The 108,548-nt window shown below is 73.1% G+C and carries 126 protein-coding genes and 3 pseudogenes (2 of these 129 only partly in view); 75 read left to right on the top strand and 54 right to left on the bottom strand.

Features of this window, described 5'->3' with window-relative positions; translation table 11 throughout:
• From ACZ7JZ_RS17575 to ACZ7JZ_RS17560, 4 genes are all read left to right on the top strand, one after another.
• A protein-coding gene (locus tag ACZ7JZ_RS17575; protein WP_470939666.1) for a hypothetical protein crosses the window boundary here: on the top strand, nt 1–481 show its 3' portion. The gene continues 53 nt to the left of window position 1, outside the view; the window shows 481 of its 534 coding nt (coding positions 54–534); its start codon lies off the left edge, out of view; the stop codon is at nt 479–481.
• Entirely contained in the window at nt 478–936 is a 459-nt protein-coding gene (locus ACZ7JZ_RS17570; RefSeq protein WP_470939663.1) for a ferritin-like domain-containing protein, read from the top strand. Before ACZ7JZ_RS17575 ends, ACZ7JZ_RS17570 begins: the two co-directional genes overlap by 4 nt.
• A 37-nt stretch (nt 937–973) precedes the next feature.
• Complete coding sequence (locus ACZ7JZ_RS17565; protein ID WP_470939660.1) at nt 974–1,903, top strand: aminoglycoside phosphotransferase family protein; 930 nt, start codon at nt 974–976, stop codon at nt 1,901–1,903.
• Nucleotides 1,904–1,998: 95 nt separating this feature from the next.
• Nucleotides 1,999–2,868 (top strand): slipin family protein, encoded by an 870-nt coding sequence (locus tag ACZ7JZ_RS17560; RefSeq protein ID WP_470939657.1) that lies wholly within the window; start codon nt 1,999–2,001, stop codon nt 2,866–2,868.
• Here the strand turns inward: ACZ7JZ_RS17560 and ACZ7JZ_RS17555 are convergent.
• The 10 genes from ACZ7JZ_RS17555 to ACZ7JZ_RS17510 form a co-directional block, all read right to left on the bottom strand.
• On the bottom strand, nt 2,852–3,424 hold the full coding sequence (locus tag ACZ7JZ_RS17555) for a GNAT family N-acetyltransferase (protein ID WP_470939654.1): 573 nt from the start codon (nt 3,422–3,424) through the stop codon (nt 2,852–2,854). The two genes, ACZ7JZ_RS17560 and ACZ7JZ_RS17555, sit on opposite strands and share 17 nt — an antisense overlap.
• 70 nt (nt 3,425–3,494) lie before the next feature.
• Nucleotides 3,495–4,337, bottom strand: a complete 843-nt coding sequence (locus tag ACZ7JZ_RS17550; RefSeq protein ID WP_470939777.1) for a GNAT family N-acetyltransferase — start codon at nt 4,335–4,337, stop codon at nt 3,495–3,497.
• 146 nt (nt 4,338–4,483) lie between these two features.
• Nucleotides 4,484–5,641: a flavodoxin-dependent (E)-4-hydroxy-3-methylbut-2-enyl-diphosphate synthase gene (gene ispG / locus ACZ7JZ_RS17545; protein ID WP_470939651.1), complete on the bottom strand. Its 1,158-nt coding sequence runs from the start codon at nt 5,639–5,641 to the stop codon at nt 4,484–4,486.
• 178 nt (nt 5,642–5,819) lie between these two features.
• Nucleotides 5,820–7,121 carry a M50 family metallopeptidase gene (locus ACZ7JZ_RS17540; protein WP_470939648.1) on the bottom strand — a complete coding sequence of 434 codons (1,302 nt, stop codon included), beginning with the start codon at nt 7,119–7,121 and terminating at the stop codon, nt 5,820–5,822.
• A complete protein-coding gene (gene dxr / locus ACZ7JZ_RS17535; RefSeq protein WP_470939645.1) occupies nt 7,118–8,368 on the bottom strand; it encodes a 1-deoxy-D-xylulose-5-phosphate reductoisomerase in 1,251 nt (416 codons plus the stop codon). The genes ACZ7JZ_RS17540 and dxr overlap by 4 nt, the downstream gene beginning before the upstream one ends.
• 20 nt (nt 8,369–8,388) lie before the next feature.
• The gene (locus tag ACZ7JZ_RS17530) at nt 8,389–10,116 is read right to left on the bottom strand and encodes a hypothetical protein (RefSeq protein ID WP_470939643.1); all 1,728 of its coding nucleotides are present in this window, start codon (nt 10,114–10,116) and stop codon (nt 8,389–8,391) included.
• Between the two features lie 73 nt (nt 10,117–10,189).
• The gene (locus ACZ7JZ_RS17525; RefSeq protein WP_470939640.1) at nt 10,190–12,148 is read right to left on the bottom strand and encodes an acyl-CoA dehydrogenase family protein; all 1,959 of its coding nucleotides are present in this window, start codon (nt 12,146–12,148) and stop codon (nt 10,190–10,192) included.
• Between the two features lie 162 nt (nt 12,149–12,310).
• Nucleotides 12,311–13,756: an aldehyde dehydrogenase family protein gene (locus ACZ7JZ_RS17520; RefSeq protein ID WP_470939638.1), complete on the bottom strand. Its 1,446-nt coding sequence runs from the start codon at nt 13,754–13,756 to the stop codon at nt 12,311–12,313.
• A 222-nt stretch (nt 13,757–13,978) separates the two neighbouring features.
• The gene (locus ACZ7JZ_RS17515; protein WP_470939636.1) at nt 13,979–15,604 is read right to left on the bottom strand and encodes a PucR family transcriptional regulator; all 1,626 of its coding nucleotides are present in this window, start codon (nt 15,602–15,604) and stop codon (nt 13,979–13,981) included.
• 86 nt (nt 15,605–15,690) lie between these two features.
• Complete coding sequence (locus tag ACZ7JZ_RS17510) at nt 15,691–18,105, bottom strand: ATP/GTP-binding protein (protein WP_470939634.1); 2,415 nt, start codon at nt 18,103–18,105, stop codon at nt 15,691–15,693.
• 225 nt (nt 18,106–18,330) lie between these two features.
• On the opposite strand from ACZ7JZ_RS17510, the gene gabT reads away from it, so the two are divergent.
• Complete coding sequence (gene gabT / locus ACZ7JZ_RS17505) at nt 18,331–19,665, top strand: 4-aminobutyrate--2-oxoglutarate transaminase (RefSeq protein ID WP_470939632.1); 1,335 nt, start codon at nt 18,331–18,333, stop codon at nt 19,663–19,665.
• A gap of 378 nt (nt 19,666–20,043) precedes the next feature.
• Nucleotides 20,044–20,649: a phosphatase PAP2 family protein gene (locus ACZ7JZ_RS17500; protein WP_470939629.1), complete on the top strand. Its 606-nt coding sequence runs from the start codon at nt 20,044–20,046 to the stop codon at nt 20,647–20,649.
• Here ACZ7JZ_RS17500 and ACZ7JZ_RS17495 read toward each other — a convergent pair.
• The 8 genes from ACZ7JZ_RS17495 to ACZ7JZ_RS17460 all read right to left on the bottom strand — a co-directional run bounded on the left by ACZ7JZ_RS17495 (nt 20,634) and on the right by ACZ7JZ_RS17460 (nt 30,472).
• On the bottom strand, nt 20,634–22,460 hold the full coding sequence (locus ACZ7JZ_RS17495) for a chitinase (protein WP_470939626.1): 1,827 nt from the start codon (nt 22,458–22,460) through the stop codon (nt 20,634–20,636). The two genes, ACZ7JZ_RS17500 and ACZ7JZ_RS17495, sit on opposite strands and share 16 nt — an antisense overlap.
• Before the next feature lie 111 nt (nt 22,461–22,571).
• The gene (locus ACZ7JZ_RS17490; RefSeq protein WP_470939623.1) at nt 22,572–23,084 is read right to left on the bottom strand and encodes a hypothetical protein; all 513 of its coding nucleotides are present in this window, start codon (nt 23,082–23,084) and stop codon (nt 22,572–22,574) included.
• A gap of 197 nt (nt 23,085–23,281) precedes the next feature.
• On the bottom strand, nt 23,282–24,697 hold the full coding sequence (locus ACZ7JZ_RS17485) for an NAD(P)/FAD-dependent oxidoreductase (protein ID WP_470939620.1): 1,416 nt from the start codon (nt 24,695–24,697) through the stop codon (nt 23,282–23,284).
• Nucleotides 24,698–24,728: 31 nt separating this feature from the next.
• Nucleotides 24,729–25,523, bottom strand: coding sequence for an ABC transporter permease (locus ACZ7JZ_RS17480; protein WP_470939617.1), 795 nt, complete (start codon nt 25,521–25,523; stop codon nt 24,729–24,731).
• Nucleotides 25,523–26,452, bottom strand: coding sequence for an ABC transporter permease (locus tag ACZ7JZ_RS17475; protein WP_470939614.1), 930 nt, complete (start codon nt 26,450–26,452; stop codon nt 25,523–25,525). Before ACZ7JZ_RS17475 ends, ACZ7JZ_RS17480 begins: the two co-directional genes overlap by 1 nt.
• Nucleotides 26,449–27,597, bottom strand: a complete 1,149-nt coding sequence (locus ACZ7JZ_RS17470) for an ABC transporter ATP-binding protein (RefSeq protein ID WP_470939611.1) — start codon at nt 27,595–27,597, stop codon at nt 26,449–26,451. The genes ACZ7JZ_RS17475 and ACZ7JZ_RS17470 overlap by 4 nt, the downstream gene beginning before the upstream one ends.
• A gap of 62 nt (nt 27,598–27,659) precedes the next feature.
• Nucleotides 27,660–28,910, bottom strand: coding sequence for a polyamine ABC transporter substrate-binding protein (locus tag ACZ7JZ_RS17465; RefSeq protein ID WP_470939608.1), 1,251 nt, complete (start codon nt 28,908–28,910; stop codon nt 27,660–27,662).
• A 47-nt stretch (nt 28,911–28,957) separates the two neighbouring features.
• Entirely contained in the window at nt 28,958–30,472 is a 1,515-nt protein-coding gene (locus ACZ7JZ_RS17460) for a gamma-aminobutyraldehyde dehydrogenase (protein ID WP_470939605.1), read from the bottom strand.
• Nucleotides 30,473–30,646: 174 nt separating this feature from the next.
• On the opposite strand from ACZ7JZ_RS17460, the gene ACZ7JZ_RS17455 reads away from it, so the two are divergent.
• Nucleotides 30,647–31,198 carry an NADAR family protein gene (locus tag ACZ7JZ_RS17455; protein ID WP_470939602.1) on the top strand — a complete coding sequence of 184 codons (552 nt, stop codon included), beginning with the start codon at nt 30,647–30,649 and terminating at the stop codon, nt 31,196–31,198.
• A 42-nt stretch (nt 31,199–31,240) separates the two neighbouring features.
• Here the strand turns inward: ACZ7JZ_RS17455 and ACZ7JZ_RS17450 are convergent, their stop codons facing one another.
• Nucleotides 31,241–32,020 carry a DUF4190 domain-containing protein gene (locus tag ACZ7JZ_RS17450; protein WP_470939599.1) on the bottom strand — a complete coding sequence of 260 codons (780 nt, stop codon included), beginning with the start codon at nt 32,018–32,020 and terminating at the stop codon, nt 31,241–31,243.
• 108 nt (nt 32,021–32,128) lie between these two features.
• Between ACZ7JZ_RS17450 and ACZ7JZ_RS17445 the strand changes: the two genes are divergently transcribed.
• A complete protein-coding gene (locus ACZ7JZ_RS17445; protein ID WP_470939596.1) occupies nt 32,129–33,154 on the top strand; it encodes an adenosine deaminase in 1,026 nt (341 codons plus the stop codon).
• Nucleotides 33,155–33,174: 20 nt separating this feature from the next.
• Entirely contained in the window at nt 33,175–33,864 is a 690-nt protein-coding gene (locus ACZ7JZ_RS17440; RefSeq protein WP_470939594.1) for a glycerophosphodiester phosphodiesterase, read from the top strand.
• Between the two features lie 13 nt (nt 33,865–33,877).
• On the opposite strand, the gene ACZ7JZ_RS17435 is transcribed toward ACZ7JZ_RS17440, so the two are convergent.
• Nucleotides 33,878–35,083 (bottom strand): ABC transporter substrate-binding protein, encoded by a 1,206-nt coding sequence (locus ACZ7JZ_RS17435; RefSeq protein WP_470939591.1) that lies wholly within the window; start codon nt 35,081–35,083, stop codon nt 33,878–33,880.
• A gap of 116 nt (nt 35,084–35,199) precedes the next feature.
• Nucleotides 35,200–36,639, bottom strand: coding sequence for a gamma-aminobutyraldehyde dehydrogenase (locus tag ACZ7JZ_RS17430; protein WP_470939588.1), 1,440 nt, complete (start codon nt 36,637–36,639; stop codon nt 35,200–35,202).
• A 184-nt stretch (nt 36,640–36,823) separates the two neighbouring features.
• On the opposite strand from ACZ7JZ_RS17430, the gene ACZ7JZ_RS17425 reads away from it, so the two are divergent.
• The 6 genes from ACZ7JZ_RS17425 to ACZ7JZ_RS17400 all read left to right on the top strand — a co-directional run bounded on the left by ACZ7JZ_RS17425 (nt 36,824) and on the right by ACZ7JZ_RS17400 (nt 43,039).
• Nucleotides 36,824–37,312 (top strand): Lrp/AsnC family transcriptional regulator, encoded by a 489-nt coding sequence (locus ACZ7JZ_RS17425; RefSeq protein ID WP_470939585.1) that lies wholly within the window; start codon nt 36,824–36,826, stop codon nt 37,310–37,312.
• The gene (locus ACZ7JZ_RS17420; RefSeq protein WP_470939582.1) at nt 37,297–38,676 is read left to right on the top strand and encodes an aspartate aminotransferase family protein; all 1,380 of its coding nucleotides are present in this window, start codon (nt 37,297–37,299) and stop codon (nt 38,674–38,676) included. The genes ACZ7JZ_RS17425 and ACZ7JZ_RS17420 overlap by 16 nt, the downstream gene beginning before the upstream one ends.
• 313 nt (nt 38,677–38,989) lie before the next feature.
• Nucleotides 38,990–39,733 carry an ABC transporter ATP-binding protein gene (locus tag ACZ7JZ_RS17415; RefSeq protein ID WP_470939579.1) on the top strand — a complete coding sequence of 248 codons (744 nt, stop codon included), beginning with the start codon at nt 38,990–38,992 and terminating at the stop codon, nt 39,731–39,733.
• Entirely contained in the window at nt 39,715–40,803 is a 1,089-nt protein-coding gene (locus ACZ7JZ_RS17410; protein WP_470939576.1) for a hypothetical protein, read from the top strand. Before ACZ7JZ_RS17415 ends, ACZ7JZ_RS17410 begins: the two co-directional genes overlap by 19 nt.
• Before the next feature lie 58 nt (nt 40,804–40,861).
• Nucleotides 40,862–41,962, top strand: a complete 1,101-nt coding sequence (locus ACZ7JZ_RS17405; RefSeq protein ID WP_470939573.1) for an LOG family protein — start codon at nt 40,862–40,864, stop codon at nt 41,960–41,962.
• A gap of 129 nt (nt 41,963–42,091) precedes the next feature.
• The gene (locus ACZ7JZ_RS17400; protein WP_470939570.1) at nt 42,092–43,039 is read left to right on the top strand and encodes a DMT family protein; all 948 of its coding nucleotides are present in this window, start codon (nt 42,092–42,094) and stop codon (nt 43,037–43,039) included.
• 5 nt (nt 43,040–43,044) lie between these two features.
• Here ACZ7JZ_RS17400 and ACZ7JZ_RS17395 read toward each other — a convergent pair whose 3' ends face one another.
• From ACZ7JZ_RS17395 to rpsB, 9 genes are all read right to left on the bottom strand, one after another.
• The gene (locus ACZ7JZ_RS17395; protein WP_470939567.1) at nt 43,045–44,085 is read right to left on the bottom strand and encodes an ABC transporter ATP-binding protein; all 1,041 of its coding nucleotides are present in this window, start codon (nt 44,083–44,085) and stop codon (nt 43,045–43,047) included.
• Entirely contained in the window at nt 44,085–45,698 is a 1,614-nt protein-coding gene (locus ACZ7JZ_RS17390) for an ABC transporter permease (protein WP_470939774.1), read from the bottom strand. The genes ACZ7JZ_RS17395 and ACZ7JZ_RS17390 overlap by 1 nt, the downstream gene beginning before the upstream one ends.
• 68 nt (nt 45,699–45,766) lie before the next feature.
• On the bottom strand, nt 45,767–46,882 hold the full coding sequence (locus ACZ7JZ_RS17385) for a thiamine ABC transporter substrate-binding protein (RefSeq protein WP_470939564.1): 1,116 nt from the start codon (nt 46,880–46,882) through the stop codon (nt 45,767–45,769).
• A gap of 297 nt (nt 46,883–47,179) precedes the next feature.
• Complete coding sequence (gene rlmN, locus ACZ7JZ_RS17380; protein WP_470939561.1) at nt 47,180–48,295, bottom strand: dual-specificity RNA methyltransferase RlmN; 1,116 nt, start codon at nt 48,293–48,295, stop codon at nt 47,180–47,182.
• A 253-nt stretch (nt 48,296–48,548) separates the two neighbouring features.
• Complete coding sequence (locus ACZ7JZ_RS17375; protein ID WP_470939559.1) at nt 48,549–49,661, bottom strand: phosphatidate cytidylyltransferase; 1,113 nt, start codon at nt 49,659–49,661, stop codon at nt 48,549–48,551.
• Nucleotides 49,661–50,218 carry a ribosome recycling factor gene (gene frr, locus ACZ7JZ_RS17370; RefSeq protein WP_030758692.1) on the bottom strand — a complete coding sequence of 186 codons (558 nt, stop codon included), beginning with the start codon at nt 50,216–50,218 and terminating at the stop codon, nt 49,661–49,663. Before frr ends, ACZ7JZ_RS17375 begins: the two co-directional genes overlap by 1 nt.
• 59 nt (nt 50,219–50,277) lie before the next feature.
• Complete coding sequence (gene pyrH / locus ACZ7JZ_RS17365; protein ID WP_470939556.1) at nt 50,278–51,060, bottom strand: UMP kinase; 783 nt, start codon at nt 51,058–51,060, stop codon at nt 50,278–50,280.
• 162 nt (nt 51,061–51,222) lie between these two features.
• Nucleotides 51,223–52,053, bottom strand: a complete 831-nt coding sequence (tsf, locus tag ACZ7JZ_RS17360) for a translation elongation factor Ts (protein ID WP_470939553.1) — start codon at nt 52,051–52,053, stop codon at nt 51,223–51,225.
• A gap of 135 nt (nt 52,054–52,188) precedes the next feature.
• A complete protein-coding gene (rpsB, locus tag ACZ7JZ_RS17355; protein WP_470939550.1) occupies nt 52,189–53,085 on the bottom strand; it encodes a 30S ribosomal protein S2 in 897 nt (298 codons plus the stop codon).
• Nucleotides 53,086–53,565: 480 nt separating this feature from the next.
• Between rpsB and ACZ7JZ_RS17350 the strand changes: the two genes are divergently transcribed.
• Nucleotides 53,566–54,189, top strand: coding sequence for a M23 family metallopeptidase (locus tag ACZ7JZ_RS17350; RefSeq protein ID WP_470939547.1), 624 nt, complete (start codon nt 53,566–53,568; stop codon nt 54,187–54,189).
• On the opposite strand, the gene ACZ7JZ_RS17345 is transcribed toward ACZ7JZ_RS17350, so the two are convergent.
• From ACZ7JZ_RS17345 to ACZ7JZ_RS17320, 6 genes and pseudogenes are all read right to left on the bottom strand, one after another.
• A complete protein-coding gene (locus ACZ7JZ_RS17345) occupies nt 54,179–54,718 on the bottom strand; it encodes a TetR/AcrR family transcriptional regulator (protein ID WP_470939771.1) in 540 nt (179 codons plus the stop codon). The genes ACZ7JZ_RS17350 and ACZ7JZ_RS17345 overlap by 11 nt on opposite strands.
• 68 nt (nt 54,719–54,786) lie before the next feature.
• Entirely contained in the window at nt 54,787–55,623 is an 837-nt protein-coding gene (gene whiG, locus ACZ7JZ_RS17340) for an RNA polymerase sigma factor WhiG (protein ID WP_470939544.1), read from the bottom strand.
• Nucleotides 55,624–55,874: 251 nt separating this feature from the next.
• Complete coding sequence (gene dprA / locus ACZ7JZ_RS17335; RefSeq protein WP_470939541.1) at nt 55,875–57,179, bottom strand: DNA-processing protein DprA; 1,305 nt, start codon at nt 57,177–57,179, stop codon at nt 55,875–55,877.
• Between the two features lie 8 nt (nt 57,180–57,187).
• Nucleotides 57,188–58,573, bottom strand: a pseudogene (locus ACZ7JZ_RS17330) (YifB family Mg chelatase-like AAA ATPase); the annotation flags it as partial.
• A gap of 3 nt (nt 58,574–58,576) precedes the next feature.
• Nucleotides 58,577–58,837: a hypothetical protein gene (locus tag ACZ7JZ_RS17325; protein ID WP_470939538.1), complete on the bottom strand. Its 261-nt coding sequence runs from the start codon at nt 58,835–58,837 to the stop codon at nt 58,577–58,579.
• 191 nt (nt 58,838–59,028) lie between these two features.
• Complete coding sequence (locus tag ACZ7JZ_RS17320) at nt 59,029–59,439, bottom strand: hypothetical protein (RefSeq protein ID WP_470939536.1); 411 nt, start codon at nt 59,437–59,439, stop codon at nt 59,029–59,031.
• A 264-nt stretch (nt 59,440–59,703) separates the two neighbouring features.
• Between ACZ7JZ_RS17320 and ACZ7JZ_RS17315 the strand changes: the two genes are divergently transcribed.
• The 26 genes from ACZ7JZ_RS17315 (at nt 59,704) to ACZ7JZ_RS17190 (ending at nt 72,789) form a co-directional block, all read left to right on the top strand.
• Complete coding sequence (locus tag ACZ7JZ_RS17315) at nt 59,704–59,997, top strand: helix-turn-helix domain-containing protein (protein ID WP_470939533.1); 294 nt, start codon at nt 59,704–59,706, stop codon at nt 59,995–59,997.
• Nucleotides 59,994–60,176 carry a hypothetical protein gene (locus tag ACZ7JZ_RS17310; RefSeq protein WP_470939530.1) on the top strand — a complete coding sequence of 61 codons (183 nt, stop codon included), beginning with the start codon at nt 59,994–59,996 and terminating at the stop codon, nt 60,174–60,176. The genes ACZ7JZ_RS17315 and ACZ7JZ_RS17310 overlap by 4 nt, the downstream gene beginning before the upstream one ends.
• A gap of 77 nt (nt 60,177–60,253) precedes the next feature.
• A complete protein-coding gene (locus ACZ7JZ_RS17305) occupies nt 60,254–60,589 on the top strand; it encodes a hypothetical protein (protein ID WP_470939527.1) in 336 nt (111 codons plus the stop codon).
• A complete protein-coding gene (locus tag ACZ7JZ_RS17300; RefSeq protein WP_470939525.1) occupies nt 60,586–61,092 on the top strand; it encodes a hypothetical protein in 507 nt (168 codons plus the stop codon). The genes ACZ7JZ_RS17305 and ACZ7JZ_RS17300 overlap by 4 nt, the downstream gene beginning before the upstream one ends.
• The gene (locus ACZ7JZ_RS17295) at nt 61,085–61,441 is read left to right on the top strand and encodes a hypothetical protein (protein ID WP_470939522.1); all 357 of its coding nucleotides are present in this window, start codon (nt 61,085–61,087) and stop codon (nt 61,439–61,441) included. The genes ACZ7JZ_RS17300 and ACZ7JZ_RS17295 overlap by 8 nt, the downstream gene beginning before the upstream one ends.
• Complete coding sequence (locus tag ACZ7JZ_RS17290) at nt 61,438–62,484, top strand: YqaJ viral recombinase family nuclease (RefSeq protein ID WP_470939519.1); 1,047 nt, start codon at nt 61,438–61,440, stop codon at nt 62,482–62,484. The genes ACZ7JZ_RS17295 and ACZ7JZ_RS17290 overlap by 4 nt, the downstream gene beginning before the upstream one ends.
• Nucleotides 62,481–63,266, top strand: coding sequence for an ERF family protein (locus tag ACZ7JZ_RS17285; protein WP_470939515.1), 786 nt, complete (start codon nt 62,481–62,483; stop codon nt 63,264–63,266). The genes ACZ7JZ_RS17290 and ACZ7JZ_RS17285 overlap by 4 nt, the downstream gene beginning before the upstream one ends.
• Entirely contained in the window at nt 63,266–63,604 is a 339-nt protein-coding gene (locus tag ACZ7JZ_RS17280) for a hypothetical protein (protein ID WP_470939512.1), read from the top strand. The genes ACZ7JZ_RS17285 and ACZ7JZ_RS17280 overlap by 1 nt, the downstream gene beginning before the upstream one ends.
• Nucleotides 63,604–63,867 carry a hypothetical protein gene (locus ACZ7JZ_RS17275; RefSeq protein ID WP_470939509.1) on the top strand — a complete coding sequence of 88 codons (264 nt, stop codon included), beginning with the start codon at nt 63,604–63,606 and terminating at the stop codon, nt 63,865–63,867. Before ACZ7JZ_RS17280 ends, ACZ7JZ_RS17275 begins: the two co-directional genes overlap by 1 nt.
• A gap of 5 nt (nt 63,868–63,872) precedes the next feature.
• Nucleotides 63,873–64,295, top strand: a complete 423-nt coding sequence (locus ACZ7JZ_RS17270; protein WP_470939768.1) for a WhiB family transcriptional regulator — start codon at nt 63,873–63,875, stop codon at nt 64,293–64,295.
• On the top strand, nt 64,292–64,612 hold the full coding sequence (locus ACZ7JZ_RS17265; protein WP_470939506.1) for a WhiB family transcriptional regulator: 321 nt from the start codon (nt 64,292–64,294) through the stop codon (nt 64,610–64,612). Before ACZ7JZ_RS17270 ends, ACZ7JZ_RS17265 begins: the two co-directional genes overlap by 4 nt.
• A gap of 207 nt (nt 64,613–64,819) precedes the next feature.
• Nucleotides 64,820–65,629 carry a hypothetical protein gene (locus tag ACZ7JZ_RS17260; RefSeq protein ID WP_470939503.1) on the top strand — a complete coding sequence of 270 codons (810 nt, stop codon included), beginning with the start codon at nt 64,820–64,822 and terminating at the stop codon, nt 65,627–65,629.
• A gap of 745 nt (nt 65,630–66,374) precedes the next feature.
• Nucleotides 66,375–66,680, top strand: coding sequence for a hypothetical protein (locus tag ACZ7JZ_RS17255; RefSeq protein ID WP_470939500.1), 306 nt, complete (start codon nt 66,375–66,377; stop codon nt 66,678–66,680).
• Nucleotides 66,677–67,339 (top strand): zinc finger domain-containing protein, encoded by a 663-nt coding sequence (locus tag ACZ7JZ_RS17250; RefSeq protein ID WP_470939497.1) that lies wholly within the window; start codon nt 66,677–66,679, stop codon nt 67,337–67,339. The genes ACZ7JZ_RS17255 and ACZ7JZ_RS17250 overlap by 4 nt, the downstream gene beginning before the upstream one ends.
• Before the next feature lie 51 nt (nt 67,340–67,390).
• Nucleotides 67,391–68,371 (top strand): DNA-methyltransferase, encoded by a 981-nt coding sequence (locus ACZ7JZ_RS17245; protein ID WP_470939494.1) that lies wholly within the window; start codon nt 67,391–67,393, stop codon nt 68,369–68,371.
• A 14-nt stretch (nt 68,372–68,385) separates the two neighbouring features.
• Nucleotides 68,386–68,640: a hypothetical protein gene (locus ACZ7JZ_RS17240; RefSeq protein ID WP_470939491.1), complete on the top strand. Its 255-nt coding sequence runs from the start codon at nt 68,386–68,388 to the stop codon at nt 68,638–68,640.
• Nucleotides 68,641–68,651: 11 nt separating this feature from the next.
• Entirely contained in the window at nt 68,652–68,930 is a 279-nt protein-coding gene (locus tag ACZ7JZ_RS17235; RefSeq protein WP_470939488.1) for a hypothetical protein, read from the top strand.
• 69 nt (nt 68,931–68,999) lie between these two features.
• Complete coding sequence (locus ACZ7JZ_RS17230; RefSeq protein WP_470939485.1) at nt 69,000–69,194, top strand: hypothetical protein; 195 nt, start codon at nt 69,000–69,002, stop codon at nt 69,192–69,194.
• 53 nt (nt 69,195–69,247) lie between these two features.
• Nucleotides 69,248–69,784 carry a hypothetical protein gene (locus ACZ7JZ_RS17225; protein ID WP_470939482.1) on the top strand — a complete coding sequence of 179 codons (537 nt, stop codon included), beginning with the start codon at nt 69,248–69,250 and terminating at the stop codon, nt 69,782–69,784.
• On the top strand, nt 69,781–70,083 hold the full coding sequence (locus ACZ7JZ_RS17220) for a hypothetical protein (RefSeq protein ID WP_470939479.1): 303 nt from the start codon (nt 69,781–69,783) through the stop codon (nt 70,081–70,083). Before ACZ7JZ_RS17225 ends, ACZ7JZ_RS17220 begins: the two co-directional genes overlap by 4 nt.
• Nucleotides 70,080–70,484: a hypothetical protein gene (locus tag ACZ7JZ_RS17215; protein WP_470939476.1), complete on the top strand. Its 405-nt coding sequence runs from the start codon at nt 70,080–70,082 to the stop codon at nt 70,482–70,484. The genes ACZ7JZ_RS17220 and ACZ7JZ_RS17215 overlap by 4 nt, the downstream gene beginning before the upstream one ends.
• 181 nt (nt 70,485–70,665) lie before the next feature.
• The gene (locus ACZ7JZ_RS17210) at nt 70,666–70,863 is read left to right on the top strand and encodes a hypothetical protein (RefSeq protein ID WP_470939473.1); all 198 of its coding nucleotides are present in this window, start codon (nt 70,666–70,668) and stop codon (nt 70,861–70,863) included.
• A gap of 151 nt (nt 70,864–71,014) precedes the next feature.
• Nucleotides 71,015–71,227, top strand: a complete 213-nt coding sequence (locus tag ACZ7JZ_RS17205; RefSeq protein WP_470939470.1) for a hypothetical protein — start codon at nt 71,015–71,017, stop codon at nt 71,225–71,227.
• Nucleotides 71,224–71,757 (top strand): hypothetical protein, encoded by a 534-nt coding sequence (locus tag ACZ7JZ_RS17200; protein ID WP_470939467.1) that lies wholly within the window; start codon nt 71,224–71,226, stop codon nt 71,755–71,757. Before ACZ7JZ_RS17205 ends, ACZ7JZ_RS17200 begins: the two co-directional genes overlap by 4 nt.
• 2 nt (nt 71,758–71,759) lie before the next feature.
• The gene (locus tag ACZ7JZ_RS17195; RefSeq protein WP_470939464.1) at nt 71,760–71,993 is read left to right on the top strand and encodes a hypothetical protein; all 234 of its coding nucleotides are present in this window, start codon (nt 71,760–71,762) and stop codon (nt 71,991–71,993) included.
• A gap of 91 nt (nt 71,994–72,084) precedes the next feature.
• Nucleotides 72,085–72,789 carry a hypothetical protein gene (locus ACZ7JZ_RS17190; RefSeq protein ID WP_470939461.1) on the top strand — a complete coding sequence of 235 codons (705 nt, stop codon included), beginning with the start codon at nt 72,085–72,087 and terminating at the stop codon, nt 72,787–72,789.
• Between the two features lie 98 nt (nt 72,790–72,887).
• On the opposite strand, the gene ACZ7JZ_RS17185 is transcribed toward ACZ7JZ_RS17190, so the two are convergent.
• A complete protein-coding gene (locus ACZ7JZ_RS17185; protein ID WP_470939458.1) occupies nt 72,888–73,133 on the bottom strand; it encodes a hypothetical protein in 246 nt (81 codons plus the stop codon).
• Between the two features lie 125 nt (nt 73,134–73,258).
• Here ACZ7JZ_RS17185 and ACZ7JZ_RS17180 point away from each other — a divergent pair, with 125 nt between their 5' ends.
• Nucleotides 73,259–73,720, top strand: coding sequence for a hypothetical protein (locus ACZ7JZ_RS17180; protein WP_470939455.1), 462 nt, complete (start codon nt 73,259–73,261; stop codon nt 73,718–73,720).
• Between the two features lie 49 nt (nt 73,721–73,769).
• Here the strand turns inward: ACZ7JZ_RS17180 and ACZ7JZ_RS17175 are convergent, their stop codons facing one another.
• Nucleotides 73,770–73,952, bottom strand: a complete 183-nt coding sequence (locus ACZ7JZ_RS17175) for a hypothetical protein (RefSeq protein ID WP_470939452.1) — start codon at nt 73,950–73,952, stop codon at nt 73,770–73,772.
• Nucleotides 73,953–74,093: 141 nt separating this feature from the next.
• Between ACZ7JZ_RS17175 and ACZ7JZ_RS17170 the strand changes: the two genes are divergently transcribed.
• The 32 genes from ACZ7JZ_RS17170 (at nt 74,094) to ACZ7JZ_RS17015 (ending at nt 98,523) form a co-directional block, all read left to right on the top strand.
• Complete coding sequence (locus ACZ7JZ_RS17170; RefSeq protein ID WP_470939449.1) at nt 74,094–74,402, top strand: hypothetical protein; 309 nt, start codon at nt 74,094–74,096, stop codon at nt 74,400–74,402.
• Complete coding sequence (locus tag ACZ7JZ_RS17165) at nt 74,399–74,779, top strand: hypothetical protein (protein ID WP_470939446.1); 381 nt, start codon at nt 74,399–74,401, stop codon at nt 74,777–74,779. Before ACZ7JZ_RS17170 ends, ACZ7JZ_RS17165 begins: the two co-directional genes overlap by 4 nt.
• A 193-nt stretch (nt 74,780–74,972) precedes the next feature.
• A complete protein-coding gene (locus ACZ7JZ_RS17160; protein ID WP_470939443.1) occupies nt 74,973–75,428 on the top strand; it encodes a hypothetical protein in 456 nt (151 codons plus the stop codon).
• A gap of 89 nt (nt 75,429–75,517) precedes the next feature.
• Entirely contained in the window at nt 75,518–76,036 is a 519-nt protein-coding gene (locus tag ACZ7JZ_RS17155; protein WP_470939440.1) for a helix-turn-helix domain-containing protein, read from the top strand.
• Entirely contained in the window at nt 76,033–77,280 is a 1,248-nt protein-coding gene (locus ACZ7JZ_RS17150) for a PBSX family phage terminase large subunit (protein WP_470939765.1), read from the top strand. The genes ACZ7JZ_RS17155 and ACZ7JZ_RS17150 overlap by 4 nt, the downstream gene beginning before the upstream one ends.
• On the top strand, nt 77,280–78,875 hold the full coding sequence (locus ACZ7JZ_RS17145; RefSeq protein ID WP_470939437.1) for a phage portal protein: 1,596 nt from the start codon (nt 77,280–77,282) through the stop codon (nt 78,873–78,875). The genes ACZ7JZ_RS17150 and ACZ7JZ_RS17145 overlap by 1 nt, the downstream gene beginning before the upstream one ends.
• Entirely contained in the window at nt 78,826–79,947 is a 1,122-nt protein-coding gene (locus tag ACZ7JZ_RS17140) for a phage minor capsid protein (protein WP_470939434.1), read from the top strand. Before ACZ7JZ_RS17145 ends, ACZ7JZ_RS17140 begins: the two co-directional genes overlap by 50 nt.
• Before the next feature lie 47 nt (nt 79,948–79,994).
• Entirely contained in the window at nt 79,995–80,672 is a 678-nt protein-coding gene (locus ACZ7JZ_RS17135; protein WP_470939431.1) for a hypothetical protein, read from the top strand.
• 18 nt (nt 80,673–80,690) lie between these two features.
• Nucleotides 80,691–81,890, top strand: coding sequence for an SU10 major capsid protein (locus ACZ7JZ_RS17130; protein ID WP_470939428.1), 1,200 nt, complete (start codon nt 80,691–80,693; stop codon nt 81,888–81,890).
• A 2-nt stretch (nt 81,891–81,892) separates the two neighbouring features.
• A complete protein-coding gene (locus ACZ7JZ_RS17125; RefSeq protein ID WP_470939425.1) occupies nt 81,893–82,075 on the top strand; it encodes a hypothetical protein in 183 nt (60 codons plus the stop codon).
• Nucleotides 82,072–82,353, top strand: coding sequence for a hypothetical protein (locus tag ACZ7JZ_RS17120; protein ID WP_470939422.1), 282 nt, complete (start codon nt 82,072–82,074; stop codon nt 82,351–82,353). Before ACZ7JZ_RS17125 ends, ACZ7JZ_RS17120 begins: the two co-directional genes overlap by 4 nt.
• Nucleotides 82,344–82,853 carry a hypothetical protein gene (locus ACZ7JZ_RS17115; RefSeq protein WP_470939419.1) on the top strand — a complete coding sequence of 170 codons (510 nt, stop codon included), beginning with the start codon at nt 82,344–82,346 and terminating at the stop codon, nt 82,851–82,853. The genes ACZ7JZ_RS17120 and ACZ7JZ_RS17115 overlap by 10 nt, the downstream gene beginning before the upstream one ends.
• A gap of 13 nt (nt 82,854–82,866) precedes the next feature.
• A complete protein-coding gene (locus ACZ7JZ_RS17110) occupies nt 82,867–83,289 on the top strand; it encodes a hypothetical protein (RefSeq protein ID WP_470939417.1) in 423 nt (140 codons plus the stop codon).
• Nucleotides 83,283–83,597: a hypothetical protein gene (locus ACZ7JZ_RS17105; protein ID WP_470939414.1), complete on the top strand. Its 315-nt coding sequence runs from the start codon at nt 83,283–83,285 to the stop codon at nt 83,595–83,597. Before ACZ7JZ_RS17110 ends, ACZ7JZ_RS17105 begins: the two co-directional genes overlap by 7 nt.
• The gene (locus ACZ7JZ_RS17100) at nt 83,594–83,953 is read left to right on the top strand and encodes a hypothetical protein (protein WP_470939411.1); all 360 of its coding nucleotides are present in this window, start codon (nt 83,594–83,596) and stop codon (nt 83,951–83,953) included. The genes ACZ7JZ_RS17105 and ACZ7JZ_RS17100 overlap by 4 nt, the downstream gene beginning before the upstream one ends.
• Nucleotides 83,946–84,365, top strand: coding sequence for a minor capsid protein (locus tag ACZ7JZ_RS17095; RefSeq protein WP_470939408.1), 420 nt, complete (start codon nt 83,946–83,948; stop codon nt 84,363–84,365). The genes ACZ7JZ_RS17100 and ACZ7JZ_RS17095 overlap by 8 nt, the downstream gene beginning before the upstream one ends.
• Nucleotides 84,366–84,432: 67 nt before the next feature.
• The gene (locus ACZ7JZ_RS17090; protein WP_470939405.1) at nt 84,433–84,912 is read left to right on the top strand and encodes a phage tail tube protein; all 480 of its coding nucleotides are present in this window, start codon (nt 84,433–84,435) and stop codon (nt 84,910–84,912) included.
• Complete coding sequence (locus ACZ7JZ_RS17085; protein ID WP_470939403.1) at nt 84,909–85,364, top strand: hypothetical protein; 456 nt, start codon at nt 84,909–84,911, stop codon at nt 85,362–85,364. Before ACZ7JZ_RS17090 ends, ACZ7JZ_RS17085 begins: the two co-directional genes overlap by 4 nt.
• A 155-nt stretch (nt 85,365–85,519) precedes the next feature.
• A complete protein-coding gene (locus tag ACZ7JZ_RS17080; protein ID WP_470939400.1) occupies nt 85,520–88,144 on the top strand; it encodes a phage tail protein in 2,625 nt (874 codons plus the stop codon).
• Between the two features lie 40 nt (nt 88,145–88,184).
• On the top strand, nt 88,185–91,541 hold the full coding sequence (locus ACZ7JZ_RS17075; RefSeq protein ID WP_470939397.1) for a hypothetical protein: 3,357 nt from the start codon (nt 88,185–88,187) through the stop codon (nt 91,539–91,541).
• Nucleotides 91,542–91,549: 8 nt separating this feature from the next.
• The gene (locus tag ACZ7JZ_RS17070) at nt 91,550–92,032 is read left to right on the top strand and encodes a hypothetical protein (protein ID WP_470939394.1); all 483 of its coding nucleotides are present in this window, start codon (nt 91,550–91,552) and stop codon (nt 92,030–92,032) included.
• 59 nt (nt 92,033–92,091) lie between these two features.
• A complete protein-coding gene (locus ACZ7JZ_RS17065) occupies nt 92,092–92,334 on the top strand; it encodes a hypothetical protein (RefSeq protein WP_470939391.1) in 243 nt (80 codons plus the stop codon).
• A gap of 70 nt (nt 92,335–92,404) precedes the next feature.
• Nucleotides 92,405–93,217: a peptidoglycan-binding protein gene (locus tag ACZ7JZ_RS17060; RefSeq protein WP_470939388.1), complete on the top strand. Its 813-nt coding sequence runs from the start codon at nt 92,405–92,407 to the stop codon at nt 93,215–93,217.
• Nucleotides 93,218–93,238: 21 nt separating this feature from the next.
• On the top strand, nt 93,239–93,550 hold the full coding sequence (locus tag ACZ7JZ_RS17055) for a hypothetical protein (protein ID WP_470939385.1): 312 nt from the start codon (nt 93,239–93,241) through the stop codon (nt 93,548–93,550).
• Between the two features lie 6 nt (nt 93,551–93,556).
• Nucleotides 93,557–93,820, top strand: coding sequence for a hypothetical protein (locus ACZ7JZ_RS17050; RefSeq protein WP_470939382.1), 264 nt, complete (start codon nt 93,557–93,559; stop codon nt 93,818–93,820).
• An 8-nt stretch (nt 93,821–93,828) separates the two neighbouring features.
• Nucleotides 93,829–95,466 carry an SGNH/GDSL hydrolase family protein gene (locus ACZ7JZ_RS17045; RefSeq protein WP_470939379.1) on the top strand — a complete coding sequence of 546 codons (1,638 nt, stop codon included), beginning with the start codon at nt 93,829–93,831 and terminating at the stop codon, nt 95,464–95,466.
• Nucleotides 95,467–95,597: 131 nt separating this feature from the next.
• Nucleotides 95,598–96,830, top strand: coding sequence for a helix-turn-helix domain-containing protein (locus ACZ7JZ_RS17040; RefSeq protein ID WP_470939376.1), 1,233 nt, complete (start codon nt 95,598–95,600; stop codon nt 96,828–96,830).
• A 96-nt stretch (nt 96,831–96,926) separates the two neighbouring features.
• Complete coding sequence (locus ACZ7JZ_RS17035; RefSeq protein WP_470939373.1) at nt 96,927–97,133, top strand: hypothetical protein; 207 nt, start codon at nt 96,927–96,929, stop codon at nt 97,131–97,133.
• Nucleotides 97,130–97,447 carry a DUF6415 family natural product biosynthesis protein gene (locus ACZ7JZ_RS17030; RefSeq protein ID WP_470939370.1) on the top strand — a complete coding sequence of 106 codons (318 nt, stop codon included), beginning with the start codon at nt 97,130–97,132 and terminating at the stop codon, nt 97,445–97,447. Before ACZ7JZ_RS17035 ends, ACZ7JZ_RS17030 begins: the two co-directional genes overlap by 4 nt.
• An 82-nt stretch (nt 97,448–97,529) precedes the next feature.
• Nucleotides 97,530–97,787, top strand: a complete 258-nt coding sequence (locus tag ACZ7JZ_RS17025; RefSeq protein ID WP_470939367.1) for a hypothetical protein — start codon at nt 97,530–97,532, stop codon at nt 97,785–97,787.
• The gene (locus ACZ7JZ_RS17020) at nt 97,784–98,275 is read left to right on the top strand and encodes a glycine-rich domain-containing protein (protein WP_470939364.1); all 492 of its coding nucleotides are present in this window, start codon (nt 97,784–97,786) and stop codon (nt 98,273–98,275) included. Before ACZ7JZ_RS17025 ends, ACZ7JZ_RS17020 begins: the two co-directional genes overlap by 4 nt.
• Nucleotides 98,276–98,298: 23 nt before the next feature.
• The gene (locus ACZ7JZ_RS17015) at nt 98,299–98,523 is read left to right on the top strand and encodes a hypothetical protein (protein ID WP_470939361.1); all 225 of its coding nucleotides are present in this window, start codon (nt 98,299–98,301) and stop codon (nt 98,521–98,523) included.
• 38 nt (nt 98,524–98,561) lie between these two features.
• On the opposite strand, the gene ACZ7JZ_RS17010 is transcribed toward ACZ7JZ_RS17015, so the two are convergent.
• The 16 genes and pseudogenes from ACZ7JZ_RS17010 to ACZ7JZ_RS16935 all read right to left on the bottom strand — a co-directional run.
• On the bottom strand, nt 98,562–98,810 hold the full coding sequence (locus ACZ7JZ_RS17010) for a helix-turn-helix domain-containing protein (RefSeq protein ID WP_470939358.1): 249 nt from the start codon (nt 98,808–98,810) through the stop codon (nt 98,562–98,564).
• A gap of 166 nt (nt 98,811–98,976) precedes the next feature.
• Nucleotides 98,977–100,413, bottom strand: coding sequence for a recombinase family protein (locus ACZ7JZ_RS17005; protein ID WP_470939355.1), 1,437 nt, complete (start codon nt 100,411–100,413; stop codon nt 98,977–98,979).
• Between the two features lie 32 nt (nt 100,414–100,445).
• Nucleotides 100,446–100,706: pseudogene (locus ACZ7JZ_RS17000) on the bottom strand (magnesium chelatase domain-containing protein); the annotation flags it as partial.
• Between the two features lies 1 nt (nt 100,707).
• Complete coding sequence (locus ACZ7JZ_RS16995; RefSeq protein ID WP_470939352.1) at nt 100,708–101,091, bottom strand: YraN family protein; 384 nt, start codon at nt 101,089–101,091, stop codon at nt 100,708–100,710.
• Nucleotides 101,092–101,275: 184 nt separating this feature from the next.
• Entirely contained in the window at nt 101,276–101,584 is a 309-nt protein-coding gene (locus ACZ7JZ_RS16990; protein ID WP_031130160.1) for a DUF2469 domain-containing protein, read from the bottom strand.
• Between the two features lie 55 nt (nt 101,585–101,639).
• Nucleotides 101,640–102,158, bottom strand: coding sequence for an NUDIX hydrolase (locus tag ACZ7JZ_RS16985; RefSeq protein ID WP_470939349.1), 519 nt, complete (start codon nt 102,156–102,158; stop codon nt 101,640–101,642).
• On the bottom strand, nt 102,148–102,924 hold the full coding sequence (gene lepB, locus ACZ7JZ_RS16980) for a signal peptidase I (protein ID WP_470939346.1): 777 nt from the start codon (nt 102,922–102,924) through the stop codon (nt 102,148–102,150). The genes ACZ7JZ_RS16985 and lepB (ACZ7JZ_RS16980) overlap by 11 nt, the downstream gene beginning before the upstream one ends.
• Before the next feature lie 66 nt (nt 102,925–102,990).
• Nucleotides 102,991–103,893, bottom strand: a complete 903-nt coding sequence (gene lepB / locus ACZ7JZ_RS16975; RefSeq protein ID WP_470939762.1) for a signal peptidase I — start codon at nt 103,891–103,893, stop codon at nt 102,991–102,993.
• Nucleotides 103,784–104,921, bottom strand: a pseudogene (gene lepB, locus ACZ7JZ_RS16970) (signal peptidase I). Before lepB (ACZ7JZ_RS16970) ends, lepB (ACZ7JZ_RS16975) begins: the two are co-directional and overlap by 110 nt.
• Complete coding sequence (lepB, locus tag ACZ7JZ_RS16965; protein ID WP_470939343.1) at nt 104,914–105,708, bottom strand: signal peptidase I; 795 nt, start codon at nt 105,706–105,708, stop codon at nt 104,914–104,916. The pseudogene lepB (ACZ7JZ_RS16970) and the gene lepB (ACZ7JZ_RS16965) overlap by 8 nt, the downstream one beginning before the upstream one ends.
• A gap of 44 nt (nt 105,709–105,752) precedes the next feature.
• Nucleotides 105,753–106,103 (bottom strand): 50S ribosomal protein L19, encoded by a 351-nt coding sequence (gene rplS, locus ACZ7JZ_RS16960; protein WP_470939340.1) that lies wholly within the window; start codon nt 106,101–106,103, stop codon nt 105,753–105,755.
• A gap of 131 nt (nt 106,104–106,234) precedes the next feature.
• On the bottom strand, nt 106,235–107,056 hold the full coding sequence (trmD, locus tag ACZ7JZ_RS16955) for a tRNA (guanosine(37)-N1)-methyltransferase TrmD (RefSeq protein ID WP_470939337.1): 822 nt from the start codon (nt 107,054–107,056) through the stop codon (nt 106,235–106,237).
• Nucleotides 107,056–107,607, bottom strand: a complete 552-nt coding sequence (rimM, locus tag ACZ7JZ_RS16950; RefSeq protein WP_470939335.1) for a ribosome maturation factor RimM — start codon at nt 107,605–107,607, stop codon at nt 107,056–107,058. Before rimM ends, trmD begins: the two co-directional genes overlap by 1 nt.
• 79 nt (nt 107,608–107,686) lie before the next feature.
• Nucleotides 107,687–107,926 carry an RNA-binding protein gene (locus ACZ7JZ_RS16945; RefSeq protein WP_005311361.1) on the bottom strand — a complete coding sequence of 80 codons (240 nt, stop codon included), beginning with the start codon at nt 107,924–107,926 and terminating at the stop codon, nt 107,687–107,689.
• 2 nt (nt 107,927–107,928) lie between these two features.
• Nucleotides 107,929–108,363 (bottom strand): 30S ribosomal protein S16, encoded by a 435-nt coding sequence (gene rpsP / locus ACZ7JZ_RS16940; RefSeq protein WP_470939332.1) that lies wholly within the window; start codon nt 108,361–108,363, stop codon nt 107,929–107,931.
• 157 nt (nt 108,364–108,520) lie between these two features.
• Nucleotides 108,521–108,548: the 3' end of a hypothetical protein gene (locus ACZ7JZ_RS16935; protein ID WP_470939330.1), read on the bottom strand. 572 nt of this gene lie beyond the right edge of the window; 28 of the gene's 600 nt are visible here — the last part of the coding sequence; the start codon falls outside the window, past its right edge — the gene reads right to left on this strand; its stop codon occupies nt 108,521–108,523.

The following is a 108,548-nucleotide window of genomic DNA, read 5'->3' as shown; positions in this document are numbered from 1 at the left end:
CGCGGGCGCGCTCCTGCTCACCGGCTGCTCGGACGGCCCCGCCGCCACCCGGGAGGAGCAGCGGGCGGTATCGCTCGAACGGCGGATGCGCGAGAGCGCGGCCCGTGGCAGCAGCGCCCTGCTGGAACGTTACGACGCCACTCTGGCCGCCCATCCGGCCCTCACCGGCCGCCTCTCCCCGCTGCGCCGGGCCGTGGCGGCGCACGCGCGGGCGCTGGCGCCCGCGGCCGCCTCCCCCGCTCCGGACGCGGCCCCCTCTCCCGCCGCCTCCCCCGGCGCGGCCGCCGCCGCGGCTCCCCCGCCGGTGCCGGCCGACGCGCCCGCCGCCCTGGCGGCCCTGGCCGCGGCCGAGCGGGCGCTCGCCGCGGACCGCACCGCCGCCCTGCTGTCCGCGCCCGGCGAGCTGGCCCGCCTGCTGGCCTCCACCGCCGCCTGCGGGACCGTCCACGCACACCTGCTGACCCGGAAGGACGCCGCATGAGCGAGCAGCCCGCCGCCGGTACGGCCGCCCTGGCCGCGGCCCAGGCGGCCCTGGCCGCCGAACACGCGGCGGTGTACGGGTACGGGGTCGTCGGCGCCCGGATCGGCGGCGCCCGCCGCGCGGAGGCCCGCTCGGCGTACGCCGACCACCACGCCCGCCGCGACGCCCTGGCGCGCACGGTGCGCGAACTGGGCGGCGCGCCCCGGGCCGCGGAGGCCGCGTACGCCCTCCCCGCGCCGGTGCGCACCCCCGCCGACGCCGAGCGGCTCGCCGCCGTCATCGAGGACGGGGTCGCGGGCGCGTACGCCGATCTGGTGCGCGCCGCGCAGGGCCCGCTGCGCCGGTCGGCGGCCGACGCGCTCGGCCTCGCGGCCCTGCGCGCGGCGCAGTGGCGCGGTGTCGGCGTAGCCTTCCCTGGGCTCGCGGAACGATCGGAACGAGCCGCGAAGCGCTGATGAAGCGCAGGGAAAAGCTGAAAGGGACCTTGCACGTATGGCTTTCGAACCGCCGGAGCGGCTTGTACGGGCGCTCGGCGAGATGCCCGGGGACCCCGGCACCGGCGCCGGCGGGGCTGCCGGCCCCGCCGGGACCGCGCAGTGGCTGGACGAGCTGCCCGAGCTGACCGGCCGGGCCCTCGAGCTCCGCGGGCTGGCCGTTCAGCGGGTCCAGGCCCCGGGCGGCCGCAGCAGCCTCGTGGTGCTGGTCCGCTATCCCGACGGCACCCCGGCCGCGCTCAAGCTGGCGCCGCCGTGCGCCCGTCCGGACCGGGAGCTGGCCGCCCTCGCCCACTGGGGCGGCTTCGGGGCCGTACGGGTCCTCGACACCCGGCACGGGGACGGCGCACTGCTGCTGGAGCGGCTCCAGCCGGAGGTCTCGCTGCGCTCGCTGCCTTCGGCGAAGGCGCTGCTGGAGGCCGCGGGCACGATCCGGCGGCTGTGGGTGGCCCCGCCCGCCGGGCACTCCTTCGAGTCCGTGGCCGGGCGCACCGGCGACCAGGCCGGGCTGCTGCGGGAGGCTCCCGAGGAGCTGCGCGCGCTGGCCTCGGCGGCCCTCGACGCGCGGGCGGAGCTGGTGCTGCTGCCCCCGGAGGAGCTGCTGCTGCACGGGGCGTTCCGGCAGGGCAAGGTGCTGGCGGGCGACCGGGCGCCGTGGCTGGCGGTGGGTCCGGACCCGCTCGTCGGAGAGCGGGCGTACGACCTGGCGCGGCTGGTCCGGGACCGGCTGGACGACCAGGTGGCGTCGAGCACGGGGGCGGCCGGGGCGCGCCGGCGGATGGGGCGGATGGCGGACTCGCTGGACGTGGACGGGGACCGGCTGCGCGGCTGGACGCTGTTCCGGGCGGTGGAGTCGGGGCTGCGGGCGGTGGCCGCGGGGCGCCGCCGGGACGCCGAGATGCTGCTGGAGTTCGCGGCCTGGCTGTAGGCCCCGGCCGCGGGGCGGCGGAGGGCCGGCGGGCCGGTTGTGGGCGGCGCGCCCGGGCATACCGTAGGTACAGGTATCCCTCCCAGGGGGCCGTCATGGTCGAAGAGCTCCTGACAGCGGCGGCGGCCGCGGGGGCGGGGATCGCGGTCTACACGGCCGCGGCCGCCCGCGTCGTCAAGCAGTACGAGCGCGGGCTGGTGTTCCGGCTCGGCCGGCTGCGCGAGGGGGTCCGCGGGCCCGGGTTCACGCTGGTGGTGCCGGTGGTGGACCGGCTCCAGAAGGTCAGCATGCAGATCGTGACGCTGCCCGTGCCGGCCCAGGAGGGCATCACGCGGGACAACGTCACGGTGCGGGTGGACGCGGTGGTGTACTTCCGGGTGATCGACCCCGCGCATGCGGTGGTCGAGGTCGAGGACTACCGGTTCGCGGTCTCGCAGATGGCGCAGACCTCGCTGCGGTCGATCATCGGCAAGAGCGACCTGGACGACCTGCTGTCCAACCGGGAGCAGCTCAACCAGGGGCTGGAGCTGATGATCGACAGTCCGGCGGTGGGCTGGGGCGTGCAGGTCGACCGGGTGGAGATCAAGGACGTGTCGCTGCCCGAGACCATGAAGCGGTCGATGGCGCGGCAGGCCGAGGCGGACCGGGAGCGGCGGGCGCGGGTCATCAACGCGGACGCGGAGCTCCAGGCCTCGCGCAAGCTCGCGCAGGCCGCCGAGGTGATGGGCGAGCAGCCGGCGGCGCTCCAGCTGCGGCTGCTGCAGACGGTGGTCGCGGTGGCCGCGGAGAAGAACTCGACGCTGGTGCTGCCCTTCCCGGTGGAGCTGCTGCGCTTCCTGGAGCGGGCGGCCGAGGCCCAGCCGCGGCCGGCCGCCGGGGCGGGCGGGGGCGCTGCGGCCGTCCCGCCGGCGGGCCCGGAGGCCGTACCCGGGACGCAGGAGCCGTCCGCTACGGACGCCGGTTGAGGGGCAGGACCGCGCCCATGACGGCGTAGGGCCGGGTGGCGCTCGGGAAGTGCACGCGGCGGGCCAGGTCGAGGTAGCCGAGGTCCCGGTAGAGCGCGCGGGCGGGGCTCTCGGTGTCGATGGCGGACAGGATCGAGCGGGGCCGGCCGGAGCCGTCCGTGATCCGGGTGATGAGGGCCCGTCCCACGCCGCGGCCCTGGTAGCCGGGGTGGACGTGGAGTTCGGTGATGACGAAGGAGCCGTCGAGCCAGTCGTCGCTGCCGCCGTCGCGCAGGTACGGCTCGACGACCGTGGACCACCAGTGGGCGCGGTCGTTGGGCATCCCGTAGACGAATCCGACCAGGGTGCCGTCCGGCAGGGTGGCGCCCAGGGCGCAGGCGCCGGGACAGGTGAGGTGGCGCAGCACGATGTGGCGCCTGATGCCGACCTCCTCTTCGGTCAGGCCGAAGGCGACGGCCTGGACCTCCAGGGCCTCGTCCACGCGGGCGGCGAGGTCGAGCGGGCCGATGGCGACTCCGGCGGGGAGGCGGGGCTCGTCCCCGGGTGCGTGAGTCATGCGGCGACCTTACTTCGCGCGCGGGCCGGCGGTACGGGAAATCCCGGCCGGTCGCGGTCCGCGGGGCGGGTCAGAACAGGACGCTCATGAAGGCGCCGACCTCGCGGAAGCCGACGCGGCGGTAGGCGGCGCGGGCGGCGGTGTTGAAGTCGTTGACGTAGAGGCTGACCACGGGGGCCACGTCGCGCAGGGCGTACTGGACGACGGCGGCCATGCCGGTCTCGGAGTGGCCGCGGCCGCGGAACGCGGGGTCCACCCACACGCCCTGGATCTGGCAGGCGCGGGCGGTGGCGGCGCCGATCTCGGCCTTGAAGACCACCCTGCCGTCCTCGACCCGGGCGAAGGAGCGGCCGGCGCCGACCAGCTCGGCGACCCGGGCCTGGTAGAGGAGCCCGCCGTCGCCCGCGAGCGGGGAGACCCCGACCTCCTCGGTGAACATGGCCACGCACGCGGGCATGATCAGGTCCATCTCGGTCTTGCGGATGCGGCGGACCTGCGGGTCGGGGGCGATCTCCGCGGAGGGCGCCTCGATGACCATGAGGGGCTGGTGGGGGCGGACGTCGCGGGCGGGGCCCCAGGAGGGCTCCAGGAGCTTCCACAGCAGGGAGGTGGCCTCGGCGGGGCCCACGATGGAGGAGCAGCGGCGGCCGGTGCGGCGGGCCCGGTCGGCGAAGGCGCGGACGGCCTCGGGGCCGGCGCAGACGGGGACCAGGTTCGCCCCGGCGTAGCACAGGGCGCGAAGCTCGCCGTTGGCGTACCAGCCCCACATCTCGCCGCCGAGGCGCCAGGGGTCGAGTCCGGCGACCTGGACCCGCGAGGTGACGAAGGCGTTCGCGACGGGGTCGCGGTTCAGCACCTCGAGCGCCGCGTCGAGATCGCTGGGCTCGAGGACCCGGGTGGTGGTCTGCGTCAACACTGTCGGGCCTCACCATGCATGTCTGCCGATCTCCGCACTGTACCCGCCCGTACGGTGCGATGGCGGTTCGGCGAGGTCACGAAAAGGCCCCGGCCCCGCCCGCGAGCTGCGGGAACGGGGCCGGTGAGCGGGTGCTGCGGGGGTCAGGCGCCGATGGCGACGGTGGGCTCGCCGCTCGCGACGCCGTCCTTCTCCATCTGCTCGGCGATCTTCATCGCCTCCTCGATGAGGGTCTCGACGATCTTCGACTCGGGGACGGTCTTGATGACCTCGCCCTTGACGAAGATCTGGCCCTTGCCGTTGCCGGAGGCGACGCCGAGGTCGGCCTCGCGGGCCTCGCCGGGGCCGTTGACGACGCAGCCCATGACGGCGACGCGCAGCGGGACCTCCATGCCCTCCAGGCCGGCGGTGACCTCCTCCGCGAGCTTGTACACGTCCACCTGGGCGCGGCCGCAGGAGGGGCAGGAGACGATCTCCAGGCGGCGCTGGCGGAGGTTGAGGGACTCCAGGATCTGGATGCCGACCTTGATCTCCTCGGCGGGGGGCGCGGAGAGGGAGACGCGGATGGTGTCGCCGATGCCCTGGGAGAGGAGGGCGCCGAAGGCCACGGCGGACTTGATGGTGCCCTGGAAGGCGGGGCCCGCCTCCGTGACGCCGAGGTGCAGGGGGTAGTCGCACTGGGCGGCGAGCTGGCGGTAGGCCTCGACCATGACGACCGGGTCGTTGTGCTTGACCGAGATCTTGATGTCGCGGAAGCCGTGCTCCTCGAAGAGGGAGGCCTCCCACAGCGCGGACTCCACCAGCGCCTCGGGGGTGGCCCGGCCGTACTTCTTGAGCAGGCGGGCGTCGAGGGAGCCGGCGTTCACGCCGATGCGGATCGGGGTGCCCGCGTCGTTGGCGGCGCGCGCGATCTCCTTGACCTTGTCGTCGAACTGCTTGATGTTGCCCGGGTTCACGCGGACGGCGGCGCAGCCGGCGTCGATGGCGGCGAACACGTACTTGGGCTGGAAGTGGATGTCGGCGATCACCGGGATCTGCGACTTCCGGGCGATGGTCGCCAGCGCGTCGGCGTCGTCCTGGGTCGGGCAGGCCACGCGCACGATCTGGCAGCCCGAGGCGGTCAGCTCGGCGATCTGCTGGAGCGTGGCGCCGATGTCGGAGGTCCGGGTGGTGGTCATCGACTGCACCGAGACGGGCGCGTCGCCGCCCACGGCCACGGAACCGACCTGGATCTTGCGGCTGACCCGGCGGTCGGCGAGCTTCGTCGGCACGGCGGGCATTCCGAGAGAAATCGCAGTCATCTGCTGTGCAACCCCAAGGTGTGGATCAAGGTCCCGATTTCGGCGGGCTCCAGCCTTCGAGATTACGCCAAACAGGCCGCTGCCCGTGCACGCGGCCCGTCGCGGCCACCCGAACGCGGGGAGCCGGGCACCTTTTCGCGCCCGGCTCCCCGCTGACGGTGCATATCGCTCGTCCGCGCTACGAAATCTTGATCGGGTTGACCACGTCCGCAACCATCACGAGGACCGTGAAGCAGACGAACACCCCTGCCACGACGTACGCGACCGGCATCAGCTTGGCCACGTCGAAGGGGCCCGGGTCGGGCCGGCGGAACAGCCGCGCGGTGTTCCTGCGCAGGGATTCCCACAGCGCACCGGCGATGTGGCCGCCGTCGAGCGGCAGCAGCGGGAGCATGTTGAACAGGAAGAGCGACAGGTTGAATCCGGCCAGCAGCTTCAGGAAGAACTCCAGCTGGTACTGCGGCGGGATGTCCAGGTTGAAGATCTCCCCGCTGACGCGCGCGGCGCCGACGATGCCCATCGGGGAGTCCTGCTCGCGGTCGGCGCCGTTGAAGGCCGCGTCCCACAGGGCCGGGATCTTGCCGGGCAGCGCGATCAGGGAGTCCACACCGGCCTCGAACATCTCGCCCATGTGGCCGACGGCCTGCGGGAACGTCTGGTCCACGTAGCCCACGGCGGGGGCGAAGCCCAGGAAGCCCGCGGTGACGTACTGGTCCTTGACGTACCGGCCGTCGCCGTCGGTCTTGGCGACCTTGTTCTCGATCAGGTTCGCGTGGAGCACGAGCTCCCGGCCGGCCCGCTCCACGGTGATCGTGGCGGGGCCGACGGTGCCGCGGATGTCCTTCTGGAGGGAGGACCAGTCGTCCACCCGCTCGCCGTTGAAGGCGACGATCTTGTCGCCGGCCTTGAGCCCGGCGGCCTTGGCCGGGGCCTCGCGGTCCTTCGCGGTGCAGGTGTCGCGCTTCTCGCTCTGCTGGATCACGCAGGCGGAGACCGAGCTGACGGTGGTGGTCTGCGTGTTGAGCCCGAAGGTCATCAGCACGCCGACGAACAGGGCCACCGCCAGGACCAGGTTCATGAACGGCCCGGCGAACATGACGATGACGCGCTTCCACGGCTTGCGCGTGTAGAAGAGCCGCTTCTCGTCCCCGGGCTGGAGCTCCTCGTACGCGGCCGAGCGGGCGTCCTCGATCATCGTCCGGAAGGGCGAGGTGGAGCGGACGGTCACCTTGCCGTCGTCCCCCGGCGGGAACATCCCGATCATGCGGATGTAGCCGCCCATGGGGATGGCCTTGATGCCGTACTCGGTCTCGCCCTTGTGCCGCGACCAGATGGTCGGGCCGAAGCCGACCATGTACTGCGGCACCCGGATCCCGAACATCTTGGCCGTCGAGAGGTGTCCCAGCTCGTGCCACGCGATGGACAGGAGCAGGCCGACCAGGAAGACGACTATCCCCAGCACCGTCATGAAAAGGGTCATGCGCGCGCCTCCGCGGCGGCCGCGGCCGCCAGTTCCCTCGCCCGGGCCCGGGCCCAGGTCTCCGCTTCGAGGACGTCCGCGAGCGTGAGGGGGGTTCCCGTCCGCGGCATCCGGTGCTCTTCCACCACAGCCGTGACCGTATCCATGATTGCTGTGAACGGCAGCCGCCCGGCGAGGAAGGCGTCCACGCATTCCTCGTTTGCCGCATTGAAGACGGCCGGGGCCGTGCCGCCGAGGGCCCCCACGTGCCGGGCCAGCCCGACCGACGGGAAGGCCTCCGTGTCCAGGGGGAAGAACTCCCAGGTGGAGGCCTTGGTCCAGTCGAAGGCGGGGGCCGCGTCCGGGACCCGCTCGGGCCAGCCGATGCCGAGGGCGATGGGGCCGCGCATATCCGGCGGGGTGGCCTGGGCGAGCGTGGAGCCGTCCGTGAATTCCACCATCGAGTGGACGTACGACTGGGGGTGGACGACCACCTCGATGCGGTCGAAGGGGATGTCGTAGAGCAGGTGCGCCTCGATCACCTCCAGCCCCTTGTTGACCAGGGTGGCGGAGTTCACCGTGATGACCGGGCCCATCGCCCAGGTGGGGTGGGCGAGGGCGTCCTCGACGGTGACCTGCGCGAGCTCGGCGCGGGTGCGGCCGCGGAAGGGGCCGCCGGAGGCGGTGACCACCAGCCGGCGGACCTCGGCGCGGGTGCCGGCGGCCAGCGCCTGGAAGAGCGCGGCGTGCTCGGAGTCCACCGGGATGATCTGGCCGGGCTTGGCCAGCGCCTTGACCAGCGGGCCGCCGACGATCAGCGACTCCTTGTTGGCCAGGGCCAGGGTGCGGCCGGCCTCCAGGGCGGCGAGGGTGGGCGCGAGGCCGATGGAGCCGGTGATGCCGTTGAGGACCGTGTGGCACGGGGAGGCGGCCAGCTCCGCGGCGGCGTCCGGGCCCGCCAGGACCTCGGGCAGCGGCTCGGCGCCGTACAGCGCGGCCAGGGCCTGCCTGAGGGCCGGTACGGCGTCCTCGCGGGCCACCGCGACCGTCTGCACGCGCAGCTGCCGGGCCTGCTCGGCCAGCAGGTCCACGCGGCCGCCGGCGGCGGACAGGCCGGTCACCCGGAACCGGTCGGGGTTGCGCAGGACGAGGTCGACGGCCTGGGTCCCGATGGACCCGGTCGAGCCGAGGACGACGATGTCCCGGCGGCCGCCCGCGGGGTCGAAGAGGAGGTGCGGGTCGGCGAGGGGGGATGGGCTGTCGCTCATGCCCCCATTGTTGCCGCAACTCAGCCGCGCCCGGGCACGGAGTCCCCCGGTACCCCGGCGGCGAGCAGTTCGGGCAGGCTGCCGGGGAATTCGAGGAGCGCCAGGGCGGTGCCCCACCAGGCGGCGGTGTCGCTGCCGAGGGCGGCGGCGAGCTGCCGGTCGGCCTCGGCGTGGGCGGCGAGGAGGGCGGCGGCGCGGGTGCGGACCTCGGGGGCGGGGACGGACCACCACGGGTCCGCGCCGATGCAGGTCTGATGGCCGTTCAGCTCGCCCAGCCAGTGGTCCTCGTCGAGGGCCCAGGCGGCCGGGGCCTTGTGGCGGACCACGTCGGTGCCGGTGATCAGGGCGCGGTCGAGGCAGGCCCGCACCCAGCGGATGTCCTCTCCGATGTCGCCCATGGCGTTGGGCACGCCGAGCGCGGCGAGGGCGAGCTCGCGCTCGGGCCCGCCGTGCGCCTCCGGCGCGGGCGGGTCCAGCGCGTCGAGCGCCCTGCGCAGGGCCTCCTGCGGGGAGAGGGGGGCGGCGGGGCCTGCGGGGACGGCGGGGGCCCCGGAGGCGGTACCGGGGTCGCCGGGGCGGCTGGTGACGGCAGTGATGGCGGGGCCGCCGGTGCCACCGGTGACGGCGGCGACGAGTTCGGGGAGGGTGCCGGAGAAGCCGGGCGCGCGCTCCAGGAGCTCGGCCCGCAGGCGCGGGTCCCCGTACAGGACGGGCCGCAGGGCGCGGCCGAGCGCCGACCGGTACGCGGCCTGCTCGGCGAGGGACCAGCGCAGCCCGTGGCGCAGGCGGTCGCCGCTGGGGTGCACGAGCGCGCCGAGCAGCAGGGCCCGGTGCGCCGGGGCGGTGTGCGCGACCAGCTCGTCGCAGGTCAGCAGCCCCATCCGGACGGCGCGGACGGAGGGCCGGTGCCAGCCGGCGTGCGCCGCGGTGAAGGCGGTGGCGGGGGCGGCATCGGCCGCGTGGGCGGCGGTCTGACGGCCCGTCGTACGGACGTCGAGCAGGCGGACGCTGGCCTCGCGCGGCAGGCCGCCCGCGAGCAGCAGGGCCTCGACCGCGCCGGGCAGCAGCGGTTCGCGGGCGTGTTCGGCGAGCAGGACGGCGGTGTCGAGCGGCCGCTCCGCCAGGCCGAGCAGGTCCAGCGGGACCCGGGGGCCGCGGGCCCCGTGGCGGCGCAGCAGCCCGGCGAGCTCCGCGGTGCCGAGGAGGGGGCCCGCACCGACGGGGCCTCCGGCGGGTACGGGCGCGCCGCCGGCGCCGGCGGGCAGGGCGCCGCTCGGCAGGGCATCGGGCAGGGCGTCAGCGGCGGACGCGGGGGCGGGCGCAGGACCGCGCGCGGGGGCGGACGCAGGACCCCGCCCGGACGCAGGACCGGACGCGGACGCGGGCGCTGCTGCGGCGGCAGCAGCTAGGGCGCTCGTTTGCGCGCCCCCGACGCTGTGGTGGACGGCCGTGCGGAGTTCCGGGGAGGCCGGGGGGCGGGTGGCGTAGCGGTGGGCGCCGGGGAGGCCGGGCAGCGGGCGGCCCAGGACGTACGGGTTGGCGGCGATGCGGCGGCGGTCCTCGGCCGAGCCGCGGCGCAGCAGCAGGGTCACGGCCGAGGGGGCCAGCGGCTCGTCCCGGCACAGGTACTTCCGGCCGGCCGCGTGCAGGCGGTCCAGCATCCCGGCCACCACCGGGTCCGGTGCGTGGCGCAGCAGCAGCGCCACGCACCGGGCGAGTCTCCGGCTCTCCAGATCCGCCGCCGTCATGTCCGTCCCGCTCCGTTCGCCGTTCCCGGGCGCCGTTCGGCGCCCCGGCGAATGATCGCAGGCCCGGGAGGGGTCAGCGGACGGGCCGGTGGACGTTCTTCCGGTGGGAGGGGCCGGGGGCGGCGTCCGCGATCCAGGGACCGTCGCCCGAGGGGTCCACGATCCCGGCCTCGAGCCAGGTGTACGTCTCCGACAGGACCCCGGAGACGACCTTGCGGTCGAGGTCGTCGGTATTGGCCCACAGGCGGCCGAAGAGCTCCTCCACGCGCAGCCGGGACTGCCGGCAGAACGCGTCGGCGAGCTGGTAGGCCTCGCGCCCGTGGTCGCCGCGGGCCCGCAGGTGCTCGGCCCGGACGCAGGCGGCGCTCATCGCGAAGAGTTCCGCCCCGATGTCGACGATGCGGCCGAGGAAGCCCTGTTTGGTCTCCATCCGGCCCTGCCAGCGGGACATGGCGTAGAAGGTGGAGCGGGCCAGGCGGCGGGAGCCGCGCTCGACGTACCGCAGGTGGGTGGCGAGGTCGGGGTGGCCCGCGGGGTGGAACTCGCGGTAGGTGCCGGGCACCTGGCCCGGTCCGGCGGCGAGCCGGGGCAGCCAGCGGGCGTAGAACCCGGCGGCGCGGGCGCCCGCCCTCGCCTTGTCGGCCAGGGCCTTGTCGGGGTCGATGAGGTCCCCGGCGACGGAGAGGTGGGCGTCGACGGCCTCGCGGGCGATCAGCAGGTGCATGATCTCGGTGGAGCCCTCGAAGATGCGGTTGATGCGCAGGTCGCGGAGCATCTGCTCGGCGGGTACGGCCCGCTCCCCGCGGGCGGCGAGGGAGTCCGCGGTCTCGAATCCGCGGCCGCCGCGGATCTGGACCAGCTCGTCGGCCATCAGGCAGGCCATCTCGCTGCCGTACAGCTTGGCGAGGGCGGCCTCGATGCGGATGTCGTTGCGGTCCTCGTCGGCCATCTGGGAGGAGAGGTCGACGACCGCCTCCAGGGCGAAGGTGGTGGCGGCGATGAAGGAGATCTTGGCGCCGACGGCCTCGTGCAGGGCGACCGGGCGGCCCCACTGCTCCCGTACGCCGGACCATTCGCGGGCGATCTTCAGGCACCACTTGCCGGCGCCGACGCACATGGCGGGCAGGGACAGCCGGCCGGTGTTGAGGGTGGTGAGGGCGATCTTCAGGCCGGCTCCCTCGGGGCCGATGCGGTGGGCGGCGGGGACGCGGACGGCGTGGAACCGCGTGACGCCGTTCTCCAGGCCGCGCAGGCCCATGAAGACGTTGCGGTGCTCGACGGTGATGCCGGGCGCGGCGGCCTCGACCACGAAGGCCGTGATCCCGCCCTTGTGGCCCTCGGACTTCGGCACCCGGGCCATGACCACGAGGAGGTCGGCCACGACCCCGTTGGTGGTCCAGAGCTTGACCCCGTCGAGGACGTAGTCGTCCCCGTCCGGGACGGCCGTGGTGGCCAGGCGGGCGGGGTCGGAGCCGACGTCCGGCTCGGTGAGCAGGAAGGCGCTGATGTCGGTGGTGGCGCAGCGGGGCAGGAAGGCGTCCTTCTGCTCCTGGGTGCCGAAGGTCTTCAGGGGCTGCGGGACCCCGATGGACTGGTGCGCGGAGAGCAGGGCGCCGATGGCGGGGCTGGCCGTGCCGACCAGGGCGAGGGCCTTGTTGTAGTAGACCTGGGTGAGGCCGAGGCCCCCGTACTCGGGGTCGATCTTCATGCCGAGGGCGCCGAGCTCCTTGAGCCCGCGGACCGTCTCGTCGGGGATGCGGGCCTCGCGCTCGATGCGGGCGCCGTCCACGTGCTCCTCGCAGAACTCCCGCAGCCGGGCGAGGAAGGCCTCGCCGCGCCGGACGTCCTCGTCGGCGGGGAGCGGGTGGGGGTGGATCAGGTCGAGCCGGAACCTGCCGAGGAAGAGCTCCTTGGCGAAGCTGGGTTTGCGCCAGTCCTGTTCCCGGGCCTCCTCCGCGACCTGCCGTGCCTCGCGCTCGGTCACCTTGGGGGGTGCGGGCCGTGCGGGCTGTGCGGGCTGTGTTGCGGACATGAGGGGGCTCACCTCGCCGCCGAAGTCGGGTCACTCATCGGATCGCCGGATTACCGGCTGGTGCTACCAGTGAGTCGTACCCGCTTCGCCCGCCCGGGAAAAGGGGGACGGCCTGAACCCCCGCACAGTGGGCTCAGGCCGTCGGCCAGGTGGACGTACGGATCAGATGTCGAGGCCGGTGAGGACCAGGACGCGCTCGTACGTGTAGTCGTCCATCGCGTAGCGGACGCCCTCGCGGCCCACGCCGGACTGCTTGACGCCGCCGTACGGCATCTGGTCGGCGCGGTAGGAGGGGGCGTCGCCGATGATGACGCCGCCGACCTCGAGCTCGCGGTGGGCGCGGAACGCCGTCTGGACGTCGCGGGTGAAGACGCCGGTCTGGAGGCCGAACTTGGAGTCGTTGACCTTGGCGAAGGCCTCGTCGGTGTTCTCGACGCGGTGCAGGGTCAGGACCGGTCCGAAGACCTCCTCGCAGGCCAGCTTGACGCCGTCCGGGACCTCGGCGAGCACGGTGGGCTCGACCGTGGCGCCCTGGCGCCCGCCGCCGGTGAGGAGCTTGGCGCCGGCGGAGACGGCCTCGTCCACCCAGGCCTCGACGCGCTTGGCGGCGTCCTCGGAGACCAGCGGGCCGACGTCGGTGGCGTCGTCGCCGGGGTCGCCGGTGACCTGGGCGCGGACCTTCTCGACGACCTTCTCGGCGAGGCGGTCGTAGACGGAGGACACGGCGATGACGCGCTGCACGGAGATGCAGGACTGGCCGGCCTGGTAGTTGGAGAAGGTCGCGATGCGGGTCGCGGCCCAGTCCAGGTCCGCCTCGGAGGCCCAGTCGTCGAGGACGACGGCGGCGGCGTTGCCGCCGAGCTCCAGGGTGCAGTGCTTGTGGGGCACGGACTGCTGGATGGCGTAGCCGACGGTGTCGGAGCCGGTGAAGGAGATGACCGGGAGGCGCTCGTCCTTGACCAGGGCCGGCATCTTCTCGTTGGCCACGGGCAGCACGGACCAGGAGCCGGCCGGCAGGTCGGTCTCGGCGAGGAGCTCGCCGAGGATCAGACCGGACAGCGGGGTGGCCGGGGCGGGCTTGAGGATGATGGGGGCGCCGACGGCGATGGCCGGGGCGACCTTGTGGGCGCACAGGTTCAGCGGGAAGTTGAACGGGGCGATGCCGAGGACCGGGCCCTTGACGAAGCGGCGGGTCAGCGCGAGGCGGCCGGTGCCGCCGGCGTCGGTGTCGAGGCGCTGGGCCTCGCCGCCGTTGAAGCGGCGGGCCTCTTCGGCGGCGAACCGGAAGACGGACACCGCGCGGCCGACCTCGCCGCGGGCCCACTTGATGGGCTTGCCGTTCTCGGCGGAGATCAGCTGGGCGATCTCCTCGGTGCGCTCGGTGAGCCGCTTGGACACGTGGTCCAGGGCGGCGGCACGGACGTGGGCGGGGGTGGCGGAGAACTCCGCCGTCACGGCGTACGCCGCGGCCACGGCCTCTTCGACCTGCTCGTCGGTCGGCACGCTGACGGTGCCGACGAGACGGCCGTCCCACGGGTTGTGGACGTCGAAGCTGTCCTCGCCGGTGGCCTGGCGGCCGGCGAGCCAGAAGGCGTGGGTGGAAGTCATGCGGAGTCCCGGCCCTTCGGATCTGTGCGGTGGGGTGCTGTCCCTCCCACGGTAGGGCGGAGCGGGCGGATCGGCGCTTGTCCGCTCTGGAGCACGCCGGGGCGCGGGCGCGCCGGTTTGTCACTGTCGGCGGATGCACGTGCTCCGCTGCGGCGGGTCCGGTGCGGGCGTCCGTACCGGATTCCGTACGGGCACCCGTACCGGACCCGCAGCGCCGGGCGGTCAGGAGGCGCCGCCGCCGGCCTTCAGGGCGAGCCACAGCTCCATGCGGACGTCCGGGTCGTCGAGGGAGCGCCCGAGGATCTCCTCCACGCGGCGCATCCGGTAGCGCAGGGTGTGCCGGTGCACGCCGAGGTCGGCGGCGGCGGCGTCCCACTGGCCGTGCCGGGAGAGCCAGGCCTGGAGGGAGGCGACGAGGTCGCCGCGGCCGGTGGCGTCGTGCTCGCGCAGGGCGCGCAGGGTGCCGTCGGCGAAGGCGCGCACGGCGTCGTCGGCGAGCAGGGGCAGGACGGAGCCGCTGGCCAGCTCCTCGTGTTCGACGAGGGTGCGGCCGCGGCGGCGGGCCACGGCCAGGGCCTGGTCGGCCTGCTTGTAGGCGGCGGGGGCGTCCTCGGGGGAGGCCGGGGCGGAGAGCCCGACGACGAGCCCGGCCTCGGGGCCGCGGTCCGGGTCGGCGGGGGCGGCCGGCGTTGCCGGGGCCGGCGCGGGGTCCCCGGCGGGGGCGGTCGCGGCGGCGGCCCCTTCGACGGACTCGGCGTGGTCGGCGCAGGCCTGTACGGCGGCTCCGCCGTCGGCCGCGAGGACCACGAGCCGGCCCTCCTCCGGCCGGGGGACGGTGAGCAGCGGCTCCCCCGCGCGGGCGGCGGCGGACTCCACGGCGTCGGCGAGCAGGGCCAGCGGCTCGGGGGCCGCTGACTCGGCGAGGACCACCCGGAAGGGGGACGCGAGCAGCCCGCCGTGCAGGGCGGCGGCAACGGACCGTGCGTGCCCGGCCTCCCCGGCCAGGAGCATGTCGAGGACGGCGGCGCCGAGCCGGGCCTCGGCGTCGTGGAGGGAGCGGGAGCGCTCGGTGGTCAGGGTCAGGAGGGCGACGGCGGAGTGGACGGCGTACCGCTCGGCGGTGCCGAGGGGGGCGCCGGTGCCCACCGCGAGGGCGCCGCGGGCCCGCCGCCCGGTGCCGAGGGACTGGAGCTCGACCCGGTCCTCGGAGCCGCCGACCACGGCGCTGGCGGGGGCGGGCCGCTCGCGCAGCCGCTCCACGTCGGCGGTGAGCCGGGCGGCGCGCCGGGCGGCCCAGTCGGGGGCGGCGGCGACGACCATGCCGGAGGCGTCGTAGAGGGCGGCCCAGCCCTGGACGTGGGCGGCGAGGCGGGTGAGGAGTTCGCCGGGGCCGTCGGCGGAGAGCGCGGCCCGGGTCAGTTCGCGCTGGGCCTCGAAGCCGGCGGTGACGGCCCGGTACTGGTCGGCGGCGAGGGCCGCGGAGACGGCCTTGCTGATGGCGAGGAAGGGGGTGCGGCGGGGTACTTCGAGGAGGGGCAGGTCCTCGGCGCGGGCCGCGTCGAGGAGGGCCTGCGGGACGGCGTCGTAGTTGACCCCGACGGCGAAGCCGAGGCCGACCACCCCGGCGGCGGCGAGGCGCCGGACGTAGCGGCGCATCTCCTCGGGGTCCTCGGCGTCCAGCTTCATCGCCGTGATCAGCAGCAGCTCGCCGCCCTCCATGTAGGGGACGGGGTCGGCGAGCTCGCTGACGTGGGCCCAGCGGACGGGGGTGTCCAGCTTCCCCTCGCCGGCCCGGACGGCGAGTTTGAGCGCCGAGTGCTGGACGAGCGAGGCGAGGGTGAGCGGCATCGGTACCGTGCGCTTTCGGCCGTGGATTTTCGCCGTGTCGTACGAACGGCGCAGGTCGATTCTGCCACCCCGTAAGGGTCGGGGCATCAGCCGTCGAGGTGGACGAGGAGCGGGGCCGTGCGCTCCCCGCGCACCGAGGTCAGGGAGAGCACCGCGTGCCCGGGCGGCACGGCGTGGGCGAGCTCGGAGGCCGACCAGCGCTCCCGCTCCACCTGGCGCACGGTCACGGCGTCCGTGGTGACGGCCCGGCCGGTGACCAGCTTGCGGAAGGAGTTGACCATGCGGGTCAGCGGCTGGTCGGCGTAGACGGTGCGGCTGGTGACGTCCCGGGTCTCGACCCATTCGGTGCCCCAGGCCTCGGCGAAGCGCTTGCCGTCCCAGGTGGTCACCCCGGAGAAGGCCATCCGGCAGCCGACGGCCCCCAGCAGCGGGGTGCGCAGCGGCTCGGGTACGTCGTCCAGGGTGCGCAGCGCCAGCAGCACGCCCGCGTTGGCCGAGCGCAGCCGCTGGACCCCGCGGACGGTCTCGGCGGTCAGGGTCCGGGCGGCGTCGTCGAGGAGGAGGCAGGCGAAGAGGGAGCGGTCGGCGCGGGCGGCGGCGCTCGCCGTGAACTGGGCGAGCAGCAGCCGGGCCAGCATCCGGGCGGCCTCGGCGTGGCCGCGCTCGGGCAGGTCGATGCGGACCCGCAGGGGGTGTTCGAGGGAGCGCAGGGAGAAGGGCCGGCCGCGGCCGGAGGTGTCGAAGAAGCCGTCGAAGGCGGGCCGGTCGAGGAGGGCGATCCGGTCGGCGAGCAGCGGGCCGGGGTCGCCGGGGGCCCCGGTCTGGCGGTCGCGGGCGTCGAGTTCGCGAAGCATGGCGTGGTGGCCGGCGCCTTCCAGGGCGGACCGGAGCCCTGCACGGGCGGCGGCCGGCACGTCGAGCAGCTCGCGCAGTTCGGGGACGCCGGGGAAGCGACCGTGCGCGGCCCGGAAGGGACCGAGGAGCTGGGCGAGCGCGGTGGCGGCGCGGCGCGTGGGGTCGCCGGGGGCGTCGCCCACGAGGCCTTCGGCGAGCAGGGCGGCGGCCTCGTCGGGGTCGGCGGCGCCGCCGTACAGGTCGAGGTCGTACACGGAGGCGGGGTCGGCGATCTTGACCACCACGTCGTACGCCCCGTCGGGCCCGAGGGCGGTGCCGGCGGCGCCCACGGCGATCACGGCGGCCTGTCCGGCGAGGGCCTGCAGGGCCAGGGCCTCGGCCACGGGCCGGACGAGCCGCCGGGTCTTCCCGGTCCCGGAGGGGCCGACGGCGAGCAGGGAGGTGCCGAGCACGTCGGGGTCGAGGGCGAGCCCGGTGCCGCGGCGCGGGTACGGGTTGCGCTCGCCGGGGTCGACGGCCCCGATCCGCACCTGGCGGACGGCGAGGTCGTGGCGGGCGGCGCGGACGGGCAGGTCGCGCGCGCGGGAGGGGTGGAGGCAGGCGGCCGCGCCCTGGTCGCGGACGGCAGCGTCGAAGGCGCGCAGCCGCCCCGGGTCGGCCTGCACGGACTGCCAGGCGCGGCGGATGCGGGCGCAGTCCACGTCGTTCATGCGGCCGGAGGCGGCTTCGGCGGCCAGCCGGTCGGCGGCCCCGGGGAGCCCGGCGGCCCGCAGCTCGGGCCAGTCGGCGGGGTCCACGGCGGGGGCTGCGGCCGCGGCGGCGGGGTCGGCGGGCACGGCCGCTCCGGCGCCCTTGCGGCCGCGCAGGGCGCGGGCCAGCGGGGCGAACCAGCCCGCGAGCCAGCAGAAGGGCAGCAGGACCAGGGTGTAGACCACGGGGTCGGCCCGGCCGGGCAGGTCCATGTTGTAGCGGGCCACGGCCAGGGCGGCGGCCGGGTCGGCGGGCCGGGAGTAGTCGAAGGGCAGGAAGCCGTACGCGACCTGCCGTACGGGCAGGGTCCCGGCCTTGACCAGGGAGACCACGAGCACGGCGGCGGCCACGGCGAACAGGGCGCGGGCGGCGGGCCCGCGGGCCGCCACCAGCCGGCGGAAGGCCTCGGGCCAGCTGCCGAGCTTCCCGAAGCCGTAGAGGAGGCCGCCGGTGATCAGGAGCTCGTAGACGGCGAGGGCGGTGAGCCCTCCGGTGGCCAGGGCGGGGGCGCCGGTGGCGGTCCACCAGTCGTTCGGGGTGAACAGGCGCAGGGGCAGGTCCCACTGCGGTACGTAGCGGTTGTGGACCAGCGACCAGACGAGCACGCAGGTCAGGAAGGAGATGAGGGCTCCGCTGAGCAGGGCGCGGGAGGGGGTGCGGTCCGGGGCGTGGGTGGCGCGCGGCACGTGCCCGTAGCGCCAGACCCCCGGTTCGGCGGCCGGGCGCGGGACCCGCAGCCAGTCGGCGAGGGCCGGGCCCGAGCGGGGGGCGTGGGCGGGCGGCGGGGGCACCTGCGGGGCGCGGGGGGGCACAGCGGGTGCGGGCGTTTCCTGGGGGCCCGCGGGCCGGGGTACCCCCGCGCGGCCCACCGCGTCGTACGTGCCTTCGGTGTCCATGAACCCCTGCCCCCTGACCGTGATCCCGTACTGCGCCGCTCAATCTAGTGCCCGGTCCCGGCGCGGGGGCCGGGACCGGGCACGAGCCACAAGACACTCCCTATGGCCGCTGCGGACAAGGACACGCGGGCACCACTCCCTGATGGAGCATGCTTTCGCCCCCCGGGCGGGCCTAGCCTGCGGACAAAGACACAAGTGCGTCCGAAACACCCCCCAGGAGCCCCCATGACCGCTGTCCCGCAGGAGCGCAAGATCGTCACCGCGATCCCCGGCCCGAAGTCGCAGGAGCTGCAGGCCCGCCGCCTGGAGACGGTGGCCGGCGGCGTCGGATCCGTGCTGCCCGTCTTCACCGCCCGCGCGGACGGCGGCATCATCGAGGACATCGACGGCAACCGCCTGATCGACTTCGGCTCCGGCATCGCCGTGACCTCGGTCGGCGCCTCCGCCGAGGCCGTCGTGCGCCGCGCCTCCGCGCAGCTCGCCGACTTCACCCACACCTGTTTCATGGTCACGCCGTACGAGGGCTACGTCGAGGTCTGCGAGGCGCTGGCCGAGCTGACCCCGGGCGACCACGCGAAGAAGTCGGCGCTGTTCAACTCGGGCGCCGAGGCGGTCGAGAACGCCGTCAAGATCGCCCGTTCGTACACCAAGCGCCAGGCCGTCGTCGTCTTCGACCACGGCTACCACGGCCGCACCAACCTCACCATGGCGCTGACGGCGAAGAACATGCCGTACAAGCAGGGCTTCGGCCCGTTCGCCCCCGAGGTCTACCGCGTGCCGGTGGCCTACGGCTACCGCTGGCCCACGGGCGCCGAGAACTGCGGCCCCGAGGCCGCAGCCCAGGCGATCGACCAGATCTCGAAGCAGATCGGCGCCGAGAACGTCGCCGCGATCATCATCGAGCCGGTGCTCGGCGAGGGCGGCTTCATCGAGCCGGCCAAGGGCTTCCTCCCGGCGATCGTGAAGTTCGCCAACGACAACGGCATCGTCTTCGTCGCCGACGAGATCCAGTCCGGCTTCTGCCGCACCGGCCAGTGGTTCGCGTGCGAGGACGAGGGCATCGTCCCGGACCTGATCACCACCGCCAAGGGCATCGCGGGCGGTCTGCCGCTCGCCGCCGTCACGGGCCGCGCCGAGATGATGGACTCCGTCCACGCGGGCGGCCTCGGCGGCACCTACGGCGGCAACCCGGTGGCCTGCGCCGGCGCGCTCGGCTCCATCGAGACCATGAAGGAGCTCGACCTCAACGCCAAGGCGAAGCGGATCGAGTCGGTCATGAAGGCCCGCCTGACGGCCATGCAGGAGAAGCACGAGATCATCGGCGACATCCGGGGCCGCGGCGCCATGATCGCCATCGAGCTGGTCAAGGACCCGGAGTCGAAGGCCCCGAACGCCGAGGCCGCCGCCGCGCTCGCCAAGTACTGCCACAACGAGGGCGTGCTCGTCCTCACCTGCGGCACCTACGGCAACGTGCTCCGCTTCCTCCCGCCGATCGTCATCGGCGAGGACCTGCTGAACGAGGGCCTGGACGTGATCGAGGCCGCGCTCGCGGCCCTCTGATCGAGGATCAGGAACAGGCTTGCGGAAGCCGTTCGACCTGTACCGCCGGTAACGGGCGGGCGCTGTGAAGAAGGTGTGGGGGGCCGATGGCGGGAGCACGTTCCCGCTGTCGGTCCCCCTTCCGCTGCCGTACGGTTTCTGCAGATGAGTGAAACACCCCGTCCGCAGGGCACTGCGGGCGACACCGGTACCGGGCTTCCCCAACCCCCTGCCGGGCGCGCTCAGGCGCGCACTCCTCTCCGATCGGATGGCCTGCCGCCCCACACCCCCCGGGGCGGCCGGCAGCCCGGTCCCGCCGGCCGTCCCGGAACCATCCCCCCCGTTCCCGGACGGCCGGCCACCTCCTCCCCCGCACCGGGACCCGGCCCGCACCGGCCCGTGCCGCGCCGCGCGAAGCCGCTGCTCCCCGCGCTGCTCTGCCTCGCCGGGCTCGCCCTGGCCGCCTGGCAGGTCCTGGTGTCCGGCCCGCTGCTGGTCCCGGACGAGGCCCTCAGCCGCGCCCTGGTGCGCTCCGTGCCCGACCCGGTCACCGAGCGGCTCTCCGACCTCGGCAACATCCCGGTCGCCGTCCCCGTCCTGGTCCTGGCCATGGCGTACGCCCTGCGGCGCGGCAGCGGCTGGCGCCCGCCCGCCGCTGCGGCCCTGGCGATGGCGCTCGTCCCCGCGGTGGTGGTCCCGCTCAAGCTGTGGACGGCCCGCCCGGGCCCGCTGGAGCCCTGGGCCTCCGGCTACTTCCCCTCCGGGCACACGGCCACCGCCGCCGTGGCCTACGTCGGGGCCGCCCTGCTCGTCACCCCGTACCTGCGCCGGGCGTGGGCGGTGCCCGCCGCCCTCGCTCTCGCGACGGCGACGGGCACCGGACTGGTGCTGCGCGGGTTCCACTGGCCCCTCGACGTCCTGGCCAGCGCCCTGCTGAGCGCGGCCCTGCTGCTCGGGGTCGCGGCGGCCGTCCGCGCCGGCGGCAGCGGTCAGCGGCGGCCGTAGTACGTGTCGAAGTTCCGGGAGAACTCCCAGCCGCCGAACCGGTCCCAGTTCACCGACCAGGTCATCAGCCCGCGCAGCGCGGGCCAGGTGCCGTGGGTCCGGTACGAGCCGCAGTTCGTCTTCTTCGTGAGGCAGTCCAGCGCCTTGTTCACCTCCGCCGGGGCGGTGTGCCCGTTGCCCGCGTTGACCGTGGCGGGCAGGCCGATGGCCACCTGCTCGGGGCGCAGCGCCGGGAAGACCCGGGAGGTGTTGCCCGCCACCGGGAAGCCGGTGAGGAGCATGTCGGTCATGGCGATGTGGAAGTCCGCGCCGCCCATGGAGTGGTACTGGTTGTCGAGGCCCATGATCGGCCCGGAGTTGTAGTCCTGGACGTGCAGCAGGGTGAGGTCGTCGCGCAGGGCGTGGATGACGGGCAGGTAGGCGCCGGCCCGCGGGTCCTGGCCGCCCCAGGGGCCGGATCCGTAGAACTGGTATCCGAGCTGCACGAAGAAGGTCTCGGGGGCCATGGTCAGGACGAAGTCCTCGCCGTACTTGGCCTTGAGGGTCCGCAGGGCCGAGATCAGGTGGGTGATCACGGGGGTGGTGGGGTTGCGGAAGTCCGTGTCCCCGGTGGCCAGCGAGAGGGAGTGGCCCTCGAAGTCGATGTCGAGCCCGTCGAGCCCGTACTCGTCGATGATCTTCGAGACGGAGGAGACGAAGGTGTCGCGGGCGGCGGTGGTGCCCAGCTGGACCTGGCCGTTCTGGCCGCCGATGGAGATCAGCACCTTCTTTCCGGCCGCCTGCCGGGCCTTGATGGCGGCCTTGAACTCGGCGGGGCTCTCGACGTTGGGACACTCGCTCACCGGGCAGAGCGAGAAGCGGATGTCGCCGGAGGTGACCGAGGTGGGCTCGCCGAAGGCCAGGTTGACGATGTCCCAGGAGGCGGGGACGTCGGCCATGCGGAGGTAGCCGGAGCCGTTGGCGAATCTGGAGTGCAGGTAGCCGACGAGGACCCGCTCGGGCAGGCCGGGTCCGGGGCCGGGGCCGCCCCCGGAGGTGGTGATGCCCGTGACGGCCGCGCTGCGGGGCGATTCGCCGGCCGCGTTCACGGCGCTGACCTGGAAGGAGTACGCGGTCGAGGGGGCGAGTCCGGTGACGGTGGCGGAGGTGCCGGTGACGGACAGGGGGGCCGCGCCCTCGCGGTGGACCCGGTAGCCGGTGGCCCCGGCCGCCGCGGACCAGGTCAGGGTGAGGCTGGAGGAGGTGGCGGAGCCCGCGGCGAGCCCGGCGGGGGCGGCGGGCGGCTGCTCCTGCCCGGTGCCGGGGTCGGGGCCGACGAGGGTGAGGTCGTCGGCGAAGTAGGCGCTCTGGCCGTACCAGCCGTGGGTGTAGACGGTCACGGAGGTGGTGGCCGGGCCGGTGCGGAAGCTCGTGCTCAGCTTCTGCCAGGAGGCGGCCGAGGGGGTCCAGGTGGACACGTCGGAGGTGCCGGTGCCGGAGGCGCCGAGGTAGACGTACCCGCCCTGCACCCAGGCGCCGAGCGTGTACGTCGAATCGGGCTTGACCGTGACGGTCTGGCTGCACTTGGCGTGGTCCTGGCCGCCGGGGACGGCCTTGAGGGCGGCGGCGCCGCCGTGGACGGGCGCGGTGACGGTGCTGCCGGCCGTACAGGTCCAGCCGCTGAGGCCGGCCTCGAAGCCGCCGTTGCGGGCGAGGTCGGCGTCGGCGGCCGGGGCGGCCGCGGCGGCGCCGGGCAGCCCTGCGGCGAGCAGGGCGGCCGCGGCCAGGGCGCCGGCGGCCCAGGAGGTGATCCGGGTGGGGGTGCGTTGCACTGCTGCCTCCGGAGCATGGGGGGACGGAGGGGGTGACGGGAGCACAACATGGTCCAGACCAATGCGGCTGTCAAGGGATCGCGCACCAACTCCCCACGCCCCGCGCCCCGTTCACTCCGGTACGGGCAGCTCCCCGGCCGCCTCCCCTGCCGCCCCGCCCGCCGCGCCGCCTGCTGCACCTCCTGCCAGGAACGCCGCCGCCTCGTGCATCGCCAGCTCCAGCAGCACCGGGTCGTTGAGGTGCCCCGAGCCGTCCGGCGGGACCACCCAGCGCACCCCGCCGGAGGCCCGCCCCGGGTGCGGGACCACGATCCACGTCCCGCTGCCCGCCCCCCGCACCCCGGTGCCGAGCCAGCGCGCCGCGGTGCCCGGCGGGACGAAGAAGCCGAGCCGCCCCTCGCCGAAGTCGGCCAGCACCGGACCGGGCCGACCGGCGAGCCGGCCCAGCACCTCGTACGTGGACCGGGCCAGCTCCGGGGGCAGGATCAGCACGTCCCAGCGGCGGCCGGCGGGCAGCAGGGCCACCCCGTGCGCACTGCGCTCCCACTCCCAGCGGCAGGCGTCCGGATCCGGCGCCGCCGAGGCCAGCCACTCCAGCGCGGCCCTCGCTCCCGAACCGTTCATGTCCGCTCTCCCTCGCCTCGCGATCAGCGGCCGCCCCTTCTTGGACGGCGCGTCAACGGGAGAGAGCGGCCGGGGCGCCGGACATGACGCGGGTTCGGCTACCGACTGGTAGTGAGACGGGTCACATATGGGTCACGGGTGTGCGCCCCCGCTCCTGCGGGGGCGCACACCCGTGCACGTCGGGAGGGTGCGGCGGATCAGCTGTCGAAGCCGAGCCCGAACTTGTCCAGGGTCTTCAGCCAGAGGTTGCGCCGCCCGCCCCGGGTGTCCGCCCGGGCCAGGGACCACTTGGTCAGCGCGATCCCGGTCCACGCGAAGGGCTCGGGCGGGAACGGCATCGGCTTGGACCTCACCATCTCCAGCACGGTCCGCTCGGTGCGCTCCCCGGCCAGCAGGTCGAGCATCACGTCGGCGCCGAAGCGCGTGGAGCCCACCCCGAGGCCGGTGTAGCCGGCGGCGTACGCCACCTTCCCGGAGTACGCCGTGCCGAAGAAGGCGGAGAAGCGGGAGCAGGTGTCGATGGCACCGCCCCAGGCGTGGCTGAAGTTCACCCCCTCCAGCTGCGGGAAGCAGGTGAAGAAGTGCTGCGCGAGCTTCAGGTAGGTCTCGGGGCGGTGGTCGTACTCGGAGTCGAGCTTTCCGCGGTACGGGTAGATGGCGTCGTAGCCGCCCCACAGGATCCGGTGGTCGGGGGTGATCCGGAAGTAGTGGAACTGGTTGGCGCTGTCGCCCAGGCCCTGGCGCTTCTTCCAGCCGATGGCCTCCAGCTGCGCGGGGGTGAGCGGCTCGGTCATCAGGGCGTAGTCGTAGACGGGGACGGTCAGCGGGCGGATCCGCTTGACCAGGGAGGGGAAGATGTTGGTGCCGAGGGCCACCCGGCGGGCGAAGACCCGGCCGTAGGGGGTCTTGACGGTCATCCCGGCCCCGGAGGCGGCCATCTTCAGGCCGCGGGTGTTCTCGTAGATCCGCACCCCGAGGCCCAGGCAGGCCTCCTTGAGGCCCCAGGCCAGGCGGGCGGGGTTGAGCATGGCCACCCCGTCCTTGTCCCAGAGCCCGCCGAGGAAGGTGGGCGAGTTCACCTCGGCCCGCAGCTCGTCGCGGTCGAGCAGGACGGAGCCCCCGAAGCCCAGCTTCTCGGCCTCGGCGTGCAGCTCGCGCAGCTCCTCCATCTGGTGGGGCTCGGTGGCCACGTCGATCTCGCCGGTGCGCTCGAAGTCGCAGTCGATGCCGTAGCGGGCCACGGCCTCCTCGATGGCGTCGAGGTTGCGGGCGCCCAGCTCCTCCAGCTTGGCGAGCTCGCCCGGCCAGCGGGCGAGCCCGTTGGAGAACCCGTGGGTCAGGGAGGCGGCGCAGAAGCCGCCGTTGCGCCCGGAGGCGGCCCAGCCCGCCTCCCTGCTCTCGATCAGGACCACGTCCCGGCCGGGGTCGCGCTCCTTGGCCAGGAGCGCGGTCCACAGGCCGCTGTAGCCGCCGCCCACGACCAGCAGGTCGCAGTGTTCGTCACTGGTCAGGGCGGGCTGCGGGGCGGGCTTGCCGGGGTCGTCGAGCCAGTACGAGACCGGCAGCGCTTCGGAAAGGGATCGTGTGACACTTCGCATGGCGACTGGGGCCATGGCTTCCAACTCCCTACGGGACTGCTTGGCGTTACTTGTGCTGCATCTTCTTGCGGCGGTTGCCGACGCTCTGGCCGACGAGTACCACCAGGACGGCGATGGCGAACATGGCCGTACCGATGACGTTGATCTGTACGGGCGTACCGCGCTGGGCCGATCCCCACACGAACATGGGGAAGGTGACGGTGTTGCCCGAGTTGAAGTTGGTGATGATGAAGTCGTCGAAGGACAGGGCGAAGGACAGCAGGGCGCCGGCCGCGATGCCGGGGGCGGCGATCGGCAGGGTCACCCGCAGGAAGGTCTGCAGGGGGCCCGCGTACAGGTCCCTGGCGGCCTCCTCCAGCCTCGGGTCCATCGACAGCACGCGCGCCTTGACCGCGGCCACCACAAAGCTGAGGCAGAACATGACGTGGGCGATCAGGATGGTCCAGAAGCCCAGCTCGACGCCCATGTTGAGGAAGAGCGCGAGCAGCGAGGCGGCCATCACGATCTCCGGCATGGCCATCGGCATGAAGATCAGCGAGTTCACCGCCCCGCGGGCCCGGAAGCGGTAACGCACGAGCGCGAAGGCGATGGCGGTGCCCAGCGCGGTCGCGCCGAGGGTGGCCCACAGGGCGATCTGGAACGACAGGGCGAGCGAGCCGCACATGTCGGCGACCCCGCAGGGGTCCTTCCAGGCCTCCAGCGAGAACTCCTGCCAGTCGTAGTTGAACCGGCCGGTGGGGTTGTTGAAGGAGAACACCGTCACGACGACGTTCGGCAGGATGAGGTACGCGAGGGTGCCGAGCCCGGCGATGACGACGAGGTTGCGTCGGAGCCACTGCATCAGACCAGGTCCTCCGTTCCGGCGCGGCGGATGTAGAGCGTGACCATGACCAGGACGACGGCCATGAGGATGAAGGACAGCGCGGCGGCCGTCGGGTAGTCCAGGATCCGCAGGTACTGCGACTGGATGACGTTGCCGATCATGCGGGTGTCCGTGGAGCCGAGCAGTTCGGCGTTGACGTAGTCGCCGCTCGCCGGGATGAAGGTCAGCAGCGTGCCCGAGACCACGCCCGGCATCGACAGCGGGAAGGTCACCTTGCGGAAGGCGGTGGCCGGGGAGGCGTACAGGTCGCCGGCCGCCTCGTGCAGGCGGGTGTCGATGCGCTCCAGCGAGGTGTACAGCGGCAGGATCATGAACGGCAGGAAGTTGTACGTCAGACCGCAGACCACCGCCAGCGGCGTGGCCAGCACCCGCTCGCCCTCGGTCATCCCCAGCCAGCTGGTGACGTCGAGGACGTGCAGGGTGTTGAGGGTCTGCACGACCACGCTGTCGTCCGCGAGGATCGTCTTCCAGGCCAGGGTGCGGATCAGGAAGCTCGTGAAGAACGGCGCGATGACCAGGATCAGCAGAAGGTTGCGCCAGCGGCCCGCCTTGAAGGCGATCAGGTAGGCCAGCGGGTAGCCGAGCAGCAGGCACAGCGCGGTGGCGGTGCCGGCGTACAGCAGCGAGCGCAGGAACTGCGGGTAGTACTCGGTGAAGGCGTCCCAGTAGGTCTGGAAGTGCCAGGTGACCCGGTAGCCCTCCTCCAGGGAGCCGGTCTGCACCGAGGTCGAGGCCTGGTAGACCATCGGCAGCACGAAGAAGACGAGCAGCCACACGATGCCGGGCAGCAGCAGCCAGTACGGGACCAGCCGCTTGCGCACGGAGGGCCGGTGGACCGGCGGCCCGGCGGGGGCGGGCGCCTGCGGGGGCGCCTCGGTGGCGGTCACGCGCCCTCCTCGACCGTCTCGGTGCCGGCGTCGATGTCCTGGTCGGCGTCGAGCCCGAAGGTGTGCGCCGGGTTCCAGTGCAGGACGACCTCGGTGCCCGGGACCAGGCGGGTGTCGCGCTCGATGTTCTGGACGTACACCTCCAGCTCCGGGCAGACCGGGCTGTCGACCACGAACTGCGTGGAGACCCCGATGAAGGAGGAGGCGGCGATCTTCCCGCGGACGGTGTTGCGGCCCCCGGCCACGCTGTGCGCCTCGTCCGCGTGCACCACGGAGATCTTCTCGGGCCGTACGCCGACCAGCAGGCGGCCCCCGGAGCGGGGGGTGGTGGCGCAGCGGGCGCCGGGCAGCCGCAGCCGGGTGCCGGCGGCGGAGACCACGACCTCGTCGCCGGTCTGCTCCACGGCGGCCTCGATCAGGTTCGAGGTGCCGAGGAAGTTGGCGACGAAGGTGGTGCGCGGGTTCTCGTACAGCTCGGCGGGGGCGCCCAGCTGCTCGACCCGGCCGCCGTTCATCACGGCCACGGTGTCGGCCATGGTCATGGCCTCCTCCTGGTCGTGCGTGACGTGGACGAAGGTGATGCCGACCTCGGTCTGGATCCGCTTGAGCTCCAGCTGCATCTGGCGGCGCAGCTTGAGGTCGAGGGCGCCGAGGGGCTCGTCGAGGAGGAGCACCTGCGGGTGGTTGATGAGCGCGCGGGCGACCGCCACGCGCTGCTGCTGGCCGCCGGAGAGCTGGTGGGGCTTCTTGCGGGCGTGCTCGCCGAGCTGGACCAGCCCGATCATGTCGTCGACCTGCTTCTTCACGGACTTGATGCCGCGCCGGCGCAGGCCGAAGGCGATGTTCTCGTAGATGTCCATGTGCGGGAAGAGCGCGTAGCTCTGGAAGACCGTGTTCACCGGGCGCTTGTAGGGCGGCAGGTGGGTGACCTCGCGGTCGCCGAGGTGCACGGTGCCGGTGGAGGGGTCCTCCAGGCCGGCGATCATGCGCAGCGTGGTGGTCTTCCCGCAGCCCGAGGCGCCGAGGAGGGCGAAGAAGGAGCCCTGCGGGATGGTCAGGTCCAGCGGGTGCACGGCCTGGAAGGAGCCGTAGTGCTTGCTGATCCCGGTGAGGCGGACGTCGCCGCCCGCGGTGTTGTCAGTCATGGGTCGCGGTCCCGGTGGTGGAGTCGAACGTCGAATGGGGGCGGGGTGCGGGCGTACGCCGGTCAGGCGCCGATGAGCTTGGCGAACTTCTCCTCGTACGCCGTCTCCTCCGCGCTGCTGAGCGAGCGGAAGGCGCGGGACTTCGCGGCCATGGCCTTGTCCGGGAGGATCAGCGTGTTGGCGGCGAGCTCGGGGTCGATCTTCGCGAGCTCGTCCTTGACCCCTTCGACGGGGCAGACGTAGTTGATGTAGGCGGCGAGCTGGGCGGCCACCGGGAGCTCGTAGTAGTAGTCGATGAGCTTCTCGGCGTTGGCCTTGTGCCGGGCCTTCGACGGGACGAGCAGGTTGTCGCTGGAGGTGATGTAGCCGGCCGCCGGGATGGCGAACTTGATGTCCGGGTTGTCGGCCTGGAGCTGGATGACGTCGCCGGCCCAGGCCAGACAGGCCGCGAGGTCGCCCTTGCTGAGGTCCGAGGTGTAGTCGTTGCCCGTGAAGCGGCGGATCTGCTTGCGGTCCACGCCCTTCTGGAGCCGCCCCACCGCCGCGTCGAAATCGGCGTCGGTGAAGGACCGGGGGTCCTTGCCCATGTCGATCAGGGTCATGCCGACGGTGTCGCGCATCTCCGTCAGGAAGCCGACGCGGCCCTTGAGGGCGGGGTCGTCGAGCATCTGGCTCACCGAGTCGACCGTCCTGCCGCCGGTCGCCTTGGAGTTGTAGGCGATGACGGTGGAGATGCCGGTCCAGGGGTACGAGTACGCCCGGCCCGGGTCCCAGTCGGGGCTGCGGAACTGCGGGGACAGGTGGGCGAAGGCGTGGGGCAGGTGCGAGGCGTCCAGCTTCTGCGCCCAGCCGAGCCGGATCATGCGGCCGGCCAGCCAGTCGGTGACCACGATCAGGTCGCGGCCGGTGTCCTGGCCGGCCGCGAGCTGGGGGCGGATCTTCCCGAAGAACTCGACGTTGTCGTTGATGTCCTCGGTGTACTTGACCTTGATCCCGGTGCGTTTGGTGAACGCCTCCAGGGTCGGCCGGGACTTCTCGTCCTCACTGGTGTCCATGTACTCGGTCCAGTTGGAGAAGTTGACCGTCTTCTCCTTGGCCGAGAAGTCCGAGGAGGCCGCGGCCCCCTCCCCCTCCCGCTTGGCCGGCGGGATCCCGCAGGCGGTCAGGCCCGCGAGCCCGCCGAGGGTGAGCGCTCCGGCTCCGGAGGCGCGCAGCAGCGAACGGCGCGTCAGGGCGCCGCGGCCGCTGGTCAGGCTGCGCCGCACCGCGGCGAGTTGCGCCGACGAGAGGCGGTCGTGCTCGTACTGCTCCATGCGCTGTTCCCTTTCGGGTGGGTGGGCCGTCGGTCGGACGGCGGCTGCTATCGGTCCCCGAAGATCGTGCGGTGCCAGTCCTTCGCCGCCACCGCGGTGTTGTCGAACATCACATGCTTGACCTGCGTGTACTCCTCGAAGGAGTAGGCACTCATGTCTTTTCCGTAGCCGCTGGCCTTGTAGCCGCCGTGCGGCATCTCGCTGATGATCGGGATGTGGTCGTTGACCCAGACGCAGCCCGCCTTGACCTCGCGGGTGGCGCGCCCGGCCCGGTAGACGTCGCGGGTCCAGGCGGAGGCCGCGAGGCCGTACGGGGTGTCGTTGGCCAGCGCGATGCCCTCGTCGTCGGTGTCGAAGGGCAGGACGACCAGCACGGGCCCGAAGATCTCGGACTGGACCACCTCGCTGTCCTGGGGGGCGCCGGCGATCAGGGTGGGGCGGTAGTACGCCCCGTCCGCGAGCTCCCCGCCGGGGGCCTCTCCGCCGGTGACGACGGTGGCGTAGCCGCGGGCGCGCTCGACGAAGCCGGCGACGCGGTCGCGCTGGGCGTGGGAGACCAGCGGGCCGAGGTCGGTGCCGGGGGCGAAGGGGTCGCCGACCCGCACGGTCTCCATGAGCTCCGCGACGCGGGCGGTGAAGGCCTCGTAGAGGGGGCGCTGGACGTAGGCGCGGGTGGCGGCGGTGCAGTCCTGGCCGGTGTTGATCAGGGAGCCCGCGACGGCGCCGTGGGCGGCGGCCTCGACGTCGGCGTCGTCGAAGACGAGGAAGGGGGCCTTGCCGCCGAGCTCCAGGTGGAGGCGCTTGACCGTGGCGGTGGCCACCTCCGCGACCCGCTTGCCGACGGCGGTGGAGCCCGTGAAGGAGGTCATGACCACGTCGGGGTGGGCGACCAGGTGCTCGCCCGCGACCCGGCCGGAACCGGTGACGATGTTGATCACCCCGTCGGGGATCCCGGCCTCCTTGGCCGCCTGGGCGAACATGAGGGAGGTCAGGGGGGTGAGCTCAGCGGGCTTGAGGACGATCGTGTTGCCCGCGGCCACGGCCGGGAGGATCTTCCACGCGGCCATCTGGAGCGGGTAGTTCCAGGGGGCGATGGAGCCGACCACGCCGATCGCCTCGCGGCGCACGTACGAGGTGTGGTCGCCGGAGTACTCGCCGGCGGCCTGGCCCTGGAGGTGCCGGGCGGCGCCCGCGAAGAAGGCCGTGTTGTCGATGGTGCCGGGCACGTCGAACTCGGTGCTCAGCTTGAGGGGTTTGCCGCACTGCAGGGACTCTGCGTACGCGAAGTCCTCTGCCTGCGCGGCAAGGACCGCCGCCAGCCGGTGCAGGGCGTCGGACCGCTCGCCGGGGGTGGCGGCGGACCAGGCGGGGAAGGCGGACAGCGCGGCGGCGACGGCCTCGTCCACGTCAGCGGCGGAGGCGAGCTCGTAGGTGAGCACCTCCTCGCCGGTGGCCGGGTCCACCACGCTGTGTGACTGTCCGGAGGTGCCGGGCCTCAGCCGGCCGGCGATGTACTGCGCGCCGTCTGCGAAGCGGTCCTTAACCTGGAAGCGGTTGCCCATCACGCTCTCCGTAGCTCCAGCTCGAATTGAGTGCCGATCCTGGCAGAGGTGTTCCCCTCCGCCAAGTGATTCCGTGGTTGCCTTTTGATTACGCGACGGAATCGGTCGACCATGTGTCGCGTCGATCCGAAAATCCCGTACGAAGTGTCAGTGGCGACTGCCAGACTCGCGTGCATGGAGATGATCGACAAGCTGATCGGGCAGGTCAACGCCGGTGTCCGGGTGAAGTACCTGCCGTTTTGGGGACACCGCCCGCGGCCCGACGGCAGTCTCGGGGCGGGCTGTCTGAGCCAATGGTGGCCCTCCCCCTTCACCGTCGGTGACGTCACGTATGCAACGGCCGAGCACTGGATGATGGCGGAGAAGGCCCGGCTGTTCGGGGACGGGGAGGCCCTGGAGGCCGTCCTGTCCGCCCGTACGCCCGCGGAGGCGAAGAAGGCCGGGCGGCTGGTGCGCCGGTTCGACAACGCGGTCTGGGAGCGGGAGCGCTTCGGCATCGTGGTGGAGGGCAGCGTGCACAAGTTCGCCTCCTCCCCCGAGCTGACCGCCTTCCTCCTGGGCACCGGCGGGCGGGTCCTGGTCGAGGCCTCGCCGGTGGACCGGATCTGGGGCATCGGCCTGGCCGCCGACGACGAGCGGGCCGGCGACCCGGCCCGCTGGCGCGGGCTCAACCTGCTCGGCTTCGCCCTGATGGAGGCGCGGGAGCGGCTGGCCGCGGGCGGCTGAGCCAGGGGGCCCGGGCCTGGAGGGGGCGGCCCGGCCGGGGGCTCAGCCGGAGGGGTGGACGACCTGCTCGGTGGAGTGCTCCGGCGGCGCCGGGTTCTGTCCGCCGTCCTCCGTGGAGGTCGCGATGCCGATGACCAGGCCCACCACGATGACGGTGCCGATCAGGATGCCGACCGCGCCCAGGATGATCCCGGCGAGCGCCTTGCCGCCCTCGGTGGCGGTGCCCCGCCGGTACCGGGCGCGCCCGAGCACCCCGCAGACCACGGCGGCGATGCCGAGCACGGGGCTGAGGAAGCCCGTGCAGAAGACGGCGACGGAGCAGATGCCCAGCCAGAGGGCGGCGTTGCACAGCGAGTTGTCCGGGGGCGGGCTGCCGTCCCCGGCCGGCGGCAGGTACCCGTAGAAGCCGGGCTGCAGGTGGGAGGGGGTGGCGGGGCCCCACGGGTAGGGCGGGGCCCCGGCGGGGTGCGCGGGCTGCGCGGCGCCGTGGCCGGGTCCGGGGGCGCCGTACGCGCCGGGGGGCGCGGCCGGATAGCCGTAGCCGGGCCCGCTGCCGTACGGGGCCTGGGGCGCGGCCGGGTAGCCGTACGCGGGCGCGGCGGGGGCCGGGCCGGTGCCGGGCGCGGGGTCGGCCGGATAGCCGTACGCCGGGGTGGCCGGACCGGGGGTGTTGCCTGCCTGGGTGGGCTGGTCGTGGACGGAGGGCGGCTGCGGTACGGCCGCGCCCGGTGCGCCGGACTTGCCCGGAGTGACGCCCGGCTCCGGCGGCGCCCAGGGGTCCGCGGGCTCGTTGCGTGCGGGTCCCTCGTGCTGGTCGGACATGTGTTCAGGCCCCCCTCTCCTCGGGCCATGCTAAGGGCTGCCCCGGACGGCTCCCCCGGCTGCCTACGATGATCCCGACCTGCCCGCACCCGTCACCCGGAGGCCCTCATGCCCGATCTGCACCCGTTCATCGCGGGGCTGCCCAAGGCGGAGCTCCACGTCCACCACGTCGGTTCGGCCTCCCCCCGCATCGTCGCCGAACTGGCCGCCCGGCACCCCGACTCGAAGGTGCCCACCGACCCCGAGGCCCTCGCCGACTACTTCACCTTCACCGACTTCGCCCACTTCATCGAGGTGTACCTGTCGGTGGTGGACCTGGTCCGCACCCCCGAGGACGTCCGGCTGCTGACCTTCGAGGTCGCCCGCGACATGGCCCGGCAGAACATCCGGTACGCCGAGCTGACCATCACCCCCTACTCCTCCACGCGCCGCGGCATCGAGGAGAAGGCGTTCATGGAGGCCATCGAGGACGCCCGCAAGGCCGCCGAGGCCGAGCTCGGGGTCGTCCTGCGCTGGTGCTTCGACATCCCCGGCGAGGCCGGCCTGGCCGCCGCCGAGGAGACCGCGCGGCTCGCGGTGGACCTGCGCCCCGAGGGCCTGGTCTCCTTCGGCCTCGGCGGCCCGGAGATCGGCGTACCGCGCCCGCAGTTCAAGCCGTACTTCGACCGGGCCCGGGCGGCCGGCCTGCACAGCGTCCCGCACGCGGGCGAGACCACCGGTCCGGAGACCGTCTGGGACGCGATCCGCGAGCTGGGCGCCGAGCGCATCGGCCACGGCACCAGCTCCGTCCGGGACCCCGGGCTGCTGGCGTACCTGGCGGAGCACCGGATCGCCCTGGAGGTCTGCCCGACCTCGAACATCGCGACCCGCGCGGTGGCCACCCTGGAGGAGCACCCGCTCAGGGAGATGGTGGCGGCCGGGGTGCCGGTGACGATCAACAGCGACGACCCGCCGATGTTCGGCACCGACCTCAACAACGAGTACGCGGTGGCCGCCCGGCTGCTGGACCTGGACGAGCGCGGGCTCGCCGGCCTCGCGAAGAACGCCGTCGAGGCCTCGTTCCTCGACCCGGCCGGAAAGGCCCGCCTGGCCGCGGAGATCGACACGTACACGGCCGCCTGGCTCGCCCGCTGACGCACCGCCAGAATGGGGACATGCGCACCCTGACGGCCGTAGGCCACCGCGGAGACCCGTACGCCGCCCGCGAGAACACCCTCGCCTCGCTCCGCTCCGCGTTCGCGCGCGGAGCGGACGCGGTCGAGATCGACGTGCGGCTCACCCGCGACGGGGTGCCGGTCCTGCTGCACGACGAGGACCTGCGCCGGCTGTGGGGGCGGGAGGCGCGGGTGGACTCCGTGACGGCGGAGCGGCTGCGGGAGCTGACCGGCGGCGGGGTCCCCACCCTGCGCGAGGCGCTGATGGCCACCGGGGCCGGCCGGGTGATGATCGACCTGCCGGGCGCCACGGCCGCGGGGGTCAGGACGGTGGTGGGCCAGGTCCGCGAGTGCGGGGCCCGCGACCGCGCGTACTACTGCGCGGGCGCTGACACCATGCTCGCCGTCCGGGCGGCGGACCCGGGGGCGGAGATCGCACTGAGCTGGACCTCGCTGTGCCCGCCCAGCCGGACCCTGGTGGACGCGCTGGCCCCGCGCTGGCTCAACTACCGCTTCGGGCTGCTCAGCCCGGAGCTGACCGCGGCCCTGCACGCGGACGGCTTCCTGGTCTCCGCCTGGACGGCGGACACCCGGCGCACGATGCGCCGCCTGATCGACGCGGGCGTGGACTCGATCACCACGAACCGCGTGGACGCCCTGACGGCGGTCCGGGCGGCGGCCGGCCTCTGACGGCGCGGCCGCCTCACAGGCCCACGATGCCGTTCCACCGCCGGGCCAGGGTCCGCCGCTCGGCCGGGGAGATGTCCCGGGCCACGGCGAGCCGCTTGCGCATCGGCCCGTCCGGGAAGATGAGCGGGTCCTCGGCGAGGGCCGCGGTCTCCTCGTCGTCGGAGTCCGCGAGCACGTCGCGGGCGGCGGGCACGGGGCAGACGTAGTTGACCCAGGCGGCGAGCTCGGCGGCGGTCTGCGGGTCGTAGTAGTGGTCGACGAGGGCCTCCGCATTGGCCTTGTGCGGGGCGAGGTTGGGGATGAGCAGGCTCTCCGCCCACAGCTCCGCGCCCTCCTCGGGCACCACGAACTCGATGTCGGGGTCGTCGGCCTGCAGCTGGATCACGTCCCCCGAGTAGGCCTGGCAGGCCAGGACGTCGCCGGTGGACAGGTCCTTGATGTAGTCGTTGCCGGTGAAGCGACGGATGTGCTTCCGGCGGACCAGGTCCTCGACCCGGTCGCACACCCGGTGGAAGTCCGCCTCGGTCCAGCGGGTCACGTCCACGCCGTCCCCCTGCATGAGCAGCGCGAAGGACTCGTCCAGCCCGGACAGCAGGGTGACCTTGCCCGCCAGCTCGGGGCGCCACAGGTCCGCGGTGGACTTCAGCTCGCGCCCCAGCCTCCTGCGGTTGTACGCGATCCCGGTGATCCCGCACTGCCAGGGGACGGTGTGGGCGCGGCCGGGGTCGAAGGCGGGCGAGCGCAGCTGCGGGTCGAGGTGGCGGGCGACGTTGGGCTGGGCGGCGCGGTCCATCTCCTGCGCCCAGCCGAGCCGGACGAACCGCGCGGCCATCCAGTCGCTGACCACGACGAGGTCGCGGCCGGTCTCCTGGCCGTTCATGAGGGCCGGGCCGACCTTGCCGAAGAACTCGTCGTTGTCGTTGATCTCCTCGGTGTACCGGACCCGGATGCCGGTGCGCCCGGTGAAGGACTCCAGGGTCGGGCGGCGGGTCTCGTCCTCGTCGTCGGTGTCGATGTAGAGGGGCCAGTTGGCGAAGGAGACGGTCCGGTCCCGGTCCGAGCGGTCGGCCGCGGACCGGTCCTCCTCCTCGATGAAGGCCGGGGGGACCCCGCAGCCGGCCAGGGCGGCCAGCAGTCCGGCCGAGCCGAGTCCGCGCAGCGCGGTGCGGCGGGGGATTCCCCGGCGGGCGGGGGCGCGGGGTGCGGTGCGTACGGGCATGCGCACAGGTTCGGCTCACGCAGGAGGGGCGGGCAATAGACAAGGTGTCTACTGCCCGCCCCTCCGGGGAACGGGGTTGATCACGCGTCAGGCGCGGACCGGCTCCCGGCCGGGTGTCAGCCGCCCAGCGAGGTCATCACGTGCTTGATGCGGGTGTAGTCCTCGAAGCCGTAGGCGGAGAGGTCCTTGCCGTAGCCGGACTTCTTGTAGCCGCCGTGGGGCATCTCGGCGACGAGCGGGATGTGGGTGTTGATCCACACGCAGCCGAAGTCGAGGGCCTTGGACATGCGCATGGCGCGGCCGTGGTCCTTGGTCCAGACGGAGGAGGCGAGGGCGTACTCGACGTCGTTCGCGTACGCGACGGCCTGGGCCTCGTCCGTGAAGGACTGGACGGTGATGACCGGGCCGAAGACCTCGTTCTGGACGATCTCGTCGTCCTGCTTGAGGCCGGAGACGACGGTCGGGGCGTAGAAGTAGCCCTTCTCGCCGACCTGGTGGCCGCCCGCCTCGACCTTGGCGTGGGCGGGGAGGCGCTCGATGAAGCCCGCGACCTGCTTGAGCTGGTTCGGGTTGTTCAGCGGGCCGTAGAGCACGTCCTCGTCGTCCGGCTGGCCGGTCCTGGTGTCGGCGGCGGCCTTGGCGAGGGCGGTGACGAACTCGTCGTGGATGGACTCGTGGACGAGCACGCGGGTGGCGGCCGTACAGTCCTGGCCGGCGTTGAAGTAGCCCGCCACCGCGATGTCCTCGACGGCCTTGGCGATGTCGCAGTCCTCGAAGACGACGACGGGGGCCTTGCCGCCGAGCTCCAGGTGGACGCGCTTGACGTCCTTCGAGGCGCTCTCGGCGACCTGCATGCCGGCGCGTACGGAGCCGGTGATGGAGGCCATCGCGGGGGTGGAGTGCTCGACCATGGCCTTGCCGGTCTCGCGGTCGCCGCAGATGACGTTGAAGACGCCCTTGGGCAGCACGGAGTCGATGATCTCGGCCATCAGGACGGTCGAGGCCGGGGTGGTGTCCGAGGGCTTGAGCACCACGGTGTTGCCCGCGGCGATGGCCGGGGCGAACTTCCACACGGCCATCATCATCGGGTAGTTCCACGGCGCCACCTGGGCGCAGACGCCGACGGGCTCGCGGCGGATGATCGAGGTCATGCCCTCCATGTACTCGCCGGCCGAGCGGCCCTCGAGCATGCGGGCGGCGCCGGCGAAGAACCGGAGCTGGTCGACCATGGGCGGCAGCTCCTCGCTGGCCGTCAGGCCCAGCGGCTTGCCGGTGTTCTCCGACTCGGCGGCGACGAGCTCGTCCGCGCGGGCCTCGAAGGCGTCGGCGATCTTGAGCAGGGCCTTCTGGCGCTCGGCCGGGGTGGTGTCGCGCCAGCCCGGGAAGGCGGCAGCGGCGGCGGCCATGGCCGCGTCCACGTCGGCCTGGCCGGACAGCGGAGCCGTCGCGTAGACCTCGCCGGTGGCGGGGTTGACCACCTCGGTGGTCCGCCCGTCGGCGGCGTCCCTGAACTCTCCGCCGATGTAGTTGCGCAGACGACGCAGTTCGGTGGTCACTACAGCCACTCTCCTGATCACATGTCCAATGAGTGAGACAGTTCCCCAGCCTAACCCCTGAGCCGACGCTTTCGACAGAGCCAGACGTCACCAACTACGAAATCAGTTGGATCCGATCTCCCGAACAACGGATTTCATTGATTCCGGGTTGCGGAACTGCTGACTCCTCGTGCAGAGTGAGCTCGTGGTCAGTCGAAGCACAGATGCCAGGAACAGACAGACGTCCCCTTCGGTCGATGCTGTGTCCCTGGCGATCATCGAGCAACTGCAGGAGGACGGCCGCCGTCCGTACGCAGCAATCGGCAAGGCCGTCGGCCTGTCGGAGGCCGCCGTGCGCCAGCGGGTCCAGAAACTGCTCGACCAGGGCGTCATGCAGATCGTCGCCGTCACGGACCCGCTCACGGTGGGCCTGCGGCGCCAGGCGATGGTCGGCATCAACGTCGAGGGGGACCTCGACCCGGTGGCCGACGCGCTGACCGCAATGGCCGAGTGCGAGTACGTGGTGATGACCGCGGGCTCGTTCGACCTGATGGTGGAGATCGTCTGCGAGGACGACGACCACCTGCTGGAGACGATCAACAAGCGGATCCGCACGCTCCCCGGCGTGCGCTCCACCGAAAGCTTCGTTTACCTGAAGCTGAAGAAGCAGACCTACATGTGGGGAACCCGATAGCCGTGAGCCAGGACCTGTCCAAGACCGCGTACGACCACCTGTGGATGCACTTCACCCGCATGTCCTCGTACGAGAACTCCCCCGTCCCCACCATCGTGCGGGGCGAGGGCACCTACATCTACGACGACAAGGGCAAGCGCTACCTCGACGGGCTCGCCGGCCTGTTCGTGGTCAACGCCGGCCACGGCCGCAAGGAACTGGCCGAGGTCGCCTACAAGCAGGCCCAGGACCTCGCGTTCTTCCCCGTGTGGTCCTACGCCCACCCCAAGGCCGTGGAGCTCGCCGAGCGCCTCGCGCACTACGCCCCGGGTGACCTGAACAAGGTCTTCTTCACCACCGGCGGCGGCGAGGCCGTCGAGACCGCCTGGAAGCTCGCCAAGCAGTACTTCAAGCTCAAGGGCAAGCACACCAAGTACAAGGTCATCTCCCGCGCGGTCGCCTACCACGGCACCCCGCAGGGCGCGCTGTCCATCACGGGCCTGCCGGCCCTGAAGGCCCCCTTCGAGCCGCTGGTACCGGGCGCCCACAAGGTCCCCAACACCAACATCTACCGCGCCCCGATCCACGGCGACGACCCCGAGGCCTTCGGCCGCTGGGCCGCCGACCAGATCGAGCAGCAGATCCTCTTCGAGGGCCCCGACACCGTCGCGGCCGTCTTCCTGGAGCCGGTGCAGAACGCCGGCGGCTGCTTCCCGCCGCCGCCCGGGTACTTCCAGCGGGTCCGCGAGATCTGCGACGAGTACGACGTGCTGCTCGTCTCCGACGAGGTCATCTGCGCCTTCGGCCGCCTCGGCACGATGTTCGCCTGTGACAAGTTCGGCTACGTGCCGGACATGATCACCTGCGCCAAGGGCATGACCTCGGGCTACTCCCCGATCGGCGCCTGCATCGTCTCGGACCGCATCGCCGAGCCCTTCTACAAGGGCGAGAACACCTTCCTCCACGGCTACACCTTCGGCGGCCACCCCGTGTCCTCCGCCGTGGCCCTGGCGAACCTCGACATCTTCGACAAGGAAGGCCTCAACCAGCACGTGCTGGACAACGAGGGCAACTTCCTCTCGACGCTGCAGAAGCTGCACGACCTGCCGATCGTCGGCGACGTCCGCGGCAACGGCTTCTTCTACGGCATCGAGCTCGTCAAGGACAAGAACACCAAGGAGTCCTTCACGGACGAGGAGACCGAGCGCGTGCTCTACGGCTTCCTCTCCAAGGCGCTCTTCGAGAACGGCCTGTACTGCCGGGCCGACGACCGCGGCGACCCGGTCATCCAGCTGGCCCCGCCGCTGATCTCCGACCAGGGCACCTTCGACGAGATCGAAGGCATCCTGCGCTCGGTGCTCACCGAGGCCTGGACCAAGCTGTAACCCTCCCCCGTCTCGCCGGGCACCCGTCCCGCCCGGCGAGCCAGGCTCCCCCCGGGATGTTGCGGATCCCGGCGAGCCCATGACGGCCACCCTCACCGCCGTCATGCCCCCACACGGCCCGGATACGCCCGTTCGAGTGAGAACGGCCGCGTCCGGGCCGTGTGCTGTCGGCGTACGGCGCACCGTCTCCTTACGGTGCCCGGAGACCGCCCGCGTGACCGATCGGCTCCGCGTTCGTTCCCCCGGACGGGCGGACCGGGCCGTCTCCTCCGGTCCGCAGTCGCATCGTCCCCGCCGAACCGAGGTGTACGCCATGGTGGCCCCGCCGGACAACGACGTGCTCTGGGCACGCTCCCTCCACTACGCCCACGGCCCCTCGCCCGCCCTCGCCGGGATCTCCCTCGGGATCCGCGCCGGCGAGGTGCTCGCGATCACCGGACCCCGCGGCAGCGGGAAGACCACCCTGCTGCACTGCCTCTCCGGCCGGCTGCTGCCCGCCGAGGGCGAGGTGTGGTTCAACAGCGTCCCCGTGCACACCATGGGGGCCCTCCACCGGGAGCGGCTGCGCCGCGACCGCTTCGGCTGGATCGGCCCCGAGCCCCAGCTCGTCCCCGAACTGAACGTGTGGGAGAACGCCGCCCTGCCGCTGCTGCTGGCCGGCCGCCCCCACCGGGCCGCCAAGCGGGCGGCCGCCGAATGGCTGGACCGCCTCGACATCGGCGGCTGCGCCCGCCGCCGCCCCGGCTCCCTCGACCGCTCCCAGGCCCAGCGCGTCGCCCTGGCCCGCGCCCTGGTCGCCGAACCCGCCGTGGTCTTCGCCGACGAGCCGGCCGCCCCGCTGCACCGGGCCGAGGGCGCCCAGCTGCTGCGCACCCTCACCACCGCGGCCCGCTCCCACGAGGTCACCGTGGTCCTCACCGCCCAGGACGGGGAGGCCGTCGCCGCCGCCGGACCCGACCGCACCCTGGCCCTGTCCGACGGCCGGCTCGCCGGCAGCCCCGGGGCCGCGCTCCCCGCCGACGCGGAAGGCCGCACCGCGTGCTCGCTCTCCGCCTAGTCCGCGGCTCCCGCCCGCTCGCACAGCTGCGCCGGCTGCTGGTCGCGGCCGCCTCCGCCGGCACCGGCTTCCTGCTCCTGTACATCCTGGCCGCCGCGGTCGCCCGCCCCGACGGCTCCGCACCCCGGCTGCTGTGGTGCCTCGTCCCCCTGGCCGCGACCGTGCAGTTCGCCGTGGCCGTGGCCCGCGCCGACCCCGCGGCCCGGACCCGCGACGGGCTCTCCGTCCTGGGCTTCGGCCCGGTCCGGCTCGCCCTCGTCGGCGCCGTCTCCACCGCCGTCGCCTGCACCCTCGGCAGCGCCCTGGCCCTGCTCGCCTTCCTCCACCTGCGCGGCGACATCGGCGGACTGCCCTTCGACGGGGCAGGCGGCTCGCTGCTCCACGCGGACCGGCCCCTGCCCGTACCGGCCGCACTGACCCTGCTGGCCCTGCCCCCGCTCGCCGCGGCCGCCGCCACGGCCCTCGCGCTGCGGCCCCGCACCGCCCCGGCCCGCGCCCCGCAGCAGCAGCTCCCCTGGGGCGTGGCCCTGCTGGCCACCGGACTGGCCGTGCTCGGGTACGCCGGACCGCGCCCGGCCGGGATGCTGGCCGGATGGACCCTGGCCGCCGCCGGGCTGGCCCTGGCCGGTCCCGCCGTGGTGCACGGCTGCGGGGCCGCGGTGCAGCTCGTCCGGCCGGGCGCGGTACGCCTGCTCGCCGGCCGCTCCCTCCAGGAGGAGGCCCCCCGGATCGGCCCCCCGCTCGGGGTGCTGTGCGCGGTGGCGGCGGCCGGGACGAGCGCGGCGGGGCTGCCGGGGCGCTCCGGCGCCCCCGGTTCCGCGGCCCTGCTGGGCCCGCTGACCCTGCCGGCCGCGCTCCTCGTCCTGCTCTGCGCGGCGGCGACGGTGCTGGTCACGGCGGTGGAGGCGCGGCAGGCCCGGGCGCGGACCCGCCAGGACCTGCTGGAGCTGGGCACACCCGCCGGGGTGCTGCGGGCGGCGGCGGCCGTGCGGATCGCGGTCCTGCTGGTGTGCTGGTCCGCGCTGGCCTGGGCGGCCGCCCGGCCCGCACTGGCGGCCCTGGGCGGCTGAGGCGCGGGGCCCCGGCCTCGGCGGGCCGCGGCCTGGGGCCCCTCGTTAGGCTTGCCGGGTGGCGTACGGGCATCCTGCAGACACCGAGATCGAGACCCTGGCGGAGTTCGACCGGGCGGCGGCCCGCGGCTCGCTGGCCGGCTGCCGCATCCAGTCGGTCGACCTGCGCGGGCGCACCCTCGCCCTGCTGTCGGCGGACGCGACGGCCGCCGTGTTCCTCGGCTGCCCGATGGAGCCGGACGCCGCCGCGAAGGTCCGGGCGGACGGGGCGCTGGTCTTCCCACCCGTCCCCGACCTGCCCTTCAACCCGTACCGCGGGGTGCTGTACACCCCGCAGGAGCTCTTCGACGGGCTGGAGCAGGGGTACGCGGCCACGACCGACGCCCTCGCCTACGACTGGGCGAAGACCAGCGCCGGGGACGGCGACGTGCTCTCCTCCATGCTCCGCGCGATCCACGACGACTCGGTCTCGGACGCCCTGGACGAGCACCTGGCCGGGGTCCGGGTGGCCGGGGTGATGGGCGGGCACGCCCTGGCCCGCGGCAGCGCGGAGTACGCGGGCGCGGCCCGGCTGGGCCGGGCGCTGGCCCGCGCCGGGCTGACCGTGGCCACCGGCGGCGGCCCGGGCGCGATGGAGGCCGCCAACCTGGGCGCGTACCTCGCCCCGTACGGGGACGGGGCCCTGCCCCGGGCCCTGGAGCTGCTGGCGGCGGCCCCCTCCTTCACCCCCTCGGTGACGGACTGGGCGCGGGCGGCCTTCGAGGTGCGGGAGCAGTGGCCGGACGGCGGGGACTCGGTGGGCATCCCGACCTGGTTCTACGGGCACGAGCCGCCGAACGCGTTCGCGAGCCGCATCGCGAAGTACTTCGCCAACGCGACCCGCGAGGACGGCCTGCTGGCCCGCGCGAACGCGGGCGTGGTCTTCCTGCCGGGGGCGGCGGGCACCGTGCAGGAGGTGTTCACCGCGGCGACCCCGAACTACTACTCCTCGCGCGGCGAGCCCGCCCCCATGGTCCTGGTCGGCCGGGAGCACTGGACCCGCACCCTGCCCGCCTGGCCGCTGCTGCGGTCCCTGGCCGCCGGGCGCCCGATGGCGGACCGGATCGCCCTGGTGGAGTCGGTGGACGAGGCCCCGGCGGCCCTCGCGGCCCTCTCCTGACCCCGGGGCCGCGGCCCGCCGCCGGAACTCCCCGCACGGTTTGTGCGCATCCGAGGCAACTCGGGGCCCTCTTCTCCCGTCTGGCAGAGGTACGTCCGCACACCCTGCCCGACCCGAACGGAGCCCCCGGTGCTCATAGGCCTGCTCACCGCCATCGCGGCATCGCTCTGCTACGGCACGGGATCCGTCCTCCAGGCCCTCGGATCCCGCAGGTCCGCCCGCCTGGAAGCGGCCCGCGCCGGCACCCGCACCCAGCACGGCGGCCCCAGCCTGTCCTCCACCGCGAAGGCCGCGACCACCTGGGAGTTCATCGCCGGGACCGTGCTGGACTTCATCGGCTTCGGGCTGGGCGCGCTCGCCGCCCGCCTGCTGCCCCTCTTCCTCTCCCAGACGGTGATCAGCGCCAACCTGGTCGTCACCGCCGTCCTCGGCGTGAAACTGCTCGGCCTGCGGCTCAGCCGCAGGGAGTGGGCGTCCATCGCGACGGTCTGCGCCGCGCTCGTCCTCCTCGGGAGCGCCGCGGGCCACGAGGGCGACCGGCACGCCCCGGCGGCCACCCACTGGTGGCTGCTCGCCGTCACCGTCCTGCTGATGGGCGGCGGCACGGTCGCGGTACGCCTCCTGGGCGCGCGGGCCGCGATCCTGGCGGGCCTGCTCTCCGGCCTGGGCTTCGGCGCGCTCGGGGTGGGCGTGCGCATCCTCGACGGGATCGACCCCTTCGACCCGGCCGTCCTGCTCGCCGACCCGGCGCTGTACGCGATCGTGCTGGCCGGCTCGGTGGGCATGTACCTGCACACCGTGGCCCTCCAGATCGGCTCGGTGAACGGCGCGACGGCCGCGCTGGTGGTCGGCGAGACCGTGCTGCCCGGCGCGATCGGCGTGCTGTGGCTCGGGGACGCCTCCCGGCCGGGGTACGCCTGGCTGGCCGTACTCGGCTTCGTGCTGGCCGTGGCGGGAGCGGTGGCGGTGGCCTGGTTCGGCAACCACGAGGGGGCCGGGCCGCAGCAACCCGGTGCCGGGGACCCCGGGGAGGCCCGCGGAGCCCCCGTACCGGCCGGGGCCCCCGCCCGCCGCTGACCGGTTCAGCCCTCCGGCAGCACCACGACCTCGGACGCGCTGAACGCCACGGCCACCCGGTCCCCCGCCGCGGGCGCCTCGCGCAGCTCGCACTCGGCCTCCAGGACCGGCCCGCCGTCCGCCGGGCGCAGCCGGAGCGCCACGTGCGTCCCCCGGAAGGTCCGGGCCCCCACCGTGCACTCCAGCCCCTGACCCGCGGGGACGAGCCGCACCCCGGCCGGGCGGACCAGCAGCCGCCGCTGCCCGTCGGGGGTGCCGTCGGGTACGGGGATGCGGCCCCAGGGGGTGGCGGCGGCGCCCGCGGCCACGGCGGCGGGCACGACGTTGTCGAAGCCGAGGAAGCGGGCCACGAACTCCGAGGCCGGGCGCTGCCACACCTCCAGGGGGGTGCCCGCCTGCGCGATCCGGCCGTCCTTCATCACCACGACCCGGTCGGCGAGCGCGAAGGCCTCGCCCTGGTCGTGGGTGACGGCGAGCACGGTGGTGCCGAGCCGCCCGAACAGCGCGCGCAGTTCGACCACGAGCCGCTCCCGCAGCCCCCGGTCGAGCTGGCCGAGCGGCTCGTCGAGCATCAGCAGCCGGGGCCGCGGGGCCAGGGCCCGGGCCAGCGCCACCCGCTGCTGCTCCCCGCCGGAGAGGGCGGCCACGGCCCGGCCCCCGGCCCCGGGCAGTCCGACGAGCTCCAGCAGCTCGGCGACCCGCCGCTGCTGTCCGGCCCGGTCCACGCCGTGCATCCGCAGCCCGAAGGCCACGTTTCCGGCGACGTCCCGCTGCGGGAAGAGCTGGTGGTCCTGGAACATGAGCCCGACCCCGCGCCGGTGCACGGGTACGGAGGCCTGGTCGGCCCCGGCGAGCCGGATCCGGCCCGCGGTGAGCGGCTGGAGCCCGGCCACCGCCCGCAGCAGGGTGGACTTGCCGCTGCCGCTGGGGCCGAGCACGCAGACGGTCTCGTGCTCGGCCACCGACAGGTCCACGGAGTCGAGGACGGCCCGGCCGCCGAACCGCACGGTCGCCCCCTCGGTCGCGAGCAGCGGCTGCAGCGTCATCAGAACTCTCCGGAGGTTCGGTCGGGGCGCAGGCGGTCCAGCGCCAGCAGCGCGGCGGCGCACACCAGCATGAGGATGGTGCTCAGGGCCATCGCCTGCCCGTAGTTCAGCTCGCCCGCCCGGCCCAGCAGCCGGGCCACGGCCACCGGCAGGGTCGGGTGGTCCGGCCGCGCGATGAAGACGGTCGCGCCGAACTCGCCGAGGGAGACGGCGAAGGCGAATCCGGCGGCGACCAGCAGGGCCCGCCGCACCAGCGGCAGGTCCACCTCGCGCCAGGCCCGCCACGGGGAGGCGCCGAGCACCGCGGCGGCCTCGCGCAGCCGCCCGTCCACGGCCCGCAGTACGGGCAGCATGGTCCGCACCACGAAGGGCACCCCGACCAGCGCCTGCGCCAGCGGCACCAGGATCCACGAGGTCCGCAGGTCGAGCGGGGGCTCGTCCAGGGTGATCAGGAAGCCGAAGCCGACCGTCACCGCGGACACCCCGAGGGGCAGCATGAGCAGGGCGTCGAACCCGCGCACCAGCCGGCCGGCCCGCCGGGTGAGCGCCGCGGCCGCCAGCCCGCCGATCAGCAGGGCGATGGCGGTGGCCGCGAGGGCGTACTCCAGGGAGTTGCCGATGGCCTCCAGCGGGGGCACGAGGAAGGTCCCGGTGGCGTCCGCGTCCTGCAGGGCCCGGTAGAAGCCGAGCCCGTAGCCCTCCGAGGTGTCGAAGGACCGTTCCACCAGGACGCCCAGCGGCAGCAGGACCAGCAGGACCACGCTCAGCAGCACCCCGCCGAGCAGGGCCCGCTGGGCGGCGCCGCGCGGGGGGTGCGAGGTGCGGGCCGGGTCGACGAGCGCGAGCGCGCTCTCGCGGCGGCGCACGGTGCGGGCGTGCACGGCGAGGATCGCCCCGACCGCCGCGAACTGCACGAGCGTGAGCACGGCCGCGGTCGGCAGGTCGAGCAGCTGCGCGGTCTGCCGGTAGACCTCGACCTCCAGCGTGGAGTACGCCGGACCGCCCAGGATCTGTACGACGCCGAAGGAGCTGAACGTGAACAGGAAGACCATCAGCGCGGCGGCGGCCACGGCCGGGCCGAGCGCGGGCAGCGTGACCCTGCGGAAGGCCCCGAACCGCCCGGCGCCCAGCACCCGGGCGGCCTCCTCCTGCCGCGGGTCCAGCTGGGCCCACAGCCCGCCGACGGTCCGCACGACCACGGCGTAGTTGAAGAACACGTGGGCCAGCAGGATGGCCCACACCGTGGTGTCGAGCCGTACGCCCGCCAGCTCGTCGAGGAGCCCGCCGCGGCCCACCAGGGCCAGGAAGGCGGTGCCCACCACGACGGTCGGCAGCACGAACGGCACGGTGACCACCGCCCGCAGCAGCTGCTTGCCGGGGAAGGAGAAGCGCGCGAAGACGTACGCCCCCGGCAGCGCGACCAGCAGGGTCAGCACCGTGGAGGCCAGCGCCTGCCAGGTGGTGAACCAGAGCACCCCGCCGATGTCCGGCCGGGCCAGCACCTCGCCGATCCGGCCGAAGTGCCAGCCCGAGTCCGTCTTGAACCCGCGGCCGACGATCGCGGCCACGGGATAGGCGAAGAAGAGCCCGAAGAAGGCGAGCGGGAGGGCCATCAGGGCGAGCCTGAGGGCCGTGTCCGGCCGCGCCGGGGCTGCCGGAGCCGCCGCCGGGGTGTCCCGTCCTACTTCAGGACGGTCGAGGTCCATGCCTTGACCCACTGCTCGCGGTTCTCGGCGATCTCGGCCGGGGCCACGTCCCAGGGCTTGTCCACCACGGCGCCGTGCTGGGTGAACAGCTCGGGCAGGGCCGCGCCCTCGACCACGGGGTTCACGAACATGTTGAGCGGCATGTCCTCCTGGAACGTCTTGCTGACCAGGAAGTCCAGCAGGGCCTTGCCGCCCGCCTCGTTCTTCGCGCCCTTCAGCAGGCCCGCGAACTCGGTCTGGCGGAAGCAGGTGCCGGTGGCGACGCCCGTCGGGGCCTCCTTGGGCTGCGGCTCGGCGTAGAGCACCTCGACCGGCGGGCTGGAGGCGTACGAGACCACCAGCGGGCGGTCGCCCTTGGCCTTCTTACCGCCCGCGGAGCCGGAGAAGCGCTCGTTGTACGCCTGCTCCCAGCCGTCGACGACCTCGACGCCGTTGGCCTTCAGCTTGCCCCAGTATCCCTCCCAGCCCTGCTCGCCGTACTTGCCGACGGTGGCGAGGAGGAAGCCGAGGCCGGGCGAGGAGGTCGCGGCGTTCTCGACCACGAGGAGGTCCTTGTACTCGGGCTTGACCAGGTCGTCCAGCGTCTGCGGCGGGGCGATCTTCTTGTCCGCGAAGTACTTCTTGTCGTAGTTGACGCAGATGTCGCCGGAGTCGACGGGCGTGACCCGGTGCTGCGCCTTGTCGAGCTGGTACTGCCCGCCCACGGCGGCCAGGCCCTTCGCCTCGTACGGGGTGAAGATCCCGTTGTCGAGGGCGCGCGAGAGCAGGGTGTTGTCCACGCCGAAGAACACGTCGCCGCGGGGCGAGCCCTTGGTGAGGATCTCCTGGTTGAGGGCGGTGCCGGCGTCCCCGCTCTTGAGGACCTTGACGGTGTAGCCGCTCTGCTTCTCGAACTCCTTCAGGACCGCCGGGGTGGCGTTGAAGGAGTCGTGGCTGACGAGCGTGACGGTCGTGGACTTCTTCGGCGCGCCCGAGGCGGAGCCGGATGCGGCGGTCCCGCCGCTGCCGGACTCCCCGCCGCACGCGGCGAGGGCGGCGGCCCCGAGGGCCGCGGCGAGCGCGACGGCCGCCGTCTTCTTGGTGGTGCTCACGAGACATTCCTCCTGGAGTGACCAGGAGAAGACGCGGCCCCGCCCCGGCGCTCATGGAGAGCGGACGCCGGCGCAGGGCGCAACAGCTTGAGGTGTGAAGACCGAACTCCCTACCCGGAATGACCCGGGCGAGGTTCAGAGGGTCTGCGGACTGACGGATGCCGCACTCTCAGCGCTGTGGCGCTCCCCTGTCGGAATATGCAGTTGGTTCGGGCCCAGGGTACCCCGGGCCCGATCCGCCGCTTCCGCTGCTCCCGCAGTGCGGACGCCCCCGCGGACACCCGCCCGCGGGAGGCCTCAGCGCTCGGCCGCGGCGAGCTGCCCGCAGGCGCCGTCGATCTCCTGGCCGCGGGTGTCGCGGACCGTGACCGGCACCCCGTGGTTGGCGATGGCCTGGACGAAGGCCCGCTCGTCCTCCGGGCGGGAGGCGGTCCACTTGGAGCCCGGGGTCGGGTTGAGCGGGATGAGGTTGACGTGCACCCGCTTGCCCTTGAGGAGGCGGCCCAGCAGGTCGCCGCGCCAGGCCTGGTCGTTGATGTCGCGGATGAGGGCGTACTCGATGGAGATCCGGCGGCCGGACTTCTCGGCGTACTCCCAGGCCGCGTCGAGCACCTCGCGGACCTTCCAGCGGGTGTTCACGGGCACGAGGGTGTCGCGCAGCTCGTCGTCGGGGGCGTGCAGCGAGACCGCGAGGCGGCACTTGAAGCCCTCGTCGGCGAAGCGCAGCATGGCCGGCACCAGGCCGACGGTGGAGACGGTGATCCCGCGCTGGGACAGGCCCAGGCCGTCGGGCTCGGGGTCGGTCAGCCGGCGGATGGCGCCGACGACCCGCTTGTAGTTGGCCAGCGGCTCGCCCATGCCCATGAAGACGATGTTGGACAGCCGCGCCGGGCCGCCGGGGACCTCGCCGTCGCGCAGGGCGCGCATCCCGTCGACAATCTGGTGGACGATCTCGGCGGTGGACAGGTTGCGGTCCAGGCCGGCCTGGCCGGTGGCGCAGAAGGGGCAGTTCATCCCGCAGCCGGCCTGCGAGGAGATGCACATGGTGACCCGGTCGGGGTAGCGCATCAGCACGGACTCGACGAGCGTGCCGTCGTGGAGCCGCCACAGGGTCTTGCGGGTGGTGTCCTCGTCGCAGCTGATGTGCCGGACCACGGACATCAGGTCCGGCAGGAGCTCCTCGCGGAGCTTCTCGCGGGACGCGGCCGGGATGTCGGTCCACTCGGCCGGGTCGTGGGCGTAGCGCGCGAAGTAGTGCTGCGAGAGCTGCTTGGCCCGGAAGGGCTTCTCGCCGATCGCGGCGACGGCCTCGCGGCGCTCGGCGGGCGAGAGGTCGGCCAGGTGGCGCGGCGGCTTCTTGGCTCCGCGGGGCGCGACGAAGGTCAGCTCGCCCGGGGCGGGACGGGGGGCCATGAACGGTACTCCTCGGTGGGTCGAGGCCTGGCGCGCCCCCGCGGCGGTGCGGGGCGGACGGGTGGCTCGAGAACCGGAGCCGGGAGACCTCACGGGGTCCGTCCGCGCGGTCGCGGGACGGAGAAGGGCGCGCCACTCGGAAGTGGCGCGCCCTTCAGGATACAGTGCCCGGTTTGCGTGACGCGCGGAAGCGGTCCGCCACCGGGTCGGCGGGGCGGTGCGGGCCGGGGCCCGTACCGCGTACCCGTACCGCTCAGCCCGTGCCGACGAAGGCGGCGAGCAGCAGCCACACCACCGGGGCGGTGGGCAGCAGGGAGTCGAGCCGGTCCATGATGCCGCCGTGGCCCGGGAGCAGGGTCCCCATGTCCTTGATGCCGAGGTCCCGCTTGATCATCGACTCGCCGAGGTCGCCGAGCGTGGCGCTGACCGCGACCGCGAGCCCCAGCAGCAGCCCCTGCCACCAGGCGCCGCCGTCGATCAGGAACTCCATGCACAGCGCGCCGGCGGCCATGGCGAAGGCCACGGCCCCGAACAGCCCCTCGCGGGTCTTCCCGGGGCTGATGCGCGGGGCGAGCTTGTGCTTGCCGAAGCGCCAGCCGACGGCGTACGCGCCGGTATCGCTGACGACGGTCAGCACGAGGAAGGTCACCACGCGCTGCGGTCCGTCGTCGGCGGTCAGCAGCATCGCCACGAACGTGGCCAGGAAGGGCACGTAGAACGCCGCGAACACGCCGGCCGTGACGTCCCTGAGGTAGTTCTCGGGGGGTTCCGTCATCCGCCAGACCAGCACCGCGAGCGCCGTGAGGGCCATGGCGACCCAGGCCCCCTCGGGTCCCCGGACGTACCCGGCGACGACCATGGCGGCGCCGCCCAGGGCGAGCGGCACCAGGGGGGCCTTGATCTCCTTGCGTTCGGCCAGCCGGGAGGTCAGCTCCCAGAGGCCGACGACGACCGCGACGACGACGACGCCGACGAAGACCGCCTTCACGATGAACAGCGAGGCGAAGATCACCGCACCGAGGCCGACGCCGACCCCTATGGCGGCACGCAGGTCCCGCCCCGCGCGCTTCTTCTGCGGCGGCTGCGCGGCCTGCGGGGCCTGGGGCGGGGGCGGCGTGGGCATGGGCTCCTGCGGCGGCGTCTCGTCGCGGAACGGGGGACCGCCCGGCTGGGCGGCCCCCCGGTCGCGTGCTTCGTGGTCTCCGAAGCCGTCGGGCACGATGGGCATGGGCCGAGTGTGCGGGCCCTCCAGCGCATCGTAGGCGGGACCCGCCGGTACCGGCGCAGGGACGGGCCCCGGATCGGACGGCGGCCGGCCGCCGGAGAGTCCGGCGCCCGGCGCGGCCGCCCAGGGAGAGTCGTTCATCAGACCTCGAGGAGCTCGGCTTCCTTGTGCTTCAGCAGCTCGTCGACCTGCGCGACGTACTTCGCGGTGGTGTCGTCGAGCTCCTTCTCCGCGCGGCGCACCTCGTCCTCGCCGGACTCCTTGTCCTTGACGAGCTTGTCGAGGGCGTCCTTGGCCTTGCGGCGCACGGAGCGGATGGAGACCTTCGAGTCCTCGGCCTTGGTGCGGGCGACCTTGATGTAGTCGCGGCGGCGCTCCTCGGTCAGCTCCGGGAAGTTGACCCGGATGATGCTGCCGTCGTTGCTCGGGTTGACGCCGAGGTCGGAGTCGCGGATCGCCTGCTCGATGTTGCGCAGGGCGCTCTTGTCGAACGGGGTGACCACGGCCATGCGCGGCTCGGGCACCGAGAAGGACGCCAGCTGGTTGATGGGCGTCAGGGCGCCGTAGTAGTCGGCCACGATCTTGTTGAACATCGCCGGGTGCGCACGGCCGGTGCGGATCGCGGCGAAGTCCTCCTTGGCCACCACGACGGCCTTCTCCATCTTCTCCTCGGCCTCGAGGAGGATTTCTTCGATCACCACGTGCTCCTGCATGTCTTGAGTGGATGGTTCAGCGGAGGCGGTACGGGCCCGGCGGCTCAGGCCCGGGTGCCCTGGTCGCTCACCAGGGTGCCGATCTTCTCACCCTTGACGGCGCGGGCGATATTGCCCTCCGCAAGGAGCTCGAAGACGAGGATCGGCAGCTTGTTGTCGCGGCACAGGGTGACGGCCGTGGCATCGGCGACCTTCAGGTCGCGGGTGATCACCTCGCCGTACTCGAGCGCGTCGAACTTGACCGCGTCCGGGTTGGTCTTCGGGTCGGAGTCGTAGACCCCGTCCACGCCGTTCTTGCCCATGAGGAGCGCCTCGGCGTCGATCTCGAGGGCGCGCTGGGCGGCGGTGGTGTCGGTGGAGAAGTAGGGCATGCCCATACCCGCGCCGAAGATCACGACGCGGCCCTTCTCCAGGTGCCGTACGGCCCGCAGCGGGATGTACGGCTCGGCGACCTGGCCCATCGTGATGGCGGTCTGGACCCGGGAGTCGATGCCCTCCTTCTCCAGGAAGTCCTGGAGGGCGAGGCAGTTCATGACGGTGCCGAGCATGCCCATGTAGTCGGACCGCGCCCGGTCCATACCGCGCTGCTGCAGCTCGGCGCCGCGGAAGAAGTTGCCGCCGCCGATGACGACCGCGATCTCCGCGCCGTCCCGGACCACGCCCGCGATCTCGCGCGCGATCGCGTGGACGACGTCGGGGTCGACTCCCAGGCCGCCGCCGCCGGAGAAGGCCTCACCCGACAGCTTCAGCAGGAATCGCCGGGCGCCCTTCTTCTCGTGGTCGCTCTTGTCGTGGGAAGCGGTGTGGGTGTCCACGCCCTGATTCATGGAGATCTCCTCGTGCACATACGAAGAAGGCCATTGCCGGTGGGTCCTTGCGGTTCCCTCTACGGCAATGGCCTCCTCGTCAGATCTGCGGTCGTCCGGCGCGAGCGCGGCCGACTGCCTCAGACCCTACCGGGGTCCGGTGTCCGTCGCGTACGGACGGACTCAGATGCCGACCTTGATGCGGGTGAAGCGCTTCAGGGTGACACCGGCCTCGTCCAGGATCTGCTGGACGGACTTCTTGTTGTCCAGGGCGTACGCCTGGCCCAGGAGCGTGGCGTCCTTGAAGAAGCCGTTGAGGCGACCCTCGACGATCTTCGGCAGGGCGGCCTCGGGCTTGCCCTCGGCGCGGGTGGTCTCCTCGGCGACGCGGCGCTCGGACTCGACGACCTCGGCCGGGACGTCCTCCTTGGAGAGGTACTTCGGCGCGAAGGCGGCGATGTGCTGCGCGATGCCGCGGGCGACGTCGCTGTCCTTGTCCAGCTCGATGAGGACACCGATCTGCGGGGGCAGGTCGGGCATGGTGCGGTGCATGTAGGCGGTGACGAAGCCGTCGCCGTACTGCGCGAAGCGGTCCAGGACGATCTTCTCGCCGAGGTTCGCGTTGGCCTCGTCCACGAAGGCCTGGACGGTCTTGCCGGCCTCGATCTCGGAGGCGAGGAGCTCCTCGATGCCCGCCGGGGAGGTGGCGGCCACGTGGGCGGCGATCTGGGCGGCGACGGCCTGGAACTTGTCACCCTTGGCGACGAAGTCCGTCTCGCACTTCAGCTCGACGAGGACACCGGAGGTGTTGTCGTCGGCGATGAGGGACACGACGGCACCGTTCTCGGCGGAACGGCCCTCGCGCTTGGCGACGCCCTTCTGGCCCTTGATGCGCAGCGCCTCGACGGCCTTGTCGACGTTGCCGTCCGACTCGTCCAGGGCCTTCTTGCAGTCCATCATGCCCGCGCCGGTGAGCTCGCGGAGCTTCTTGACGTCAGCGGCGGTGTAAGCCATGAGTCTGTGATTCTCTCTCGAAGTCGTAGATCTACGGGTGAACGGCGGGGGCCGGCGCCTCGTGAGCACCGTCCCCCGTCGTCATCGTCCGCGCTGCGGGTGCCCGGAGCGTGAACTCCGGGCGCCCCCAGTGGGTCAGGCCTGCTCGGCGTCCGCGGCGGGGGCCTCGGCGGCCGGAGCCTCGTCGGCAGCGGCCTCGGCGGCCGGGGCCTCAGCGGCCGGCGCCTCGGCGGCGGGGGCCTCGTCGGCCTTCTTGTCACCCTCGAGCAGGTCGCGCTCCCACTCGGCCAGCGGCTCGCCGATGACCTTGTCGCCCGGCTTCGAGTCACCGGCGGCAACGCCGGAACGGGCGATGAGGCCCTCGGCGACGGCGTCGGCGATCACGCGGGTGAGCAGGGTGACGGAGCGGATCGCGTCGTCGTTGCCCGGGATCTTGTAGTCGACCTCGTCGGGGTCGCAGTTGGTGTCGAGGATCGCGACGACCGGGATGTGCAGCTTGCGCGCCTCGCCGACGGCGATGTGCTCCTTCTTGGTGTCCACGATCCAGACGGCGCTGGGCACCTTCTGCATCTCGCGGATACCGCCGAGGGTCTTCTCGAGCTTGGCCTTCTCGCGGGAGAGGACCAGGAGCTCCTTCTTGGTGAGGCCGGAGGCGGCCACGTCCTCGAAGTCGATCTGCTCGAGCTCCTTGAGGCGCTGCAGACGCTTGTAGACGGTCGAGAAGTTGGTGAGCATGCCGCCCAGCCAGCGCTGGTTGACGTAGGGCATGCCGACGCGGGTCGCCTGCTCGGCGATCGCCTCCTGCGCCTGCTTCTTCGTACCGACGAACATGATGGAGCCGCCGTGCGCGACGGTCTCCTTGACGAACTCGTAGGCGCGGTCGATGTACGACAGCGACTGGAGCAGGTCGATGATGTAGATGCCGTTGCGCTCGGTGAAGATGAAGCGCTTCATCTTCGGGTTCCAGCGACGGGTCTGGTGACCGAAGTGGACGCCGCTCTCCAGCAGCTCCCGCATCGTTACGACGGCCATGGCCGTACTCCTTGAGGTACTCGGTTACCGCGGCCGCCGGACGGCTGCCGCGCCTGACGCCCCGACGCGCCGTGCCACGAGGGACCGAGGAGCGCGGCCACCGGCCCTTGCGGGATCCGGTGGCGGGGCGTGCGAAGTCGACCCGGTGACCCGGATCGCCACAAGAAGTGTACGGGACCGGCGCCGGTGCCGGGTGACGCGCCTGTCCACACCGCCCCCGCCGTCCACAGCCCGCCGCACCCGTCCGGCCTGCGGCCCCACCGTGGACCCATGACCCCTCCCCGCCCCGCGGCCCCGCCGCCCGCGCCCTGCCCGGCCCTGCCCCCGGCCCCCCGCCCATCCCGGCCACCGGCCCCCCGCCCTACCCGGCCACCGGCCCTGCTCACGGCTCGCCTCACGGCTCGGCTCGCGGCCCGGCCGAGGGCCCTGCCCCCGGCCCTGCGCGCAGCGCGACTCAGGGTCCTGCCTGCGGCCGTACCCATGGCTCGGCCCACGGTGCGGCTCGCGGCCCGGCGCCCGATCTGCCTGCCGGTCCTGCTCCTGTGCCTCCTGCTGTGCCTGCTGCCGTCGGCTCCGCCCGCCGGTGCACTGGGGCCCGCGGGGCACCTCCCGCCGGCTGCGGGCGCGGGTGCGGCCGTGGCCGCGGAGCGCGCCGCGGGCGGCCCCGCACGGCGCCCGCTGCCGGCCCCGCTGCGGGTGCTGCGCTGGTGGCGGCCCCCGCCGACGCCCTACGCCGCCGGGCACCGCGGGGTGGACCTGGCGGCCCCGGTGGGCACGCAGGTGCGGGCCGTCGGCCCGGGGCGGGTGCACTACGCCGGACAGGTGGCGGGGCGCGGAGTGCTCTCCCTCACCCTCCCGGGCGGGCTGCGGACCACGTACGAGCCGGTGCGCCCGCTCGTGGCCACGGGCGACCTGGTCGAGGCGGGCCGGCCGGTGGCCGTGCTCACCGCGGGGGCGCACTGCTCCGTGCCCTGCCTCCACTGGGGCCTGCTGGCGGGCGAGACCTACCTGAACCCCCTCGGCCTGCTCCCCCGCCCCGTGCCGCGGCTGCTGCCGCTCGGTCCCCCGGGGCGGCGGGCGGGGCGGGTCGGGTTCAGCCCGTGACCCCGCGCAGGGCGAGGGCCACGGCGGCGTCGGTGACCTCGGCGGGGTCCTCGGCCGCCCCGAGCTCGATCCGCCGCACGGCGGCGTCGACGACACCCTGGAGGAGCATGGCCGCCAGCCGGGGCTGCCGGTGGCCGAGGGCGGCCAGGGCCTCGACGATCATCGCGATGAGCCCGCCGTGCGCGGCGCGGATCTTCTCGCGGGCGCCCGCGTCGAGCTCGCCCGCGGAGATGGCGACCACGGCCCGGTGCCTGCGGTCGCCGACCAGCAGGAGCTGGCTGCGCACGTAGGCCTCGATCTTGGCCGCGGGGGTCTCCTCGGCCTCCATCGCCGCTTCGATCTCCGCGGCCCAGACGGGGAAGTCCACGGCGCAGAGTTCTTCGACCACGGCGGCGCGGGAGCGGAAGTACTCGTAGACGGAGGAGCGGGCCAGACCGGTCCGCTCGGCGAGGGCGGGGAACGTCAGCGCGTCCGTCCCCCCCTCGGACAGCAGGGAACGCGCGGCGTCCAGCAGGGCGCCTCGCTGCATCGTCCGGTGCTCGGCCACCGAGGCCGCTCGAATCCTGGGCACCCTTCCACTCTACGGACGGTCGGGGGTCAGCGGCCCACATCGGCGAGCTTCGCCCGCAGTTGGAGCACGGACTTGGTGTGGATCTGGCTGACCCGGCTCTCGGTGACCCCGAGCACGTTGCCGATCTCGGCGAGGGTCAGGCCCTCGTAGTAGTAGAGGGTCACGACGGTCTTCTCGCGCTCGGGCAGCGTGTTGATGGCCCGGGCCAGGAGGCGGCGCAGCTCCCGGTCCTCGGCCACCTCCACGGGGTTGTCGGCGGCCGTGTCCTCCAGCGTGTCCATGAGGCTGAGCCGGTCGCCGCCCTCCCCGCCGACGTGCAGGAGCTCCTCCAGCGCGACCACGTTGGCCAGGGAGAGCTGGCTGAAGACCGAATGGAGGTCCTCCACCCCGATACCCATCTCCGAGGCCACCTCGGCCTCGGTGGGAGTGCGCCTGAGCTGGGCCTCCAGGGTGGCGTAGGCCCGCTCGACGGCGCGCGCCTTCTGCCGGACCGACCGGGGGATCCAGTCCAGGGCCCGCAGCTCGTCGATCATCGCGCCGCGGATCCGGGTGATCGCGTAGGTCTCGAACTTGATCGACCGGGTGATGTCGAACTTCTCGATGGCGTCGATCAGGCCGAAGACCCCCGAGGAGACGAAGTCGGCCTGTTCGACATTGGGCGGCAGACCGACGCTGACCCGGCCCGCGACGTACTTCACCAGCGGTGAGTAGTGCAGGATCAGCTGCTCCCTCAGGCGCTCGTCTCCCGTGTCCTTGTACGACCGCCAGAGCTCGTCCAGGGACGAGGGCGCGGTGGACCGCTCGCTGCCTCGGGCAGCGGGGGGCACCGCAGCGCGGTCAGACCCGGAGGTGTGCTGGGGCATGCGTCGCCTTGTGCCGTTCTGCTGTGTGCTGGCTGGTCGGAGCGGGGGGCCTCGGCCGGTGGGGAGTCCTTGCGAGCGTAGCGTGAGCAAGCGGTCGCGGTGCGCGAAGAGTACGGGATCGGGGAGGAGCACCCGGGCTTCCTCCGTCACGCGGGCGGCCCGGGGCCGGCACCTGGTGCGCGGCCCCGGCGGGCGGGGCCGGGAGGGCGGCGTATCTCATCGGCTTCACCCTTTCACCGGAACGCCCCAGGTCAAGGACCGCCTCGCCGGGCGCCCCCGGTTTGTTGGCCGGTTTCCCCGCGGATCCGCCCGTCCCCCGGCCGGCCGCACGGCGCCTCACCCCCCTTCGGCGTCCGGCTCAACTGCCATGCGTCGCCCAGCCGTTCGACGAACCCCAGAGAGTGAAGTTCGTACAGTCTGCCGATGACTTCATCGGTGTCCGAGCCCGCCGCGAGCACCACTTCGGCGGTCCCGGCGGGGCGGCCCGCGGGGAGGGCCTCCAGCACCCGGGCGGTCCCCGGGTCGAGGAGGTCCCGCGGGCAGACGGGCCCCCGGCGCGCGGGCGCCAGCTCGCCCATGTCCCCCACCAGCTCCACGATCTCGTCGGCGTCGGTGACGAGCACGGCCTCGCCGCGCAGCAGTTCGTGCACCCCCGCGGAGAGACCGCTGGTCGCCGGGCCCGGCACGCCCATCGTGTGCCTGCCGAGCCGCTGCGCTCTGCGGGCCGTGACGAGCGAGCCGCTGCGGTACGCGGCCTCCACCACCACCGTCCCGCGGGTGAGCGCGGCGATCACGCGGTTGCGCAGGATGAACCGGCTGGGCGTCGGATGGCTGCCGGGCGGCAGTTCCCCGAGGACCAGGCCCTGTTCGGCGATCCGGGCGAGTAGTCCGGCATGGCCGCGGGGGTACCCGGTGTCCACCCCGCAGGCCAGAACGGCGGCGGTGGCCCCGCCCGCGGCGAGCACCCCGCGGTGGGCGGCCCCGTCGATCCCGTAGGCGGCGCCGGAGACCACCACCCAGCCCCGCTCGGCGAGCCCGGTGGCCAGCCTGGCCGCCATGTGCGCGCCGTACGGGGTGCAGGCGCGGGCGCCCACCACGGCCACCGAGCGCAGGGCCCACATCCGCAGCGAGGGGCGGCCGCGCACCCAGAGCCCGAGGGGCCGGGCGTCCCCGAGGTCGTCGAGCTGGCCGGGCCAGTCCGGCTCACCGGGGCAGATGAACCGGCTGCCGGCCGCCTCCGCCGCCGCGAGGTCCGCCTCCGGGTCGGCGGCCGCTGCCCGTCTGCGGTACCCGGCGATCCGGTCGGGGCCGACGCCGGTGAGCGTGCCCTCCTCGAACCCCGGTGCGGTCAGCAGCCGCATCAGGCCCGCGGCCCCGAACTGCCGCAGCCAGCGCCCGCCGTGCTCGTCGCCCGGTTCGAGGACCCGGGTCAGCGCGGCCCTGGCCAGCCGCTCCCGGGGGGCGGGCCCTCCCACCCCGGCCGGGCTCCCCTGACCGGGGGCGGCGGGGCCGTCGGGCATGTCCGGTGCGGCACGGTCGGCCTGAGTGCCGCTCATACCGCGCCTCCCACGGCCACCGGCACCCCGCGGGCGATGCCGGTGCGCAGTTCGAGGGCGACGGCCACATCGAGGGCCTCGGGGCGGTCGCGCCCCCTGAGGTCGGCGACGGTCCAGGCCACGCGCAGCACCCGGTCCAGCCCGCGGGCGGTGAGCAGCCCGCGCTCCATGTCCCGCTCGGCCTGGGCGAGGGCTCCCGGGTCCGGGTGCCAGCGGGTGCGCAGTTCGTGGCCCGGCACTTCGGCGTTGAGCGACCACGGGGTGCCGGCCAGCCGGGCCGCGGCCCTCTCGCGGGCCGCGCGGACCCGCTCGGCGACGGCGGCGCTGGCCTCTCCGCGCCCGCCCCGGCCGAGGAGGTCGGAGCGGGTCACGGGCTCGGCCTCCACCCGGAGGTCCACCCGGTCGAGGAGGGGCCCGGACAGGCGGGCCTGGTAACGGCGGATCACGGAGGCGGGGCATTCGCAGCCCGAGCCGTGCAGTGTGTGCCTGCCGCAGGGGCAGGGGTTGGCGGCCAGGACGAGGAGGAAGCGGGCCGGGAGACGGACGACCCCGGCGGCGCGGGCGATGACGACCTGTCCGGACTCCAGGGGCTGGCGCAGGGCGTCGAGGGCGCGGGTGCTGAACTCGGGTGCCTCGTCGAGGAAGAGCACGCCCCGGTGGGCCAGGGAGACGGCGCCGGGCCTGGGCAGCCCGTTCCCCCCGCCGACGAGGGACTGCATGGTCGCCGAGTGGTGCGGGGCGCAGTAGGGGGCCGCCGCGACGAGCGGTTCGCCGGGCGGGAGGACGCCCGCGACCGAGTGCACCGCCGTGACCTCCAGGGACTCCTGGCGGGTCAGCGGCGGGAGGATGCCGGGCAGCCGCTCGGCGAGCATGGTCTTCCCGGCGCCGGGCGGGCCGGACAGGAACAGGTGGTGTCCTCCGGCGGCGGCCACCTCCAGGGCCCGCCGAGCCCCGCGCTGTCCGGCCACGTCGGCGAGGTCGGCCGGTTCGGCCCTGCGGGACGCGGATCCGCCACCGGTGCCGGAGCCGGGCAGCAGGAGCCCGGCCGTGGGATCGGGCCGGGTCCCGGGGCCGGGGTGGGCGGGGGGCTCCTCCTCGGGGACCTCGCCGTCCGTGAGCACGGCGATCAGCTGGCGCAGGCTGCGGACGCCGAGCACGGAGACCTCGGGGACCAGGGCGGCCTCGGGAGCGGACTGCTCGGCCACCACCACCCTGCGGAACCCGGCCTCGGCGGCGGCGAGCACGGCGGGCAGGATCCCGCGGACGGGCCGGACCCGGCCGTCGAGCCCGAGCTCCCCGATGAGGACGAGGTCGGCGATCTCCCGCGGGTCGATCCGCTCGGCGGCACCGAGCACCGCGGTCGCAACGGCGAGGTCGAATCCTGCGGAAGGACGGATTTAATCGACGGGGTGGCCCCTGGCGTCATCGGGGGCGGTATAGGGGACGGAGATCCCCACCGCGTAGGCGTGCTGGAAGTGGTGGTTGAGCTCGTGCACCACCTGCGCGAGCTCGGCGCGCGGGTGGACCGCCAGATACGTCCGCCCCTCCGCCTGCACGGGGATCAGCGCCCTGCCGTCTGGCACGAGGTCCGACAGCACCACTGTAGGTGCGGCGGACGGCAGGCCGTCTGCGGATTCGCTCGTGCTTCCCTGTGCCATGCGACCCCCTTGGCGCGACCTGCCCCACATATCGTGCATGAGTTCGAACATGCAGGAGTACGGGCAGGCTATCGGACGTTGCGCCCCCAGGCGGCGGTTCAATAGTGCCGTATTGAACCGTCTGTGACTACACCCTGCACAGAAGCACTACCGTCCGTAGTGGTCGAGGCTTCCGGCATATGCCCGGGGCTCTATTCCTGTCGAGTGAACGATTCGATCAGCCGCTGCAGCTGTTCACGCTGAGTAGATGTCAGCTTGTCCGCGCCCTCGACCAGCGCGCGCGCCTCGCCGGACGCCGACCACACCGTGTCGATCCCGAAGAACTCGGCGCCGGCCGCATCCTGAACCTTCCCGAGCGGCACTTCGAGACCGACGGCAAGGCCGCGAAGCATGGGGAAGTCGGGGATCTGGACCGGGAGATCTGTGGCGAGCCGGTGGAGCCAGGACGATTTGACCGCCTGCTCCCCGCTTTCTGGGTCGATGCAGCGTGCTGCGAGGCGGTCGTAGCTCAGGTTCAGGGCGGCCTTGCGCTCCCGCACTAGATCTCTGAGCTGCGAGCGCTTCGCCGCGGGCGAACGATCTTGTGCAGCCATGAGGCTCATCCTGCCACTCCGCGTCAGGTCATGGGCCGTGGGGTGTCCATGTGGCCAGCGGGATGCGTCTTCGAATCTCGCTGGTGGCGGCTGGTCTGCCATCCAGCTCGCCAGACAGAGTGTCCAGTCTCTTGGACGGCGCACGCTAGAGCGCAAAGCAGACCTTGGCCAAATTCGCACTCAACACCCAAGAGGCTGGACGGCACGTCCAAGCTATGCAATGCTTCATCCATCCAAGCAGTGCAACGACTTACTGCACGAGGTGGACCATCCGTGTCTGACCCCAAACCCATCCCTCTGTTCCGCCTGGTCGACCGCAACCTGCTGGCCACGCTGATGAAGCGCACCGGCACCGGCGCCCCAATGACGGTTCGGGAGCTCGCCGCCGCGGCTGGAATCCCGCACAGCACCGTCGGAAACCTGCTGACTGGCGAGCAGGAGTCCGTCTTCTACCCGAGTGCCTGCGAGATCGCATCAGCGATCGGCGTAGATGTCTTGATTCTGTTCACCCCGACGGGCCGCGCCACGCGGCACTCAGGGCGCCTGCCCCTCCGGGCCGTGCTGTGAACGCCTTCGACCGGGCCGCCGCCGAGCGCCGCCTCGGCCCCGCGGCGGTCGCCGCGATCCGAGCCCTCGTTGACGCGGCTCCGCCCATGCCGACTGAGACCCGGCTGCGGGTACGGGCCGTATTCGACTCCGTGCCCACGACCACGCAGGCCAGTCGGGCGACCCCTCTGGCCGCCTGATCAGCAAGAAGGGGCCGCCCGGACGGCCATCCGGAACGACCCCCGGCACACCTCACCAACCGAGAGAGAGGTACACCGTGACCACCCAGATTACCCACCAGGCTGCCGCGTTCGCTGCTCTGGCCGCGCTTGCCGACGTCCACAGCAACCTGCCTGCCCCGTACATCGTCGTGCACAGCGTCACGACGGACATCGACCTGCAGCTGCGCGGCCCGGAGGACTTCGAGGCCTGGCGGTCCGCGCTCGGAGTCGCGCCGGCGGTGGTGACGCTGCACGCGTACGACAACTCGACGTGGCTGGCGGCGGACACGTTGTGGCGGGGGGTGCGTCTGCACCTGACGGGGCACGGCCTGTCGTTGACGGCCGCGCAGGTGCTGGCGTCGGCGCCGGTGTCGCTGGTGCGTGCGGCGTGAACACCCAGTCGATCCGCGCGGCGGCGGAGATCATCTGTGCCGCGGAGAAGAAGTCCACGGTCCCGGTGACGATCGCGGTGGCGCTGGACGCGGCGGGGTGGCTGAACACCCCGGAGACCGCGGAGGAGCTGCGCAAGCTCCGGGCGACCGTGAACTACCTGGAGTCGTTCGCCGAGCTGGTTCGCAAGTTCTGTGCGGACCGCGCACAGTACGTGACCAACCTGCGGCACGCGAACCCGAACGCGGACCACGACTACAACCGGTGGACCGGGCACGCGGAGGCCCGGCGTCAGCTGTCGCAGCTCCTCGGGCTGCCGGTCGGCTGGCCCGCCACGGAAGAGGACGCGGACCCCATCGCGTACGGCCCGCGCGGGGTCCCGTGCGGCTGCGGTCTGGACGCGCACTCCAACCTCACGCCGTGCCAGCCGGACGCCCCGGCCGAGGGCCCGGAGCCCCACGACTACCGCATCTCCCGCGACCTTCCGGAGTACCCCAGTGTCTGAGCAACAGCCCGTGCACGGGCCCACCCCGATTTACGTCCGCCGGATCCCCGCGGGGGCCGAGTTGGACATGCAGGCCCTGACCGCGCACGTGGTGGGTGACGTCCTGGACGCGCTCCTCGACCCGGAGTCGACGGACCTGTGGGACCTCCTGACCGCGTGCGCGAATCCGGCGCCGCGGGCGGAGGGCTCCACGGAGCCGCTGGACCGGGAGCGGCTGGAGTCCGAGCTCGTCGCCCGCGCCTCGTCCCGGGTGACGCTGTACGGGTCCGGCGTGCAGCGCCTCGTCGAGCAGCTGCTCGCGACGATCGGCGGTGCGGTCCCGGCGCAGCGGAACCGGCGGGCGGCATGACCGAGACCGTGCTGGCCGGGCCTGCGGGCCCGGCCGCCGGCCGCCGGGTTACCCCCACCGGCCGCCTCATCCTCTCCGCGGACGCCGACCGAGCCGCCTGGCTCACCGCCCGCCGCCTCGGCCTCGGCTCCTCCGACCTCGCCGCAATCCTCGGCATCAGCCGTTACGGCAACGCCCTGTCCGTCTACCACGACAAGACCGGCGCCCTCCCCCTGGAGGGCGACGACTCCGAACCCGCCCTGTGGGGGCGGCTGATCGAGGAGACCGTCGCCCGCGAGTGGGCCCGCCGAAACCGCGCGGTCGTCCGCCGGGTTGGCCTCGTCGCCAACGTGGACCGGCCGTGGCAGATGTGCACGCTCGACCGCCGCGTGTTCTCCTGCCCCCTCGCGGCCGACGCAGAGCGGTGCGCGGTCGAGGTGAAGTGCCGCGACCGGATGAAGGCCGACCAGTGGCGCACCGGCGTCCCGGACGATGTCCTCGTCCAGACGCTGTGGCAGGCCGACGTGTGCGGCTACGACCACATGCACGTGGCCTGCCTGATCGGCGGCAACGACTACCGGCAGTACGTCGTGCGGGCGGCCGAGCACGCGCAGCTGCTCGCGGATCTCCGAGCGGCCGGCGCGCGTGCCTGGCAGCAGATCACCGACCGGCGGCCCCCGGTCCTCGCGCACGACGCCGACCCGGACGTGCTGCTCGGCCTGTACGAGCAGCTGCACCCGGTTCGCGCCGGGGCCGTGGACATCACCCGGGACGGCGACGCGCAAGACGCGCTGTCCGAGTACCTGGCCGCGCACTCCGCCGTCACCGCGGCGGAGTGCCGGAAGAAGCGTGCGAAGGCCGCGATGGTTGGTGCGCTCGGCGGCGGGGAGGCCGCGGTCGTCCTGGACCGGGTGGTCTACAGCCTCGACGCGGCCGCGACCCGGCACTGCGACCTGGAGCGGCTGGCCGAGCACTGGCCGGACGCCTACGCCGAGTGCGTCGAGGACCGGCCCTCGACCCGGCTGAACATCCCCCGCCCCGTCCGTGAGGAGTACAGCGCATGAGCACGCTCGCAGAGCGGGCCGCGGCCGCCGCCGGCCGAACCGCCGACGCACACCAGAACGACAGCCTGCCGGGCCCTGAGGAGTCCGCCGAGCAGCTGCCCGTAGCGGATCCGATGGCCGACTACGACCCGGGCGACGCCGAACCCATCATGCTGCCGGTGCACCTTGCCTGGCTCCGCGTCCGCCGGGAGATCCGCTCGATCGCGAAGGGCGAGAAGTACGAGGAGGGCCGGACCCGCTACAGCTTCCGCGGGGCCGACACCGTGGTACAGCATTTCGGTCCGGTCACTCTGCGGCACGGCGTGAACGTGTTCCCGGTCAAGGTCGAGGCGACGTACGGCTCGAAGAACACCAAGTCCGGCAGCACGATGCGGGAGTGCACGGTCATCGTCACGTGGATGATCGTCGGCCCCAAGGGCGACTCCATCTCGCTCCAGTCCGCTGGCGAGGCCCTCGACACCTCCGACAAGTCCACCACCAAGGCGCAGACCGTCGCCTTGCGGACGCTGCTTCTCGGGGCTGGGCTGATTCCGACCGGGGACCGCGACCCCGACGCCGAGCGCATCGAGCGGGGCATGGACGCCCCGGCCCGGTCGGCCGAGTCCTACCGCGACGAGCTGGTAAACCCGCAGACGACACCGGGCCGGATCCAGCAGATCGGGTACGAGGTCAGCAACGCCAGGATGCTCGGGTCCCGAGTCCAGAACGAGACGGGCGGGTGGGAGACCCTCGACGCTCTCGGTCGCCGGATCTACGGCGAGCGCACCGGCGGTGGTGCGTGATGTGGGGCCGGAAGTCCCGCAAGATCGCGGACCTGCGCCGGGCCCTGCGGGTACGGACCGCCGAGCGTGACGAGGCCCGCGGCGACTATAAGGACGCGCACGCCAACATGCGCAGCGCCCTGCGCAACGGCACCGACCTCGTCGGCATCTACGACGAGCGGCTCCGCCGCGCGCTCCGCGCCTGCGCCCGCTACCGAGCCGCAGAGGCCCGCCTCGCCCGGTACGCCGCCGGTCTGCAGGAGCGCCTCGACATGGCGACCGGGCTCAGCCACCCAGACGTTGAGGCTGGTGCCGACTGGCAGGCCCGACGCACCGACAAGCCGTTCAGGAGGGTCTGATGCTCCGATTCGAGAAGCCCGCCGAGGACATCCCGACCGAACCGGAGGACCGCTCCGAGTTGGCGCAGGCCCTCCAGCTCGCCCCGGGCCGGTGGGCGCTGATTGGCCGCCGTCACCAGCAGAAGACGGCCCGGCAGACCGCCTACGCCATCCGTAAGGGGCTCTACGGGTGGCGGGCGTTCGGGCCCGGCTTCGAGGCGGAGTCCCGCACGCTCTTCGGCGAGCACCGTGTGTACGCCCGCTACACCGGGGGTGCCCGGTGACCACCATGCCGCCCGCGGTCGGGCTGACGACCCGCCCGGCCGCGGGCCCCACCGGCCGGCCGTACGAGTGGATGGACCAGGCCCTCTGCGCGCAGATCGGCACTCCGAAGACGTGGTTCCCGGAGACCGGGCACGTCCAGGCCGCGCAGCAGATCTGCTGCGGGTGCCCGGTACGGGCAGCGTGCGCCAGCCACGCTGCCGCGCTGGAGGGCGACATCCCGGCGTCCCGCCGGTTCGGCACCTGGGGCGGCCGCGGCGCGAAGGCCCGCGCCCGCCAAGGGGGCCCGATCCCGCTGCACCCGGACCGGGACCGGGCCATCGCTCAGCTCACCGCGGAGGGCTGGTCCGCCGCTGAGATCGCAGACCGGCTCGGGTGCGCTTCCCGCACCGTCACCCGCGTCCGAGCCCGCCAGAGGGGCGCCGCATGAACGTCCGACCGTACAACCCGCACCGGGCCCCCGAGACCCTGGACGCGCCCCCGAACTGGACGCGCGCCGCGGTCTGCGCGGCCCTGCCGGACCTGGACTTCATGTACCCGGCCCCCAGCAAGACGGCGGACATCGCTGCGGCCAAGGAGGTCTGCGCGCGGTGCCCGGTTCGGGAGCCGTGCCTCGCGGAGGCCATGGCCGAGGAGGGCGGCCGCACGAAGGACAGCCGGTACGGCATCCGCGGAGGCCTGACTCCGTCACAGCGGCACGACCGGTATGTCCGCCGCCGCAAGGCCGCCCGCGAAGCCGCGGCGTGACCGGCCCTCCGCGGCCGCGCGTCTGCGACGTGCCCGTGCCGGACCACTACGGGCCCGCCCGTCTCTACCCCTGTGGCTGGCGCTGCACCAGCCACGCACCCCGTCCGCGGCCCGTACAGGCCGCCTGAACGAGAGAGGCCCGCCGACGAGCGGCGGGCCCCACAACCGCGGCGCCCGGCCCGGCACCGCCCCATCAAGGAGAAGTTGATGACCACCAGCGTACCCGCCCCCAGCATCGAAATCGTCCTCGTCACCCCCGACATGGCCAAGCTGTGGCTCAAGCAGAACGACCACAACCGGCGGATCCGGGAGCGCGCCGTCACCGACTACGCCCGCGACATGACCGCCGGCAAGTGGCTGATGAACGGCGAGGCCATCAAGCGGGCCGCGGACGGGACCCTCCTCGACGGGCAGCACCGCCTGCTCGCCGTCATCGAGGCCGGCGTCGCCGTCCCCATGCTCGTCATCACCGGGGTGGCCGTCGTCGCGCAGGAAACCATGGACAGCGGCCGCAAGCGCAACGCCTCCGACGCGTTCAGCCTCCGCGGCGAGGCCAACGCGAGCGTCCTCGCGTCCGTGCTCCGCCGGGTGTGGCAGTGGGACGAAGGGGACTACCGGTTCAACGGCCGGGCCACCCCCACCACCGCCGAGATGTCGGAGCTGCTGAAGAAGCGCCCGGACATCCGCCGGTCCGCCGAGATCGCAGCCCGGGTCCACTCGCAGTTCCGGTACATGCCGCAGTCCATCACCGGGACCGCCCACCACCTCCTGACCCGCATCGCCCCCGAGGACGCCGTCTGGTTCTTCGCCCGCCTCGGCGACGGTGCCGAGCTGCCCGGTGGCCACCCGGTTCTCACCCTGCGGAACCGGATCATCTCGGACCGGGCCGACAGCCGCGCCATCCCCGACTACCGGCTGATGGCGTACCTGGTCCGCACCTGGAACGCCGTCCGCGACGGCCGCGAGCTCGGCCGGATCATCCAGGCCCCCGACGCGCCCATGCCCATGCCGAAGTAGCCCCTCTCGCCCGCCCGGAGGCCCCCCCCCGGCCGGCGCCCGCGGTTCGACGCCGCGGGCGGGCACCACACCCCACCAGCTCCACCGAACGGAGACCGCAGTGCCCTGGTTCAAGATCGATGACTCGTCCCACAGCCACCCCAAGTTCATGGCTGCCGGGAACGCGGCACTCGGTCTGTGGCTGCGCTGCGGGGCCTACTCCGCCCAGCACCTCACCGAGGGCCACGTCCCCGCTGCGGTCGCGAAGGCGTACGGGACCCCGGCGCAGGCCCGGAAGCTCGTCGCGGTCGGCCTCTGGCACACCGCCGGGCACGGGTGCTCCCGCTGCCCCCAGCCTGTCGCCGGGTACGTGGTCCACGACTTCTTCGAGGGCGGCCGGAACGCCACCCGGGCACAGGTCGAGGCGTCCCGGCAGGGCGCTGCGGAGCGGGCCGCGAAGAGCCGCGAGACCCGAAAGCGCACTCAATCCGCGCGCGAAATGAACAACATTCACAGTACAACCGGCGCCGGAAACCGCGCGGATCGCGCGCAGAACGAACCCCCTTTTCCGGACCCCGCCGCAGGTCAGGACCCCTCGTCACACAGCACAGGCCTTGAGGGGGGTACGCCTGCCCAAGCCACATCCACGCCATACCAGGTACTTCCTACGGAAGTACCTCCTCCCCCCTACCCCCCGCAGCACCGCCCCAGCACCGACCTGGCGCCCACCGACGGAGCCGACGAAGTACAGCCCCTTATCGCCGGCATGGCCGCCCGCGGCATGGGCGTCGCCTGGAAACTCGCCCCCGCCGAATGGCTCGCCGTCCGCGACGCCGTACGCCGCGCCGGCCTCCCCGCCCTCCTCGAACACGCCGAACGCGCATGGCAGGGCGCCCGCACCCCACCCTTCTCCGCCCGCTACTTCCTCCCCGGCTGGACCACCCTCCAGCCCCCCACCACCTACACCGGCCCCCGCGCCGTCAGCCCGCCCTCACCCGCACAGTCCTACCTCGCCGACATGCAAGCCATCGCCGAGGAACTCCGCCAGCAGAGCACCGGAGGTACCGCATGAACCCCGAGCAGGTCCCCCAGCTCCTCGCCGAGATCGCCCTCGCCGACCCCCGCGTCCGCCGCGAAGACCCCATCGAACGCCGAGCCCAGGTGCTGATGTGGGCCGGAATCCTCGCGGACGTCCCGTACGAGTACGCCGTCGCCGCCGCCCAGCGCCACTACCGCGAGTCCCGGTACCCGATCCTCCCCGCCGACGTCGCCACCCGCTGGGCCGCCACCGTCCGCGACCGCATGAACCGCGACACCGACCCCGAACCCCCCGTCGACCCCGACAACGAGGCCGCCTACCGGCACGCCCTCGCCGCCCGCCGCCGTGCCGTCGCCCACGGACACACCGCCCCCGTCGGACTCCGCGAACTCACCGCCCTCCCCGACGAAGTACGCGCCCGCCTCGACGCCATCGGCCGCTACGTCCCGGCCAGCGCCCGCGAGCAGCTCGCTCCGTACCGGCCCACCGCCGCCGCACGCGAGCAAACCATTGCCGCCGGCCAGCCCGACCCGCTGTCCGTCCCCTGCCCCTGGTGCAACGCCCCCGCCGGACAGCACTGCCGCGGACGCCGCATCACCCCCAACCACCGCGACCCCGAAACCACCCGCCGCGGCGGCCGCCAGCCCCACCCCAGCCGCATCGACAACGCCACCACCCACAACGCCGCCTGACCGGCGTACATCCGGATTGCCCGCCCTCGCGCACAAAGGAGCCACCCCCTCTTGAACGAGCCCGCCTACTACTGCAACGAACAGGTCACCCTCCTTCGCGGCGATGCGATTGAGCAGATGCGCACCCTGCCCGACGGCTCGGTCGACTGCATCGTCACCTCGCCGCCCTACTACCGGCTCCGCGACTACGGAGTCACCGGCCAGTACGGCCAGGAGCCGACGGTCGGCGCCTACGTCGAGACGATGCGGCGCGCGTTCTCCGAGGCCCGCCGGATCCTGGCCGACACGGGCACCCTGTGGCTCAACCTCGGTGACAGCTACCTCCGCAAGGCCCTCCAGCAGGTGCCCGCCCGGGTCGCCATCGCCCTCCAGGACGACGGCTGGGTCCTGCGCTCCGACATCATCTGGGCCAAGGCCGGCGGTGTGCCGTCCGCGGTGCGGGACCGGCTCACCGGGCGGCACGAGCACCTCTACCTCCTCACCAAGCGGGCCTCCGGCTACCACTTCGACCTCAACGCGATCAAGGTCCCCACCGTCACGGCGCACGGCCGGCCCCAGCGGAAGCGCGCCGAGCAGCTGTTCGCCGCGGCCGGGCTCACCGACGACCACCTCGCCGCGATGCGCGCCTGCGGCATGACCGACGCCGGGAAAGCGCGCGTCGTGCAGACCGGCACCGGCCGCAACCGGCCCGGCGTGCAGGCCCTTGCCGACGAAGCCAAGGCCGCGCTCGGCGGCTACTACCGGGAGCTGCTCACCGGCGACCGGAAGAACCCCGGCGACGTGTGGACCTTCACCAGCCAGGCCACCGGCGGGACGCACACCGCGAGCTACCCGCTCGACCTACCCACCCGCTGCATCACCGCCGGCTCCCCGCCCGACGGCACCGTCCTCGACCCGTTCTCCGGGACCGGCACCACCGGCGTCGCCGCCCACCGGCTCGGCCGCCGCTACATCGGCATCGACCTCAACCCCGACTACCACGACGTCGCCGTCGCGCGCTTTGCGCAGGGCGTCCTCGACCTGCCCGCCTGAACAGGAGCACCGCCATGCCCCACCCCGACCCCGGCACCGTCTACCTCACCCCCGCCGGCCACCACCTCCTCGTCGCCGACAGCACGCCCAGCCACGTCGCCGCGATCCCCGTGCAGCCGTTCTTCTCCGCGCCCAGCGTCACCGCCGGCGGTCTGCCGGACATGCGGGTCGCCGCGGTGTGGGAGCACGGTACGGCCCGGCCGGTCACGCACCGGGAGTTCGCCGGATACCGGCCCGTCGGCATCGCCCGCCCCCGACCCACCACCTGAAGGCGCCGACCATGGCCAACCAGCCCGCTATCACGTTCACCAACCTGCCCGCCCGCAAGCAGATCGAAGGCAAGCACGCGGCCATCGCCGCCGCGCTGCGGGCGAAGCCCGGCGAATGGGCGCTCATCGATGCCCGTTCCACGAAGGCCTCCGCGGCCAGCACGGCCTTCCAGATCCGACAGGGGCGCCTCGCCTGCTACCTGCCCGCGGGGTCGTACGACGCGAAGTCCCGGACGGTGGACGGCCAGTTCCGGATCTACGCCCGCTACGTCGGCCCCGCGAACCCCTGACCCGGGCCCGGTCGCCGCGCGGGCAGTGCGCGGCAACCGGACCACCACCACACCACGAAGGAGCACCTCGTGAGCGTCCAGAACACCAGCAGCGTCCTCGACGGCCCCGAGCCCGGCCCCCAGCCGCGTACCGGACCCGAGCTGAAGTCGTGCGTGAAGTGCGGCCGGATCGGCATCCGCCAGTTCCTCCGCACCTCGGCCGGCACCGTCTGCGCCGCCCGCTCCGCCTGCGTCGACCGGCAGCTCGCCGGGGGCCCGCGGTGAGCCGTCCTCGCCCACGCCGACCCGGCCGCCACACCACCACCCAGGAGACCCCCATGTACGCCCACCCGCCCCGCACCCGCTGGCACGTTGAGTCCTGGGACCCCATCGCCAACGAATGGTCCGGCGGCCTGGCGGACGCCAGCCGTCAGGCCGCCGTCGCCAAGAAGACCCGCCTCGACGAGCACGTCCCCACCTGGCCCGACGGGACCGCCCGCGAGCGCCGCATCGTGCTGGAAACCACCACCTACACCGACCTCACCACCCCGCCCGCGCAGCTCCAGCTCCCCCGCGGTGGGTTCCTCCTCACCGACACCGCCGGACAGGACCTCGCCGCCCAGCCGAGCGGAACCCCCGACGGCCGGCCCGCGATCCGCCTCACCGTCGGCAGCACCGAGGTTGGCCACGCCGAGACCACCGTCCCGCTGGAGCGGCTGGAGGAGGTGATCGCCGGACTCCGCGAGCTCGCACGGCAGATGGGCACGAGCGAACCGCCCCGCTGCACCTGCGCCCGGTCCTGGGGCCTCCACGCGGCCACGTGCCCCCGGTACACCGTGGGCCACGAACTCGCCGCCGAGACAGCCCCCCGGTGACCGGCCTCCTCCTGGTCGTGGCGGTCGCGGTCGGCTACCTCGCCGGCCGCGCCCGCCCCGCCCGCCACGCCTCCGACTGGGCGGAACGCCTCCCCTGGCGCCGCCCCGGCTTCTCCCGGCGGGAGTGGCGCTGGTGGGCCGCGCAGCCCGTGTACGCCTGCCAGATCGCCGTACTTCTCACCACCCGGCCCCGGAAGAGCGTGCGCGCCTGGCGGGCCCGCCACGACCCGCCCGCGCCGCTGTCCCCGCCCGTACGACTCGCCCCCTGGCCGCCCGAACCCGAGGAGCACACGCCATGACCAAGCCCCGCCGCTTCCACCTCGACCGCCACACCGACGTGTCCGGCGTCTCTGGCACCGGCCGCGTTGCTGACGGCATCCTCTGGCCCGACGGCACCGCCTCCGTCCGCTGGCGCGGCGACCACCCCAGCATCGTGTTCTGGGACCGCGGACAGACCAGCGTCGACCACGTCCACGGCCACGGCGGCGCCACCCAGATCGTGTGGACCGACCTCGACCTGCCTACCGCGGACTACGCCTCCGCCTGGACCGAGCTGACCGGCTACGTGCAGGAGGCCGTAGACGACGGCGGCACGATCCACCCGGCCGACCTGCTCGCGTACATGACCGAGCTGCGCGGAAAGGCCCTCGCCGAGGTCCGCGAATGGACGCGCCGGATGGCCGCCGGGGGCGAGGGGTAGCCGTGTCCGCGCCCGCGATCGTCGCCGTAGCCCTCGCCCTCTGGTGCGCCGCCAGCGTCCTCCTGTGCCTCCTCGTCGCCCGCATCGGCCGGGCCCTGAGAAAACCCCCGCCCCGACCGCCCCACGGCCGTCACGCGGCCCCACACCGGCCCGCACGGACCCGAGACGACAGGAACCCACGATGAGCACCACGCCGCCGCCCGCCCCCGGCGAGATCCGCCAACTGCTCGTCCACCCCGCGGTCTGGCCACGACTCGAGCTCTTCCTCGCCGCCTACTGCGCGGTCGAGCTCACCCTCGTCGGCCAGATCGGCGACGACGACCTCCCGACCTGGGCCATGACGCCGATCGCCCCGCCCGGATCGGGCCAGCAGGGGTGACCTGCCCGTCCGGCAAGCGGGCCTACGCCAGCCGTGGGGCCGCCCGCCGCACCCTCCGCACACTCCGCGCCCGCCACCGCGCCGAACGCCAGCCGTACCACTGCCCGTACTGCCTCCACTGGCACCTCACCAGCCACCCCAGGAGACCCACATGAACCAGCCCGCCCCGCTCCCCGCCCTGGAGTTCGTCAACACCGGCCCCGACGGACTCCCCGAACGCACCCGCGTCGACCCCCGCGCCCCACTCAGCCTCCGCGAACGCAACCTCCTCCGCGCACTGCTGTCCACCGCGTACGGCCTCCTCACCGCCACCGAGCACGAGGCACACGCGGCCGCCGCCGGAGAGATCGGGACGATCCGATGACCACACGCTGCGCCGCCTGCGGCCAGCCCATCACCGACCCCCGCGTCCGCGAGTGGACGGGACCGGCAGACGTCCCCGCCCGAAGCTGGCACCCCCAGTGCGAACCCTGCTGCGGGTGCGGCGGCGGGCCCGTCGTCTACCGCAACTACCAGGAGAAGCCGTTCTGCACGCACTGCTGCGACTGCTCCTGCGGCACCATCCCCTGCACCCGGCCCACGCCCGAGCCCGCCCGGCACACTGCGGACACGATCACGGACCCGGTACTCGATGCCCTGTACGCCCGCGCCGAGCAGGCCGAGACCGAGCGGGACACCGCCTGCGCAGCGTTCAACGACAAGGTGCTCCGCCTGGAAGACGCCGAGACGGCCCTCACCGAGGTCCGCGGCCACCTCCGCTACGTCCTCGACTACGACGGCCCCGGCCACTGCCACCTCGCCCCCGGCAAGTGGGACCGCGACGGCAGCCCGTGCGATCACTGCGCCCGCCTGTCGGCTGCCCGCGCCGCCCTCGACCCGCAGAAGGAGAACTGACCATGGCCACGTTCACCAGCCGCACCGTCACCACCGTACGCAGGGAATGGACCGTGCCCACCGGCCCGCATGGCGCCTGCCTCGGCGACGTCGAAGCTGCGTTCCGGGCCGCCGCGCAGGACTACCGGCACTACTTCGACATCAGCGACCTCGTGACCTTGCCGGACGACTCCCTCTGCGTGACCACCACCGACGAGGCCCTCGTCATCTTCTTCGTGGTCGAGCAGCCCGCCTGAGCACGCGAGAGGGGGCGCATCCTCCGTCCGCCACAGACCGGATGCGCCCCCAGGTGGCCCCACCGTACCGCCCACCCGCCCTGGAGCAGACGTGACCACCGCCACCGCCAGCCACCACCTGACCCAGATCCTCACCCTCTGGCCCCACCTCGACGACGCCCTCGACACCTGCGGCACCAACTGGCTCTCGTCGAAGGCCGAGCTCCTCGCCCACCTCGACCACGCCGACGCCACCGAAGCCGCCGGCCTCCGTGCTCTGGAGCGGTCTCCCGAGCAGATCGGCGCGTCCGCCGCACCCCTCTCGATCCGCATCCTCGACACCGCCCGACTCGTCGAGCGCGTCCTCGTCGACCTCGCCGACCGCATCGCCCCGCAGATCACCCGCCCCGCCCTCACCCACGCCCCCACGGACTGGCAGGCCCGCGGCTGGACCCGCACCGACCGCGACCGCCGCAACCGCGCCGCCGACCAGGAGCAGGCCGACCCCCGACGCTGGCGGTACGTCGGCCTCCGCACCGCCGAGTACGCCACCGGGTGGCTCCTCGCCCGCACCGACGGCCAGCCCGGCCCGTTCCGGGAGCTCACCGCCGCCCAGCTCCACCACATCACCACCACCGCCGCCGGCGCCGTCCAGCGCATCGAGACCGCCCTAGACCTCCTCGCCCGCCAGTACGCCGCCGCGCTCCCCTGCCCCACATGCCGCGGCACGATCGTCGTCACAGCGGGCGGCGGACAGGACCCGACCGCGGAGTGCGCCGGCTGCGCGCGAGCGTGGACGCTTCCCGCGGCCGCGTAGGCCCCGGCGGATGTCAGAGCCCGGTCGTACCGTGGGGGTGTCCCGCGAGGGCATCCCACATCCGAGCTGCTGGCGCTCTCGGACCCGGCCCCGCCCGATCACGCATCGGGCGGGGCTTCCGCCGTCCAGGTCCCGGGCCCGCCGCCGCGCCACTCCAGCAGGGGATCCGCCGTCGCGATCACGTCCTCAGGGGCGTCCACCCCGATCCGCCTGAGGAATTCCGCGAGATCGGCCGCCGAGTACGCCGTTCCGAGGATCGCGTCCTCACCGTGCACATGCGCCACCACCCGCCGGCCACCGGACGGGGCGGGCGGGTAGACGACGATCCGTGCACGGTCCGGCATCCCTCCAGCCTGCATCCGGACGGCTTCGGACGCATCCGGACAGTACGGGCCCCCGGTGACCCACGCCACAGCGCGCGTGGGCGACAGGACCGGAACCAGCCGCAGCCAGCGGCCACGCTTACCCCATGGACGCGATCACCCGCACCACCCGCATTTGCACCCGGCCCGCCACCCTCCTCCGCACCCACCACGTCCTCGGCCAGCTACAGACCGCCGCGCACACATGCATCCGCCACCGTGCCGACACCCAGCGCGACTGGCCCGGCCGCTTCCAGCCCACCCCGCCCGACCAGGCGTGCGGCCACGCCACCGACCACCGCCCCTACCTGCAGGCCCTCGCCCACCACATCGAACTATGGCTCCGGCCGGCCTACGCAGTTGCACTGCCCGACCCCCCGGACACCGCCGATTGGCAGGCCGTCCTACAGGAGTGTCTGCGCGCGGCCCGGCTCGCCAGCCAGCCGCGGGTTGCGGCGGCCCTGATCGACGCCGTCGAGCACGCCGGGCGCATGCACTGCGATCCCATCGCGGCTCGGGCGGTGCTTCTTGCCGTCGCCGCCGCGGAACGCGCCATCGCCGGACGGTAGGCAGCACGATGCCCCCGACCACGACGGTCGGGGGCATCGGCGCGTACGGCTACTCGGCGGCAGGCCGGTCGGGGAGTTCGGCGCCGGGGCGGCGCACGTACCACTCGACGAGCTGGCGGACGACTGCGGACCGGTCGGTCCCCGCGCGCCGGGCCGCGGTCTCGAAGTCCTCCCAGAGGGAGTCGTCCACGCCGCGGATCCCGCGCAACTTCTGCCGGTGTTGGTTCGCCATGGGCAGCATCCTGTCAGGTGGTTGACCACCTGTCGAGCCTGTGCAACAGTGAAGGCATCGGGTGGTTAACCACCTGGTGCCCCGGCGGAGCAGCCACTCCGCCGGGGCCAGCCGTCCACCTGCCACACAGGAGGAACAGCCATGCCCGAGCGTACCCACCTCACCCAGCCCGACGAACATCTGCGCCGCGCCCAGCAGCCCACCGAGGCCTGCCTCAACCTCCTGCTCCGCCTCGCCGGTCACCTCGACCGCTGCCAGCCCCGCGAAATGCTGTGGCCCGACACCTGGGCCAACCTCCTCCGCCAGTACGCCCGCACGGGCAGCGCCTCGGAGATCGCGTTCGCCGCCACCGTCCGGCAGGCCGTACGCCACGCCCCCCGCCTCGCCCCCGGCGCCACCCGCGCCCACTACGCCGCCCTCCTCCGCGCCACCGTCGAGGAAGCCCGGTGACCACACCCGCAAAGATCGCCAGTCGGCGCATCGAGGTGCGCCGACTGGCGCAGGCCGGCATGTCCTACCGCCGCATCGGGGAGGAGCTCGAGATCTCGAAGGACACCGTCCGCAGGGACCTCGCCGCCCTTGCCGCGCCACCGGCGACCCCCGCCGAGGCGCGGGCGCACCGCGTGGCTCAGGCCGACGAGGCCGTGCGACAGGCACGCGCCGCAGCTCAGGCCGCCGCCGACGCGGCCCCCGCGTACGCGATCACCGACGACGAGACAGCGGCGCGCTGGTACGCCGACCTCCGCGCCGCCGCAGCGCAGCTCGCCGCCTGCGCCGCGGAGTTCACCACCTACTACCCGAGCGCCACCCGGCGCACCACCGACTGACCAAGGCACCTCAGCCCCCGCAGGCCCGTCCGCCCGCGGGGGCTGTTTGCGTTCCTCGGGGATCATGGCTCATGATGGGCCGCAACTCCGGCGTGCCCGGAAACAACAAGCCCCGCCACCGCGCGGGGCTTCCGTGCGTCACAGGACAGCAACACCCCGCGCGGGCCCGCCCGGCCGCCGCGAGCATGGCGCGATGCGCAGACACACACCCACCCTGACCGCCGCCGCCCTGCTCCTCGCACTCACCGCGTGCAGCAGCGACCCAAGCGACCCGGCCCTCGACAACGCTCCGGCGCCCGCCAGTTCAGCCGCCCCCGAGCCCGCCCCCGCAGGCGACACCGGGGCCCGCGCCGAGCTGGAGACCGCCGTACGCACCTACTCCGACGCCTACTTCAAGCCCGACGGCGCCACCGCGTACAAGGCCCTGTCGAAGCGCTGCGCCGACAAGGCCGGCGGCGTCGAGATCTTCACCGCGCTGGTCGAGAGCACCGTCAAGGAGTACGGCAGCCACCCGATCAAGACCCTCACCGTGGACAGCCTCGCCGCCGACATGGCCCGCGTCACGTACACCTACCCCGTCCCCGCCCTCTCCCAGACCGCACAACCCTGGGTCCGCGAGGACGGCACGTGGCGGTACGACGGCTGCTGACCTCCTGACCCCCGCCGTCCGGCCGGCTCCCGCGCACGAGGGCGCGCGGTCGACGCCCCGGACGGCGGGCCCCTCTCGGAGGTGATCCCGTGGCCCGCAAGGAAGCCCGCCCGGTCACCGACGAGACCAAGGCCGACGTCCGCCGCCTCCACGCGGAGGGCCTCGGCCGCAACGCGATCGCCCGGCAACTCAACCGCTCCCCCCGCACCGTGTCCGTGATCTGCGAGGAGGCCGGGTTGACGTTCGACCGCACCGCCACCGCCGTAGCCACCGAGGCCGCCAAGGCGGACGCCCGCGCCCGCCGCGTCGCCCTCGTCGAGCGGGCCTACGCCCGCGCGGAGAAGATCTACGACCGGCTCGAAGCCGACGAGACCCGCGGCTACCGCTACACCTCCCCCACCGTCAACGGCATCGAGTCCAAGACCCTCGACCACGTCCCCGCCCAAGACGAGCGGGCCCTCGCCATGGCCGCCGGCCAGCACCTCGCGCAGGCCGCCAAGCTCGAAGCGATTGACGCCGGCGCCGGGCACGAGGAGGACCGCGGCATCCTCGCCGGGCTCGCGAAGGCCCTCGGCTGGCCAACCGCAGGAGGTACCGGGGAGGGCTGATGTCCGAACCGGCCCTGTCCGACAAGCAGCTCGGCAGCATCCGCGAGGCCACCGCCCGCATCAACCTCTGGCACGGCGCCGTCCGCAGCGGCAAGACCATCGCGTCGCTGCTGGCGTTCCTGCTGGCCATCGCCGTGGCCCCCTCCTCCGGCCTGATCATCGTGGTTGGCCGGTCCCTCCAGACCATCGAGCGCAACGTCCTCGATCCGCTGATGGACTTCGGGCTGTTCGGCCGGTACGCCGGCGCCGTCCAGCACACCCGCGGCTCCAACACCGCCACCATCCTTGGCCGTACCGTTCACCTGATCGGCGCCTCGGACGCCCGCTCGGAGGGCAGGCTCCGAGGCCTGACCGCGTGCCTGGCCTACGTGGACGAGGCCACGCTGATCCCGCCCGAGTTCTGGGCGCAGCTCCTCGCCCGCCTGTCCGTGCCCGGGGCCCGGCTGTTCGCCACCACCAACCCGGACTCGCCGAGGCACTGGCTCAAGGTCGACTACCTCGACCGGCAGCCTGAGCTCGACATGCGGTCCTGGCACTTCCGGCTTGGCGACAACCACACCTTGGAGCCCTCGTACATCCGGTCGCTGCACGCCGAGTACGTCGGCCTGTGGCGCCGCCGCATGATCGACGGCGCATGGGTGATCGCCGAGGGCGCCATCTACGACATGCTCGACGACGAACGCCACATCGTCGCCGAACTCCCCCAGATCAGCCGCTGGATCAGCTGCGGCATCGACTACGGCACCACCAACGACTTCGTGGCCCTCCTCGTCGGCCTCGGCACCGACCGCCGCCTGTACGTCGCCGCCGAGTACCGGCACGCCTCCCGCACCGCGCACCACTCCCTCACCGACTCCGAGTACGACCGGGCCGTCCGCGGCTTCCTGCAGCAGCACCGGGCCGCCCCGGACTGGGTCGTCATCGACCCCTCGGCCGCGTCCTTCATCGAGCAGCTGCACCGCACCGGCATGCCGAACCTGGCACCCGCCGAGAACGCCGTCACCGACGGCATCCGCACCGTGGCGAGCCTCCTCTCCGCAGGCCGGCTCCGGATTCACGCCTCGTGCCAGGGTCTGATCCGGGAGATGACCTCGTACTCCTGGGACCCGAAGGCCGCCGAGCGCGGCGAGGACGCCCCGCTCAAGGTTGACGACCACGGCCCCGACGCTCTGCGCTACGCCATCCGTACGACCGAGGCCCTGTGGCGGCCGCTGGTCCCGACCCACCTGGAGGTGGCCGCCTGATGCCTCTGCCGACGCATGATCAGACGTGGCCGCCCACCGACCCGCGCGTACAGTCCGACCTTGCCGACTGGGACGCCTGGTACTCCTCCGACCCCGCCCGACTCGAAGCCCGCTACGGCGGCGCCCGCGCAGGCGAGCCGACCAACCGGCCCGCCCAGTACGCCGGCGGGCTCCGCGGCCGGGTCGCCCGCTGGTTCTGGGGGCCCCCGGTCCCCGGCGAGCCCAGCGACAAGATGCACGTGCCGCTCGCCGGGGACATCGCACGCACGTCCAGCACCTTGATTTTCTCCGAGCCGCCGAAGCTCACCAGCCCCCACACGGGCACGCAGGAACGCCTCGACGAGCTCGCCCCCAAGATGCACCCGACGCTGCTGGAGGGCGGAGAGCTCGCGTCCGCGCTGGGCGGCGCGTACCTGAGGGTCGTGTGGGACGGCGAGATCTCCGACCGGCCCTGGCTCGACACCGTCGCGGCCGACCGGGCCGTCCCGGAGTTCCGGTACGGGCGGCTCGTCGCCGTGACTTTCTGGACGGTCCTCCCGGACCCGGACAATCCGAACGGCCTCCGCGTGTTCCGGCACCTGGAGCGCCACGAGCGCGGCCGGATCTACCACGGCCTGTACGAGGGGGGCCTCACCAGCCTTGGCGCGCCCCGCCCCCTGGAGGAGCACCCGGCCACCGCACCGCTCGCCGAAGAAGTCGACTCTGAGGGCGGCCTCGACACCGGCGCCCCGGACCACCTGACCGCCGCGTACGCGCCCAACGTTCGGCCAGCCCGGTCCTGGCGGCACATCCCCGCGGCGGCCGGCCTCGGCCAGTCCGACCTTCAAGGGATCGAGACGCTCCTCGACAAGTTGGACATGACGTACTCCTCGTGGATGCGGGACATCGACAACGGGCGCGGACGGATCATCGTCCCGAACTCGATGCTGGAGTCCCTCGGCACGGGCCAGGGCGCCGCGTGGAACCCGGACCGGAACGTGTACACCGGCCTGAACATGCTCCAGCGGCCGGGCGATCCGTCGCCGCTGGAGGTCGTCCAGTTCCAGATCCGCGTCAAGGAGCACAGCGAGACGTGCGACCGGCTGTTCGAGCAGGCCGTTCGCCAGGCCGGGTACTCGGTCGCCAGCTTCGGGGAGTCCGGCGATGGGACCGCGGTCACGGCCACCGAGATCCGCGCCCGACAGGGGCGGTCGATGGCCAACCGGGCCCGCAAGGCGCTCTACTGGGGGCCCGCCGTCACCAGCATCGTTGCTGCGCTCCTCGCCGTCGAGGCCGGCCCCCGTTTCGGGGTGTCGGACCTCGACATCAGCGAGCCTCCGATGATCGAGTTTGAGGACAGCGTCACCGAGGGCCCGACCGAGCGCGCCACCACCGTCGAGCTCCTGCGCCGCGCCGAGGCCATCTCCACCGAGATGGCTGTGCGCATGCAGCATCCGGAGTGGAACGACGACCAGGTGAGCCACGAGGTCGACCTGATCCTCGGCGAGACCGGCCGGCTCGTCGCCGATCCGTCCGCGACCGGCGCTGAGGGTGAGGGGGTGCCGCATGCCGGTTTCCCCAGCCCTGGCGGAGGATCTCGCGGCCCGGACGCGTGAGCTGTACGAGGAGGCCGAGGCCACGCTCCTGGAGCTGCTGGCTTCGGCCCTCGAAGCGGACATCGACAGCCCGCGGTGGGCCGAGCTGAAGCTTCGGGCGGTCGGCGACCTGCGACAGGCCGTCGAGGAGGTTGCGGAGGCGCTCCAGACTGACGCCACCGGCAGCGTCCGCGCCGCCCTGGTCGAGGCCTACAGCCGCGGCCGGCAGGCCGCTGTGGCGGAGCTGGGGGCGCTGGACATCGGGCGCGAGCTCGCCGCCCGGCAGGCCCTGCCGGGCGCCCCGGCCGTCGACCGGCTTGCCGCGTCGTACGCGGCCGACACCCGGCCGCTGTACACCCGGATCACCCGGGCCGTGCTCGACACCTTCCGGTCCATCGTGGCCCGGGTGTCCGGGGTGCAGCTCCTGACCGGCATCACCCGCAGGCAGGCCTCACAGCGCGCCCTCGACCAGTTCGCCGCCCGGGGCATCACCGGGTTCGTGGACCGGGCCGGGCGTCGCTGGGATATGGCCTCGTACGCCGAAATGAGCGTTCGCAGCGTGACCGCCCGTGCCGCCGTCGAGGGTCACATCGACGCCCTCGCGGAGATCAGCGTGGGCCTGGTCATCGTCTCCGACGCCCCCTTGGAGTGCCCGCTGTGCCGCCCGTGGGAGGGCGAGGTGCTCACCCTCGGCCCGGAGACTGGCCCGCACACCGTCCGCGCCCGCCACGAGACCGACGACGGCCGCACCGTTGCCGTCCACGTTGCCGGATCCCTCACGGAAGCACGCGCCGCTGGCCTGTTCCACCCGAACTGTCGGCACTCCCTCGGCGCGTACTTGCCCGGGGTGACGACACGGCCCCCGCATCACGCCACTCCCGGCACCACCTACGAGGACACCCAGCGGCAGCGCGAGATCGAGCGGCACATTCGCCGCTGGAAGCGCGCCCGCGCCTCGGCGATGGACGAGGCAGCCCGCCGCCGCGCAGGCGTCAAGATCCGCCACTGGCAGGCCGAGATGCGCAAGCACCTCGCCGCCCACGACGAACTGTCCCGCAAGTCCGCGCGCGAGCAGATCGGCTCAGCGCGCTAACCCGCCGACGGCCGCACGGCCACCGGCACACCCGCATGGGAGACCACATGACCACCCCTTTCCGACACCCCCTCGCCACGCACCCCGCAGGCTCGGTCCTCGGCCACCGCACGGACGGCCGACCGATCTACGCCATCGCGGGTGGCAGCAACGAGGGCGCCGCTGGCGCAGGCACCCCGCCCGCCGGTGACCCCACTCCTCCGGCCCCGCCCGCTCCTCCGGCCGCCCCCGCCTCGGGTGGTGACGGCACGGACTGGAAGGCCGAGGCCCGCAAGTGGGAGGCCCGCGCCAAGGACAACAAGGGCGCCGCCGACGAGCTCGCCGCGCTCCGCGAGGCCACCCAGACCGAGCAGGAGAAGGCCGTCACCGCCGCCGAGAAGGCCGGCCGGTCGGCGGCCGCCGCCGAGTACGCGACCAAGCTGGCCGCGGCCGAGTTCCGCGCCGCGTGCGCGGCCGCCGGCGTCGACCTCGGTGAGGCGTCCGAGCTGATCGACACCTCACGGTTCGCGAAGGACGGCGAGGTCGACACCGACGCCATCACCGCGGCCGTGAAGAAGCTCGCCCGGCTCGCGCCCCGCGGGCCCGGCCGCTCCGGCGGAGACCTCGGCGGCGGCGGATCCGGCGACACCCCCGCCTCCCTCGAAAAGCAGATCGCGGAGGCCGAGAAGGCCGGCCGCTGGGGCGAGGCCATCTCACTGAAGCGGCGAAGGGCCGCACAGACCTGACCCTGATAGGAGGCCACCGTGGCCGGCATCACTGGCATGGGCACCACGTTCAACCTGCCCAACTACACCAACGAGCTGTTCGCGCAGACCCCGGAGGACACCCCGCTCCTCTCCGCGATCGGCGGGCTCACCGGCGGCGGCATGACGACCGCCACCGAGTTCGAGTGGGAGACCTTCGACCTGCGCGACCCGGGCCAGCGCACCCGCGTGGAAGGCGCCACCGCGCCGACCGCCGAGGAGCGCGTCCGGGCCAACGTGACGAACGTGGTCCAGATCCACCAGGAGCAGGTGTCCGTCTCGTACACCAAGCAGGCCGCGTTCGGACAGGTCGCCTCCCCGCAGTCCGCGCCGTACAACCACGGCGGCGGCACGAACCCGGTGACCAACGAGCTCGACTGGCAGGTTCAGCAGATGCTCAAGCAGATGGCGCTCGACATCAACTGGTCCTTCATCAACGGCCAGTACAACAAGCCCACGTCGAACTCCACCGCCCGCCGTACCAAGGGCCTCCTGTCGGCCATCGCGACCAACCGGATCGCCAAGGCCACCGTCGTCACGGGCGCGTCCACGGCGACCGACACCGTCACGTCGACCTCGCACGGCCTCTCCGACGGCGACAAGATCGTGTTCGTCAACACCGACGTGGCCACCAACATCATCGCCGGACGCGTCTACTACGTCCGCGACTCCGCCACCAACACCTTCAAGGTCGCCACCGCCCCCGGCGGAACCGCCCTCACCCTCGGCACCGCCACCGGCCTCTCCTTCAACGAGCCGTGGGCCACCGACCTCACCAGCGTCCACGTGAACGACCTGCTGCAGCTCGCCTACGACAACGGGGGCATCAGCGAGCAGGCCACCGCCACCCTGCTGTGCAACAGCCTCCAGAAGCGCGCCATCACCAAGGCCTACGCCGGCGCGTACGGGCAGTTCCAGGAGACGTCCCGCACCGTCGGCGGCGTCAACGTGACCACCGTGGTCACCGACTTCGGCACCCTCAACGTGATGATGGACCGGCACATGCCGCAGGACACCATCGCGGTGCTGTCGCTGGAGCAGCTCATGCCGGTCTTCCTCAACATCCCCGGCAAGGGCGTCCTGTTCGAGGAGCCGCTCGCGAAGACGGGCGCCTCCGAGCAGGTGCAGCTCTACGGCGAGGTCGGTCTGAAGTGGGGTAACGAGCGCGCCCACGCCGTGATGACCGGGCTGAAGGTCTGAGCGTGGCCACCTACGAACGGCACGCGGGCGAGCACGTCGCCGAGTCCGTCCGGCCGGAACCCGGCTCCGCCGAGGAGACCGCTTTGGCGGCGCTCGCCGCGGCCCCGGATTCCGGCTGGCACCGCGTGGACGACGATTCGGCTCCGAAGCGGGCCGGGCGCCGGCCGAAGGGCGGGGCGTCGTGAGGTGGCAGATCACGGCGCCGGGCCCGGTGTGCGGCGCGGTGCACGGGGTGGCGCTGGTCAACGGGTCCGGGATCGCGGACGACACGCGCCCGGCCGAGCTCGGGGCGCTGGCCTGGTTTCGGGCCGAGCCGGGGTACGTCGTCGAGGCCCTCGACGAGCCCGCCCCGGCGCCCGAGCCCGCAGCGGACCCGGAGGCCTCCGGCGACGCCAAGGACCTGGACGACGAGGCCCCCGACACGGAGGCCGAAGACCCTGAGGAGGGCCCGGAATGGCTGTGACCAGCGATCTCGGGATCAGCGCCAGCGTGCGCAACACGAAGAACAGCGACCTGTCGTCCGCGGCTGACCTGCTGCTCAAGAAGTACGCGGTGCACCTGGAGGACGGGGCCGGCGCAGGCAAGGCGGACAGGGTGTTCGCGGACACCCGGACGCTGTCCGCGTCGGCGACGGAGACTCTGGACTTGGCCGGGTCGCTGACCGACGCGTACGGCACGGTGACCACGTTCGCCCGGGTCAAGTTCATCCTGATCGCGGCAGCGTCCGGTAACACCAACAACGTCGTCGTCGGCGCGAACGCAAGCGCTGACTGGGTCGGCCTGCTGAACGCCGCTGGCACGCTCACCCTCCGGCCGGGTGCCTGCTTCGCCGCGATGTCCGGGAGCGCCGACGCCACGGGCATGGTGGTGACCGCTACGACCGCCGACCTGATCAAGGTGGCGAACTCGGCCGGTTCCACCTCCGTCACGTACGACGTGATCATTATCGGCAACTCGACCTGACCGGAGGTGGCCGATGCCCACTCGCGTCTACGCCACCGCCGAGCAGTACGAGGCCTATACCGGCGGGGCCGCGCCTGCGGACATCGACGCCCGGCTCGCCCGCGCGGGCCGGTTCCTGGAGTCCGAGGTGTTCCGGCTGTGCTGGTACGACGTCACCGACACTGGACTCCCGTCGAACAGCATCGTTGCGGAGGCCTTCGCAGACGCGGTGTGCGCACAGGTGCAGTGGTGGGCGGAGACCGGCGACGAGCTCGGCACCGCAGGCATGTGGGGCACAGTCAAGATCGGCAGCGTCTCCCTTTCGGCGCCGTCGTCATCGTCCGGCACGACCGGCACCGTCGGCGGCCGGACCCCGGCAGCGGCCGCCCTGGAGGCACTCCGCCGGCCGGACCTCACCCCGGATCTCTTCCGGCTCGGAGGGGTGTCGACGTGGTGATCCCCGGGATGCTGCTCCGGTTCACGGTGCAGATCGAGGCGTACCTCGGGGACTCCGCGTACGGCCCGCGGTACGCCGCGCCCATCACCGCGCGGGCGTTCGTAGAGGAGGGCGTCCGCACGGTCCGCAACCCGGAGGGCGAGGAAGTCGTAGCAGGAGCGATGGTGTGGCTGCTGCCGACCCAGGAGTGCCCGCCGGAGTCCCGGCTCACCCTGCCGTCCGGCCGCGCCGCATCGGTCATCACCAGCAACCTCCGCTCCGGTGGGGGCCTGTCGACGCCGGACCACCGGGAGGTGTTCCTCACATGAGCCCGCAGTTCACCCGCATGCGGTGGGAGGGCGGCGGCCTCGCCCGGGTCGGCGCCCGCGGCCGCGCAGCCGCCGAGCAGGGCGTACAACGCGCCCTGGAACACCTCCTCACCGAGTCCCGGAAGATCGTGCCGCTCGACGAGGGCACCCTCGAACGGTCCAGCCGCGTCGTCCGCGACGGCCTGGAGGGCGGCGTCGTCTACGACACCGTGTACGCCCGCCGCCAGCACGAGGAACTCACCTGGAAGCACAAGGCCGGCCGCAGCGCCAAGTACTTGGAGAAGCCGGCACTGACCGAGCGAGACACGATGCTGCGTCTGATGGCGGTGTCCCTGAGGAGGTGGCTCCGTGGCTGACCTCCTTGACGGGCTCGCCCGCTACCTCGCCGCCCGCGGGCACGGCACCTACGACCCCGACGGCACCGGCGGCAGCATCTTCATCGAGGCCATGCCCTCCGTCCCGGACACCTGCGTGGTCCTCACGCAGTACGGCGGGCCCGAGGCGGACTCCCTCCTCGGCTACGACGAGCCCCGCGTGCAGGTCCGGGTGCGCGGCACCACGGACCCGCGGGTGTCCCGGCACCGCGCGGAGGCGATCCGCGGCGAGCTGCACGGCCTGTCGCAGGCGACCCTTCCGGACGGCACGCACGTGGTCCTCGCGGTCGCGATTCAGTCCGTCGAGTCCCTCGGCGTGGACGACAACCGGCGGCACGAGCACGTCGTGAACTACCGCATCGAGATCCGGAACGTCACCGCACACCGGACCTGACCCCCCTTTCCTTCGGCCCGCCGGCGCTGCCGTGCGGGCTCCTCGCCATGCCCCTGGAGGAGACGCCATGGCAGCGCAGAAGTACAACGCCCGGGACTGCGAGTTCCAGATCGAGGACTTCCTCAACCCCGGTACCTGGGTCGCTTTCCGAACCGCGACGGCCGGGAGCGGCGAGGGCGGCATCAACACCTTCACCCTGGGCTTCGAGTACGAGAACACCGACACCACCACGTTCGGCAGCAACGGCCGGGCCGAGAACCAGAACATGCAGGAAGCCAAGTCCATCAGCCTGGAGGGCTACCGGCTGAAGGACCCGTCCACGGGCGCCCTGGACCCGGCGATGGCTCTCGCGGAGGCGCAGGCCGCCCGCCTCGGCGTGGACTCCCTGACGGGCTTCCGGTTCGCCGCTCCGGGTGACACGACCTGGGAGGTGTGGGCGGACGCCACGTTCCAGCTCGGCGACCAGGGCGGCGGCAACAACGACAAGACCTCGTGGTCCGTGACGGTCACCCGGTCCGGCCCGACCACCACGGCGGCCAAGCCGTGACGGCCGCCACCGAGTCGTGGGACGACTTCTGGGCCGACATCTCCAACACCCGGACCGAGGAGATCTGCGGCGTCACCGTTCCCGTCCCCGCGGACGTCCCGTTCGCCATGGACCAGCGGTTCAAGGGCCTGTCCACCGAGTCCCAGGTGGATGACTTCGCCGAGATCGTCGGACTCCTCTTCGGCGAGGGCGTCTTCGCTCAGTGGGTGGACCGCGGCATGGGCCCCCAGCAGCTGATGACCGCTCTGTTCTGGGGCATGCTGCAGGGCTCCGGTAAGGACGTCACGTTCCGGCAGGCCTACGAGGCCATGACCAGCGACGAACCGGGAAAAGCACTGAGCCAGCCCCCGAACCGAGCCGCGCGGAGAGCGCAGTCCGGCGGTATTGGTGGGCCGTCGAAGCGGACTTCACGCGCGAGTACCGCCTCGACCCGCAAGACATCGCGCGCCTGACCCGCCGCCGCTTCTGGGTCCTCCTCAACGGTCTCTCGCCGCGCTCCGTGTTCCGGGCGATGGCGGGCGACGAGCTGTCGATCGTGGACGACCCCGACCTGATCCGGTCCGCGCTCCGCGGCCCCGGCCCGCACTAGACCAGGGAGGGGGCCGCGGTGGCTGCCATGACCGTCGGCGAGCTCGTCGCCTACGTCCGCGCCGACAACACCGACTGGCAGCGCAATCTCGTCCGCGCGCAGCTGCAGATGCAGGGCCTGCAGCTCGACTCGAACAACAGGCTCCGCGACATGCGGGGCCGGTACGTCACCGAGACCTCGGTGATGTCCCGCTCGATCGGCGAGGTCGCGAACGCCGAGGCCGAGGCCGCCCGGGAAACCGTGGTGTGGGCCGACGTCACCGGCCGCAGCACCCGGTCGGTCCGGGACCGGTTCGACGAGGTGACGGCCTCCGCCCGCCGGATGACCGAGAGCCTCAGCGAGCGCTTCAGCCGCGTCGTGCAGCGCGTCCGGGACCTGGACGTGAACACGGACCGGCTGACGGCGATCGGCGGCCGGATCGGCGGCATCGCGATGTCCGCGGGCATGCTCGCGGCCAAGCTCGGCGCTGCGGTGCCGGTCGCGGCGGGGCTCGCGGCGACGCTGGCGCAGGTCGGCCCGGCCGCGGCGGTGGCCGTGTCCGGGCTTCTCGCGATTCGGCTCGCCTCGGCCGCGGTGAAGCTCGGCATGGTCGGCGTGTCCGACGCCGTGTCGGCGGCGCTGGACCCGGAGAAGGCCGCCGAGTTCGAGGAGGCCCTCGCCAAGCTCGCCCCCTCCGCGCGGAAGTTCGCGCTGGAGGTGAAGCGGCTCGGGCCCCAGTTCAAAGACCTCCAGCAGTCCGTACAGGAAGCGCTCTTCGAGGGCCTCGACAAGAACCTCACCCAGCTCGGCAAGCACACGCTGCCGGTACTGAAGACGGGCCTGGTCGAGGCAGCCACGAGCATGCGCCTGATGGGCCAAGGCGTCGCTGATGCCGCCGTTGACCTGAGCAAGTCGGGCACGCTCGGCAAGGCGCTGCACGGCGCGAACACCGGGCTCGCCAACCTCAACCAGATCCCCGGGATGCTGGTACGAGGCCTGCTCCAGGTCGCTGCGGCGGGCGCGCCGGCGTTCGGCCGTCTGACGGCGGCCGCCGGGTCCGCGGCGGCCAGCCTCTCGGACAAGTTCGACAAGGCGTTCGAGTCGGGGGCGCTGGAGCGGGCGATCGAGCAGGCCATCGGCCTGGTCAAGCAGCTCGGGCAGATCGCCGGGAATGTGTTCGCCACCCTCGGGTCGATCTTCTCCGCGGCCCAGTCGTCCGGCGGCGGGTTCCTCGGGGTCCTGCAGGAGATCACCGGCGCCATCCGGGAGGCATTCGCGAGCAAGCCGGTACAGGCCGGACTGAAGGCGATCTTCGAGACGATGGCGGTGCTTGCGAAGACGGTCGGCCCGCTGCTCGCGCAGGCGCTGGCCGTGATCGGCCCGGTGTTCGCCGCGCTCGGGCCGCCGGTACAGGCGCTGGTCCGTGCGCTCGGCGCCGGCCTCCAGCCCGTTATCCGGGCCCTCGGCCCCGTGCTTGCTGCGGCGGCCCGTGCGGTCGGTGCGCTCGTCACGGCGGCCGCGCCCCTGCTGACCGTGGCCGGACAGCTGATCGCGGCCGTCCTGCCCGTGCTGACGCCCCTCCTCGACGCCTGCGCGCAGGTCTTCGCGGAGATGGCGCCGATCGTCCAGCAGGTCGCGGACATCCTCCTCGCCACCCTGGCCCCGGTTCTGACCGCGCTCGCGCCGATCGTCGGCGTGCTCGCGAAGCTGCTGGCGGATCAGCTGTCGCTCGGGCTGCAGCTGGTGAGCGAGATCCTCACCGCGCTCGGCCCGTCGCTGATGGAGATCGGGACGGCGTTCGGTGAGCTGTTCGCCGCGGTGGCGCCGCTGATCGGCGTGGTCGCCACCCTGGCCATGTCGCTGGTCAACTCCCTGCTGCCTGTGCTGCGGCCGCTAATCAGCCTGGCGCTGCGGCTGGCCGCGGTGCTGGCCAGCGACGTCGCGCAGAGCATCACCGGCGTCCTCGTCCCCGCGGTAAAGGCCATCACGGCGGCCCTGCGGGGCGACTTCAGCGGGGCCATGCGGTTCGGCGGGCAGGCCGCGAAGGGCTTCGCCGACATGGTCGTCCGCCGGTTCGTCGAGCTGCCCGGCCGCGCGAACCTGGCTCTGGCGCGGCTCGCGGCCGCCGTCCAGCAGCGCGCCGCCGAGGCTTTCCGGTCCTTCAACCGCAGCATGGCGCAGGGCGTCGCGTCCGCCCTGACCACGCTCCGCGGGGTCCCCGGCCGGGCGCTCCGTGCGCTCGGCTCGCTGCACAACACCCTGGCACTGGCCGGCCGGAACCTGATCGCGGGCCTGATCAGGGGCATCATCGGCAAGCTCGGCGACCTGAAGTCCACACTCGGGCGGGTCACGAGCATGCTCCCGTCGTGGAAGGGCCCCGAGAGCCTCGACAAGCGGATCCTGACCCCCGCGGGCCGGGCCGTCATCGCCGGGTTCCAGCGCGGTATCAGCCTGCAGACCCCGGCGCTTCAGCGGCAGCTCGGCGGTCTGACCGGCGCGCTGCCCGGCATGACGCTGGGCGGGATCGGCGCCATCGGCGGCGGCCCGGCGCGCGGGCAGACCGTCCGGATCATCGTCGAGGGCCCGGAGGCCGTGAAGTCGCTGATCCGGACGATCGTCACCGACGACGGCGGCGGCTCGGTTCAGCGGGCCTTCGGTACCTGACAGAGAGAGGGGGACCGCTGTGGCGATCCCGGAGCCCCGCGTGGAAATGCAGATCGGCGGCGTCTGGGAGGACGTCACCGACGACATCCGCAAGAGCTCGGGCATCACCTACGAGCGGGGCCGGCGGGCCCGGGGCGCCGAGGCGGACCCGGGCCGGCTCACCTTCACGCTGGAGGGCGAGCGGTACTCCGGCCGCAACCCCATGAGCGACCTCTACGGGCGTTTCGGGCGGGGTACGCCGACCCGCCTGTCTGTGCCGGGCTCGGAGTCGTACCTCGACCTGCCCGGCACGGACACGGCCATCGCCTCAACCCCGGATCACGCCTCGCTGGACATCACCGCTGACATCGACCTGCGGGCCGAGGTCACGATGGACTGGGAGACAGCGGACTGGCAGACGCTGATCGGGAAGTGGGAGCCCACCGGTGACCAGCGCAGCTACTTGCTGCTCGTCAACCGGGGCAGCCTGCGGGTGCACTTCAGCGCCAACGGCGTGTCCGGCTTCTTCCACTCCCTGGCGCTGCCGTCGATGCCGCGCCGGGCCGCGGTCCGCGCGACCGTAGACGTCAACAACGGCGCCGGCGGCTGGACCAGCGAGCTGTTCTGGGCCGAGTCGCTCGCCGGGCCGTGGAACTCGCTCGGCACCTTCAGCTTTGCCGGGGCCATCACCCTGTTCTCGGGGTCGGCACCGGTAGAGATCGGCCCGGCCGGGCCGGGGTCCAGCGGCACCGTCCTGGTGCCCTGCCACGGCCGCGTGCACCGGGCGGAGATCCGCTCCGGCATCAACGGCAGCGTCGTGGCCGGGCCGGACTTCCGGGCCCTGGCGCCGGGCACCACCAGCTTCGCGGACTCCGCAGGCCGGACGTGGACCGTCGCCGCCGGCGCCGAGATCTCCAACCGCGAGTACCGGGCCCACGTGGCTGCGACGACGCTCGCCGCACGGTCGCACTCCTCCGGGCACGACGTGACCGTGCCGGTCACCGGCGCCGGCATCATCGAGCCCCTGATCCAGATCAGGCAGCCGTTCCAGTCGACGCTTCGGCGCCGGATCCCCACAGGGAGCCCAACGGCGTATTGGCCTATGGAGGACGGGGCCAACGCGACCCGCGCGTACTCGCCAATCTCGGGTGTGCCCGCGGCCCGCTTGTGGGGCTTCGATTTCGCCCAGGACGACACCTTGCTCGGGTCAGCGGCGCTGCCGCAGGCCGGGCAGTCCTCGTCCCTGACCGCGCAGGTGCCCGCGGGCGGCGGGTCAGGCTGGCACGTCGAGTTCGTATACCGCATCGACCAGGCTGTGCCTGCGGCGTGGACCGAGGTGATCCGGGTTCAGGTCGACGGGGCGGAGATGCGCGCCGTCTGCGTGTACGTCTCCACCGGCGGCGTCATGATCACAATTCGGAACAGCCTGAACTTCCCGATCGCGTCCGCCACCTACAACGTGCCGTCCGCGACCGCGCAGTTCATGAACCGCTGGAACCGACTCGCGATCTTCACCGCCGTGAACGGATCCGACACCGAGGTGTCAGCCCTGTGGCGGGACGTCAACGGCGCCGGCGGCTACAGCTTCGTCGAGACCAGCTACACCGGCCTGCCCGGCCGCGCCGCGGGCGTCTCCGGGCAGTGGGGCGCCGCGTTCGAAGGCCTCCGCATCGGCCACCTCAGCGCCTTCGCCGGGGTCAACGGGTCGCTTTTCCCGAACAGCTTCCCGGAGGTCACGCTCTACCAGGGCGCGGACGACGGGTACGCCAACGAGACCGCCCTCAACCGCATCAGCCGCCTCTCGGACGAGGAGGCCGCCACCGTAGCCCTGACCTACCGGGACGGGGACGCCACGGTCGGCTCCGAGGCCATGGGCGCGCAGGGCATCAACACCCTGATCGAGCTCCTGGAGCAGTGCTCCGCCTCGGACGGCGGGATGTTGTACGAGCGGCGGGACCGGCCCCGGGCGCTGGAGTACCGGGACCGGGCCACCCTCTACAACCAGGAGCCCCGGCTCACCCTGTCGTACGCGACCCGCGGGCACCTCGGGCCGCCCCTGCAGCCCGCCGAGCGCACGTCGGACGTCACCAACGATGTCACGGTGACTCGGCTCGGCGGCTCGGCCGGCCGGGCGGTGCTCGGGTCGGGGCCGCTGTCGGTCCAGCCGTCCCCGGGCGGCATCGGCCCGCTGCCGGAGGAGATCTCGCTGTCCCTGGGGACGGACGACCGGGCCGCGGTGGTTGCGGGCTGGCGGCTGCACCTTGGGACCGTTTCGGATCCGTGGCTGACGAGCATCCGCATCATGGTGCACGCCCTCCCCGGCGCGCTCCTCGCGGACCTCCTGGCGCTCGACGTCGGCGACCTCGTACGGCTCACCGACCTCCCGGTGTGGCTGAGCCCGGACCCCATCGACCTGATCGTCGAGGGCTACTCCGAGAAGTGGGCGGGCCAGCAGGAGTGGGAGATCGTCCTCACCTGCTCGCCCGGCTCGCCGTGGACCGTGGCCGTGGTCGACGACGCGGACCGGGGCCGGGTCGACACAGACGGGTCCACCCTCGGGCGGGCCGCCGGGGCCGCGGACAGCACCCTGATCGTGGCAACCACGCAGACCAGCGCCGGCCGCAAGGGCTGGACCGAGGACCCGGCGGACTTCCCGATGGACCTGAGGGTCGGCGGGGAGGTCGTCACCGCGAGCTCGGCCAGCATGTTCTTCGGCGACAGCTTCAACCGCGTGGTCGCTTCGGGCTGGGGGAACACCTCGGTCGGGGGCTACGCGTGGCAGCTGGACGGCGGCGCGGCCTCGGACCGGTCTTGTGGGTCGAACCGGGCCAACGTCCTGCTGCCCAGCTCGCCGACGACGCTGCGGGCGCAGTACGTCACGGAGGCGTGCGGGGACTGCGAGGTCCGGCTTGTCACGGCCGTCTCGCAGGTCGCGACCGGCGCCAGCCTGACCCCGTCCGTCCTGATGCGCTGGGTGAACAGCACAGATCACTACCGGCTGAGGGTGCACTTCACCGCGGGTGGCAACGTCAGCCTGTCGGTCACCCGCGGCAGCACGCAGATCGACGCGACCGAGAGCACCGGGTTCACGTACACCGCGGGCGCGGTCTTTCAGGTGCGGGTCCGGCTGATCGGGCACCGGGTGCTGTGCCGGGTCTGGCCGAACGGCACGGTCGAGCCGACCACGTGGCAGATCGACCGCACGGTGACCACGAGTCCGATCACGTCCGGGTACCTCGGCCTCGGCGCCGCGGCCCTGGCCGGGAACACGAACGTGTCGCCTGAGCTGCGGTTCGACGGTCTGACCATCGAGAACCCGCAGAGGATGCCGGTCACCCGCGCGGTCAACGGCATCGTCAAGGCGCAGGCCTTCGGGCAGGACATCCGGCTCGCCACCCCGCCCATCAGCGCCCTGTAGGAGGCCTCATGGCGTACACCGGCTGGCTGGCCGGGCAGCGCATCACCGCGTCCCGCCTGGACGCCATCTCGAACATCTGGACCCCGTACACGACCACGTGGTCCGTGTCCTCGGGCACGGCCCCGAACCTCGGGAACGGGTCGCTGGAGGCCGAGTACGCGCTCGACGGCGGCATATGCACCGTCCGGATCACCCTGGAGGGCGGCAGCGGCACCACCTGGGGAAACGGCCAGCACCGCTTCACGCTGCCCTTCACCGCGGCCACCCTCGGCACCGCAAACGCGGCCTACCTCGGGTCGGTCTACGGCGTCGACCTGACGAACGAGTACTTCGTGGGGGTCGCCCGCGTGCTGTCCGGCGGCACGACCGTCATGGCGATCTCGCCGACCACCGCCGGGGGCGGCACCCCGAGCGAGTGGAACAACGTGAGGCCGTTCACCTGGGCGTCCGGCGACACGATGACGCTGCAGGTCGCGTACAAGACCGTCTGACCCCCGTCCCTTCCCTGTGCCCGCGCGGGCCCAGGGCCGTCCGCATGCCTGGAGGCAGCATGACCAGCTTCCCCGTCCTCGACCCGGGCGGCACCGCCTACCTGCTGCGGCTCTGGAGCAGCGACACCGGCGGGATTCCGATCATCATCGGTACCCCGGAGTCCCCCGACCTCACCACGAACCCGGCCCTACAGAACCGGATCCGCGAGTTCGCGGAGGGCTACGCCGCAGACCTCGGCGCGATCGTCTCCGCCATCACCAGCCACACCACCACGAACACCGAACTCCCACCGTCGGCCTGACCGGCGGACTCCTCCGTGCCCCGCGGCCGCCCGGCCCCGGGGCTTCTCCGCATGCCCTGGAGGCGCCCTCATGGACCTGATCAGACGCGCACAGTACGGGCTCCCGCCCACCTCGGCGGCCGCCGACATCGCCAGCACCGAGGGCATCAAGGTGCACTACCTCGGTACCGAGTACTACAGCCGGCGCCACGACCTGTGCGACGACTACGTGCGCGCGATCCGGGCCAGCCACCTCGCCAACACCAAGGAGAAGTACGCGGACATCGCGTACAACTTCCTGGTCTGCGAGCACGGGTCGGCGTTCGAGGGCCGGGGGCTGCACAAGCGGACCGGCGCCAACGGCACCGCTGAGCTGAACCGCCGGCACTACGCGGTGTGCGCGCTGCTCGCCAAGAAGGGCGGCGGCCTCGACACCCCCACGGATGCGCAACTGCACGGCATCCGCGACGTTATCGACCTGGTCCGCGCCGAGGGCGACGCTGGCGACTACGTCGGCGGGCACCGCGACGGCCACGCCACCACCTGCCCCGGCGACGCCCTGTACGCCTGGGTCCGCAAGGGCGCGCCGCGTCCCGGCCGGCCCCCGGCTCCGGCGCCCGCCGTGGTGGACCTGTCCCGCCTGATCTCCGCGGCTCACGTGGACCCGGGCCGCGCTGGGACGCCGGTGTCGTACGCGGGGGTGCGGACGGTGGAGCGGGCGCTCGTCGCCGAGGGCCTCCTCGCCGCGGCCCTGGCGGACGGGCACTTCGGCACGGCCACGATCACCGCGTACCGGGCCCTGCAGCGCCGGTACGGCTACACCGGCCCGGACGCCGACGGCATCCCCGGCCCGTCCTCCCTGACCCGCCTCGGCCGCGCCCGCGGCTTCACCGTCATCCCCTAACCCCCGAAGGGACCCCTCACCATGACCGTCACCCTCGACCGCGCGTACTGGCTCGGTCTCCTGGCGTCCGTCGTCCTCCCCGTCCTCGTCGGCCTGGTCACCACCCGGGTCACGCACGCGGGGGCCAAGGCGACCCTGCTCCTGGCCCTGAGCACCGCCACCGGGTTCGTCACCGAGGCTGCTGCACCGGGTCCTGGCTGGGACCTCGGTACCGCGGTCGTGCTCGCCTGCGTGTCCTTCGGCACCGCCACAGCGGCGCACTTCGGGTTCCTGAAGCCCGCAGGCATCTCCCACGCCGCTCAGGACCGGCTCATCACGTCCCGGGGGGTGTGACCCGCCATGACGACAGCACCCGATCCCGGCGTCTACATCAGCTCGGCCCAGATGTACCAGGAGGTGAGGGTGCTGTCCGAAGCGGTGTCCCGCATCGAAGCGAAGCTCGACGGGATCCTCACGGGCGCGAGCGCCCTGAGCGAGGAACTCAAGGACCACGAGGACAGGCTTCGCGTCCTGGAGCGGGCCCGCTGGCCTCTGCCGACCATCGGTGTCCTGGCCGGTCTCGGCGGGGCCGTCACGGGCGCGCTCGCCCTCGTCGCCCGGTAGGAGGCAGCATGGCCAGGCGGACCGTCACCGGCCGGACCGATGATCTGTTCACCGACGAGGCGGCGGCCGGGCTCGCGGTGACGCTGTCCGCGGTGCCGCGCCGCTGGACCGACGAGACCGGGGACCGCGTCCTCGCCGCCCCGGACCACCCAGTGCCCGTGACGGCCGGGGCCTGGTCGGTTGACCTGATCCCGACGGACGAGCCCGGCATCGAGCCCGCGGAGGGCCGGTACTACCGGCTGACCGAGTCCGTGTCGGGCGTGCCGGTCCGGGTGCGGGACTTCGAGGTGCCGACCGGCGACGGGTCCCCGGTAAGCATCGTGGACCTCATCGTGGACGACCCGGGGCTACCCGGGTACGTGCGCGGGGCGACGGGCCCGACCGGGCCGCAGGGACCCGCAGGCCCGGCCGGCGCCGCGGGGGCCGCGGGGGCCGCTGGCGCCACGGGCCCCCAGGGACCGGCCGGACCGGTCGCGACCGCGTGGCGCCGCCGGGACCTCCCGGACCCGCTGACCGTGGACACCCTGTACGCCGGGCCCGCGCCCACGATCGGAGTGCAGCAGATCAGCACGCCCAAGGCGACGTACCTGAAGTTCGCACCGCCCGGGGTGGCGCTGTCGGGCTCGGACGTGACCGGGAACTTCTCGCTCCTCGGCGCCGGCGGGTTCCTGATCGGCTCGGGCGCCCCCGACAACACGTACATCCTTCCAACCAGCAGGTATCCCAACAGCCGCGGCACGTTCAGCAGCTCCCAGACCATCTGGTCCGTGGAGTTCGGGACGGACGCCGACGAGTTCCAGATGCGCTTCAACTTCCAGTCCGCCGGGCACTACCGGTTGTCCATCGACGGGCGGCGCGTCACCGACCTGATGCAGCCGATGGGCGGCAACACGCCCGGGAACACGCACTTCATGACCGTGGCCCTCGGCTCGGCGGCGCCCCGGCGGATCAGGATCGACCTCAGCGTCGTCCCCTTCGGCGGGATCTTCCTTCCTCCGACGGCGACCCTGTGGCGGGTCCCGCCGCAGGGAGCCCGGCTGATGGTCCTCGGTGACAGCATCCCGGGCGGCAGCAGCATGAACACTGCGGGCGGTGCCGGGACGTGGTTTTCGCGGGCCGCCCCTCAGCTGGGCTGCACGGACGCGTGGAACGAGTCGCTCGGCACCACCGGCTACATTTCCGCAGGCAGCACGGCAACGTTCGGTACCCGGGCGCCGATCGACGTGATCCCGTGGGCACCGACTCGGCTGCTCATCTGGGGCGGGTACAACGACGCCTCCGGGGACCAAGGGCAGATCGCCACGGCCGCGGCCTCCCTGTACTCCACCCTGAAGACGGGCCTGCCCGCGTGCGAAATTTACGTGCTCGGTTGCTGGTCCCCGTCGGGGACGCCGGCGGCCGGGCAGACGAACACGGACGCCACCCTGCGGACCGCCGCGGCGGCCGCGGGGATCCCCTTCGTCAGCCCGCTGACCGGTTCCTGCTACGACGCGACGGGCGCACTGGTTGCGACGCACGGTCCGTTCATCACGGCGGCCGTGGCCGCGGCGTACATCGGCGGGGACGGGGTCCACCCGAACGACGCCGGGCACGCCTACCTCGCCCGCCGGATCGTCGCCGCGATCCGGGAGCTGATGCCCCACTGAACACCGCCCCTTCCCGCGCCTCCGGGCCGCGGGAGGGGGCGCTTTCGTGCGTCCGGGCCCGGCAGATCACCGTTCCCCGGCAGCCAGTTCGGCCGTACGCTGGCGGCACCGACCTACGAAGGGGCACGGCCGTGGACATCCCCGACACGCTCACCACCGGCGAGCGGATCAAGCTGCTCAGAGAGTCCCGCGGGATGACCCGCCCGGTCCTGGCTGGCCTCTGTGGCCGGGGCCCGGACTGGCTCAAGAAGATCGAGAGCGGCGAGCGCGAGCTCCGATCTCACACCCTGCTCATGCGCCTCGCCGCGGCCCTCCAGCTGGACGACCTCCAGCTCCTCACCGGCGGGACCGCGGACGTCGCCACGCCGGTGGGCGGCGGCCGCCTCAGCCACCCCGCCATGCCCGCCATCTGGGAAGCCGTCATGGCCCGCCCGCTGATCTGGGACCTCCCCGCCAGCCCGCCGGACCCGGCAGCGCTTCAGACCCGCGTTACGGACGCGTGGCGACTGTGGCACGAGTCCGACCGTAACCGCACCCAGGTCGGCGGCCGCCTCCCCGGCCTCATTCGGGACGCCGAGACGGCCGTCCGCGCCCTCGAAGGCGACCGGCGCCGGGCAGCCTACGTCGCCCTGTCTGAGGTGTACCGGCTGACCGGGCAGGCCACGGCCTACATCGCGCCCGCGGAAATGGCGTGGGTCGTCGCGGACCGAGCCCTTGCGGCCGCGCAGGCCTCGGACGACCCGGCCGCGATCGCGGCGGCCGCCTGGTCCCTCGGCAACATCCTGCGGTCGACTGCAAGCGCAGACGAGGCCTTGGCGTTCGTGCAGGATGCCGCGTCGCTGCTCCGCCCGCACCTCGGCGACGCGCCGGACGACTGGCGCGGCGTGTACGGCGCGCTCCAGCTGCACGCCGCCGTCACCGCCGCCCGCGCGGGCCGGGCAGGAGACGCCTGGCGGTACTGGGACGCTGGCGACCAGGTCGCCAAGGCGCTCCCCGCGGCGTACGTGCACCCGAGCACCATGTTCGGCCGGGCCAACTGCGACTTCCACGCGATCTCGGTAGCGACCGACCTGTCCGCGGGGCGGCAGGCCTCGACCCTCGCCGATGAGGTCGACCCGGACGCGATCCCGTCTCTGGAGCGCCGGTCCCGCCTCTGGGTCGAGATCGGCCGAGGGCACCTTCAGCGTGGGGACCGCACGGCAGCGCTGCACGTCATGACGATCGCCCACGAGATCAGCCCGGAGACCGTGGCGTATACCCCGGCGGCCCGGACCGCGGTGCTGGATCTGTGGCGGGAGGCGCCGCGCGCTCTCCGCCCCGAGGCCGGCCGTCTCGCGGAGGCAGTAGGCGTGCCCACAGGCTGAGTTGACAGGGGGACAGCTTGGGACAGGGGGACAAAGTGTCCCCCTGTCCCCTTTCGTGCAGCCCTACGGTGACGTCTCCACCAGCAGGGAGGCACGATGCCGAGCCAGCCGCACGCGTCGATCACCCACGACGCCCAGCTGAGTACCGACCCCACCACTGGGGAGGTGCGCGTCCCGATCACGCTCTACAGCCTCGACGTCCCGCAGGGCACGGCCACCCTGGTCCTGTCCCGGCGCGAGGCCTTGCGGCTCCGCGCCGCCCTCGGCCCGGCCGCCGCCGCGGACGACGAGGGGGAGCGGTGAGCGACGTACAGTCCCTGGTAGACCGGGCGCTCGTCCCGTATGAGCGGATGCCGACCGCGGAGGAAATCACCCGCCTCACGGACGGGCTCCTCGCCGTCGGCGCCGACCTCCTCACCGCGGCCGAGTACGCCCGCGAGACCGACCACCGGGTGGCCGGCGCCCTCATCGACTGGCACGCCCTGACCGCGGACGGCCCGTCGGGCGGCCCGCTCGGGCCCTGGGACCACGCCCGCGCGCTGGCCCGCGCCGTCCGTACGATCCGGCGGCAGCTCGGCCTCGACCGGCCCGCCCCGCTCACCGACTCGGCGGCGTGACGATGTCGGACCGCGCCCGCGAGGTGCTGTACGTGCTCAGCATCCTCGGCATCGTCGCCGCCCTCGTCGTCGGGACTGCCCGATGACCGGCCGCCCGGCCGCCCCCAAGGTCGTCCAGCCCCCGTGCAGCCTCGCTGAGCACGAGTACTGCCGGCCCGGCGAGGTCCGTACGTCGTACGGCGAGGTCGCGATCCCGGCCCGCCGCTGCGACTGCACCTGCCACACCGACGGCGACACCGCCCCCACGGACTCCCGCCCGGCCGCGCACATCCCTGCCAGGACCGCGGCCGAGCGGGCCACCAGCACCTCCACCCACACGAACGGAGGCACCACCGCATGACTACCACCACCGAGGCCACCACGGCCAGGGACGCCCGCACCCTGATCACGCCCGCCCAGTTCGAGGGCATCGCAGCGACCGTCGCCAGCAACAACCCCGGCATGTCGGCCGCGGACGCAGCGCGGATCACCGAGGAGGCCCTCAAGTTCGTGGCAGCGGCCGCCGCATCCCCCGGCGGCATGAAGCCCTCCCGGACGGTCGACGAGGGCTGGCACGCCCTCATCCTCCACACCCGGGTGTACGCCGAGCTGTGCGAGCGGCTCGGCCAGTTCGTCCACCACGTCCCCGAACTGCCCGACCCCACCCGCCACGACCCGGGCGCCCTCGACCGCACGCAGGCCCGCATCGTCACGGCCGGGTTCGCCGTCGACCGCACCCTGTGGCTCGGCCCGCTGGACGGGATGGCCGTCGCCGCCAGCTGCGAGCACACGATCAACTGCGGCGACGCCGACTGCTCCGGAAACTGCCGGACCGACCACCCCAACTAGGCCACGGGGCTAGGCTGGTCGGCGTGAGCAGCGCGTGGGAGAACCGCGAGTACGACGACCTGATCAGCCGCCTGCGGGACCTCCGGAAGGGGGCTCGCCGCCGAGTACGGCAGGTGCGCGGCTGCGGAGAGTGCCGAGGCCTCGCCTCGGTCGTCGTAGTGGATGGCGAGCGGCGGGTCGTGTACAGCGAGCCGTGCCTCGCCTGCCGCGGCAGCGGCACCTCCGAGCGGGCCCGTACGGAGGCCTGACGAGAACCGCCCCGGCCAGCTGGCTTCACCGGCTGGGGCTACTCCTCCTCGCGGACGAGGTGCGCAAGGGGGACGCCGATGGCGTCGGCGATGAGCAGCAGGGAGTCAAGGAGCGGGGAGGCGTGTCCCTGCTCGATGCGGTTGTAGGTAGCCCTGTCCATGCCGCCTGCGCGCTCAGCGACAACTTCCTGCGTTAAGTCCCGCTCGACGCGAAGGGCTCGGATGCGTGCCCCGATGCGGCGCCGGCGGGCGAGTACGTGATCGGGCAGCGGGGCGGAGCGGGACACCCGTCCAAGCTGTCGTGATCAAGAAAAGATGTATGTAGGGTGCACCCTACATTGTGTGATCTTCGCTCACGCAGGGCATCACGCCCTAACCGAGCCGCCGACCCCACCAAGCCCCCCAGGCGGAGGGTCGGCAGGCAGGGCCCCACCGCGCGCAGGTGGGGCCCTGTCATTTCCACTCGATCTTCAGCGAGTCCGCATCCCAGTACCCTCCGCCCGGCTGCCGCCCGCGGCGCGCCCGGTACAGGGTGACGGTCACCATGTGCGAGATCACCGCGCGCTTTCGGGAGAGGTCCAAGCTGTTCCACGCTTCTTCGACATCCTCGGCGGACACCAACCCCGCCACGGGGTTCACCTTCACCGCGGTGGAGAGAGCCGTCTCGGCGGCCTTGATCCGCTGGCGGGCCGCTTCGGACGCGACGGTCCACGACCTCATGTCCAGCTCTCCGCGCCCCAGAGCGGCCGCCAGATCGTCCAGGACGAGCCGGGCCTGCCTCATGTCGTCCTGGGCTCCCCGGACGTCCACAGGGGCATCCTCGCGAGCCGCCAGGATGTCCGCCGCGTCCGGGCGGGACAGCCGATCCAGGATGGCAAGCTGCACCGTGTCGTCGATCACGCCTCGTTGCCGGTTGACGTGCAGCCGGCTCCGGCACCGGTAGATCAGGATGGGGACTCGCCCGTTGGTGCCACCCGCGGCCATGAGGGTTTCCCCGCACTCTCCGCAGAGGTACAGCCCAGTCCCGAGCGCAACCCGGGCGTTGCCGGTCGACGTGCGGCGGCTCGGATCGGTGAGGATCGCCACGACGCTCCGCCACGTTGCCTCGTCGAGAGCGGCCGGCCACTGCCCTGGGCCGACCTCGGTGCCGCGGTGCACAACGATGCCTGCGTTCCGGGGCCGCAGGAGCATCCTCCGGATTTCCGTGTGCCTCCAGGGGCTGCCGGTGGCCGTCTGAACCCCGCGCTCCGCCCACAGACGGCTGATCGAGTTGATGGAGGCGCCAGCGAGAACGCTTCGGGCCGCTTCCCGGATGCATTCCATCTCGGCAGCCACGGGTGTCACCCCGTCCGCCTCCCACCCGAAGGGCCTCCGCCCACCGAAGAAGACGCCACGCTGAGCCATCTGGTCACGGGCCCGCCTCTGCCGTTCGACCATGCGCTCAACCTCGTATCGGGCCTGCACGCCGAGCTGCCGGGCGATCATGCGGCCGGTGGCCGTGGACAGGTCGAGGTGACCAGCTTTGACGGTGCGGGTTTCGACGCGGCGGGACTCGCACACGTCGATGTACTCCTCCAGCTCGACAGGCCGGCGGTGGAGACGGTCTGTGTGCCATGCGAGGACGCATTCGGCGTCGGCGTTGCGGAGGCCTTCGAGCATCCGGGAGTAGTTGGGCCGCGGCTTCCCGGAGTATGCGGACAGGTCGTTGTCCTCGAAGCGCTCCACGATGCGGTACTCGACCGCGTTGCCGGAGAGCTGCTCGGCCAACTGCTCGATGTCCTCGAACTGCCTTTGGCAGCCGAGGCCGGCGCCCTCGCGGTCGGAGCTGATCCGGGCGTAGGCGTAGCACCGGATCACCCGTCGTCCCGAGGGCGTCGTCCGCGTCGTCATGTGCCCATGCTGGCACTTTAGACGTGTCTTTCGCAGGCTTTTGCTAGGTCGAATCCCGATCCCGATTTCGGCACGGATGCGGGGCTGAGCCCCACGGTGAGCTTCTTCTGGGGCCATTCGGCGCCGGAGTTCACCACGGCGGCCCGCACCCGGTCCCGGCTCTCGACCAGGGTCTTGTCCGGCAGCCCGACCAGCGTGAAGGCGGCCACGCCCGGTTCGAGGTCGGCCTGGACCTCGACCACCACGCCCTCGACGCCGACCAGGGCCACGGAGCACGTACGCGCGAAACCCATCTCAGGCCACCCCCCTGGCGTGCTCCACGAGGGGGGCGCCGCGGCGCGGCAGCACCACGCCGACCAGGTCGATGCGGACCCCGCCGGGCGGCGGCCCCCCGTGGTCGGCGAGCCAGCGGGCGGCGAGCCTTCTGAGCCGGGCCGCCTTCCGCGGCCGCAGGGCGGCCATCGGATGCTCGAAGGGTCCGGCCCTGCGCGTCTTGACCTCGCAGACCACGAGCGCGTCCCCGTCCCGGGCGAGGATGTCGATCTCCCCGCTCCGGCAGCGCCAGTTCCGCGCGATCACACTCATCCCGGCCTCGGTCAGCCGCCGGGCGGCCAGGTCCTCGCCGTACCGCCCCATCGCCTGCCGGGCCACGTCCACCACGACGCCCTGTGCGTCCATCGGTACCACCTCCGGTACCGACGGTCCCGCACCCGCCCCCAGCTTGTGGATCTTGGTGGACAGCCCCTCGGATGTGGACAACTCCCCCACCCGAACGGGCCGCTCCGCCCCCGGACCACGCCCCGCAGACCGCGCTCGTCAGACCACGCCCCGCAGGCCCCGCCCAGCCGGGCAGGAGCCCGCCTCAGCTGCCGGGCAGTTCGAGGTCGCTCTTGTTGAGCTCCTCGATGTTCACGTCCTTGAAGGTCAGCACCCTGACCTGCTTCACGAACCGGGCCGGGCGGTACATGTCCCAGACCCAGGCGTCGGCCATGGAGACCTCGAAGAAGACCTCCCCGTGGACCGAGTGCACCTGCATCTCGTAGTCGTTGGTGAGGTAGAAGCGGCGTTCCGTCTCGATGACGTACTTGAACAGCCCGACGACGTCGCGGTACTCGCGATAGAGCTTCAGCTCCATCTCGGTCTCGTACTTCTCGAGGTCCTCGGCGCTCATGGCATGTTCCCCTTCAGCCGTGCGTCCCCCTATTGTGCGCCAGCCCGGTGCACCCCTAAACGATTTCCGGGGGCAGGACCACCGGAGCACCCGGGGGACCTTCGTCGAGCAGCGTCCGGAGCAGCTCGGCGAGTCTGGTCGGGTACACCGTCTCACGCGCTGCCGACAGTTCCTCGGAGGTCCACCATCTGGCTCCGGTCACGCTGCGCCGCTCCAGCTCCGTGAGGCCCGCGGGGGCCGTCCCCGTCTGCTCGGTACGCCCCAGGAAGTACCACTCGTCCTGGTCCCAGCGCCGCCCGTCGAAGGGGAAGGAGCAGTAGCGCCGCCACAGCACCGGCCCGAGCTCCACGTCGGTGATCCCGGTCTCCTCCACCAGCTCGCGCAGGGCCGCCTCCTCCCGGCTCTCGGCGCCTTCCAGGCCGCCGCCGGGGGTAAACCACCAGTCGTCCTGCGGGTCGGCCGGTTCGCACCCGTGCAGGAGCAGGATCCGGTCCCGGGGATCGAGCAGCACGATCCGCGACACCCGGCGCACCGCCCCGACCGGGTCCACCGGCTCCCCCGGCTCAGCCGACACGGGCCTGCTCCCGGCTCCCGGCGCCCGCGGCCCCGCCGCCGGCCCGGCCCCGCCCCCGGCCGCCCGCCAGCCGCGCCAGGGGCCCGTACGCCGCCCCCGCGAGCACCAGCACGGCGCCCGCGGCCACCGCCCCCAGCTGGGTCCGCAGCGGGCCCGGGACGGAGGTGCCGCCGGGCAGTGCGGCGAAGGCCGCCGGCCGTCCGACCATCGCGGGCGAGGGCCAGGCGACGGCGTCCACGCGCCCGCTGACCGCGGAGCGCGGCACCGAGCCCTGGCCGGCCTCGGCGATGTGCGAGCGGGAGTCGAGGGAGGCGCCGCGCTGGTCGCCGAGCAGGAAGAGCTTGCCCTCGGGAACGGTCACCTCGAAGGGGGTCTCGGAGGCCCGCCCCCCGAAGACCCCGAGGTACGGCTCCTCGACCGCGACCCCGTTGACGGTCAGCCGGCCGCCCGTACCGCAGCAGGACACCGTGTCCCCGCCGACGCCCACCACGCGCTTGACCATGGGGGCACTGCTCCACACCTCGTCCGTGAAGACCACCACGTCGCCCCTGCGCACCTCGGAGCCGTCGATCCGCTCGGCCAGCACCCGGGCGCCCGGCTTCACCGTGGGCACCATCGAGTCGGTCGGGACGGTGTACGGCTGGTAGACCAGCGCCCCCCAGACGAACCCGCCGAGGAAGAGGAGAAAGCCGACGGCCACGGCGAGCCCCGACAGCCTGCTGCCGAGTCCGCCGCGGCCGTCGCCACTGCGTGTCGTTCCGCCCATCCCAGCGCCCCCACACTCCGGAGTCGTGACCTGGGACGGCACCCTACCCGGGGGTACGGTCCGGGGTCAGCCCCGGTTCCGGGCGCTCTGCCGGCGGCGCTTCCACAGCACCAGCGGTACGGCGCCCACGAGCCCTGCGCCCACCGGCGCGGCGCCGAGGGCGGCCGCGGCGGCGGAGTTCAGGCCCGGCTGGTCGAAGGTGTCCGGGACCGGCAGGGTGGCCCAGCGGGTCACGGGCCACGCGATCACCACGGCCCGGCCGACGACCTTGTCCACGGGCACGAAGCCCTTGGTCGCGTCGTCCATGTGCCAGCGCGAGTCGTACGAGTTCTGGCGGTGGTCGCCCATCACCCAGATCTTGCCGTCGGGCACCTTGAACGGGCCGAAGGGCTTGTCGTCGCAGGCGGTGTTCCCGGGGAAGATGTACGGCTCGACCAGGGCCTTGCCGTTGACCTTGACCGGTCCGCCCTTGGCGCACTCCACGGTGTCCCCGCCGATGGCGATGACCCGCTTGATCAGGTCCTTCTCCTCGGCGGAGGGCATCAGGCCGATGAAGCTGAGGAACTTCTGGACGGCGTTGGGGTCCGGGGTGGGCTCCCCTTCCAGCCAGTTGTTCGGGTCGTGGAAGACCACGACCTCGCCGCGCTCGGGCTCGGAGCCGAACCACGGGGTCAGCTTGTCCACCAGCACCCGGTCCCCGCGCTGCAGGGTGTTCTGCATCGAGTCGGAGGGGATCGAGAACGCCTGCACCAGGAAGGTCTTGATCAGGAGGGCGAGGATCAGCGCGATGCCGACGAGGAGGGGCAGCTCCTTCCAGAAGGAGCGCTGCTTGCGCGCGCCGTCCTGCTCGCCGCCCTCGTCACCCGCACCGGTGTCGTCCGGTTCGCCGGGCCGGCCGGTCTCGCTGTCCACGGCAACCTCCGGCCGCTCTTCGGGTTCCTCGCGTCCGGACCGTGCGCCGACCGCCACATCCCCCACGTCCACTCCTCACTCCGATCTGCCGCCCGCACCCGAATGGCACGGGCCCTCCACACCCCTTAACGAGCGGGAGTTCCGCCGGGGTCGGGAGCCGGACCGTTCCGCAGAGATCACAAGTCCACGCAGAGATCAAAGTCCAAGAGGACAGACTATGCGAAGGGAGGTCCGCGGCGGCGCCCCCGGCGCGCAGGTTCCGGTACGGAGCCGAAGGTCGCGGGCTCCTCCAGCTTCCGCCAGTGGGAGAACGGCCAGGCGATCACCACGGCCCGCCCGACCACGTCGTCCTCGGAGATCGTCCCGAAGTGGTCCGTGTCCAGGTGGGCCCGGGAGTCGGCGGAGTCGGCGCGGTGGTCGCCCATGACGAAGAGCCGCCCTTCGGGCACCTTCACTTCGAACTTGATGTCGGAGGGTGAATTCCCCTCGTGGACGTACGGCTCGTCCAGCGGGAAGCCGTTCACGGTCACGCGCCCGTCGGTGCCGCAGCAGGCCACCGTGTCCCCGCCGACCCCGACGACCCGCTTGATCAGGTCCTGCTCGTCGGCCGAGGGCAGCAGCCCGATGAAGGTGAGGACCTGCTTGACCTGCTTCACGCCCACCGGATCGGGCCTGCCCGTGCGGTTCTCCGCCCGCAGCCAGCCGCCGGGGTCCTTGAAGACCACCACGTCCCCGCGCTGCGGCTCCGTACCGAACCAGGGGGTCAGCTTGTCCACCAGCACCCGGTCCCCGATCCGGATGGTCTGCTCCATCGACCCCGAGGGGATCACGAAGGCCTGGACCAGGAAGGTCTTGAGGACCAGGGCTATGAGCAGGGCCACCACGATCAGCAGCGGCACCTCGCCCGCCCGCCGGGTGCGCCGCCTGCGCTTCACCTTCCGGGCCAGTCTGCGCCGCTCGGCCCGGGTCTGCGGGGGCGCCGGCTCCGCGGCCGCCGGGCCGCCGCCGCGGGCACCCGGGTCCGTCGTACGTGCGGCAGCAGCCGCGCGTCCGGCGGCCCCGCGGGGCCGCCCCCGGCTACCCACGGCCCCCGCCGGGTCCGGGCGGACCGGTCCGGGGCCCGTACGCCGCGGAGGACTCGACGGTGCCCCAGCGGGAGACCGGCCAGCCGATCCAGTCGACCCGCCCGATCACCTCGTCCACCGGCACCATCCCGCCTCCCGGGCTCCCGAGGTGGTCGCGGGAGTCGCGCGACTGCGACCGGTGGTCGCCCATCACCCACAGCGTGCCCAGGGGCACGGCGATACGGAAGGGCACCTTCGAGGGAGCGTCGCCCGGGAAGAGGTGGTCCTCCTCGACCGGGACCCCGTTGACCTCGATCCGGTTCTGCGCGTCGCAGCAGACCACGTCGTCCCCGCCGACCCCGACGACCCGCTTGACGAAATCGGTGTCCGCGGGCTCGGCGAGGCCCAGGGCCGCGGCCGCGCCGTGCAGCAGGTCCCCGACCGGGTTGCCGCCGGAGCCCCCGTACTGCTGCACGAAGGAGCCGGTGCCGTCGAAGACCACCACGTCCCCGCGGGCGGGCTCGCTGCCGAAACGGTACGCCAGCTTGTTCACCAGCACCCGGTCCCCGACCCGGAGGGTGGGCTCCATCGAGGTGCTGGGGATGAGGAAGGGCTGGAGCACGACATTGCTCAGGACGAGGAGGAAGACCGCGCACGCCCCGCCGAGCAGCCCCGCCCGGCGCCAGGGGCTCCGGCCGCTGCGGCTCGCGCCCGCGGATCCGGCCCGCAAACGCGCGAAGCGCGACCGCGACCCCTCCGTGCCGGAAGGGGTGCGGCCGCGCTGCGTGTCTCGTGCTTCGGTGTCCATCGGGAGGGAGCCTATCCGGCCACCCCCGGGACCCGGAGGCGAGATCAGTTGTCGCGCTTCTCCTTGATCTTCGCGGCCTTGCCGCGGAGCTCACGGAGGTAGTACAGCTTGGCGCGGCGGACGTCACCGCGGGTGACCAGCTCGATCTTCTCGAAGATCGGGGAGTTCACCGGGAAGGTGCGCTCGACGCCGACGGAGAAGGAGACCTTGCGGACGGTGAAGGTCTCGGAGACGCCGGAGCCCTGGCGACGGATCACGACGCCCTTGAACTGCTGGATACGGGAGCGGTTGCCCTCGATGACGCGGACGTGCACGTTGACCGTGTCACCCGGGCGGAAGGCCGGGACGTCCGAGCGCAGCGACGCGGAGTTGACGCTGTCCAGGAGAGAAGACATGTTCTCGTCTGCTTTCTTTGCACGACGCCACAGGTCGCCGAGCAGGTTTTCGTGGGGTTTTCGGGTGCTGTCCCGTCCGTCGGGCGACGGTCCCCCTGTGGCAGGGGCGCACGCGGGCGTACAGCAGCCGCCTATTCTTCCACGGCCTGCGGCCCGCGCCAAAATCGCCCGCCGGGCTCCGGGGACCAGCCCAGCAGGCTGAGCGTTTCGCGGTCCTTCTTGTCGAAGGCGGCGGCGGGGGTCCGCTCGATCAGGTCGGGGCGGTTGGCGGCGGTACGGGCGAAGGCCTCGTCCCGGCGCCAGCGGGCGATCCTGCCGTGGTGGCCGCTCAGCAGCACCTCGGGGATGCCGCGGCCGCGCCACTGCGGGGGCTTGGTGTAGACGGGGCCCTCGAGGAGGTTGGCCATCTCGCCGGGGGCGAAGGAGTCGTCCCGGTGGGATTCGGCGTTGCCGAGGACCCCGGGCAGCAGCCGGGCCACGGCCTCGGTGACCACGAGGACCGCGGCCTCGCCGCCGGCGAGCACGTAGTCGCCGATGGAGACCTCGTAGACGGGCATGCGGGTGGCGTACTCGTCGATGACGCGGCGGTCGATGCCCTCGTAGCGCGCGGGGGTGAAGACCAGCCAGGGCCGCTCGGAGAGCTCGACGGCGAGCTCCTGGGTGAAGGGCCGGCCGCTGGGGGTGGGGACCACCAGGGCGGGGCCGTACGCCCCGGCCTCGTACCCGGCGGCGAGGAGCTCGTCCAGGCAGTCGCCCCAGGGCTCGGTCTTCATGACCATGCCGGGGCCGCCGCCGTACGGGGTGTCGTCGACGGTGTTGTGCCGGTCGTAGGTCCATTCCCGCAGGTCGTGGACGTGTACGTCGAGCTGTCCGCGGGCCCGGGCCTTGCCGACCAGGGAGACGTTCAGCGGTTCGAGGTACTCGGGGAAGATCGTCGCCACGTCGAGGCGCATCAGGAGCCTTCCCCGGCGTCCCGGGCCGACGCGACCTCCGCGCGGTCGTCGATCAGGCCGGGCGGCGGGTCGATGACGGCCCGCTGCTCCTCCAGGTCGATCTCGGTGACGATCTCCTCGACGAAGGGGATCATGACCTCACTGCCGTCGGGGCGCTCCACGATGAAGAGGTCCTGCGAGGGCAGGTGCGAGATCTCGGTGATCCGGCCGATCTCGGTGCCGTCGGCGAGGACCACGTCGAGGTCGATCAGCTGGTGGTCGTAGTACTCGTCGGGGTCCTCGGGGAGTTCCGAGGGGTCCACCTCGGCGATGAGGAGGGTGTTGCGCAGCGCCTCGGCGGCGGTGCGGTCCTTGACCCCCGCGAACCGGATCAGCAGCCGGCCGCTGTGGACCCGGCCGGTCTCGACCGTCAGCGGCCCGGCCGAGGCCGGTTCGGTGGCGAGTACGGCGCCGGGCCCGAGCCGCAGCTCCGGCTCGTCGGTCCGCACCTCGACGGTGACCTCACCCTTGATGCCGTGCGCGCGGCCGACCCGGGCGACTACCAGCTGCACTGTTCCTTCTCCTGTCGGTACGACGACGGGCCGGGGCGGGCTGCGAAGCCCTCCCCGGCCCGTGCCGGTGACTCGTTTCTCAGCGGACCTGGTCCACGTCGACGAGGTCGACGCGGATGCCGCGGCCGCCGATGGCGCCCACGACGGTCCGCAGGGCACGCGCGGTGCGGCCGTTGCGGCCGATCACCTTGCCGAGGTCGTCGGGGTGGACCCGGACCTCCAGCACGCGCCCGCGACGCAGATTGCGCGAGGCGACCTGCACGTCGTCGGGGTTGTCGACGATGCCCTTCACGAGGTGCTCGAGAGCCTCCTCGAGCATGCTCAGGCCTCGGTCGACTCGGCGGCGGCCTCGGCCTCGTCCGCCTTCTTCTCAGCCTTCTTCTTCTGGGTGATGGCCTCGCCCTTGGCGTCGCCACCCTCCAGGGTCTTCGCGAACTCGTCGAAGGAGCGACGCTTGTCTTCCTTCGTCGCCGGCTGCAGCAGCGGCGCGGGGGCCGGGAGGCCCTTGTGGGCCTGCCAGTCACCGGTGAGCTTCAGGATGGCGAGCACGGCCTCGGTGGGCTGGGCGCCGACCGACAGCCAGTACTGCGCGCGCTCACCGTCGACCTCGATGCGCGACGGGTTGTACGTCGGGTGGTAGATACCGATCTCTTCGATCGCACGGCCGTCCCGACGGGTACGGGCGTCGGCGACGACGATGCGGTAGTGCGGCTGGCGAATCTTGCCGAGGCGCTTGAGCTTGATCTTGACTGCCACTGGAGTGGTGTCTCCTGAACTTGACGTGGTTGGGCACATGAGATGCCACGTGGGGTTGCGGTACTCGGGTGCCCGATGGACGCGTCAGCCGGAGGAGAGAGGGGTCCTATGCGACTGTCGAGTACAGCTGCCCATTCTGCCACATGACCGCGGCCGGTCAGGACGCGGCCGCGGCGACCGCCACC

Source organism: Streptomyces sp. NPDC038213 (genome assembly GCF_055600495.1).
Note: the sequence above shows the minus strand (reverse complement) of the source record. Positions and strands in the feature narration are given on the sequence as shown.

Coding starts and splice junctions, on each gene's coding strand:
- ACZ7JZ_RS17255 (WP_470939500.1), top strand. CDS start 66,375: ATGGCCGCCCGCGGCATGGGCGTCGCCTGGAAACTCGCCCCCGCCGAA.
- ACZ7JZ_RS17020 (WP_470939364.1), top strand. CDS start 97,784: ATGACTACCACCACCGAGGCCACCACGGCCAGGGACGCCCGCACCCTG.
- ACZ7JZ_RS17070 (WP_470939394.1), top strand. CDS start 91,550: ATGGCGTACACCGGCTGGCTGGCCGGGCAGCGCATCACCGCGTCCCGC.
- ACZ7JZ_RS17455 (WP_470939602.1), top strand. CDS start 30,647: ATGGAGATGATCGACAAGCTGATCGGGCAGGTCAACGCCGGTGTCCGG.
- ACZ7JZ_RS17525 (WP_470939640.1), bottom strand. CDS start 12,148: ATGTCCGCAACACAGCCCGCACAGCCCGCACGGCCCGCACCCCCCAAG.
- ACZ7JZ_RS17160 (WP_470939443.1), top strand. CDS start 74,973: ATGCGCAGACACACACCCACCCTGACCGCCGCCGCCCTGCTCCTCGCA.
- ACZ7JZ_RS17390 (WP_470939774.1), bottom strand. CDS start 45,698: ATGGCCCTCCCGCTCGCCTTCTTCGGGCTCTTCTTCGCCTATCCCGTG.
- ACZ7JZ_RS17145 (WP_470939437.1), top strand. CDS start 77,280: ATGCCTCTGCCGACGCATGATCAGACGTGGCCGCCCACCGACCCGCGC.
- dxr (WP_470939645.1), bottom strand. CDS start 8,368: ATGAGCGACAGCCCATCCCCCCTCGCCGACCCGCACCTCCTCTTCGAC.
- ACZ7JZ_RS17250 (WP_470939497.1), top strand. CDS start 66,677: ATGAACCCCGAGCAGGTCCCCCAGCTCCTCGCCGAGATCGCCCTCGCC.
- ACZ7JZ_RS17540 (WP_470939648.1), bottom strand. CDS start 7,121: ATGACCCTTTTCATGACGGTGCTGGGGATAGTCGTCTTCCTGGTCGGC.
- ACZ7JZ_RS17180 (WP_470939455.1), top strand. CDS start 73,259: ATGGACGCGATCACCCGCACCACCCGCATTTGCACCCGGCCCGCCACC.
- ACZ7JZ_RS17480 (WP_470939617.1), bottom strand. CDS start 25,523: ATGCAGTGGCTCCGACGCAACCTCGTCGTCATCGCCGGGCTCGGCACC.
- ACZ7JZ_RS17225 (WP_470939482.1), top strand. CDS start 69,248: ATGTACGCCCACCCGCCCCGCACCCGCTGGCACGTTGAGTCCTGGGAC.
- ACZ7JZ_RS17060 (WP_470939388.1), top strand. CDS start 92,405: ATGGACCTGATCAGACGCGCACAGTACGGGCTCCCGCCCACCTCGGCG.
- ACZ7JZ_RS17445 (WP_470939596.1), top strand. CDS start 32,129: ATGCCCGATCTGCACCCGTTCATCGCGGGGCTGCCCAAGGCGGAGCTC.
- ACZ7JZ_RS17200 (WP_470939467.1), top strand. CDS start 71,224: ATGACCACACGCTGCGCCGCCTGCGGCCAGCCCATCACCGACCCCCGC.
- ACZ7JZ_RS17240 (WP_470939491.1), top strand. CDS start 68,386: ATGCCCCACCCCGACCCCGGCACCGTCTACCTCACCCCCGCCGGCCAC.
- ACZ7JZ_RS16990 (WP_031130160.1), bottom strand. CDS start 101,584: ATGAGCGCCGAGGACCTCGAGAAGTACGAGACCGAGATGGAGCTGAAG.
- ACZ7JZ_RS17450 (WP_470939599.1), bottom strand. CDS start 32,020: ATGTCCGACCAGCACGAGGGACCCGCACGCAACGAGCCCGCGGACCCC.
- ACZ7JZ_RS17515 (WP_470939636.1), bottom strand. CDS start 15,604: ATGCCGCTCACCCTCGCCTCGCTCGTCCAGCACTCGGCGCTCAAACTC.
- ACZ7JZ_RS17175 (WP_470939452.1), bottom strand. CDS start 73,952: ATGGCGAACCAACACCGGCAGAAGTTGCGCGGGATCCGCGGCGTGGAC.
- ACZ7JZ_RS17100 (WP_470939411.1), top strand. CDS start 83,594: ATGAGCCCGCAGTTCACCCGCATGCGGTGGGAGGGCGGCGGCCTCGCC.
- ACZ7JZ_RS17280 (WP_470939512.1), top strand. CDS start 63,266: ATGTGGGGCCGGAAGTCCCGCAAGATCGCGGACCTGCGCCGGGCCCTG.
- gabT (WP_470939632.1), top strand. CDS start 18,331: ATGACCGCTGTCCCGCAGGAGCGCAAGATCGTCACCGCGATCCCCGGC.
- ACZ7JZ_RS17185 (WP_470939458.1), bottom strand. CDS start 73,133: ATGCCGGACCGTGCACGGATCGTCGTCTACCCGCCCGCCCCGTCCGGT.
- ACZ7JZ_RS17470 (WP_470939611.1), bottom strand. CDS start 27,597: ATGACTGACAACACCGCGGGCGGCGACGTCCGCCTCACCGGGATCAGC.
- ACZ7JZ_RS17270 (WP_470939768.1), top strand. CDS start 63,873: ATGCCGCCCGCGGTCGGGCTGACGACCCGCCCGGCCGCGGGCCCCACC.
- ACZ7JZ_RS17520 (WP_470939638.1), bottom strand. CDS start 13,756: ATGACTTCCACCCACGCCTTCTGGCTCGCCGGCCGCCAGGCCACCGGC.
- ACZ7JZ_RS17260 (WP_470939503.1), top strand. CDS start 64,820: ATGACCACCAGCGTACCCGCCCCCAGCATCGAAATCGTCCTCGTCACC.
- ACZ7JZ_RS17050 (WP_470939382.1), top strand. CDS start 93,557: ATGACGACAGCACCCGATCCCGGCGTCTACATCAGCTCGGCCCAGATG.
- ACZ7JZ_RS16995 (WP_470939352.1), bottom strand. CDS start 101,091: ATGGACGCACAGGGCGTCGTGGTGGACGTGGCCCGGCAGGCGATGGGG.
- rlmN (WP_470939561.1), bottom strand. CDS start 48,295: ATGGCCCCCCGTCCCGCCCCGGGCGAGCTGACCTTCGTCGCGCCCCGC.
- rplS (WP_470939340.1), bottom strand. CDS start 106,103: ATGTCTTCTCTCCTGGACAGCGTCAACTCCGCGTCGCTGCGCTCGGAC.
- ACZ7JZ_RS17530 (WP_470939643.1), bottom strand. CDS start 10,116: ATGACGGCGGCGGATCTGGAGAGCCGGAGACTCGCCCGGTGCGTGGCG.
- ACZ7JZ_RS17465 (WP_470939608.1), bottom strand. CDS start 28,910: ATGGAGCAGTACGAGCACGACCGCCTCTCGTCGGCGCAACTCGCCGCG.
- ACZ7JZ_RS16945 (WP_005311361.1), bottom strand. CDS start 107,926: ATGCTCGAGGAGGCTCTCGAGCACCTCGTGAAGGGCATCGTCGACAAC.
- ACZ7JZ_RS17045 (WP_470939379.1), top strand. CDS start 93,829: ATGGCCAGGCGGACCGTCACCGGCCGGACCGATGATCTGTTCACCGAC.
- ACZ7JZ_RS17115 (WP_470939419.1), top strand. CDS start 82,344: ATGGCTGTGACCAGCGATCTCGGGATCAGCGCCAGCGTGCGCAACACG.
- ACZ7JZ_RS17510 (WP_470939634.1), bottom strand. CDS start 18,105: ATGGACACCGAAGGCACGTACGACGCGGTGGGCCGCGCGGGGGTACCC.
- ACZ7JZ_RS17485 (WP_470939620.1), bottom strand. CDS start 24,697: ATGGCCCCAGTCGCCATGCGAAGTGTCACACGATCCCTTTCCGAAGCG.
- ACZ7JZ_RS17415 (WP_470939579.1), top strand. CDS start 38,990: ATGGTGGCCCCGCCGGACAACGACGTGCTCTGGGCACGCTCCCTCCAC.
- ACZ7JZ_RS17135 (WP_470939431.1), top strand. CDS start 79,995: ATGACCACCCCTTTCCGACACCCCCTCGCCACGCACCCCGCAGGCTCG.
- ACZ7JZ_RS17055 (WP_470939385.1), top strand. CDS start 93,239: ATGACCGTCACCCTCGACCGCGCGTACTGGCTCGGTCTCCTGGCGTCC.
- ACZ7JZ_RS17265 (WP_470939506.1), top strand. CDS start 64,292: ATGAACGTCCGACCGTACAACCCGCACCGGGCCCCCGAGACCCTGGAC.
- ACZ7JZ_RS17275 (WP_470939509.1), top strand. CDS start 63,604: ATGCTCCGATTCGAGAAGCCCGCCGAGGACATCCCGACCGAACCGGAG.
- tsf (WP_470939553.1), bottom strand. CDS start 52,053: ATGGCTTACACCGCCGCTGACGTCAAGAAGCTCCGCGAGCTCACCGGC.
- ACZ7JZ_RS17110 (WP_470939417.1), top strand. CDS start 82,867: ATGCCCACTCGCGTCTACGCCACCGCCGAGCAGTACGAGGCCTATACC.
- ACZ7JZ_RS17460 (WP_470939605.1), bottom strand. CDS start 30,472: ATGGGCAACCGCTTCCAGGTTAAGGACCGCTTCGCAGACGGCGCGCAG.
- ACZ7JZ_RS17005 (WP_470939355.1), bottom strand. CDS start 100,413: ATGACGACGCGGACGACGCCCTCGGGACGACGGGTGATCCGGTGCTAC.
- ispG (WP_470939651.1), bottom strand. CDS start 5,641: ATGACTGCGATTTCTCTCGGAATGCCCGCCGTGCCGACGAAGCTCGCC.
- ACZ7JZ_RS17090 (WP_470939405.1), top strand. CDS start 84,433: ATGGCAGCGCAGAAGTACAACGCCCGGGACTGCGAGTTCCAGATCGAG.
- dprA (WP_470939541.1), bottom strand. CDS start 57,179: ATGAGCGGCACTCAGGCCGACCGTGCCGCACCGGACATGCCCGACGGC.
- ACZ7JZ_RS17440 (WP_470939594.1), top strand. CDS start 33,175: ATGCGCACCCTGACGGCCGTAGGCCACCGCGGAGACCCGTACGCCGCC.
- ACZ7JZ_RS17570 (WP_470939663.1), top strand. CDS start 478: ATGAGCGAGCAGCCCGCCGCCGGTACGGCCGCCCTGGCCGCGGCCCAG.
- ACZ7JZ_RS17025 (WP_470939367.1), top strand. CDS start 97,530: ATGACCGGCCGCCCGGCCGCCCCCAAGGTCGTCCAGCCCCCGTGCAGC.
- ACZ7JZ_RS17035 (WP_470939373.1), top strand. CDS start 96,927: ATGCCGAGCCAGCCGCACGCGTCGATCACCCACGACGCCCAGCTGAGT.
- ACZ7JZ_RS17395 (WP_470939567.1), bottom strand. CDS start 44,085: ATGACGCTGCAGCCGCTGCTCGCGACCGAGGGGGCGACCGTGCGGTTC.
- ACZ7JZ_RS17285 (WP_470939515.1), top strand. CDS start 62,481: ATGAGCACGCTCGCAGAGCGGGCCGCGGCCGCCGCCGGCCGAACCGCC.
- pyrH (WP_470939556.1), bottom strand. CDS start 51,060: ATGAATCAGGGCGTGGACACCCACACCGCTTCCCACGACAAGAGCGAC.
- trmD (WP_470939337.1), bottom strand. CDS start 107,056: ATGCGCCTCGACGTGGCGACGATCTTCCCCGAGTACCTCGAACCGCTG.
- ACZ7JZ_RS17140 (WP_470939434.1), top strand. CDS start 78,826: ATGCCGGTTTCCCCAGCCCTGGCGGAGGATCTCGCGGCCCGGACGCGT.
- ACZ7JZ_RS17435 (WP_470939591.1), bottom strand. CDS start 35,083: ATGCCCGTACGCACCGCACCCCGCGCCCCCGCCCGCCGGGGAATCCCC.
- ACZ7JZ_RS17490 (WP_470939623.1), bottom strand. CDS start 23,084: ATGAACGGTTCGGGAGCGAGGGCCGCGCTGGAGTGGCTGGCCTCGGCG.
- ACZ7JZ_RS17320 (WP_470939536.1), bottom strand. CDS start 59,439: ATGAGCCTCATGGCTGCACAAGATCGTTCGCCCGCGGCGAAGCGCTCG.
- whiG (WP_470939544.1), bottom strand. CDS start 55,623: ATGCCCCAGCACACCTCCGGGTCTGACCGCGCTGCGGTGCCCCCCGCT.
- ACZ7JZ_RS17170 (WP_470939449.1), top strand. CDS start 74,094: ATGCCCGAGCGTACCCACCTCACCCAGCCCGACGAACATCTGCGCCGC.
- ACZ7JZ_RS17375 (WP_470939559.1), bottom strand. CDS start 49,661: ATGAACGACTCTCCCTGGGCGGCCGCGCCGGGCGCCGGACTCTCCGGC.
- ACZ7JZ_RS17290 (WP_470939519.1), top strand. CDS start 61,438: ATGACCGAGACCGTGCTGGCCGGGCCTGCGGGCCCGGCCGCCGGCCGC.
- ACZ7JZ_RS17210 (WP_470939473.1), top strand. CDS start 70,666: ATGAGCACCACGCCGCCGCCCGCCCCCGGCGAGATCCGCCAACTGCTC.
- ACZ7JZ_RS17235 (WP_470939488.1), top strand. CDS start 68,652: ATGGCCAACCAGCCCGCTATCACGTTCACCAACCTGCCCGCCCGCAAG.
- ACZ7JZ_RS17555 (WP_470939654.1), bottom strand. CDS start 3,424: ATGACTCACGCACCCGGGGACGAGCCCCGCCTCCCCGCCGGAGTCGCC.
- ACZ7JZ_RS17325 (WP_470939538.1), bottom strand. CDS start 58,837: ATGGCACAGGGAAGCACGAGCGAATCCGCAGACGGCCTGCCGTCCGCC.
- ACZ7JZ_RS17565 (WP_470939660.1), top strand. CDS start 974: ATGGCTTTCGAACCGCCGGAGCGGCTTGTACGGGCGCTCGGCGAGATG.
- lepB (WP_470939343.1), bottom strand. CDS start 105,708: ATGGACACCGAAGCACGAGACACGCAGCGCGGCCGCACCCCTTCCGGC.
- ACZ7JZ_RS17195 (WP_470939464.1), top strand. CDS start 71,760: ATGGCCACGTTCACCAGCCGCACCGTCACCACCGTACGCAGGGAATGG.
- ACZ7JZ_RS17065 (WP_470939391.1), top strand. CDS start 92,092: ATGACCAGCTTCCCCGTCCTCGACCCGGGCGGCACCGCCTACCTGCTG.
- ACZ7JZ_RS17560 (WP_470939657.1), top strand. CDS start 1,999: ATGGTCGAAGAGCTCCTGACAGCGGCGGCGGCCGCGGGGGCGGGGATC.
- rpsB (WP_470939550.1), bottom strand. CDS start 53,085: ATGGCCGTCGTAACGATGCGGGAGCTGCTGGAGAGCGGCGTCCACTTC.
- ACZ7JZ_RS17215 (WP_470939476.1), top strand. CDS start 70,080: ATGACCAAGCCCCGCCGCTTCCACCTCGACCGCCACACCGACGTGTCC.
- ACZ7JZ_RS17345 (WP_470939771.1), bottom strand. CDS start 54,718: ATGCAGCGAGGCGCCCTGCTGGACGCCGCGCGTTCCCTGCTGTCCGAG.
- lepB (WP_470939346.1), bottom strand. CDS start 102,924: ATGGGCGGAACGACACGCAGTGGCGACGGCCGCGGCGGACTCGGCAGC.
- ACZ7JZ_RS17205 (WP_470939470.1), top strand. CDS start 71,015: ATGAACCAGCCCGCCCCGCTCCCCGCCCTGGAGTTCGTCAACACCGGC.
- ACZ7JZ_RS17350 (WP_470939547.1), top strand. CDS start 53,566: ATGGCTCGGCCCACGGTGCGGCTCGCGGCCCGGCGCCCGATCTGCCTG.